This is a genomic window from Sulfurihydrogenibium subterraneum DSM 15120, assembly GCF_000619805.1.
In the GTDB taxonomy this organism is placed as follows: Bacteria; Aquificota; Aquificia; order Aquificales; family Hydrogenothermaceae; genus Sulfurihydrogenibium; species Sulfurihydrogenibium subterraneum.
In genome coordinates this window covers 1-115343 of record NZ_JHUV01000011.1, presented here as the reverse complement: position 1 = coordinate 115343, position 115343 = coordinate 1, and the positions used below count along the sequence as shown (strand labels likewise).

Below are 115343 nucleotides of genomic sequence, written 5' to 3'. Positions count from 1 at the left end.
CAGTGGTTTCTGTATATTCGTTAACATACATAAATGAGTTTAAAAATAAAAGGTTGTTGGTATTACTATATAATATTTTCATAGCATCTATGCTTCTAGTTATTTTTTCATCAAACATTCCAACGTTCCTTATTTTTTGGGAAATAATGTCTGTTGTCTCTTTCTTTTTAGTGATATTTGATTACAAAGTAAAAGAAAATCTTGAAGCTGGTATAAGCTATATTTTTATGACTCACCTTGGAACTGGTTTTATAATTTTAGCGTTTACGATTTTGTTTTTATATTCATCACATCTTGATTTTAAAAGCTTTTCAAATATAAATTTACCAGAAAATATGAAATTTTTAGTATTTTTATTTGCATTAATAGGCTTTGGAACAAAAGCTGGAATTTTTCCTCTCCATATATGGCTTCCAAAAGCTCATCCAGTTGCACCTTCTAACGTATCTGCTTTAATGTCTGGAGTTATGATAAAAATAGCGGTTTATATGCTTATAAGGTTTTACTTTGAGTTTTTAAACAATTATCCAGATTACTTTGGTTATATTGTTGTATTTATAGGTTCTTTGTCGGCAATCTACGGAATTTTGTATGCTTATGTACAGACAGATATTAAAAAACTTCTTGCTTTCTCTTCTATGGAAAATATAGGAATAATTCTTATGGCTTTGGGACTTTCTATGATATTTAAAGCTAACAACGTATATCTTTTAGCTGGTGTAGCGTTTATAGCCACTTTATACCATATATTAAATCACTCTGTATTTAAAGGATTACTGTTTCTTGGTGCTGGTAGCATCTTATACAAAACTCATACAAAAAATATAGAAAATCTTGGAGGATTGATAAAGTATATGCCTAAAACAGCTGTTTTTATTCTCTTTGGAGTTATGGGAATAACAGCACTACCTCCTTTTAATGGATTTGTAAGTGAATGGCTCATCTATCAATCTATTCTATTTAGTAGTAAGTTAGATAATGAGTTTTTATCTTTTACAATGCCACTTTTTGCTTCTATATTAGCTCTAACTGGAGCTTTTGCTCTTGGTAGTTTTGTAAAAATGTTTGGTTTATCATTTTTAGGTTTGCCAAGAACAGAAAATGTTAAACACGCTTCAGAATCAGAAATATCTATGTTGTTTGCTATGGGTGTTCTGGCAACATTGGTAGTTATTCTTGGTATTTTTCCTTTTACTGTTATTTATCTTGCGGATGAAGTATTGAAAAGTTTACTGGGTGGTTCTGTTTTTAATAGTATCCTTTATGAAAATGGACTTATTCTTATAGCCTCTGATTATGATTTTGGAAGAATATCTCCTGTAGGAATAGCGTTAGCAGGGGTGTTAACGCTTATCATTGTTTATCTATTTACAAGGATATTTGGTAGTGGAAAGATAACGGTTTATGAAACTTGGGCTTGTGGTCTTACAGAAGATAACCTTACAACAAAGGCACAGTACAGTGGGTCTGGATTTTCTCAGCCTATAAGAAGAATCCTTGCATTTGTGTATAAGGTTAAAGAATCGTTAAATAACGTTGAACAAAAGCAAAAGTACTTTTTCCCAAAAAAGAAATATACAATTGAGATTGTTGATAGAGTTGAATACATATATTCAAAGGTTTTAGATTTAATTACAGGATTTATCTTAAAGGTAAGATACTACATTCAGCCAGGAATTATTCACGTATATATAGCGTATATAGTGATAACTCTTACAGTTTTACTTTTGATAGCTGTGAGGTAAATTATGAAAAACATAATTTTAGGTTTTCTACAGGTTTTTATAGTCGTAGCTATTAGTCCTTTTATTAAAACATTTATACATAAAATAAAATGTATTTTAAGAGGTCAAAAGGGTCCTTCTTTGTTTCAAGCTTACAAAGATTTGTACAAACTTTTCAATAAAGAAGTGGTTATATCTAAAGATGCTTCTTTTATATCAAGAATTGCTCCTTATATGGTTTTAATTTCTACTTTATGGGCTGTAACATTTTTACCTGTATTTAGTAAATACACCCTTTTAAGTTTTTCTGGGGATATAATAGCTCTTGTTTATATTCTTGCCTTTGGAATTTTTTTCATAGCTCTTTACGGACTTGACCAAGGAAGTGCTTTTGGAGGATTAGGTTCTTCAAGGGAAGTGACAATTGCAGCTTTGGCAGAAAGTTCTCTTATGCTGATTATATTTACTTTTGCTCTCCAAACTGGTAGTACGAACATAGGAGAGATTTTTGAAAAAGTTCACGAAATAGGACTTTCTTCTGTTCCAGTTTCTTTTGCATTTGCTCTTATATCTCTTTTACTTGTATCATTGGCTGAAAATGCAAGAATACCTTTTGACAATCCTGAAACACATCTTGAACTTACAATGGTTCACGAAGCCATGATTTTAGAGACATCAGGAAGACATCTTGCTTTGTTTGAACTTTCTTCTTACATAAAGCTTGCCATTTATTTAACTGTCGCATCAAACTTGTTTTTTCCAATAGGCTTTTATAAAGAAACTTCAATCTTGTTATTAGCACTAAGTATAGTAATATTTCTAATAAAAGTATTACTTTTTTCAATTCCTGTTGCTCTTATTGAGATGAGTATTGCAAAGTTTAGATTTTTCAGAGTTCCAGAGATTCTTACACTTGCTTTTATTCTCTCTCTTATTTCTCTTATTGTTTATCATGTGTAGGAGGTTTGATGTGATTAGGTTTTTTGTTGAATTCTTTGGTGCTATGTCACTTTTTCTGGCTATTACCCAGCTGTCAAGTAATAGGCTAAACCTGTCTGTTAAAATATACCAAGTTCAATCTTTGTTTTTGACTTTGAGTATTTTCTCAATAGGTATTGCGACAGGAGAGTTTGAACTTTTTCTATCTTCTTTTTTAAACCTTTTAATAAAGGTTGTTTTGATACCCTACTTCTTGTTTAGAATATTAGAAAAAGTAAAAATCGATAGAGAAGTTTCTATGTACCTAAATATTACCAACTCTCTTCTGCTTTCTATTTTAATTGTTATATTTTCATTTTACATAACAAACAAGATACATATATCCGGAGAAGTTATAGCACATCAGATATTCCCTTTATCTATAGGTATTATACTCATTGGCTCTTTTATTATGGTAGTTAGAAAGAAGGCTATAACCCAGATAATAGGTTTTCTGACTATAGAAAATGGAATACTCCTTGCTGGAACATCGTTAACAAAAGGTATGCCTATGATTGTAGAAATAGGGGTATTTTTTGACGTGTTTATAGGCGTCTTGATGGCTGGTGTTCTTGCATTTCAAATAAGGACTACTGTTGACAGTATGGATACTTCTAAATTAACTTCTTTGAAGGAGTGAAGATGAAACTGTTGCTTCTGACTTACTTTGTATGGGCTTTTATCTCTTTTGTTTCACCTTTACGGTTTGTTTTTCTGCTACAGCCGATAGTTTCCTTATTAGGATTTATAATAGGTGTTAATTTAGTTTCTAACATTGAAAAGGCTGGAGATAGATTATTTGAACTTAACAATCTTTTATTTTTAGATTCATTAAACGGAATTTTAATACTTGTTATTCTTTTTATCTCCTTTTTTGTTTCTATTTATTCTATTGGATATATGAGAAAAGAGATGGAAGCAGGAATCCCTGAGAAAAAGATAAATGAGTTTTTCTTTTGGATGAATCTATTTATAGTTGTAATGTTGTTGCTGTCTCTTTCTAACAACTTTGGCATTCTGTGGATTGCAATAGAAGGAACTACTCTGGCAACTGCTTTTCTTATAAGCTTTTATAGGAATAAAGAAGCTGTTGAGGCTGGCTGGAAGTATATTATGCTTTGTTCAATTGGTATAGGTTTTGCTCTTTTTGGAATAATAGTTATATACTTTGCTTCTTTTTCTGTTGTTGGAGAAGGTCTTAAAGCTTTAAACTGGACTGAAATTTATGAAGTTGCTGATAAACTTGATAAAAGGGTGCTTTTAATAGGTTTTATATTTATAGTTGTAGGTTTTGGAACAAAGGTTGGATTTTCGCCTTTACACTTTTGGCTTCCGGATGCTCACTCTCAGGCTCCTACACCTATTAGTGCTTTAATGTCTGGAGTATTACTTAACTGTGCTTTTTACTCAATAGTAAGGGTTCAAGCTATTTTAAATCATCAAGGTGGTGGTAGTATATCAGATAAATTTTTACTATTTTTTGGTCTTTTTACAGTTATTGTATCTGCTTTATTTATACTCAGACAAACCGATTACAAAAGACTTTTAGCCTACTCTTCTATGGAACATATGGGAATAATTGCGTTTGCTTTCGGGATAAACACAAAGATGGCTGTTTTTGCTGGTTTATACCATCTTATTAACCATGCCATTGTAAAAACATCTATATTTATGACTGTAGGAAGTGTTTTAACAACTTTACATTCAAAAGAGATTTTTAGTATAAAAGGCTTGTTAAAATCTATGCCTTACACATCAGCTCTCCTTATCCTTACAGTATTTGCTATAACTGGAACACCTCCTTTCAGTATTTTTATGTCAGAGCTTTACATAATTTTATCCGCTTTTAAAGAAAGTTATACATTAGAAGTTATAATTTTACTTACAGGTTTGACTGTAATATTTGGAGGTTTTATATACCATTTTCTAAATATGGTTATGGGAGAATCGGATAAAAAATACAGAGAAAGCTCAATACTTTTACTTCCTGTGGTTGTTTTAGTAGTAGTTTCTGTAATTTCTTCTTTTTATCTTCCTGATAAAGTTATAACACTTATAAACAACGCAGTAGAAATTGTAGGAGCAAAGCAATGAAGAGTGAAGAGCTTTTAATTTTGTTAAATCCGATAAAAGAGATTATAAAAGATTACAGTTTTAATAGTGAGAATGAAATAGTTATACACGTCCAAGACTTTAATCTTGCTAAGGTTTGTCAGTATCTTTTCAGAGATTTAGACTGTGAGCTGGCTACAGTTGTTGCTACTGATGATAGATTTAATGAAAATGAGTGTTGTTTTACTATTCGTTATGTGTTTTCTTACCATCAAAAAAATGTTTTTTTTATAGTGGAAAATAAAGTAAAAGAAAGGTTTAACTCTCTTGCAAACATTATTCCTGCTTTAAACTGGTATGAGAGAGAAATCAAAGATATGTTTGGACTTATTCCGTTAAACCACCCAGACCCAAGACCGTTAATTCTATTCCCTGAAAACTTTCCTCCTGATGTTTATCCTCTAAGAAAAGATTTCAATTTAACACAAAGACCTGATTTTAAACGATATGGAAAGTATGATTATAAAGAAGTAGATGGTGAAGGTGTTTTTAACATATTAGTTGGACCTATACACGCAGGTATTATTGAGCCGGGTCATTTTCGGTTTTCTTTAGCAGGAGAACATATACTCCAGCTGGAAATAAGGCATTTTTGGAAACACAGAGGTATAGAAAAACTTGCAGAAGGAAAAAGTGTTGAGGAAGTCTTAAGTTTAACTGATAAAGTTTCTGGAGATCACAGTTTTGCTCATACTCTGGCTTATATTCAGGCGATAGAAAAACTCTCAAATACAAAAATTCCTGAAAAAGCAAAGTATATAAGAGTTCTTTTTGCAGAGATTGAAAGGCTAATGTGTAATATTAACGACGTTGGTTGGTTATTTCAAGATGTTGCTTACAGTTTTGGTGCTCAAGGAATGTTTATCCTTAAAGAAGATATAATGAGGTTGAGTAAGTATTTATCTGGCAGTAGATTTAACAAAAATGTTTTGACAATAGGTGGAGTAAATGTTGATATAGATAAAGAAAAAATAGGAGTAATTATAGACACAATAGATAGAATTTATGAAAAGTATAGTTTTTATAAAAATATTCTTTTGAATTCTGCTTCTATTCTTGATAGATTTGAAACAACAGGAAGAGTAAAGTATGAAACTGTAAAAGATTTATCCTCTGTAGGATACACTGCAAGAGCTTCTGGATTGAAAAGTGATATAAGAAAAGAGCATCCGTATTTAATTTACGATAAACTCACATTTAACAGCCAAGTTTTTGAGGAAGGAGACTGTTTAGCAAGATTAAAATGTAGGCTTGCTGATATTGAAGACAGTATATCAATCATAAAAGAAGTTTTATCAGATATGCCCGAAGGAGATATATATACAAAACCTAACCCAGTACCTGCAAACAGATGGACTTTAGGATACTCAGAAGGGCAGAGAGGTAATATAATTTACTTTGTAAAAACAGATAAAGAAGGTAAGATAGATAGACTAAAAATAAGAGACCCTTCATTTAACAACTGGCAAACTATTCAGTTTGCTGTCCTTGGAGATATTGTTGCGGACTTTCCTCTGGTAAACAAAAGTTTAAATCTTAGTTATGCAGGCAACGACCTTTGAGGTGAGAAGATGTTTAAAATAATTAAAGAAAGATTAAAAGAAGGCATAAAAGCGGAAGAAATTGTAATAAGAGATGAAAATGTTGAGGTTTTAGGAAAACAGTTAAAAGAAAAAATAGATAAATATTTTGATGGCAGTTTTGCTATTAGAGAGGTTGACAGCGGTTCGTGTAATGCCTGTGAGTATGAAGTTTCAGCCCTTTCAAACCCTTACTACGATATAGAGAGGTTTGGGATTAAGTTTGTGGCATCTCCTAAGCACGCTGATGCTTTACTTATTACAGGTTGCCTTACAAGGAATATGTATGAAGCTGTTATAAAAGCATATGAAAATACTCCAAATCCTAAGTTTGTTATTGCTGTAGGAGATTGTGCTTTAGATGGTGGTGTGTTTAAAGGAAGTTATGCAACTATGGACGGACTAGAAGGAAAATTACCCATAGATATATGGATAAAAGGATGTCCTCCAGAACCTATAGATATAATCTCTGGAATTCTCCTTTTAATTAAGCAAAAGTTTGAATAGTTTTTTAAGATATTCTTCTGACTTTAACGAATAAATCCTTTAAAACGTTGATGTAATTTTCTTTTCCTTCTTCTACTTTGTCCATTATCTCTTCTAACTTTCTTGTAAACTCTTCTGATAAAAACTCTTTTAAGTTTGGTTTGCTTATTAGGAAGTTGTAAACGGTTTTTCCTAATTTTGTTGGTATTAAAAATCCTTTTCTTTCTATTACGTAGCCTCTTTCTAACAGTTTTGCTATTATAGTTGCGTAGGTGGAAGGCCTTCCTATGCCTTTTTCTTTCATCTCTTTAACAATCTCTCCGTGAGTGTAAAGATAAGCCTTTGGTCTTTGTATTAAATTTTTATACTGTTGTACGTCTATTTTTCCTTCTATAAGTGGTTTTGTTTCAATACCTAAAACAAGGTTCCAACCATCTTCTATAATTTTCGTTTTAATCGTTTCTTTTATCTCAAAACTCAATGCTTTTATTACAATGTCTGCAAGCTCTACTTTTGCTGGAATCATCTGAGAGGCTATAAATCTGTTAAATATTAATTTGTAAAGTTTTAGATGGTTGTAAGTTAAGCCTTCTATCTGTTTACTTAGCATAAGGGATTCTAAGTCTTCTGGAGTTATGTTTTTTGTTGGTCTGATACATTCGTGAGCTCCACCTTCTCCCCAAACTCTTGGTTTAAAGTAGTTTTCTCCAAACTCTTGAGTAATAATCTCTTTTGCAAGGTATATTCCTGCATCAGAAACTCTCATAGAGTCTGTTCTGTGGTAAGTGATGTATCCAAGTTCAAAAAGGGTTTGTGCTAAATCCATCGTTTGAGGAAGAGTAAATCTAAACTTATCACTTGCATCTTTCAGTAAAGTGTCTGTTCTGTAAGGTGGTGGTGGATTTTCTAACTCTTCGTACTTTCTTTCTACCACTATCTCAACTTCTTTTAGGTTTTGATAAAATCTATCAGCTTCTTCTTTTGTATTAAAGGTTATCTCAAAAGAAAACTTTTTATCTTCTACAGGAATGTTTACAATAACTAAGTATATTTTTTTCTTTGCTTCTTCTTCACGCTTTATTATCCAGCCTAAAACTGGTGTCTGGACTCTACCAGCTGAAAGCCAGTTTTTATGAAACTCTCTTTGTAGTAATTGAGAATACTCAAAGCCTACCCATCTATCCGCAACTCTTCTAACTATCTGAGCTTTAACTAAGTTTTCATCTATGTCTCTTGGCTCGTTTATTGCTTTTGTTATAGCTTTTTTCGTTACTTCGTGAAACTCTATCCTTTTGATGTTTCTTAAAATTGGTTTTAAAAGATCGTGTAAGTCCCAAGATATTTTTTCTCCTTCTGCATCTGGGTCTGTCCCAAGAAGTATCTCCATATTTTCTATAGCAAGTCTTCTAAGGTTTTCCACTGTCTCTTCTTTTCCTTCAATTGTTTCATATATAGGAGTTATCTTTTCATCTTCTACTATTACGCCGTGATATGCAACATTTTTAACAAGGTTTAAAACGTGTCCTAAGGAAGCTGTAATCATTAAGTATCTACCTTCGGTAGATGTCTCTAAAACGTCTGTCTGGTTTATCTTTCTTCTTACAGGTTTGCCAAAAAAGTTTGCTATGGTTTTTGCCTTTGTAGGTGATTCTACGATTATTAAAGTAGGTTTAAGTAGGTCTGAAGACTGGACTGTGGTTGGATTAGTTAAAAAGTTTTTTACTTTTTCTCTGTCTTGGTCTATCTGTCTTATTAGCTGGTCTAACTCTATCTGATTTATGTTTATAAATTCTATGTCTTCACTAAACCATTTTACTCTTTTGCTGAGATGTTTAAATGCGGATTTTTCATCTATCAGTATTAAAGATAGCCCTTTTGTTATTCCGCCTGCATAGAGTCTTGAAGTTCTTCCACTTGCCTGCAAGTATCCTGTAGCGTCTGACACGATTAAATAGTATCCGTCCTCTTTTTGTTTTAAAACAATCTCATCTGAAGATTTTAAAACTTCTAAGACTTCTGGTTTTTGGAAAAACTCTCTTATCTCTTGCTGTAGATTTTCTATTTTTTCTTTAACTTGTGGGTTGTTCTGGATAAAGTCTGGAGTTAGGTTTTGGTACTTTTGGAGCTGAGTTATCCACTGATTAATTTTTATGGTAATTTCAGGAAATTTTTTAATTATGTAGCTTCTTATTGAGGTTAAAGCCCAGAGCATGTGGACGAGGTTTTCTTCTAATCTTAAGGATATTGATATTTTAGGCACTCCGTAAAATAGAGCATACCTAATAACGTGAGGAAGGTCTAAACCTCTTGCAAGCGGGTTTCTGTAAGAAGATATACCTACTAAAACTTGAATTTTACCTTCTTGATATTTTTTAAGGTTTTTGTCATCTAACTCTTCGTAAGATACTGCTTTTATCTTGTGTTTGTTTAACTTTTCTACAACCTCATCTACAAACTCTTTTCCTTTATCAGAAGGGATAAATACAAGTCCACCTTTTCCAAATCTGTTTATCCAGTAGATTAACTTTTCAAAAGAGTATTCTTCGTCGTAGCTGTCAACTATGTTTCTTAAATAAAAGGTTGGGCTTGATATTTCAAAGCCTAAAAGTTCTCTAAAAAGTTTAACTCTACTTGACCTTGGTTTAGATGTTGCAGAAGATACTATTAAAACACCATTTATTTTTTCTTTTTGTTTTTGTAGATACTCTGTCAGCTGATTTATTTTATCCCAATCTTCTTGGGTTTTGTTTGGTTTTGCTTTTAGTTTTATAAAGAATAATGCTTTTTCTATATCATCTTGTGTAAAGCCAAGTAAGTAAAGGGCTTTATCTATGTTTTTTGCTGTTTTTACGAAGGAGTCTACGTCATCAACAAATATAAACTCAAAGTCTCTGGGATAGATTTCAAAATTTTTGTATAAAAACATAGAGGTTGTAATGAGTATTTTAAAGTCCCCGTTTTTTAATCTTTCTTTATTTTCTTCTTTTTCTTTGTTTGATTTTTCTAATCCTATTGCGAGGATATCTTTTTTGTCTATTCCAAAGTTTTTAACTCTTTCTGAAACTTGTTTTACAAGTAGTTTTGTAGGAAGTAGAATGTAGGATTTTTTTCCTTGTTTTGCTAAAAATGAAGCCATAGATATACCAAATGAGGTTTTTCCTATCCCTGTTGGTGCAAGTAAAACAAAAGAGTGTCTTAAAAGGACTCTTTTTGCCCAAGTGTTTTGTAGATTCCAAGGTTTTGCCTTTATGTAGCTTTCAAAATGTTCTTGCCACTGTTTTAGTATATCGTATAGATTGCATAGATTTTTTATATCTCCTGGTTTTACGTGTGTACATACGTCTAAATCTTCGTCAGGCAGGCATTTTTTACAAGGCAGACCTTTTTCTAATCTATAAGAAGATATCTCTCCATGGCAGTTAGGACATAGTTTTTCAAAAACAGCGTAAATCATTAGCCTCAAAACCTCTTTTTATGTTGTTAATAAAAAATATTATATAAATTTTGAATGATTTGAATGAAAGAAAAAGAAAGATTAAAAATTACTTTGAAACAAAAAGAACTCCAATTTTTTTATAGTCAGAATGAATCTAATAACTTAGCCTAAATCCTCATAAGTTCATATCAATGAGAATTATAAAATAATACTCATAAGCCGAGTGAGAAATTCAAAATGCTTGTAATCCCTTATTAAAAAAGTCCTTCAAGGGTTTGGGGCTTATTATAATGCCCCAAACCTTCAAAAGGAAGTATAAAAAATACAGGTGTTCCAACTTTACCACTTGAGGAAGGGTGGTTATGCTATTGGGTAAAGTTTCTACAGAAGTGATTATGAGGAAGTAATTTTTCATGCTTAATTTCTCTCCCAGCGTATGTTAAACTAAGTTTATACTAATTACTGGCTTGTAATGCGTAGATCCGTTAAAAGTACATAAGAACCCTCTCCTATGTCATTGCCAAACATTTTAATAACTATTTTAGCTGGCAGGTTCTTGAGGGCAACCGTATCAATCTGCGTGGTCAAAACCCTCGTACCGTTTATGAAAAGATGGACAAGCTCTCCCTCTTTCTTAAGCATAAACTTAAAGTCCTTATTTACAAGCACGTCGGGCAAGCCCGCATGATTTGGTATGGAAGTGGTTCCGCCATACTTCCAGTAGGTAACATTTCTGGTAAGTTCTATTGAAACAGGGCTTCCTTCTTTTCCAATATAGAGCATAAGGCCCTCCCAAGAAACTCCTCCTTTTTGTGAGTAATAAACCCTACCCTCTACTGTGAAGTTCTTTGTTGGGTCAAAGCCGGAAATGTTCCTTTCAAAAACCAGCTCACCTTTAGTGGTGGCAAGCCACTTTTTACCACCCATGCCTACACACTCACCCTGACCGCGAATAATCTTTATGTTGGTAGGCACCACTTTGCAGGTTGAAAAATCCTCATGCCAGAGGATTTTGGGATATGAACTTGCCTCTACGGATTCCCTGACCAACCCACCAGAGGGAGATGGCTCAGCCTCAGGTCTTGTTGGTGCTTCAACCACTGTAGCCTTAGGCATGACCACCTCTTCCTTTACTATTTCTCCCTTATCGTTATACACTTGCACTTTTTCTCCCACTACCACATCTGCAGGAGCTTGAGCCTTAACCGATTCAACTATAAGAGCAACTGCTCTAACAATGAAATCTCTTGTTGCTTCTTCAAGAGGGGTATTCTTAACAGCTTCAAAGTAAGCTCCTCCAAACGTACTTCCAAAGAGACCTCCAGCCGCAATACCTATGTTCCACCTTTCTGATTTTCCTTCAACAGTTTTTGCAGAAAGTATTTCTCCAGTTTTTACTTGTACTATCCTCATGTCAAGAGCTATGTGAGCTTTGCTTTTACCAAACTTTGCCCCAAGCCCGAAAGGAAGTGGAACAACTACACCACCACCTCCAAGTCCACTTGCCTTGAGTTCAAGAGCGGTAACCGCCCCAGTTATAATGTAGTCTGCTGTTTTCAGCGTAGCCTGGGGTTTTACTCCCATAAGCTCAAGCTCTTCCTTTATCTCTTCCAAAGCTATCCTCTCAACCACCTTAAAACAGTTAGTGTTGGCAAGGGCTGTTATAAGCATATCAGCAAGTCCATCTCCTAGTGCTTTTGTGGAAAACTCAATCCCCCAGCCCGGACCAAAATACACCCTTTCTCCCTGACATGCAGCAGCTTTACACTTAAAGCTCTTTGCAGTTATCACTCCCATAGGTCTGGAACACTGAGGCAATTTTAATATCCTTTCTTTAACCTCCTTTGCATACTCTTCATCCTGTGCAAAAGCACCACTTACCACAATACTTAAAAGAACTGCCAGCATCAAAAGCTTTCTTATTCCATGCATTTCCTACACCTCCTAATTGTTTCAATTCCTTATAAGCACGCTAACCCCCTTCTTTGACCTTGTATAAGTTCTATACATCATGAACACCCACACCTAAAAAATTTTATCACATTTTATTAAGCATGTCTGCAGGAGTTTTATATCCTAAAGAGTAGTGCGGTCTTATAAAATTGTATTTTTCCACATAACTACTTAATCTTCTATTCATCTCATCTATCGTATATTCCATTTTCTCTATTAACCATAACTTCTTTAACACCTTTCATTTTGCCTTCTGTTTAGTAAATTTTTTATTTCACAGTAGGTAGGTGTTCACTGTCTATATGAACTTATACAACCTTATTCGTTTGTCAACAAATAAGGTTTAAATTGTTTATTATAAATTAATAAAAAATATATAACACCTTTTTATAAATACAACAGGAATCCAAAAATTCCAGTCAACCTCCAATCCTGCAAAAATCTCTGGAGATCGACAGTTATTATTTATCAATCACTTGGCTTAATTAATCTCAATTAATCCAATTTAATTGAGGCTCAAAAACTGTCATTTTTGATAGGACGACTGCAATTTAGATTAAAAGAAAAATTACTTAACTGACTGAATCTCTCTTATTCTCCTTGCCAGCTCCCTTAGAGCTTCTGTTTCTGTCATTCCTTTCTCTATAAGTTCCCTAACTGTTTGAGCTTTTGCAAGTGTGTTTAAAATTTCAACTATATCTCCCGACGGATTACAACCTTCTGTCTGAGGTTTTCCGTGTTGTAGAGCTTCATTTATACACTGTTCTATCTGCTCAGGAGTAAACTTTTTTGCAAGCTCCTTTATTTCTTTTATATTCATTACATTACCTCTTGTATAATGTTGTTTACAAGTTAAATTATAATCTCTGGTGAAGCAAATGGAAGTGGTAAAAATCATAAATGATGAGTTAAATACGCTTTTTGAGATAAAGACTGATGATGGATATACGATAGAATCTGTCCATTACAGAAAAACTCTGTGCGTTTCTTCTCAGGTAGGATGCTCTATAAAGTGCTCTTTCTGTGCTTCTGGATTAAACGGTTTGATTAGAAATTTATCTTTTGATGAGATAGTAAATCAGTATTTAATGGTAAAAGAAAAAGGATACGAAATAGAAAGTATAGCTTTTGCAGGGATAGGAGAGCCTCTTTTAAACTGGGATAATGTAAAGGAGGCGTTTGACTACTTTAAATCTCAAGGTTTAAGCGTAAGTTTTTACACAACTGGCTTTCCAATATCAAACTTTAAACAGCTCCTTACTCTAAATCACGACGGAGTAAACCTGTCTCTCCATAGCGTTTTTGAAGAAAAAAGAAAATCCCTCATTCCAAACTCCCACACAATATCCCAGCTATTACAAGTGTTTAAAGACCATCTACAACATCTATCAAACAGAAAGAAAAAACTTTACAGCATAGCCTACATTTTGATTTACGGAGAAAACGACTCTTACGAAGAAATTGATAAATTAGGAGAAATTGCCAAAGAGTTAGGCATAGGAATATCCCTCTTAAAGTATAATGAGATTGAATTTTTCCCTTACAAATCAGTCCCTGACGACAGATACGAAGAGCTGTTTTTAAGACTGAGAGAAAAAGGTATAAGAGTCACTCTATCAAACAAATACAGAACAAGAAAAATAGGCGGTTGCGGAACCTTGATGGTGAATAGGTTAGAATTACATAAATTAAATTTTACGATTTTTTAAACTAGACATATAATAGGAAATTGTTAAAAAATCATTAGCAAATTATATTGTTTTCAAGTTAAAAAAATAAAATGCAAAAAAGCCTCTAGATATTATGTGTATGTTTTTATTTCAAATCATTTACATTTCTTATAAGTTTGATATTTTCGTTTGTAGTTGCTTTTTCAAAGTCTGTATCCAACGAAGCTATTTTATCTATTTCGTAATAGTTGCAAGTGGCTAAAATTAAAGCATCATTTGTTAATAAATCATATTTTTCCATTAGTTTTAGAGATATATCTAATATTTCTTTATTTTCTTCTAGAACATTGAATAATAAAAGTAATTCTGAATAACTTTTTAATTCTTTCATTAAAGATGAAATGAGATTTTTCTGGTTTTTGATTGTTAAGATAGATTTACCTGATTTTAAAACTATTAATTTAAAGATAACCTCTGAAAATACTATACTGTTTATACATACGTCAAAGTTATCAATTGCTACTTCCAGTATTTCTTTTGCTGCAGTATTTCCCTTAAAAGTTTCAATAAAAATAGAACTATCAATAAATATTTTATTGTTCATACCATTCTAACTCTGATTTTATTTCCAACTCTCTATTCTCTTTTAAGGTGTTAAATGTAGCGTTTAGAAGTTTCTTTGCTTTTTCTTTTTTTTCTATTCCTTCAATTAAATTCTTTATTTGTTCTAAAGTTAAAGAGGTTTTTATCTTTAATTCTCCGTTATCTTTGGTTTCTATTATAACTTTACCCATAAAAGCACCTCATTAAATAAAACTTTTATAAAACTAAATATAAAATCTAAAAGCAATTTTATCATAAGGTTTTATGAATTTTTTAAATAACCCCACTTTTTAGTATATCATGAATGTGGATTATGCCAACTGGTTTTTGGTCTTCTACTACTGGTAAGACTGTGATGTTGTGTCTTTCCATAAGCTCAAGGGCTTGTAGGACAAGCCAATCGGAAGAAGCTGTCTTTGGATTTTTTGTCATAGCATCTTTTGATAAGGAGTTGTCTATACTTTTACCTTTGTTTATAAATCTTCTTAAATCTCCGTCAGTTATTATACCTGTTAGGTTGTTATTCTTATCTAACACAAGTGTAGATCCAAGGCCTTTCTCAGACATAACTATCACAGCTTCTTTTAAAGGTGTGTCTTCATAAACTATTGGCAGGTCTCTTCTCATTATATCAGCTACTTTCATAAGTTTTTTACCTAAAGACCCACCAGGATGAAACATTGCAAAGTTCTCAGGTGTAAAGTTTCTCAGTTTTAGTAATGCAACAGCCAAGGCATCTCCTAAAACGAGTGTAGCTGTAGAAGAAGAAGTAGGAGCAAGGTTCAAAGGACATGCCTCTTTATCTACATTTAAAAATAAAGACACATCTGCATACTTTGTTAAAGATGAGTCTTTTTTGTTTGTGATGGCTATTATTTTATTTCCCCATCTTTTTAAGATTGGAATTATGGCTAAAAGTTCAGGAGTTTCTCCACTATTTGATATGGCTATTATCAAATCTTTTTTTTCAACCATTCCAAGGTCTCCGTGGAGAGCTTCAGCTGGATGAAGAAAAAATGCTGGAGTTCCAGTAGAGGATAAAGTTGCTGCAATCTTTTTACCTATAAGTCCAGACTTTCCCATTCCAGTTATTATTACTTTTCCTTGTGTGTCTAATATAAGCTTTACAGCTTTTTCAAAATTTTCATCAAGACTTTCTTCTAATCTATTTAAAGCTCTTATTTCTTCTTCTATAGTTTGTTTGCCTAAATCAATGATTTGTGCATCCATTACAGCTTCCACAGGCTTTTGGTTTTAACAAGTTCATACTTTCAAGCTCGTTAAATGTAATATCTATAAGATTTCCTTCTTCATCTGCCACTATTATTTTTTCTCCGATAAAGTCGTACATTTTGACTGTGTAAGGTTTTCCTTCCATCTCTATTACAGATTCTATTTCAGGTAGGTCGTTTTTTATACTGTACGTTTCTTTTTCAAAAGTTAAACAGCACATAAGCCTTCCACATATTCCAGTAAACTTTGCAGGAGTTGGAGGGAGGTTCTGTTCTGTTAAAATTTCTACAGAGATGTTTTCAAACTTGTCTAAAAATAAATTACAGCAACATTGATGACCACAAACACCAACAGCTCCTGCTATCTGTACTCCATCTCTTACGCCAACCTGTCTCATCTCTATTCTCATTTTTATTCTCTTTGCCATTATCTTTACTAATTCTCTAAAGTCAACTCTACTTTCTGCCGTGTAATAAAACAGTGCTTTTGTTCGGTTTAACGGTATGTAGCTTTTTAACAAGTTCATTTTTAATCCAAGGTTTTCAGATTCTTCTTTACATATATTTAAAAACTCTTGTGCTTCTTCTTCGTGTTTATCAAATGTTACTATGTCTTCTTTTGTTGCTTTTCTTATAAACTGGTAATTTCTTGTATCATCTGTATAGACACAGTTTCCCATAACTAAAACAAGCTCATGCCCCTTTTCTGATTCTATTACTACAAAGTCTCCTTTTTTTATGCTTGTTGGGACTATTGCTTCTGAAAATTTGTTTGTGTCTAAAAATCTTATTCTTACTGGTTTTATATTATCCATATTCTTTACCTCACTTTAAGTTGTAGTACATTCCTTCTAAAACAAGCTTCTTTTTTACTCCTCTTAAAACCGCGGTTTTTGACTTTTTAAACTCTGTTATAAAACTTTCTGCAAAGCTGTTGTCTAACTGTCCAGTTTGTAAATCCTTCTCAAAAAATCTTAAAATTATATCAAAAAATAGGTTTGTATCATCACTGTCAAATTTGTCTACTATAGGTGTAATAGAAAAAAGTCCTTCATTATGTTTTTTTGTTTTTAAAAGTTCATAGTAAGAGTGGGCTAAGTTGTAAACATTTTCTTTATTTAATATACTAAAAGGCAAGCATAAACTACCACCAGATATTTTAGACAGATTCTCAACTTTCTTCTCATCACTTACTTTAAGTCTTAAAATATCCTTAACTTCTTCTTCAGATAACTTTCTAAATCTTACCTTTTTTAATCTTGATACTATGGTAGGTAGGAGCTGATTTTGGTTTGAGGTAGTAAGTATTATAAGGGTGTTTAAAGGGGGTTCTTCTAAGGTTTTTAGCAGAGCGTTTGCACTTTCAGTGTTCATATTTTCAGCTTTTTCTATTATCAAGACTTTACCTTTATCTGACTTTAAGGTTAGAAAAGATATAGCATCTCTAATCTGGTCTATCTTTATCTCTTTACCTTCGTATGGAATGAATTTTACATTTGGATGGGAAGAGAGGTTTTCTTTGTTGTATACGTTTGATATAAGGTTGTTTACAAGCTTACAGTCGTGGCATTCTCCACAGCCTAAACCCTGCTTTTTCTCACATAAAAAACCTCTTGCAGTTAAAAAAGCTATAAGTTTTTTTCCTATACAGTCTTTCCCTTCGTAAAGTAAAGATAAAGAGTCGTAATTTTTGCTTAAATATTTTTTAATAAGTTCAATTTCTTTTTGGTGTCCGATTATCTTCATACTATTTTTTTCTCTGTTAAAATCTTTAATATTTGGCTAAATATTTCATCTTCAGTTTTTAATCCATCTAAAACTATTACTCTGTTTTTTTCAAGGCTTGCTATCTTTAAAAATCCTTCTCTTACTTTTTGGTGAAACTCAATATTCTCACTTTCTAATCTGTCTTTTTCCCTGTTTAGTCTCTTAAAAGCTTCCTCAACTGATAGGTCTAATAAAAAGGTAATGTCAGGTATAAGTCCTTCTGTAGCTAACTTGTTTAAGCTGTCTATAATGTTATAATCTATGCCTCTTGCGTAATGTTGGTAGGCGGTAGTTGAGTCGTAAAATCTATCTGATATGACTATGTAGCCCTGTTGTAGTAATGGCTTTATAACGTTATTAACGTGGATATTTCTGTCAGCTTCATAAAGTAGAAGCTCCGCGATAGAAGGGAATTTTTCTTGCCAGTGGGATAGTAAAATTTCCCTTATTTTTTTACCTATTAAAGTTCCGCCCGGTTCTCTCGTTAAGTGTGCCTTTATACTTTTATTTGTTAAATATTCATATAATTTTTTTGCTTGTGTTGATTTGCCACTACCTTCAATTCCTTCAAACGTTATAAAAATTCCCATGAAACCTCATAAAAATATTTTTTCCTTATAGTATATAATCTTATCATAATTTGATAAAAGAAAGTATTGGAGTAGTATTTGATACAACTTTACGCATTTTCTATATCTTTTATAAGCTCTTCTTCAGTATCTGGATTTATTTGGACTTTATATTTACCAAGCAAATCTAAAAATTCAATACGAGATATACCTAAAAGTTTTGCAGCTTTTCCTGAAGATATTTTCCCAAGTTCATATAGTTTAACTATAGCAGCTGTTTTTACTTCCTCTTCTTTTAGTTTTAGCTCATCAGGTAAATTTATTACAATTTTCATGGCTTTTCCTCGTAAATGATTATAGGTACACTCTGGTATTAATCATAAAAAAAATTTTCCTGTGTTATATAATCTTATCATAAATCAATAATCAGGAGGAAAAAAGATGGCAATAGACAGACAAAAAGTAGAAGAAGTTTTAGAGCAAGTTAGACCTTACTTAAGATTTGATGGTGGAGATGTTGAGCTAATAGACGTTTCAGAAGATGGAACAGTTTACGTTAGACTTATGGGTGCTTGCTCTGGATGTTCTATGTCTTTATGGACTTTAAAAGGTGGAGTAGAAGCAAGATTAAAACAGGCTATTCCAGAGGTTAAAGAAGTAGTAGCTGTAAACTTAGGATAATATATCAACGGAGGCTTTAAAGCCTCCTTAATTTATAAATTAATCTAAAAATTTTCTACAAAAAATAGTAAAATATAATAAAAACAGCTGATTGGGTAGAGTTTGAAAAAATCTAAAAATAAAAAGTACTTATCTAAGATCAAAAGATTAAAAATCTTTTTTTACAACGTCTTAGAAAATGAAAGAAATTCGTTAAATCACATTTACAGTTTAGTAGCCCTTTTTATTGTTATAACCTCATCTATTACCGTACTTTTGTTAATAACGCCAGAGTCAGAAAAACTCCCACCAGATTTACATTCATTCTTACAAGATTTTGAAGAAATTACACTTTTATTTTTTGCTTTTGAGTACATTCTCAGATGGTGGGTAATATCTGACTTTTTCCAAGATTTTAAAACATCTTTAAGTCAGCATAAAGAAAAAAATTTAAAAGCCTATATTAATGCCTTTTTATACGCTTTAAAAGTTAAGCTAAAATGGATGTTAAAACCCCTTTCAATCATAGACTTAATTGCAATCTTACCTATCTTTAGGCCATTTAGAGCTATAAGAATTGTTCAATTATTAAGAATATTAAAGATTTTCAGATATTCATCAGGATTAAAGAGCGTTTTTCAGGCTCTAAAAGAGCAAGGATTTATTTTTGTTTTCTCTACTTTGATGATATTTCTTAACATAACTGTTTTTTCTATCATAGTTTACATATACGAATACAATGCAAAAAACGATGCTTTTAAAAGTTTGTTAGATGCACTTTACTGGGGAGCTATAACATCTTTTACAGTAGGATACGGAGACATCACTCCTATAACAGATACGGGTAAGATTATTGCTTCCTTTATGACTTTTATTAACATTGTTTTAGTCTCTGTTTTAACAGCTGGATTTTCTGTATCATTTATAAACAGATTACTTGAGTTAAAAGAAGGAGAGGTGAAGATGCGAGATTTAGAAAACCATATAGTTATATGTGGATATAACGAAACGTCTGAAGAGATTTTAGAGAATATAATAAGCCTTGAAATTGATAAAGAAAGACCAGTTGTTTTAATAACAAATCACGATAAAAAAGATTTAGATATTAATCTTTCATACATTATCTATAAAAAAGGAGACTTTATAAAGGAAGATATTTTGATGGATGTAGCGATAAATAAAGCTTCTGATGTTGTTATAGTTGGGGAAAAATTACCTCATCTTACAGACAGGGATATAGATGCAAGAACTGCTTTAGCTGGAATGCTTATTAAAACATTAAACCCTTATGCAAGACTATACGTAGAAGTTCTTTTAGATGAAGATGCTGAAATATTTAGAAAAAGACTTGGGACTAAGGATATTCTCATACATGGACAAATACTTGGTAAAATAATGTTCTCAAGCCTTTTAAATCCAGGAGCAACTCAGTTGATAGAAACTATAATAGACAACGAAACAGGAATAAGAAAAGTTAAAGTTAAAGAAATTGGAAGTTTTGAAACGTTTGGAGAGATTTTAACATACATTAGAAAACAAGATTTGATGCCTATCGCAGTTGAAAGGAATAAAAAGGTAATTCTTTCTCCTCCTGATGATTTTAAAGTATCTGAAACAGATTATATTTTTATTATTCCAAGTGGAGAAACCACATGAAAAATGTGTTGATAACAAGAGAAAAAAGTCAGTTTGAAGATGTAAAATCCCTATTTGAAAAAGAAGGCTTCAACCCTATACCATTCCCTACTATAAAATTTGAAAAAATTCCATTAAATAACTTTAATGAAAAAAATTACGATTACTTGATTTTTACAAGTAAAAACGCTGTTAAGTTTTTTTTAAAGGACGCAGAAATAGATAAATCAAAACCTGTTATAGCGGTAGGAAGTAAAACAGCTGACTATTTGAGAAAATTAGGTTTTAGCAATATTGAAATTCCTGATGTTTTTAGTGCAGAGGGTTTAAAAGAGTATATAGATAAAAACATAGACAGGTTTAAAGGTAAAAAGTTTGGCCTTATAAGAGCATTAGAAGGGTCTAATGTTTTACTTAATCAGTCAGGTAAAAACTACTTTGTTGAGCTTACACCAGTTTACAAAACTTCTTTTAATATCCCTGATAATATAGAAGAAGTTGAAAATTTATTTTCCCAGAAAAAGATTTTTGCAGTTGTCTTTTCAAGTCCTTCTACTTTTAATGGTTTTTTAAATGTTTTTGGATATGAAAAATCAATGGAGTTTTTAAAAAATGTTTTAGTATGTGTCATCGGAACAACCACAGAAAAATCATTAAAAGACAAAGGATTTGAAGTTGATATACTCCCTGATGTCTTTACGTTTGAGGAAATAGTAAAACTTTTAAAAGAAAAGAAGCCCTAACGGGCTTTTTATCCTGCTTTTTTCTTTTCTCTCATCTTTTCTATGTGAACCATTATAGCTGTGATGGCTGCTGGTGTAATGCCTTCTAGTCTTGCAGCATGACCTAACGTCATAGGTTTTGCTTTTGTTAGCTTCATAACAGCTTCTTTTGTTAAACCTGCTACTTTTGAGTAATCTATGTCTTGAGGTATTTTTATACTATCTAAGTATTTCATTTTTTCGTTTAACTTTCTCTCCCTTTCAAAGTAGCCGTCATACTTAACGTTTATCTCTAATTCCTCTTTAATGTAATCAGAAGATGGTGTTTCAATACCGTATTCTTTTAGTGTGTCTATGTTTATTTCAGGCTTTTGCAAGAAAGTAAATACAGATATTTTTTTGTCATTGTCTTTAATGTAGGTGTTTTTGTAGTTTTCTACCCAGCTGTTTATCTCTTCTTCGTGCTGTTTTACAAATCTGTACTCTTCTTCTGTAAGAGCTCCGATGTTGTATGCTTTTTGGTAAAGTCTAAGGATTGCATTGTCTTGTCTTAAGTGAAGTCTATACTCAGACCTTGAAGTAAATAATCTGTATGGCTCTATAACGCCTTTTGTTGTAAGGTCATCTATCATAACTCCTATGTATCCTTCGTCTCTACCTATTATAAATGGTTCGTCTTTTCCAAGGGCTCTTAAAGCTGCGTTTATTCCAGCTACTATTCCCTGTCCTGCAGCTTCTTCATAACCTGTTGTCCCGTTAAAGTTTCCTGCATGGTATAGACCTTTTATCTTTTTTGTTTCTAATGTAGGGTAAAGTTCTGTAGGCATTACTATATCGTACTCTATCGCATAAGCAGGTTTTAAAAGAACTACATTTTCAAGTCCAGGTATGCTTCTGTACATCTGCCACTGTATCTCTTCTGGTAGAGATGTGCTTAAACCGTTAGGATATATACTTATTCCGTCTCTTGTTTCAGGTTCAAGCCATACTGTGTGTCTCTCTTTTCCTTCAAATTTTACTATTTTATCTTCTATTGAAGGACAGTATCTTGGCCCTATTCCTGTAATAGCTCCACCGTATAAAGCAGTTCTGTGAAGGTTTTCTCTGATTATTCTGTGGGTTTCTGGAGTAGTGTAAGTTATGTAGCAAGGTATCTGGTCTTTTTCTTTAAACCAGTATGACCCTTTCGGTTCAGTCCAGAATGAAAATTTAGGCGGTGGATTATCTCCCGGAGCTTCTTCTAAGATAGAAAAGTTTATAGTGTTTTTATCAAGTCTCGCAGGAGTTCCTGTTTTAAATCTTACAAGCTCAAAACCGTGTCTTTTGTAAAACTCAGGAAGTCTTGTAGAAGGTTTTTCTCCCATTCTTCCTGCAGGAAATCTTTTGTCTCCTATATGTATAAGACCGTTCAGAAAGGTTCCCGTTGTAATAACAACTGACTTTGTTCTTATTTTTAAACCTTTGTCTGTTATAACGCCTTCAACTTCGTTCTGGTTTGGTTTTAAAACAATATCTATAACTTCATCTTCTATAACTGTAAGGTTTTCTGTGTTATGGGTTTTTTCAACCATATACTTTCTGTACTCTTCTTTATCTGCTTGGGCTCTTGGAGACCTTACTGCAGGACCTTTTCTTGTATTTAACACTTTAAACTGTATTCCTGTCTGGTCTATTGCCTTTGCCATCTCACCACCAAGAGCGTCAACTTCTCTTACAACTATACCTTTAGCTATTCCTCCTATAGAAGGATTACAAGGCATAAGACCTATTTTATTTTCATCTATTGTTATTAAAGCAGTTTTTGCCCCTAACTTTGCTGATATTATGGCAGCTTCTATTCCTGCATGCCCACCACCAACTACAACTACATCAAACTCTGTATCGTAAATCAATTTTTACCTCCAGTTTAACTTTTTAAAAACACCTATATTATATTATTCCTTGAAATCAAATTTTCCAAAAGATTTTAAGAAGATTTTTAAAGAAGATTTACCAGCTCTAAAGGTGTTTGAGTTAGGACTTCTACTCCATCTTTTCTTGCCACTACTATGTTTTCTAACCTTACTCCACCCCAGTTAGGAATGTATATTCCTGGTTCTATTGTAAAGACTGTATTTTCTTGTAAAATTTCTTCGTTGTCTTTGTATATTCTTGGTTCTTCGTGAATATCTATCCCTATTCCGTGTCCTGTTGAGTGAGTAAAGCAATCTCCATATCCGTATTTTTCTATCACTTTTCTTGCTGTTAAATCTATCTCTTTTATAGGTATTCCTGCTTTTACCACGTTCACAGCTTCTATGTGAGCTTCTTTTACGATGTTATAAATTTTTTCAAACTTTGAGTCTAAACTTCCAAGGTAAAGTGTCCTTGTAAAATCACTACAGTATCCTTTGTACTTTAAGCCCATATCTATTAGTAATGGTGCATCTTTTAAAATAGGTTCTTCTGAGGTTTCCCAGTGGGGTATTGCAGAATGTTTTCCTGTAGCTACTATGGTCGGAAAGCTTTCTGATGTCCCTCCTTCTTCAAAAATAAGGTCTATAACTTTTTTTCTTATAGAAAGCTCTGTAAGATTATTGTTTACATTTTCTTTTATCCAAGGTAGTATCTTTTTATAAACATTATCTATTTTAATTACTGCTTGTTTTATTATATGGATTTCTTCTTCTGTTTTTGAAATTCTAAACTCGTTTAAAAATCCTTCATAACCTATTAAGGTAGGTTTTAGGTTCTCTTTAAGTTTTTCGTAAAATGATAAGGTAATTTTATCTTTTTCAAATCCTAAGTTTTTGATATTTAAATTATTTATAAAATATTTTAACCCTTTAAGACCGTTTTTTAGCTCTAATACTGTAAAGTTTTTTAGTTTTTCTTTTGCGTTTTCGTAGTATCTTGCATCTGTAATGAAGTATGCTTCTTTATCAGTCAGTATAATATAAGCGTTAGAAGATGAAAATCTTGACAGATAAAATACGTTGGAGTAAGAGTTAAACAGGAAGGCATCTAAGCCTTCCTTTCTTAGTTTTTCTTTTATCTGGTCTATTTTTAACATTTGAATAGGGTTGCCTGCTGAATTTGGTCTGCTTTTTCTTTTCCTGCTAACTTTTCTACTATTTTAAGAGCAAAACATGCAGCTGTTCCTGGTCCTCTTGACGTTAGTACGTTGGAATCTTCTACAACAGACTCTTCAAGATAGTTTACATCTCCTAACTTATCTTTGTAAGTTGGATAAGAAGTTGCCTTTTTACCATGTAAAATTCCAGCAGAAGCTAAAACGTAAGGAGCTGCACAGATTGCACCTGTAAGTTTTCCTTTATTGTAAAAGTCTTGAATTAACTTTTTTACTCTCTCGTCTTTGTTTAGGTTATCTGTTCCCGGTTGACCACCAGGAAGAACTATCATATCAAACTCATCTGCGCTTACTTTATCTATGGTTGTGTCTGGAATTACCTTTACACCTCTTGCACTTTCTATATATCCATCGTGCAGTCCTGTTATCACAACTTCTATTCCTGCTCTTCTTAAAATGTCTACAATGCTGATAGCTTCTATTTCTTCAAATCCATCTGCTAATGGTACTAAAACCTTTGCCATTCCAAACCCTCCTTTATGGGATTTGAATCTCTTCAAAAAATTCGTCTAATAGTTCCCCCATTTATAGACGTTTATTCCCCACCACCGCAGGGTTTAGGAAGTCATCAAGATAATCCTTAAAATATGGATTACTCTTAATAACTTCCAAGGGAGCACTATAACACCCTTTTTGTCTCTCAAGATACCGTTTTACCAATATCCTGAGGACTTGCTTTTTTGAGTGGTGGAGTTTGATATCCTCACAAGAACGTCTTGCAAGGATGTTTTTAGCACCGTTTACCTGTGCGTTTATTTTTGCTCCGCAAACTTTACATTCAAAAGTATTTGTATCTTTTCTGTTTTTCTTATCAACGTACCCACAGCTACTGCAAACCTGACTTGTGTATGCTGGGTTGACTTGTATTATCTTTATTCCATAAATCTCTTGTAATCTGTTTAATTTGTCTTTTATGTATCTCTTACCAAAGTTTGATATTAACCTGTTTATTCTTTTTGAAAGTTCTGGGTTTCTAAAGTCTAATTTTTCAATAACGATGGTTGCTGGTTTGTATATCTCTACCAAACGGTTTATGTATCTGTTTATCTCATTCTTTAAAAACTCTCTGAATTTTCTTACTAATTCTCTGTATTTATTGTCTTGTTTTGGTTTTATACCTATTTTCTGTAAATGTGCCATCCTTTTTGTGATTTTCTCATCTATTCTTTTGAGAAAACTCATAAAGTTTCTTCCGATTAAATTCCCTTTACTTGCTGCAAACAGAGGGTTTAAGCCTAAATCAATTGATATAGTGTCTGTTTCTGGTAGGTATTTTCTCTTTTTTAACTTTTTCATCAGTTTTACAATGATGTTGTTGTTATCTACTGAAATCTGACAGAAGTTAGCCAGCTCACCTTCTAAATTTTCTGCATATCTATTATTTTTAATTGGTAAATAAATAGGCTTTCCTTTTTCAAGGGTTGATAACTTTATCCATCTGTCAAAAGTTTTGCTTTGTTTGTTATGTTCTACAACTGCAACTTTGCTATCTAAGTGCAGATTGATATTTTTAAAAGATGGTTTGTTATACTGTTTAAGATTGTGCTTGAATATTTTTCTTGCAAGTTTTTTAATTTTACTACTACACTCAAAATCTTTACTAAACCATGCTTTGTTTTTATTGATTATAAAAAGAGTTTTCTTTATTTCCTCTGGTAAAGTGGAATTATACACTATTTCTTTAAATTTTTCCTGAATGTTGGATACAAAAGAATTTAGTGTGCTTATTACTTGCCATAAACAGGTTTGTTTATATCTTTCAGAAAGATTTGACCTAATACTCTTTACGTCTTTGTATTTACTAAACTTTCCTGTTTTAAAGAATTCACTCCACAAGTATTTAGCAATTCTTTGGGCTGTTTTCCTATACTCAGTAATTATTTGAATTACTTTATCAGCTTTACCTTTGTTAGCATAGCAGGGATAAAAATAAGTGCCTATGATTTCTTGATTAGTTTTCATCTTTTTCTTAAACCTTCTATTTTCTTAGCCCACTCACTAAGCTTCATAGATGTAAACATAAAACATTTTTCTATATTTGTCAAGAAGTGACTATAAAATCAGTTATTAGTTCTAATACAGGGTAGTTTCCTGTAAAGCATGCAGTGCAGTATCCCTTGGTTTTGTCTGCGGCTTCTAACATACCTTCTAAAGATAGATATCCAAGTGTATCAGCTCCTATAAACTTTCTAATTTCTTCTATAGACATTTGAGATGCGAGTAATTCTTCTTTTGTCGGTGTGTCTATTCCGTAGTAGCAAGGACTTACAACAGGAGGAGAGCTTATAAGCATATGAACTTCTTTTGCTCCTGCCCTTCTTAACATATTTACTATTTTCCTGCTGGTTGTACCTCTAACTATAGAGTCATCTATCACTATAATTCTTTTTCCTTCTATAACGTCTCTTACAGGGTTTAGTTTTAATCTTACGCTTAAATCTCTTATCTCTTGTGATGGTTGGATAAAACTTCTACCAACGTAATGGTTTCTTATAAGTCCTATCTCAAAAGGTATTCCACTTTCTTCACTGTACCCCATAGCGGCAAGTAATCCTGAGTCTAATACAGGAATTACACAATCTGCATCTATTGGGTACTCTTTTGCAAGTCTTTTACCAAATTCTTTTCTTACACTGTAAACCCAATCTTTAAATATTTTACTGTCTGGTCTTGCAAAGTAAACAAACTCAAATATACATTTTTTTGGATTTTCCGTATATTCAAAAGGATAGTAAGACCTTATTCCTGCATCATCTATTACAATAACTTCACCAGGGTTTATATCCCTTAAATATTCTGCATCTACAATATCTAAAGCACAGGTTTCAGATGCAACAAAGTAAGACCCACTCCTGTTTTTACCTAAAACCAGTGGTCTAAATCCGTAAGGGTCTCTTACGGCTATAAGCTGTTTTTCTCTCAGAATAACCAGAGAGTATGCACCTTTTACCTTTCTCATAGCTTCAAATACATGGGGTAGAAAGTCTTCGTCGTTTTTATGAAGGTTTATGTGAGGTGGGGCAGGTTGTCTTGATTTTGCTATCAGGTGGACAAACACTTCCGTGTCTGACGTTGACCTAAATATGGCGCCTTCCATCTCCAGTTCTCTTTTCAGTCTTTCCGCATTAACCAGATTACCGTTATGTGCTATTGCAAACTGCCCTCCGTAAAAGTGAGCGAAAAATGGCTGGATATTTTTTGGGTTAGACCCTCCACTTGTAGAGTATCTTACATGACCTATAGCGATATCGCCTTTTAACTCTTTGATGTCTTCTTCTTTTATTGCTTGGGTTATTAACCCTGTTCCAAGTCTTAAATTTATATCGTAGCCATCTGATACTGCAATACCTGCAGATTCTTGTCCTCTGTGTTGTAATGCGTGTAATCCTAAAAATGTAAGTTCAGCTGCCGATTTATTATTAAAAACTCCAAATACTCCACACATTTAAAAATTCACCTCTAATTAAATAACATATAGAAATTTTACCACTTTTTAAAATAACTTTCCTACTGCTATATCGTAAGAAGCATAGGCAAATATCTCACTTAAAGAAGGATGGAAGTATATAAATTCGTGGACTTTGTCTGCTGTGTATCCTTCTTTTATAAAAACTGCTATCTGATGGATAATCTCGGAAGCTCCTATTCCTACTACATCAACACCAACAGTTTTTTTACTGTTTTTTTCAAAGTAGAGTCTGACGTATCCTTCTGGTTCAAGTTCATCTACAGCTTTTTCATTGTAAGTAAATGGATAGTATCCTGATATAACTTCTAATCCTTGTTTTTTTGCTGTTTCTTCGTTAAGCCCTACGTGTCCTATCTCATATCCAGAGAATATAGCCCAAGGAGTAAGTGTATAGTCTGGAGTTGTTTTGTCTTGGGAAGTAATGTTGTGAAGAGCTATTTTAGCTTCATAAGAAGCTACGTGAGCAAGCATAGGAGAGTTAACAACATCTCCTATAGCGTATATATTTTCGACGTTTGTTTGAAGGTAGTTATTTACCTTAATAAAACCTTTTTCGTCTTTCTCTATGCCTATTGTATCTATATCTTGAGTATTTGGTTTTCTACCTATTGTTAAAAGAATTTTATCAACTTTTAAAGTCTCGCCGTTTGAAAGTTTTACATTTACTTTACCTTCTTCTATATAAAAGTCCTCTACTGTAGTGTTAAAAAATGTTTTTATTCCTATGGAATTAAATTTTTTTAAAAGGTTTTTTGATATTTCTGGAGATATTATTTCTGAAGGTAAAAGTCTGTCTTGAAGCTCTGTAATGTAAACTTGGCATCCGTAGGTTTTTGCAATGTATCCTATCTCACAACCTGCTACTCCACCACCAACTATGAGCATACTTTCTGGTAAAGTGTCTAATTTTTCCATATAATCTTCTGTAGTAATGATGTAATTTCCATCTGGATTGAGTTTTCCTACAGAAGCTGGATATGACCCTGTTGCGATAATTATATTTTTCCCTTCTATAATCTCTTTTTTACCGTCAGGATATAAAACTTCAACCTGATTTTGAGCTACGATTTTACCTTTACCAGCAAATACAGGAACTTTTTTTGATTTTAAAAGCTGTTCTAAAGACTTTCTTAAAAATCCTATTGACTTTTCTTTATTTTCAAAAGCAGTTTTGTAATCAATAGAGTAATCTTTTATATCTATTCCATAGGCTTTAAGTTTTTGAAGTTTTTCAATAGTGTGGGCTCCACTTCTTAAGTACTTAGTAGGAATACAAGCTCTGTTTAAACAATTTCCCCCTAACTTACTTTTTTCTACTATAGCAACGTTTAGTTTTTTTCTTAGAGCTGTTAAGGTAGCTTCATATCCTCCAGGTCCCATTCCTATTATGATTAGGTCAAACATAAAAGGTCTCCTAAAACGTACTTCATTTTAATAATATTCTTTATTCCACTTATTTCAACTTTTTTAGTTTTCTAAATATCAATAAATGAATGTAGGTAGTGGCTTATTTTTTAATGTGTATCTATCAAGAAAATTCAAAGAGGATAAAAAGTTTGGCATTATCTCCGTATTCTTTATACAGAGATATAAAGGGAGGATGACGGGACTTGAACCCGCGACCCCGAGGGCCACAACCTCGTGCTCTGCCTACTGAGCTACACCCTCCGTGATAGAGAATTATATTATAATTCTTTTTAAGATAAAATTCAATAAGGTATAATAAAAACATCTATTAATTTTGATTTTAAATCTTCATTCTAAGGCTTGATAATTTTTTCATAAAAAAGAAAATATACTCTTCAATCCCTCTAATGCCCCAGCAGGAATAGAAATTGCATTTATGTTTTTAGGTACATCGTAGTCTCGAGGATTTATTCTTATAAGCACTCCATTTGTTATTTTTGCTATCTTCTCACTTGTAAGTCTTACTGTTGGGATAGCTTTTCCAGCTCCTATTTCTATTATTACAAGATTTTTATTTAAATCTATCACTTTTTCAAGCCAGAGGTTAAATCTAAATTCTTGACTTTCTGTTCTTATTGGTATCCAGCTAAAGTCGTTAAACATGAGTATGTTTGGTCTTGCAATTCTGCCACAGTATTTACAGGTTAGAAGTGGGTCTAAAGCTTGAAAATTTTCCATATCTACATTTACTTGAACGTTGTCAGCAGACCATATATCTTCATTGCAAGGTAGAGTACATTGTAAGTAATGAATACTTCCGTGTATCTCAACTATCTTCTTCTCATCAAAACCAGCTTTTTGAAACTGTCCATCTACGTTTGAAGTAAATATAAAGTAATCGTTATTTTTACTTTCTACAATCTTTTTTAAGATGTAAAATCCTTCGTGAGGTTGTGTATTTCTGTATAAATTTAATCTGTGTCCATAAAAAGCCCAAGCTAATCTTGGATTTTCTATAAACCATCTTGGGTGTGCCAAATCTTGAAAGTTTAAACCTAACTTTTTTGCGTAGGGGTATGCCTTCCAAAAGCCTTCTTTACCTCTAAAATCAGGAAGTCCAGAATCAACCCCCATTCCTGCCCCTGCTGTAATTAAAACGCTATCCGCCTCTTGTATTACTTCTTTAGCCTTTGAAAATACACTTTTATCCACTTACAAACTCCTGATTTTACTTATTATTTTTGAGGTTGAAGTATCGTAAACAAAATCAATGGTTAAAACCTGTCCTCCATAGGACTTTACAAAATCAGCTCCAACAATATTCTCTATTTTCCAGTCTCCTCCTTTTACAAGAACGTCAGGTTTTATCTCTTTTATAAGTCTTTCAGGAGTGTCTTCATCAAAGATTATAACCATATCTACAGGTTTTAAAGCTGATAGAACTTTTTTTCTCTGGTCTTGTGGATTTACTGGTCTGTCTTTTCCTTTTAACCTTCTTACAGACTCATCACTGTTTAACCCTACTATTAAAAAGTCTCCAAGGGACTTCGCTTTTTCAAGATAATCAACGTGCCCTGCATGAATTATATCAAAACATCCATTTGTAAAGACAATCTTTTTACCTTCTTTTTTTAACTCCTCTATAACTTTTAAATAATCCATCTTCTACCTCTTAGGAAAGATTACTATGTAGCTAAGTAAAAATATAGGAAAAGATATTAAAAAGTATGCACTGTTGTTGAAAATAACAGAAGTTATAAAACCTACTAAAGCTGGAATGTAGGCTAAAAATAAAGTCAGATTATAGTTATACTTTTTTTTAAAGACTAAAAAAGATGGAATAAAAGCGGTAAGCATTATCATTATAAAAGCAGGAGATAAAATGGAAAAATTTGGATTTAAAGGGACTTTTAGTATTATCAAAACAGCAAACCAGATAAAAACTGAAAACAACAAAGCAAAGTATTTTTTTCTTTTTTGAATTAAAGCCTCATTCAACATTTAACTCTTTTTCTGAATTTTCTTTTGCTTTTTCAAACTCTTTTATAACCTTTTCAAACTCTTTTAAAAGTTTTTTTCCTTCTTCTGTAAGTTTTGACCCTCCACCACCACGACCTCCTCTTACACTTTCAACTATTTTTTTACCATACCTTTTTTCCATCGCATCAATAAAGTAAAGAGCTTTTCTGTAAGATATACCAACCTTTTCAGCCGACTTTTTTATAGACCCTGTCTTTTCAATTTCCCTCAAAAGTTCATCTCTCCCAAGTCCCATAATAATCTCTCCATCTTTTTCTATCCAGACTTTGTACTTCACCTCAACCACAGTCAAAATCCCCCAAAGTAGAAGTTATATATCTTTTCTCCTAAAAATAGGTATATACTGCCAGCCAATGCTAAAAAAGGTCCAAAAGGTATCTCAAGTTTCATAAACTCATCACTTTTTTCTCTTTTCATAAAATACAGTGATGCTAAAAGCCCTAAAACAGACCCAAAAAATATTGTAAATAAAGCCCCAAACCATCCAGTATAACTACCTATAAAAGCAAGAAGTTTTACATCTCCCATTCCAAGCCCTTCTATATTTCTAAACTTTAAATAAAAGTAAGCTATTAAAAACAAAAATCCCGACCCCACTATAGCTCCTAAACCTGCCATTATCAAAGGCTCAAAAGAAGAGGATTGATAACTTTTTATTCCTGCATAGACAAAACCAGAGAAAAGACCAAGGTAGTTTATCTCATCAGGAATTATCTTAAAATCAAAATCTATAAAAGACAGAGCAATCATAGAGCATAAAAAGTAAAAAGAAAAAACAAAATCTATACTAAATCCAAACCTTAAGTAAGAAAAAACAGCAGCAAATCCTGTTATTAACTCTACTAAAGGATATCTTACAGATATAGGAGTTTTACAAAATCTACACTTACCTTTAAGAATCAAGTAGGATATGACAGGGATGTTGTCGTACCACTTTATCCGATTTTTACAAATAGGACAGGAAGAAGGAGGATAGACGATGGAAAGTTCTCGTGGCATTCTGTATATTACCACATTTAAAAAACTACCTATTGATAAACCTAAAATAAAAACCGCAAAGAGTTTTATTATTTCATAAACGTTTATCTCCACTTTTTTCCTCTCTTTTTGAAGATTTTTCCAACTTTTCTGTGTAAACAACTATAAGCCTTACAACTGCAAACACAAGTAAAGCTACTATGTAATAGTAAGTTTCCTTTAACTCTTCTCCTTCAGCTGTTGAGATTAAAACAGACCTAATCGTTCCAGCTATAGCAGTGTCTATAAAAAGGTTTAAAGAGATTTTTTCTCCTTTTATTAAATTTATCTCAGCTCTTAATAAAGAAGACAAAGGCCAAAGAAGTATAGCCGTACCAAAAAGTCTAAGTGCACTACCACTTATGTTCTTTTTAAACTCTACTACATTTTTTATCAGTCCTATAAAGTCATGGATAAACCAAATAAATATAGCCAAAGACACAACAACTATCAAAACCGCTAAAAAAAGGTGAATAAGTCTGTCAAAATTTTCTAGAAAACCTATAAGAGCTGTATCAATATTGGCTATTTTTTCTACTAATTTATTTTTCAGAAGTTTTATTTTCTTTCTCAAGTTCTTCCTCAAGCTGTTTTTTCAGCTGCTTCCCCTTTTTTACTAAAAAAATAACTTGAAAAGCGGTAAAACCTATTAAAACAGCTATTACACCTTCAAACTTTCCTATCAGATAACTAACCAGTGCAGCACCTATAGGTATTGGAACTCTAAAAACCATACTCATAAGAATTTTATTCTTAGCAGCTCCGTAAGTTCCTATACTTTTCCACATGTGCCAAAAGTATAAAATACCAGATATAAAACCTAAGATAAAAAGAGGAATGTAAATAAGTATCACTAAAAACTCCATATTATATTTATGATAAAATTATTATAACATCAAAAAACTACGGAGATTACGATGGAAAAAGAAAAATTAAAAAAGTTTGAAAAACTCTTGATAAAGAAAAGAAATCAGATTTTAGAAAGGTTCTTAAAAAAGGAAGAAACACAGAAAGTTTTAACAGATCAGTCTGCTGAACCCAGAGATATAGATGAGTATGCTCTTATAGATATAACAGAGGAAATTTTAGGAGAGTTATCTGATGTAGAGATAGAGATAATAAAAGCTATAGAAGAAGCTTTAGAAAGAATACATAACGGAACATATGGCATATGTGAAGTTTGTGGTAAAGAGATTGAAGAAGAAAGATTAGAAGCAATTCCGTGGACTACTCTTTGCATACAGCACGCAAAAGAAAGAGAGCTTTATGAATCTACTCCTGATTTAAGGTACAAAGAATACTTTGATAATCTTCTTTCAAGGGAAAAACCTACATCAGAAGAAGAGGCAGGAGAGTTATAATGGAACTTTGGAAAAAGTCAGCTGTAGAAATATCAAACCTTATAAAGAAAAAAGAAGTAAAACCCTCTGAAGTAGTCCAATTATTTATAGACAGAAAAAGACAGGTAGAGCCTAAAATAAACGCTTACATTACAGATTTAGAAGAGTTAGCTATAAAACAAGCTAAAGAAAAAGACGAAGAGATAACCAAATTAGATAACATTCCAGACCTTTATGGAGTACCAATCGCAGTAAAAGACAACATATCAACAAAAGGAATAAAAACAACCTGTGCTTCTAAAATCCTTGAAAACTTTGTTCCAGTTTACGATGCTACAGTAATAGAGAGGTTAAACAATCAAGGGTACATAATAACAGGAAAAACAAACCTTGATGAGTTTGCAATGGGTTCATCTACAGAAAACTCTGGATTTTTTACAACTAAAAACCCTTGGGATTTAGAAAGAGTTCCTGGAGGTTCATCTGGCGGTTCTGCTGCTGTAGTTGCAGCTGGATCAGTCCCTATATCTTTAGGTTCTGATACAGGAGGGTCTATCAGACAGCCTGCAGCATTTTGTGGGATAGTAGGACTAAAGCCAACTTACGGTAGAGTTTCAAGGTATGGACTTGTTGCATTTGCATCATCTTTAGACCAAATTGGACCGTTTTCAAGATACGTAGAAGATACAGCTTTAATTATGAACATTATATCAGGAAAAGATAGCAAAGACTCAACTTCAAAAGATGTACCAGTGCCAAACTTTTTAGAAGAGATAAAAAAAGACGTAAAAGGCTTAAAGATAGGTCTTCCACAAGAGTTTTTCACAGAGGAGTTAAACCCTCAGATAAAAGAGATTATCTTAAATGCAGTAAAACAGCTTGAAAAAGAAGGGTTAAGCGTAGAATGGATATCCCTTCCTTACTCAAAGTACGCAATAGAAACCTACTACATAATAGCACCTTCAGAAGCTTCTTCTAACCTTGCAAGGTTTGACGGAGTAAGATACGGATACAGGACAAAAGATTACAAAGACTTAGAAGAGATGTACTCAAAAACAAGAGATGAAGGTTTTGGTGCAGAAGTTAAAAGAAGAATAATGGTAGGAACTTATGCTTTATCTTCCGGATACTACGATGCTTACTACCTAAAAGCTCAAAAGGTAAGAACACTTATTTATCAAGACTATATGAAAGCGTTTGAAAAAGTTGATGTTATAATAACACCTACAACACCTGACGTTGCCTTTAAGATAGGAGAAAAATCCAGCGACCCAATCCAGATGTACCTTTCTGATATATTCACAGTTTCTGCAAACATGGCAACACTACCAGCTGTAAGTATTCCTTGTGGATTTAAAGACAATCTACCAGTTGGAATGCAGATAGTTGGAAAACCTTTTGACGAAGCTACAATCCTTAGAGTTGCTTACAGGTGGCAAAATATATACAGATTTTACGAAAAAGTTCCAATGGAATGAGATTTTTTATACTTACAATATTTCCAAATTACTTTGACTGTTTTAAAAATTACGGAATAGTAAGAAAAGCTATAAAAAGCGGTAAAGTAGAAGTAAACCCTATAAACTTGAGAGATTTTACAGAAGATAAACACCGGACTGTTGACGATGTTGTTTACGGAGGCGGTCCGGGAATGCTTTTAAAACCAGAGCCTATATTCAAAGCTTATGATTACATAAAAACTCTATCTAAAAATCCTTACGTATTAATCACTGAACCTTGGGGAAGAAGATTTGACCAACAGTTTGCAAAAGAATTATCCCAAAAAGAAGACATAGTCATAATCTGCGGAAGATACGAAGGAGTTGACGAAAGAGTTAAAAGTATAGTCAACGAAGAAGTATCAATAGGAGATTTTATTCTTTCTGGAGGAGAGCCAGCTGCGGTTGTAATAATGGACAGTGTTATAAGACTTATTCCAGAGGTTTTATCAGAAGAAGAGAGTTTAAGAGTTGATTCATTTAGTGATGGACTTTTAGGATATCCAAACTACACAAGACCGGCAGAGTACAGAGGTATGAAAGTTCCCGATGTTTTACTATCAGGAAATCACAGGCTTATATCTTTATGGAGAAGATTTATGAAACTTAAAAAAACTTACCAAAAAAGACCAGACCTACTTGAAAAAGCCATTTTGTCAGTTGAAGATAGAAAAATGCTTGACTATATTTATAAAGGAAAAGACTTTGAAGATTATCTGAAAGGAGAAAACATTGCTTAATATAGAAAAACCACCAATTGATGTTGTGGAAAATGAGGAAGCTTATGTTGTTGTAGTTGACATTCCGGGTGTTGAAAAGCAGAATATAGAAATAGTTGGAGATGAAAACTCTATTACAATCAAAGCTTTTAGAAACCAAGTTATAAAAGGAAGATACCATATAGTAGAAAGGTTTAACGGCTTTATAAAAAGAACTATAAAATTTCCTTCAGCAATAAATCTAAATCAAGCCAAAGCTATCTATGAAAACGGCGTTTTAACCGTATATTTACCAAAAGCAAAAAATCAGTTTATAATAGATACTTGTTTTAAAATCTTAATACCTTAAACAAAAATCAGGAGGTAAGATGGAAGAAAAGTTTTTAGAACTACCCTCAAAATACCCTTTAATACCAACAAGAGATTTAGTTGTTTTTCCATATATGGTAATGCCACTTTTTATAGGAAGACCATTTTCTATAAAAGCAGTAGAAGAAGCAATAGACAACAATAACAGATACATATTCTTAGCACTTCAAAAAGATAAAGAAACAGAAAAACCTTCTTTAAAAGATATACACGAGATAGGAGTAGTCGCAACAATTATAAGAATGATGAAACTTGAAGACGAAAGAATAAAAGTATTAGTTCAAGGAGTTACAAGGGGAAGAATAAAGTATTTAAAAGAGACAAATGGATACTATGAAGTAGAAGTAGACATTTTAGAAGATGAAGAAGTTGAAGAAACGATAGAGATAGAAGCTCTTAAACATTCAACAAGAGACCTTATAGATAAAGCCATATCATTAGGAAAACAAATAATCCCTGATTTAGTAGAAATCATAAAGTCTATAGAAGAACCCGGAAGACTTGCAGACGTTGTTGCGTCAGTGTTAGACCTAAAGCCAGAAGAAGCTCAAGAGATAATTTATATCCTTGACCCTGTAGAAAGGCTAAGAGTTGTCCATGACAAACTTTTAAAAGAAGTAGGAATATTAGAATTACAACATAAAATAAGAGTATCAGCAAGAGAAGCTATAGAAAAAGACCAGAGAGAGTACTTTTTAAGACAGCAGATAAAAGCAATACAAGAAGAACTTGGAGAAAAAGACGAAAGAAAAGAAGAGATAGAAAATTACAGAAAGAAAATAGAAGAATCTGGAATGCCGGACTATGTAAAAGAAGAAGCTGAAAAACAGCTTAGAAGACTTGAAAAGATGCATCCAGACTCTGCTGAAGCAGGGGTTATAAGAACTTACCTTGACTGGTTGGTAGAGCTCCCTTGGAACAAAAGGACTAAAGACAGACTTGATTTAAAAGTTGCAAAGAAAATATTAGATGAAGACCACTATGACCTTGAAAAGATAAAAGAAAGAATATTAGAGTATTTGGCTGTACTGAAAATAAAAAAACAAAAAACAAAAGACCCGTCTATAAAAGGTCCTATTCTTTGTTTTGTTGGACCACCGGGAGTAGGTAAAACATCTCTTGGAAAATCAATAGCAAAAGCACTGGGTAGAAAGTTTGTAAGAATATCTTTAGGTGGTGTAAGGGATGAAGCAGAAATAAGAGGACATAGAAGAACTTACGTAGGAGCTCTTCCCGGAAAAATAATACAAGCTATAAAACAGGCAGGAACAAAAAATCCTGTTATTATGCTTGACGAAGTAGATAAGATAGGTTTAGACTTTAGAGGGGACCCAACAGCTGCATTACTTGAAGTTTTAGACCCAGAGCAAAATAAAGAGTTTGTTGACCATTATCTTGGAGTACCGTTTGACCTATCAGAAGTAATGTTTATCTGTACTGCAAACAGAATAGACACAATCCCAAGGCCGCTGCTTGACAGAATGGAAGTTATAAGATTATCAGGATACTCAGAAGAAGAAAAGTTAATGATAGCCAAAAAGTACCTTATACCAAAACAGCTTAAAGAAAATGGTTTAGATGAAAAAACGATAGAGTTTACAGATAAAGCTATACAGTTTATTATCAGAGGTTATACAAGAGAAGCTGGAGTAAGAAATTTAGAGAGACAGATAGGTTCAATCATAAGAAAAATAGCAAAAGAGATAGTAGAAAAAGGTGGAAAGAAAAAGTACAAAATTACAGAAAAAACAGTTAAGAAGCTCCTTGGTTCACCAATATACATACCTGAAAAAGAAGAAAAAGATGAGATAGGAGTTGTTACAGGACTTGCTTGGACTGAAGTAGGAGGAGAGATACTAAAAATAGAAGCTACAAAAATGCCCGGAAAAGGAAATTTAATCCTAACAGGTTCCCTTGGAGATGTGATGAAAGAATCTGCAAAAATAGCATACTCCTACGTTAAATCAAAAGCCCAAGACCTTGGTATAGACCCAGAAGACTTTAATAAATATGATATTCACGTCCACGTCCCAGCAGGTGCAATACCAAAAGATGGACCATCTGCAGGTATATCTATAACAACTGCAATTGCATCTCTACTATCAAGTAGACCTGTTAGGTCTGACGTAGCAATGACAGGAGAGATAACCCTTACAGGAAAAGTCCTTCCGATAGGAGGACTAAAAGAGAAGATATTAGCAGCAAAAAGAGCAGGTATTAAAAATGTGATACTACCAAAAGGCAACAAAGAGGAAGTAATGTCTGACCTTCCTGCTTACGTAAGAAAATCAGTAAACCTTATATTTGTAGATCACATAGATGAAGTGTTAAAAATAGCCTTAAAGGATAAAGAAGTTGAACCTGAGAAAAGCGAAAGTTAAAGACGCAGAAAGTATTTTTAAAATCCTTCAATACTTTGCATTAAAAGAAGTTCTACTTCCCAGAAGTTTAAACAGTATTTACGAAAACATTAGAGACTTTTACGTTTACGAAGTTGATGGTAAAATTGTAGGAGTTGGGTCTTTACATATCTACTGGGAAGATTTAGCTGAGATAAAATCTTTGGCAGTTTTAGAAGATTATCAAAATCACGGTATAGGAAGAAAAATTGTTGAAGCTTGTTTAGAAGATGCAAAACAACTGGGTATAAAGAGAGTCTTTGCACTTACTTATGTTCCTTCCTTTTTTGAAAAGTTAGGATTTAAAATTACTGACAAATCAAACTTTCCACAGAAAGTATGGACAGAGTGTATACACTGTGTAAAATTCAACGACTGTAGAGAAGTTCCAGTGGTGATTGAGATATGAAGTATATATACCTCTGTAGGCACGGAGAAAGTGAGTATAACGCAAAAAAGATAGTTCAAGGGCACATAGACACTCAGCTGACTGAAAAAGGTATAAATCAAGCAAAAGCACTAGCAGAGTTTTTAAAAGAAAAAAATATTCAAAAAATAGTATCATCAGATTTAAAAAGGGCTTATCAAACTGCTAAAACAGTAGCAGACATTCTAAACCTACAAGTTAATGTAGATGAAAGAATTAGAGAGATGCACTTTGGAACATGGGAAGGGCTATCTTACGACTGGATATACCAAAACGCAAAAGACCATTTTTACAACTGGCTTTCTAACCCAGTTAAACATCCACTACCCAAACAAGAAGACCCATACCACTTTGAAAAAAGATTAAGACTATTTTGGGAAGATATAAAAAAATCACAAGAACATAACATTTTGATAGTTGGACACGGAGGCTCTATACAGGGACTACTGTGTATAGTTATGAACTTAGGCATAGAGTGTCTGTGGAAGTTTAGACACGATAACACAGGATTATCTCTAATAGTATCAAACAACTCAAAAGACGAAGTTAAGTTTATAAATCTATCATTTCATACCGAAAAAGATTTTAGATTGCTATAATATTTTTAAAACTCTCTGAAAGGTTTTAAAGATGAGTTTATCACAGTATTTTTGATGGCCATAATGTTGAAAAAAAATTAATATATGAAAACAACAAACGAGAAAAAAAGGATGCCCGTATGAAAAACAAAAAAGTCCTTACAACACTGTTGAGTCTTCTACTTGTTAAAAATGTCTTTGCTCAAGAAAAAATAACAACTTTATTAAATAAATATGAAGAAGCTTCTGACCTTTCCAACCGAACAAAAATTGAAAGTCTTGGACATTATATTACAATAACAAGAAAAGATTTAGAGATAATGCAAGCAAACACCCTGTCTGACGTTTTAAAATCTTTAAAACTTCACTCTTATATCCCTAACACCTTTGGTGTTTATCAACTTACTGCTGCAGGATCACAAGTTGGTTTAAATACTTCTTACAGATTATTTATAGATGACCACGAAGTAAGTTCAATACATACAGATAATCCATTTTTGATTTACGATAACTACCCTTTAGACTCTATAGACCATATAGAGATATACCTTGGAGCAGGAGCTGTAAGAATTGGTAATGAACCATCAATATTAATAATAAAACTTTACACAAAAGACCCTAAAAGAGAAAACTCTACAACTGTTAAAGGACTGTTAGATACAAGAAAAGGTTATTCTTACAACTTTACAGATGCAAGACTTATAAAAGAAAATATCTCTTACCTTGTAAGTGTCTATAAAGGTTATAACAACTACAAAACTTACTATTACAACAACAATCCTTTAAACAGAGATTCCCAAGCAGTTTTTGGCATTTTTAAACTAAACTACTACGACACTCAGCTTACACTTAACTTTGCAAAGGTAAGTAGAGATGCTTTTAAAGGCTTAGCAGTTGATATTTCACCAGACAAAGCTTACACACAGTCCCAAGACTTTTATATCTCTCTTACTCAAAAATTACTTGAAGACAAATCTTTGACTCTAAATATTTCTTATGACTACAACCAACGACAAGGAGAGTTTGAAAATAAATACTCAGAAGGTGGTGTTTTTGTTTTACCTGTCTATAACCCGCCATTATCAATCCCTTATTATTACTATGAAAAAAGAAATCTAAAAAAGTACACTTTTTACTTGTCAAAAGAGTTTAAAACTGACAACAACATACTATTAATAGGAACGTCTTACAAAATAAAACAAAATGATGTAGAAAAGGCTGATTATAAAGCATATACTTTATCAGGATATACATCAGGTTCTACTAAAGATTTACTTCAATTCAACAAAACAGACCTTTACACAGTTTTTGCTGAAAACCAGTACAATATAAACGAAAAAAATCTTATATTCTTAAGTCTAAAATATGACTATTACAGAAGAGAGAATCTACCAGACATAAAACAGTTTATAGCAAGAATTGGACACACTTCTTTTATAAATGAAAATTTATACATAAAAAGTTTCATAACAAAAACTTACATGCCACCCTCTTTTTATGAATTAGAGCAATCTAAAAACCCAAAAGATTTGAGAGTAGAGAATCTAAAAGGATTTTCTTCTGAGATTGTTTATGAAAAAGGAAAGAACACTCTAAAGCTGTTTTATGGCTACACTTACGCTAAGGATTTAATAATCTTTACTCAAAATGGAACTTTAAATTATGAAGGTACTCCTTTTCATCTTTTAGATTTTGAATACACTTACAAAATAACACCAAATAACAAAATAATCTTTGACGTATTTAAAGCCTTTTTACCTTCCTCAAAATTTAGCCCTACTTTTGGCGGTTCAATAAAAACTTTTAACTCTTTTGACAGATTTGACATTTACGGAGAGTTAATATACAGAAATGGTTTTGAAGTGTTTGACAAAAAAGTTAATTCAACATACAATTTAAACGCTGGACTTATATACAACTTTGACCGAAATTTAAGTATAAAGGTAAAGGGAGAAAATCTACTAAACAGCTCCTACAAAACTGTTTTATTTGGTTATCCTAATCAGATTGGCATATTTGACGCATACGATAGAAAATTAGTAATAGGTATAGAAAAGGTATTTTAAAATGAAGACTTTAAAAATTTTACTGGCTTTTATCTTAGTTATCTCTTTTAAAGCCTTATCTCAAGAAGACCCAGTTTATACTGAAGTAAAATTGCTTGAAAAAATTCTGTTAGATATTACACAAAAACAGGCAGTATACATTTGCATTTATGACTCAGAAAAAGTTCAGTACATACAGAAATATTCTACAAAAATACATATAACAAACTGCCAAAACGCAGACATAATATTATCAAATAGAGAAATACCTTACAGTAACAAGCCTGTAATAGCACTTAACGAAGAAATCTTAAAACAGCTACAAAATGCAATAGGAGGGCTATACTGGAAAAAAGGAAGACCACAGCTAATCTTTTTAGAAGACAGACTAAAAAAGTTTGATATACAATTACCCTCAGAATATGATAGATTCATAATTAAATCAAGAAACTTATCGCAAAGGTTGATTCATAATATCAACGATAGAATAAGTCTTATTGCTGAAAGATGATAAAAAGTTATCTATCTAAAGAAATTCAAAAGAATCAAATATCCATAGGAATTACACTTCTATCTTTAATAATTCTTTCAGTCTTGTATTTATATTTACCAGTCTACGAAAAATATATTCAAAACATACTTCTTGAAAAAGATTTAGAAAAAGAGGTAGATATAGCTAAAAATGTTATCAAAAAAATAAAGGAGATATCAGAAGATTCATTAATATCAAAAATATCTGACAGACAGTTCATTAAAAATGCAAGCGGAATTTTGGAGGTTCTAAATACACCAAATACAGAGTATTTATACATAATTTTTGAATCAAACAGACAGTTTTTTATAGCCCTTGATGCATCTAAAAAAGATAGAATGAAACCTTTTGAGTATATTCAACTACTTCCAGCGGAAATACCCATTGTTAACCAAGGAATAAAAGAAGGAGAGTATAAGTACTTAATACATACAAACACATCAACTTTAGGTTTGACTTTATACATCCCATTTAAAGATAAAGATAATATAAATTACATATTTATAAAAGATTACACCATAAAAGAAGTACAAGAGATTAAAAGTTTAGTAGACTCAATACGGAGGGCTGTATTTGGATTTATAATATTAATAGTATCACTTGCGAATGTAGCCATTATAGGAATCATAAAAACTTTATACTACAAAAAAAGAAGTTTTATTGACAACCTTACAGGACTTTACAACAGGAACTACTTAGAAGAGATAGAAAATAAAAATTTAAAAGACTTTGTTGTTATAGTTGCAGACATAGACTTCTTTAAAAAAATTAACGATACTTACGGTCATTTAGTAGGAGATAAGATTTTGAAAACTGTAGCAAAAAATATTAAAAAGAACGTTAGAGAAAATGACATTGTTATAAGGTACGGGGGAGAAGAGTTTTTAATACTTTTACAGAAGGAAAGAAATTTAGATAATATAAATTACATTAACGTTGCGGAGAGAATCAGAAGTAGTGTAGAAAACTTAAAAATAAAGATAAATGAAGACGATTACATTAAAACAACCTTATCAATAGGTGTATTTTTAGATACAGATAAAGTCAAAAGTTTACAAGAAGCTATAAAAAAAGCTGACGTTGCTCTTTACAAAGCTAAAAACAAAGGAAGAAATAGAATAGAGATTTACGATGAAGAAACTCAATCATCTGAAAAAGCCTTAAAAGTTTCTCAAATCAAAGAAGCTATTGAAGATAAAAGGCTTTTCTGTCTATACCAACCTATAATATCATTAAAAGACAGTAAAGTCTCCCATTACGAAGCATTAGTCCGAGTTAAAGACAAAGAGGGAAACACAATCCCACCTTACCAGTTTTTAAACACAATAGAAAACACTTTTCTCTATACTAAGCTTACAAAAGAAGTTATGGAGTATAACCTTAAAATATTAAAAGAGCATCCTTACATAAAAGTAAGTATAAATTTAAAACCATCAGACATACTAAACAGGTCAACCATAGACATGCTTTTGGATATAGCAAAACAAGAGAGTATTATAAAAAGGCTTATGATTGAGATAGTAGAAACAGAAGACGCTCTTGCATACGAAGAAATTGTAAAGATAATAAGCAGTCTAAAAGAAGCTGGATACGTTATATGTTTAGACGATTTTGGTAGTGGATACTCAAACTTCGTTTACCTTTTAAGGTTAAATATTGATTACTTAAAAATAGATGCAAACCTTATAAAGAACATCACAACTGATAAAGTTTCATTTGAAGTTGTCAAGATGATAAACGATTTTTGTAAGAAGATGAAAATAAAAACAATTGCAGAGTATGTAGAAAATGAGGATATACTAAAAATAATAAAATACATAGGCGTTGATTACGGACAGGGATACTACTTTGCAAAACCAAAACCGATAGAAGAGCTTATTAAATCAAGCAAATAATATATTTTTGTATTAAAATATTTATTTACCTAAAAATTTTTGAGGTGGTAAAATTGTCTGAAATTTTAGAAAAAGATGCCTGCGGTGTAGGATTTTTAGCAAACATAAAAGGAATAAAATCATATAAAATTCTTTGTGATGCTCTTGAGTCCCTTGCAAACTTAGACCATAGAGGTGCTGTAAGTGCAGACGGTAAAACAGGGGATGGTGCTGGAATACTCACCCAGATACCTTATAAATTCTTTGAAAAACAGCTGAAAAAATTAGGTATAAAAGTTCCTTCTGTAGAAGACTTTGCAGTAGGCGTTTTCTTTTTACCAAAAGGAAAAGAAGAGAGTTTAAAAAGAGAGATTGAAGATATAATAAATCAAAAATTTAAATTTTTAGGTTGGAGAGAAGTTCCTATAAATGAAAACGAAGTAGGAGAAATAGCCAAAAGAACTCAACCAACCATCTTACAAGGATTTATATCAAAAGAGGGTATTAAAACAGAAAACTTTGAAAAAGATTTATTTATTCTCAGAAAAAAGTTAGAAAAACTCTCTTTAAACCCTGATTACAAAGATTTCTACATACCTTCTCTATCTTCAAGGACAATAGTTTATAAAGGACTTATTACAGCTCCAAAACTTAGAGACTTTTATCTTGATTTACAAGACGAAGATTACGAAACAGCCTTTGCAATATTCCATCAAAGATACTCAACAAATACATTTCCAAACTGGAAGCTTGCCCATCCATTTAGAATGCTTGCCCACAACGGTGAGATAAACACAATATCAGCAAACAGAAACTGGCTTAAAGCAAAAGAACAAGACATAAGAGAAGTATGGGGAGATTTAGCTAACATAATACTACCTATAACAAACGATACAGATAGCGACTCTGCTTCTTTAGATAACGCTATAGAGTTTTTAGTCCACTCTGGAAAAGATATTCTTACAGCTATAAACGTTTTAGTTCCAAGAGCTTGGGAAAATGACGATAGATTAACACCAGAAGAAAAAGCTTTTTATGAGTACTTTGCTTGCATATTTGAAAGCTGGGACGGACCTGCTGCAATAGCCTTTACAGACGGTAAAATCATAGGTGGAAAGCTTGATAGAAACGGACTTAGACCTGCAAGATACATAATAACAAACGATGTAATATTAATGGCTTCTGAAGTAGGTGTTATTGAGTTTCCTGAAGAAGAAGTGGTTTTAAAAGGAAGGTTAGGTCCGGGAGACAAGATTGCCTTAGACTTAGAAACAGGAAAAATTTATTTCTCAGAAGAGATAATAGACCTTCTTGTTAAAGACAAAAAGTATAAAGAATGGGTAGAGTCAAACATAATTCCTTTCATTCCTGCAAAAGAAACACCCGAAATTGATTATAAGGAAGTATTAAAAGAGCTTATTACATTTGGTTATGATAAAGATGAGATTAATATGGTTGTAAAAGAGATGGCTCTTAAAGGAGTAGAGCCTACTTACTCAATGGGTAATGATACACCTATATCCGTTCTCTCAAGAAGACCTAAGATGCTTGCATCTTATTTTAAACAAAGATTTGCTCAGGTAACAAACCCACCTATTGACCCTATAAGAGAAAAGAAAGTAATGTCTTTAAAAACTTACGTAGGTAAAAAAGAAAACTTTTTACTTGAAACTCCAAAACACGCTAACCAAATCGTCTTTGACAGCCCAATAATATTTGATAACGAAATGCAGGAGCTTATCAAAACTTATCCAGATAAAGTTCAGATAATACCTACTATATTCCCACCTTACGAAACAGCTTTAGAACCTACTTTAGATGAGATATGCCAGAGAGTTGAAGAAGCTGTAGACAACGGAAAAGAGATAATAATACTCTCTGACAGAGACATATCAATAGAAGGAGCTCCTATCCCTATGGGACTTGCAGTTGGAGCTGTAAACACTTACATGGCAAAAAGAGGAAAAAGGAGCAGATTCAGCATAATAGCTGATAGTGGAGAGGTAAGAGATACTCACTCTCTAGCATTCCTTATCGGATACGGTGCAACTTTGGTAAATCCTTACATGATTGTTCAAATCATAAGAAATTTGGTAGAGGAAGATAAAAAGTTTGAGATTACATTTGAAGAAGCTGTTAAAAATTACAAAAAAGCCTTAAACGAAGGATTACTTAAAATAATGTCCAAAATGGGTATTGCTACCATAAAGAGCTACAGAGGCTCTGGACTTTTTGAAGCGTTAGGTATATCTCAAGAAGTTATAGATAAATGTTTCCCTGGTACTGTTTCTAAACTTGATGGTATAGGCTTTATGGAAATTGCAAGAGAGACCTTAGCAAGATTTAATCCAGCTTTTTCTGGAGAAATGAAAGAACTTCCTGTAGGAGGAGAGTATAGACACAGAAGAGAAGGAGGAGAGTTCCATTCATGGAATCCAAAAGCTTTAACATCTCTTCACAGAGCAGTAAGACAGATAAAGTTAGAAGAGTATAAAGCATTTGCAGACCTTGCTTACGCTGAAAAACCTGTAGAGCTAAGAGACCTGCTTCAAATAAATTCAGACAGACCACCTATTCCTATAGAAGAAGTAGAGCCTATTGAGTCTATAATGAAAAGGTTTGTTGGAGCTGGGATGTCTGTAGGAGCTCTCAGCAGAGAAGCACACGAAACCATAGCAGAAGCTCTAAACACTATAGGTGGAAAGTCTAACTCTGGAGAAGGTGGAGAAGACCCTGCAAGGTATGGAACAATAAAAAACAGTAAAATAAAACAGGTAGCATCAGGAAGATTTGGAGTAACTCCTGAATATTTAAACTCAGCTGAAGAAATTGAGATAAAGATTGCTCAAGGAGCAAAACCGGGAGAAGGTGGACAATTACCGGGTAAAAAGGTAGATGTGTACATCGCATTTTTAAGACATGCAAAACCTGGAATAACTCTTATATCTCCACCACCTCACCACGACATATACTCAATAGAAGACCTTGCCCAGTTAATATACGACCTAAAAATGATAAATCCAAAAGCAAAAGTTATAGTAAAACTTGTATCTGAAAGTGGTATAGGTGTTGTAGCATCTGGGGTATCAAAAGCCTTTGCTGATATTATCCACATATCAGGGCATGACGGAGGAACAGGAGCTTCTCCTTTATCATCAATAAAAAACGCAGGAACAATATGGGAGCTTGGATTACCTGAAGTCCATAAAGCATTAATAGATAATGATTTAAGGTCAAGGGTAAAACTTAGAGTTGACGGTGGTATAAAAACAGGAAGAGATATAATCATAGGAGCTCTATTAGGTGCAGAAGAGTTTGGATTTGGAACTGCCCTTATGATAGCTGAAGGTTGTGTAATGGCAAGACAGTGCCACTTAAACACCTGCCCAGTAGGTATAACAACCCAAGATAAAAGATTAAGAGAAAAGTTTCCAGGAAAACCAGAGCATATAATAAACTACCTTAAGTTTGTTGCTCAAGAGGTAAGACAGTACCTTGCAGATATGGGCTACAAAAGTTTAGACGAAATAATAGGAAGAACAGACCTTCTCAAGCCTATAATTCCACACGACCATTATAAAGCTAAAAAAATTAAGTTTGTCAATGTTTTAATACCTTACGACCCTACAAAACCATCAAAATCTACTCAAGACTCAAATCCAATACCAGATTCTAAAAAACCATTTGACCTTGAAATACTTCCTGAAATATTACCAGCAATAGAAAAAGACAAAAACTTCTCAGGATTTTACGTTTTAAGAAACACTTACAGGTCTTTTGGAACAAGAATAGCCCATGAGATAGTTAAAAGATACGGAGACAAAGGATTAAGAAACGGTAAAATAGAGATAAATCTAAGAGGAACTGCGGGTCAAAGCTTCGGAGCTTTCTGTGTACACGGAATGATTTTATCCCTAACCGGTCAAGCAAACGATTATGTAGGAAAAGGCATGGCGGGTGGAATGATCATCATAAAACCACCGAAAGAGTTTAAAGGTGAAAGCCATAATAACGTTATAGCAGGAAATACAATACTCTACGGTGCAACCGGTGGACAAGTCTTTATAAGCGGAAAAGTAGGGGAAAGATTTGCAGTAAGAAATAGCGGAGCTGTAGCTGTAGTGGAAGGTGTGGGAGACCATGGTTGTGAGTATATGACAGACGGTATCGTTATGATTCTTGGAAATATTGGCGTTAACTTTGGAGCTGGAATGACCGGTGGAGTTGCATACATTTACGACCCTAATTCAGAGGTAAATAGAAAGATAAACAAATCTTACGTTGAAGTAGTGGAACTTGAAGAAGAAGATGTAGACCAGATAGAGAAACTCTTAACAAAACACAAAGCTTACACAGACAGTAAAATTGCAGAAAAAATACTTTACAACTTTAAGCAAGAGATAGATAACTTTGTAAAAGTAGTTCCAATTGAAGTAAAAAAACCTTCTGATGAAACAGACGAGGTAGAAGTTAAAAAATGATAAGAAAATACAGAATTTTTCCTCTTCTTTTATTTATTTTCTTTATAAGCGTAGCTTGCCATAAAGAGAGTAAAAATGAGATTAAATCAAATCTTCCACAGGCAACGGTAGTTAGAGTTATTGATGGAGACACGATAGTAGTTAACTTAAACGGTATGGAAGAAAAAGTCAGATTAATAGGAGTAGATACTCCAGAAAGTAGAGTAAACAAGAGAGCAGAGATTCAACAAAAAGAAGGACTTGGAAGCGTTGAAGAAGTTGTCCAGTTAGGTAAAAAAGCAAAAGAGTTTACAAGTTCTCTTGTAAAACCGGGAGATATCATTTACTTAGAGTTTGACGTCCAGCAGAGAGATAAGTACGGTAGATTACTTGCTTATGTTTACTTAAAAGATGGAAGAATGTTAAATAAAGAAATAATATGTAATGGTTATGCAATGCCTTTAACAATTCCACCAAATATTAAGTATGAAGAAGAGTTTAGAAAATGCTACAAAGAAGCAAGGGAGAATAAGAGAGGATTATGGAAAGAGTAGATAATAAAAAAAAGACTAACATAAAACATATAGTAGAAACTATTGTAGTGATATTCATAGTCGTATCTTTAGTAAGAGTTTTTTTAGTTCAGGCGTTTAACATACCATCAGGTTCAATGAAGCCTACTTTATTAGTAGGTGATTTTATTCTAGTAAACAAGCTTGTATACGGAAACTGGGATATCGGAATACCCTTTACAAACATCACCTTTTACCACCACAACAACAGACTTGCAAAGATAGACAGAGGAGATGTAATAGTTTTTAAATATCCAGAAGACCCTTCTATTGACTTTATAAAAAGGGTAATAGCACTTCCTGGAGACATAGTGGAAGTTAAAAACGATATTGTTTACATAAACGGAAAACCTTTAAAAAGAGTGGAAGATGGATACTACGAAGATACAAACGAAAAAGTAAAAAAGTATAAAGAAACAACAATAAGGTCTGATGGAAAAGAGTACTCTTACACTGTAATGGAAATAGAAGATGGAATTGGTCCAGACTTTGGACCTGTGAAAGTCCCACCAAACAGCTACTTTTTAATGGGAGATAACAGAGATAACTCAAAAGACAGTAGGTTCTGGGGTTTTGTCCCTGATGATTACGTTATAGGGCAGGCATTTGTAATATACTTCTCAATAGACTTACAAAAACCATCAATAAGGATTGATAGACTTGGTAAGGTAATATACTGATGGATGAGAATATAAAGTCTTTAATTAGACGCTTAAGGCAAAATCCCCACGATACCTACGCAAAAGAGTTGTTAAAAGATGAAGAAGTAGCACAAGTTTTATTAGAAGCACACTTACCCCAAGAGATAAAATCAATTATAAAAAAAGAAACCTTAGAGATAATAAACACAGAAAGCTTAGACTACAAAGAAAAATCAAAGTACTTTGCTGATGTTATTTACTCTTTAAAAACAATTAACGGAGAGGATTTAAAAATTTATGTACTTATTGAACATAAATCCTATGATGATAAGCATTTACCACTCCAATTGATTAAAAATATGGCTGCTATATGGTCAAAAGAAGTTATAGAAGGTAAAATAACACCTATCTATCCAATAGTAATTTACGCATCAAATCAAAAATTAACTTTAAAAAATGAATTTTCAAACTACTATAAAATTCCAGAAAATTTAAAAAAATTTTTCTTAAACTTTAACATTTCTATTTTAAATCTAAACGAACTTGATGAAAAAACAATTAAAGAGAAATATAGAAACATATATACCCTTATAATGGCTTTAAGAATTATTCAAGAACCAACACCAGAAAACATTCTAAATCTAATAAAATCAATAGAAACTTTATATAACTACAAGCCAAAGGCAGTTTACGTAATAGCCTTAAGCTACATCTTCACTATTGCTAAAAAGGATAAAAACACGTATATTAAAGTTAAAAAGCAACTTGAAGGAGGAAATATGGGTAGCTTATTAGATATGTTTATAGAAGAAGGTCTGGAAAAAGGATTACAGCAAGGACTACAACAAGGATTACAGCAAGGATTACAGCAGGGACTACAGCAGGGACTACAGCAAGGACTACAGCAGGGACTACAGCAAGGACTACAGCAGGGACTACAGCAAGGAGTTGTGAAAGCAGCTAAAGAGCTTCTTTTAGATGCTATTGAAGTAAAATTTGGTTATGTTCCACAGGAGATTTTAAAACTTATAGAAAAAATACAAGATGTTAACATCCTAAAAAATTTACATAAGAAGACAATAATTGCAACATCCATTGAAGATATAGAAAAATCTATAGAGGAAGTAGCAGAATGATACTAATAAAAAATGGTTATGTAATAGACCCAGAAAACAACTTAGAAGGCAAATACGACATACTGATAGAAAAAGGTATTATAACAAAGGTTGAGCCTAATATTCAACCTTTTACTGATTGTGAAGTTATTGACGCAACAGAAAGGATAGTATGTCCGTCATTTGTAGACCTTCATGTCCACTTTAGAGACCCGGGACAAACTTACAAAGAAGACATAAAATCTGGAAGTAAAGCAGCTGTAGCCGGAGGATACACAACAGTAGTATGTATGCCAAACACTCAACCTGCTTTAGATGACATTCCTTTAATAAGATACGTAATAGAAAGAGGAGAAGAAGTAGGATTATGTAGGGTACTACCTGCTGGATCAATTACAAAAGGTAGAAAAGGTAAAGAGCTAACAGAGATGGCATTACTTAAAGATGCAGGAGCTGTCTACTTTACAGACGATGGAGCTCCTGTGATGGACTCTTTTATAATGCGTAAAGCAATGGAGTATGCAGGTTCTATAGGGTCTTTTGTTGCAGACCACTGTGAAGACTTAAACCTTTCTCAAAATGGAGTAGCCCACGAAGGAGAGATATCAGCTGCTTTAGGTCTTCCCCCACTCCCACCAGAAGCTGAAGACACTATGGTAGCAAGAGATTGTGTTTTATCTATACAAACTGGAATGCCTGTTCATATATGCCATATATCATCAAAGTTGGCAGTGGAAATAGTAGCTTGGGCAAAGGCTATGGGTGCAAAGGTAACTGCTGAAGTTACTCCTCACCACCTTTATTTAACAGATGAAGAGTTTTTAGACTTTTCTTGTGTAGCCAAAGTATCACCACCTTTAAGAACACATGAAGACATAGAAGCAACAAGATGGGCTTTAGCAAGTGGAATTATAGATTTTGTTGCAACAGATCACGCCCCTCACGCTCATTACGAAAAAATGCAAGATTTACATGTATGTCCTCCGGGGATGATAGGGCTACAGTTTGCCCTACCAATAGTCCTTGAGCTTGTTAAAAAAGACTATATGGACTTAACGAGACTTGTAGAGGTAATGTCTACAAACCCAGCCAAAAAGATAGGATTAAAACCTCCTCAAATAAAGGTAGGAGAGTTGGCAGAGTTTACAATCTTTGACCCTTTTGAAACTTGGGAAGTAAATGAAGATACAATACTATCAAAAAGTAAAAATACACCACTTTTAGGAAGAAAACTAACAGGAAAAGTTAAGTACACTTTTTACAATGGTAAAATGGTTTATAAGGATTAAAAATGATTCAAAAAATTTATGAAGTTATGAAAGAGATACACGATCCTGAAATACCTCTAAACATCGTAGACCTTGGACTTATAAAGAGTATCTACATAAACGACGGAGAAGTTAACATAGTAATGACCCTAACTTCTCCAGACTGTCCTTTAGAGGACTTAATCTTAGAAACAGTATCAAAAAAGATACTTAATGAAGTTGAAGGAGTAAAAAGCGTTAAAATTAGTTTAGATTTTACAAAAACTTGGACAACTAACCACATATCAAAAGAAGGTAAAGAAAAACTAAAAAAGTTAGGATGGAATTTTTAAACTTTTTCTAAAAAATCTATATGTATTGTTTTTTCCCCATGCTTTTCAAATAAAACCTTTGCATTTTTACCTATTACAGACTTTACTACACCTTTTCCAAAAACCTGATGTTTCACAAGCATTCCAGCTTCAATATCTCTATCTGAAGATTTATTGATTTTACTCTTAACAGTAGTATGCTGAGAAGAAGCATTTTTTGACGTAGATTTTATATGCTCTTTAATATCTTTTAAAAACTGAGAAGGCTTAGTAGGAACTGATTTATTTCCAAAGCTTCTTCTCTCTTTTGCGTAAGTCAAATACAGTCTCTCTTTTGCTCTTGTTATTGCTACATAAAAAAGTCTTCTTTCTTCTTCAAGCTGAGTAGGGTCATCAAAAGACCTACCAGATGGAAATATACCATCTTCTAATCCTGCAACAAAAACTGTATTAAATTCAAGACCTTTTGCAGCGTGAACGGTCATTATCTTTACTTTGTTTGTATCTTCAAGGTTGTCTTGAGCTTGGGATAGGGAGCTCTCTTCTAAAAACTCTGTTAAGGTCTTCCCAGACTTTTCAACCTCTTCAAGAGCTACTATAAGCTCGTTTATGTTAGCCACTCTATCTTCCCAATCTTTACTGTACTCTTTTTGTAGATACTCTTCATATTTTATCTTTTCAAAAATATGTTTAACAACTTTAGAAGGGTTAAGATTTGCGTTTTCTATAACATAATCCATTAAATCTAAATACTCTTTTACGTTTTGCTTTGCTTTTTGGCTAAAATGTGGAAGACTTTTTCTCAGAGCTTCTAACCAGTTATCTACAAAGTTTAATTTTATAATCTCTAAACCTTTTTCTCCTACTGCCCTTGGTGGTGTTGTTAAAGACCTTTCAAAACTTGCGTAATCTCTCGGATTTAACGCAACTCTTAAATAAGATAAAATATCCTTAACCTCAGCTCTCTCGTAGAATTTTAGTCCTCCAACTATCTGGTAAGGTATGCCGTTTAACATCATAGCTTCTTCTAAGTTTCTTGTTAAGAAAGACATTCTGACTAAGATTGCAAAATCTTTGTAATCAGCAGTTGAAGAGAGATCCTTTATTTTTCTTGCAATGAAAGATACTTCTTCTTTTTCATTAGATAGAGGGACTAATCTTATCTCCTCTCCTTCTTCTTTTTCTGTCCAGAGGGTTAAAAGTTTTGATTTCCACTTTCCTTTTGACTTTGATATTACAGCATTAGCTGCATCTAATATCTTCTTTGTACTTCTGTAATTTCTTTCAAGTTTTATTATTTTTGTGTTTGGAAAATCTTTTTCAAAATCTAATATATTTTCAGGATGAGCTCCTCTCCAAGTGTATATACACTGGGCTGGGTCTCCTACAACAGTTATAGTGTTTCTACTGCCAACTAAGAGTTTTAAAAGCTGATGTTGAACTTTGTTTGTGTCTTGGTACTCATCTACAAGGATATAATCAAACTTGTTTTGCCACCTTTGAAGTATGTCTGGATTGTTTTTTAAAATTTTTACAGACTTAACAAGTAAATCATCAAAGTCAAAAGCGTTGCTGTTTTTTAGCTCCTCTTCATACTTTTCGTATATCTGTCTTATGCGAGGGACAGAGAAAGAAAGTAAGTCTAAATACTCTTCAGGGTCGTCTTCCTGTTTGATTTTAGATATGTAATCTTTTACTTTATCAGGTTTGATAAGCTCTTCATTTAAATTTAAATCTTTTAAAACTTTTTTGATTAATTTTTTACTGTCATCTTCGTCGTATATAACAAAATTTCTGTCGTATCCAACTTTTTCAGCTTCAAATCGTAAAAATTTTGCTGCAAAACTGTGAAAAGTCATTACCCACTGAGGCCTTTCTCCAAGGGCTTTCTCTACTCTTTCTTTCATTTCTTCTGCTGCTTTGTTTGTAAAGGTAATAGCAAGTATTCTGTGAATAGGATTTCCTAAAGACTTTACAAGATACATTATTTTATGAGTTATAACTTTTGTTTTTCCTGAACCAGCTCCTGCCAGAACAAGCAATGGAGTTTCAAAGTGTAAAACAGCTTCCTTTTGTCTATCGTTTAGTCCGTCAAGAATAGGGTCTTTTAGCAAATTCTGTTCCTCTGTTTACCACGGATAAAGGCTTCTATGTTAAGGTATATCTCTTTTACAAGAGTTTGTCTGGCTTCTATACTTGTCCAAGCTATGTGAGGTGTTATTAAAAGTCTGTCTTTGTTTTTGATGTGAAGTAGCAGATTGTCTGGACTTATAGGCTCTTTTTCTAAAACGTCTAATCCAGCTCCTGCAATTAAACCTTCATCTAATGCTTTAGCTAAATCTTTCTCGTTAACTATGCCACCTCTTCCAAGGTTAAGTAGTATAGCAGTTTTTTTCATAAGCTTTATTTTATCGTATGTGATTAAATTCTTTGTATATTCGTTAAGTGGAGCGTGAATTGAAACCACGTCAGATATAGAAAGAAGTTCGTCTAATCCTTTGTGAGGGTAAGCTTGGTTTATATTTTTCCCAGAGGTTGAGTAGTATATTACATCACATCCAAAACTTTCTGCCACTTGAGCAACTCTTTTCCCTATAGTCCCAAGTCCTATTATTCCCCAAGTTTTTCCATTTAACTCCCAGAAAGGTCTATCTAAATGGGTAAAAATGGGACTTTTTGAGTACTCACCTAATTTTACGTAGTCATCGTAATATCTTAGATTTTCTAAAAGATAAAACAGCATAGCAAAAGTGTGCTGAACTACACTGTTCGTAGAGTATCCAGCTACGTTGGCAACCGCTATACCTTTTTGTTTTGCGTAATCTATATCTACATTGTTATAACCTGTAGCGGCAACGCAGATTAACTTTAAATAATGAGCATTATTCATCACATCTTTATCTATAACAACTTTGTTTGTAATAACTATATTTTTATCTTTTACTCTTTCGATGGTCTCTTCTTTTGTTTTTGTAATAGGGTATACTTCTAAATAGCCAAAATCTCTAAAAATATTTAAATCTATATCGTCCCCTAAGGTTTTTGCGTCTAATATTGCTATTTTCATACCACTACCTTATATAAATAATGAGCTTACAGAACTTTCAATGTTTATACGTTTTATAGCTTCTCCTATTAATTCAGCTACCGATAAAACTGTTAATTTATCAAACTCCTTTCCTTCAAGTGGTATAGTGTTTGTTGCTATTACTTCTTCTATTTCTGAGTTTATAAGTCTTTCTATAGCAGGTCCAGAAAATACTGGATGAGTACACGCTGCAATAACAGATTTTGCACCTTTAGACTTTAACATCTCAGCAGCTGCCACTATAGTTCCTGCAGTATCTATTATATCGTCTATGATAACTGCGTTTTTACCTTCAACGTCTCCTATAACGTCTAACGTTTCAACAACGTTAGGAGCTGGTCTTTTTTTGTATATAATTGCAAGATTACCGCCAAGTCTGTTTTGAAGCATTCTTGCCCTTTCTACACCACCTGCATCAGGGGATACTATTACTAAGTCTTTTATATTCTTTGCCTTTAAATATTCGTATATAACAGGAAGAGCATATATGTTATCTACAGGACAGTCAAAAAATCCTTGTATTTGAGCAGAGTGTAGGTCAACAGTTAAAACTCTGTCAGCTCCTGCTTTTTGAATTATATCTGCTAAAAGTTTTGCACTTATTGGAACTCTTGGTTTGTCCTTTCTATCTTGCCTTGCATAGGCAAAGTAAGGTATGACTGCTGTTATTCTATGAGTTGAAGACCTTTTCAATGCATCCAATAAAAGAAGAAGTTCCATAATATGGTCGTTTACAGGATAGGATAAAGTTTGGATTACAAAAACGTCAGCTCCTCTAACGTTTTCATTTATTTGAACTCTGATTTCTCCGTCGCTAAATCTTGTTAAAAGAACATCAACTAATGGAGTTTCTAAATATTCTGAGATTTCTCTTGCAAGAGATTTGTTTGCATTGCCACTGATTAGCTTTAAGACTTTACTCAATGAGTTCCTCCAGAAGATGTAAGTTGTTAGCTGGGGAGGGAGGACTCGAACCTCCGACACCCGGTTCCAAAGACCGGTGTTCTGCCAGCTGAACTACTCCCCAGTGTTTATTTGAATCTTGTTTTAATCAACTTCCAATTTCTAACTTTACAGGCAGTCTCTACTTCTTGTAAAGGACTGCCTACACAGTAAACAGTGCTACCACTTCCCGTTATAAACGGTTTATAACCTAAATACTCTAAAAATTTGTAAACTTCTTCAATTTCAGGATATAGCGTTTTAGCTACATCACCTAATTTATTTTCTGCTACTTCAAAAATCTTTTTAGTACCGTATTCACTTATCAGATTTAATATTATATTCAAATCATCTTTGTTTGTCAACATATTTTTATCAACTTTTGAGTAAACTTCACCTGTGTTAGATTTAACATTAGGATAGATTAAAAACAGCTCATCATTAAGTCTTTGGTCAAAGAACGTTAATTTTTCTCCTACACCTTCTGCTAAAGCAAAACCACCTTTAAGGAAAAAAGGAACGTCAGCTCCTATCTTAACTGCCAAGTCAAAAAGGTCTTTTTCTGAAAGGGGGTTTCCATAGTAAGTGTTTAAAAACTGTAAAACTACAGCAGCGTTAGAGCTACCACCACCAAGCCCACCGCCTACTGGAATGTTTTTTTCAATAAAAATCTCCCAGTTTTGATTTATTCCAGTAATCTTTTCAAAAAGAACAACAGTTTTATAAACTATGTTTTTTTCTTCTTGTAAATCAGGGTCTAAAAGAGAGCATTTTACAGTTAAATTATGTGAAGGTTTTATAAATATCCTATCGTACAAATCTACTGTATGAAAAAAAGAAGATATATTATGGTATCCATCATCCCTTTTTCCTACAATCCATAAACCTATGTTAACTTTTGCTGGTGAGAGCAATACTTTCATACACACCTGTTTTTCCCGGTTCTTTTTGCTATATAAAGATATCTGTCAGCTTCTTCAATGTCAAGGTACGGATTATCTAAATTTTGGATCTCTCTAACACCACAACTTACAGTTATTTTCCCAACTACAGGAAATTTATAACGCTCAACTTCTTTTCTTATTCTTTCTGCAACAACAAAAGCTCCGTTGACATTAGTATGTGGTAAAAGAATTAAAAACTCTTCTCCTCCGTATCTAAATGGATAATCAGAATCTCTTAGGTTTTTCCTAACTATTCTTGAAAAGTGCATTAAAACTTCATCTCCAGCTAAATGACCGTAAGTATCATTTACTTTTTTAAAGTTATCTAAATCCATCATAAGCATAGATATTTTATACCTGTACCTTTTACTTCTACTAATCTCTTTAGATAGAATAGTGTCCAGTATATGTCTGTTAAAAAATCCTGTTAAAGAATCTTTCAATGCTATTTTTGAAACATTCTCTAAAGATATCTTATTTAGAATAAACAGGAGTTTTAAAGAAGTATTTTCTATATCCTTTAAAAGGATATACACTGCCAAACTATTATTTTCTCTATTTTCAGAGTAAATATGTCTAACTTTATCAAACTTTTCGTGAAAAATCTTATGTAGATGCCAAACTTCTTTATAAGATTGTTCATCAAAAAATCTTTGCCCGTATTCTACCAGCCACTTTGTAAATTCACAGTTTTTGTAGTCTGGAAGATTAGATAATATTTCCATATCACCGTCAGCAATAGATTTTAGAAACTTATTTTTATTTTTAAGATGTATTTTAGCAGCTTCTTGAAGGGATAAAACAGTCTCTACATTACTATCTTTGATTAGCTTTTTCTCTTCCTCTAAAGAGTAGTTTATGTAAGGTCTTAGTATAACTAAAAAGTCAAAATTAATTTTTTCTTTTAAAATATCATCTTTTTTTTCAACTGATTTGTATATTATTTTATAAACCTCTAAAAGGATATCATCTGTAAAACCCTTCATAAACAATCTTTTTCCTGCATTGTAAAGATTAATTAAATATTTCTCGTCTGGATACTTTAATAGGTAATGTTTAATGTATCTTTTAACAAACCTTTTTAAATATATTTTATCATTCTGTGTTAAGATAGATATGGATATGCTTTTATCGTAAAATGTTTCAAACTCAGAAATAATATCTTGAATTTGTTTATGAAAAGTTTTTATTTTCCCTTCCCAGAATTCTCTTTTTATCCTGTCTTTAAATCTTTCTAAAAGTTTGTATGGCATTTTTTTCATCCTATCATTCCTATCTATACAAAAAATATTATATCGTAAAAAAATATTTTTATACTATAAACATAGCATCACCGTAGCTAAAAAATCTGTACTTTTGTTTTACAGCTTCATTGTAAGCCTCAAGGATAAAATCTTTAGAAGCAAAAGCTGATACAAGCATAAGTAAAGTAGATTTTGGCAGGTGAAAGTTTGTTATAAGTTTATCTACTATTTTAAACTCAAAAGGTGGATAGATGAAGATGTCTGTATAACCTTCGGTTTTACCTGTAAGGGCAAAAGATTCAAGGGTTCTAACAACTGTTGTTCCTACTGCTATAACTGACTTTCCTGATTCTTTTGTTTTTTGAATAAGCTCTAAAGACTCTTGTGGAATACTATAAAACTCTTCGTGCATTTTATGTTTTGTAATATCCTGTTCTTTCACAGGTTTAAACGTTCCAAGTCCTACGTGTAAAGTTAGGTAAGTTATGTTTACACCTTTATCTTTTATCCTCTGTAAAAGCTCTTCTGTAAAGTGAAGTCCAGCTGTTGGAGATGCTACAGAGCCTTCTTTTTTTGCAAATACGGTTTGATAAAGCTGTTTATCTTTTTCTTCATCTGGTCTTTCGATGTATGGGGGAAGGGGAATGTGTCCGTAATTTTCTAAATCTTTTTTTAGGTCTTTACTGTGGAGTTTTACTATTGCTTTATCTTCTTGTCTTTCTAAAAATTCTACAAAAAAATCCTGAGCTATAACTATTTTATCTTTTGGTTTTAACCTTCTTACGTTTTTTATAAGAGCTTCCCAGATAGTATCTTCCACAGGTTTAAGTAAAAAAACCTCTATATTAGCACCTGTTTTTTCCCTTTTTCCAATTAATCTTGCAGGTATAACCTTTGTATCATTTAAAACAAGTAAATCTCCTTCTTGAAGATACTCAATAATGTCTCTAAATATTCTATGTTCTATAGACTTTTTTTCTCTATTTAAAACCATTAAACGGCAACTATCTCTTGGCTCTATAGGATACTTTGCAATGAATTCTTTAGGAAGATAGTAATCAAAATCTGATAGCTTCATCACTTAGATAACTTAGATAGTAGCATAAGTATTAAAGAAAGAATAACACTTAAAAGTAAAGATGTAGCTAAAGGAAAGTAAAACGTAAAGTTATCCTTTTTAATCAGTATATCACCAGGAAGTTTTCCTAGTCCAAAAGGTAGTTTTTCTAAAAAAATAAATAAAAATCCCATAACTACCAAAACCAAACCTAAAAATACGAGACTCTTTCCTATGGTTTCCATCATTACCTTTTGCCAATTTGTGATAGTATAATTTAACATTAATTAAAGAATTTATCAAGGAGAGACTTTTTGAAAGAAGAAAAAAGTGAAAAGTTAGTTATATGGGGCAGAAATCCAGTAATAGAAGCTCTAAGGTCTGGAAGGAGCTTAGAAAAAATTCTTGTAGCCCATGACTCTCATCCACCAAAAGAGCTTTTAAAGTTAGCAGAAGAAAAAAAGGTAAAAGTCCAAAAGGTTCCAAGACAGAAAGTAGAGGAGTTGGCAGGCACTAAAAAAACTCAAGGTGTTGTTGCACTGGTAAGCCCTATTCAATATTGGAATGAAGATAAACTTATAGACAAAGTCATCAAAGAAAAAGGTATTTTAGTTGTTTTAGACCACATTACAGACCCTCAAAACGTAGGAAGTATAATGAGAACATCTGAAATATTAGGTGTAAGCGGTATAGTACTTCCAAAAGAAAGGTCAAGCCCTATAAATGAGGTGGTTGTAAAAGCTTCAACGGGAGCTGTGTTTTACCTTCCTATAGCAAAAGTAGGAAGTCTTAGAAACACATTAGAAAAGTTTAAGAAAAAAGGCGGTTGGGTTGTAGCAGTAGAAAAAGGTGGTAAAAACATACACGAAATAGATTTTCCATTTCCGCTTGCATTAGTGGTTGGGTCTGAAGGTAAAGGAGTGTCAAAGTCTGTGTTAGAAGAAGCTGATATAGTTGCATCAATACCTATGAAAGGTAAAATTACATCTTTTAACGTATCAAACGCAACAGCAATAGCACTTTGGGAAGTATTTAAAAAGAAGGAGACTTTAAAATGAGTAAATTTGATATAGCAGCTCTAACTTGGGATGAAAAACCAATGAGAGTAAACATAGCTAAAAATGTAGCAGAAAGTATAAAAAAACATATTTCTTTAAATAAAGACATGAAATTACTTGACTTTGGTTGTGGCACTGGATTGCTTACGTTCTTCCTGATTGATGAGGTTGGAAAAGCTGTAGGTGTAGACAGCTCCAAAGGTATGTGTGAAGTTTTTTTAAAGAAAGCTAAAGAGAACAACATAGATAACGTAGAAGTTTTAAACTTAGATTTAGAAAAACAGGATATTGACCAGAAGTTTGACGTTATAGTAAGCTCTATGGCTCTTCACCACGTTAAAGACACTCAAAACATTCTTAAAAAATTTTACTCTTTGCTAAACGAAGGAAGATATATAGCGATAGCTGACCTTGTAAAAGAAGATGGAACATTTCACGACGATAACGAAGGGGTAGAGCATTTTGGCTTTAATTTAGAAGAGTTAAATTCTCTTTTTGAAAAGGTAGGCTTTAAAGACGTTAAATACGATATAGCTTATACTGTAGTAAAAGAAAGAGATGGGCAAAATAGAGAATACCCTATATTTTTAATGGTAGGTAGGAAGTGAGATTAACAGATTTAGCTAAGGTAGTTGAAGGACAGATTTTAAATTTTGAGAGAGATTTAGAGGTTAACTCTTTCACAATAGATAGTAGAAAATCATCAGAAGGCGGTGTATTTATTCCACTAAAAGGAACCACAGACGGCCACAACTACATAGAAGATGCTTTAAACAGAGGGTCTGTAGGATACTTAACAGAAAAATCTTTAAACTTTAAAAACGGCATACTTGTAAAAGACACTTATCAAGCATTAAAAAAAATTGCCATTTATAAAAGAAAAAGTATTGACACTGTAGTAGGTATTACAGGAAGCAGTGGGAAAACTTCAACAAAAGAGCTTTTAAACTTTGTTTTATCTAAATTTTACAAAACCCATTCAACTTCAGGAAATTACAACAACGAGATAGGCGTTCCGTTAACACTATCAAACACACCAGAAAATACTCACATTGCAATCATAGAAATGGGAGCTGGAAAAGTAGGAGATATAGATTATTTAAATGAGATAGTAAATCCAGATGTAGCTGTTTTAGTGTCAGTAGGACACGCCCACGTAGAAAAGTTTGGCAGTTTTGAAAACATAATAAAAGGAAAAGGAGAGATATTCAACAAGGCACATTACCACGTCTTACCGTTTGACCTTTTACACCACTACAAAGATAAACTGAAAAAATTCATAACCTTTGGAGAAGAAGGAGATATAAAAGTATACGGCATAAGAATAACACCTGAGGGAACAGCTGGAAAAATAGCTTACAAAAATCAAGTTTTAGACTTAACCATACCTATTTTTAACAAAGGAGTTTTTAAAAATACAGGAGCTGTAGCAGGAGTACTTTATCACTTAGGTTTAGACCCTATTAAAAGCTTAGAAGTTTTAAAGGATTTTAGCCAGATTGAAGGTAGAGGAAAGATTTTAAAAATAGGCAACATAACAATCATAGATGACTCTTACAACGCAAACCCTTTATCTGTAAAAAATGCCATAGAAACTTTAAATGAAATACCAACTGTAAAGGTACTCGTTTTAGGAGATATGTTAGAACTGGGAAAAGAATCAGAAAAACTACACAGAAACATAGCCAGAGAGATAGTGAAAACAAACATTGACTATGTATTCTTATATGGAGAAGAAACAAAATATATAAAGCAGGACCTGGAAGGAAAAAAGCCAGTTATATATGCAGATAAAAAAGAGATTGCATACCAGATAAAAAAGTTAGAAAACCTTAATCCAACTGTTTTAATAAAAGGTTCCCGTGGCATGAAAATGGAAGAAGTGATAAAATATTTAGGAAATTAACATGGAGGAAACATTATGAGAGTTGCAATTAACGGATTTGGAAGAATCGGAAGAAACTTTTTCAGAATAGCAAATGGTGTAGAAGGAATAGAGATAGTAGCGATTAACGACCTAACAGATGCAAAAACTTTGGCACATCTTTTAAAGTATGATTCAGTTCACGGTATATACGATGCAGATGTAAAAGCAACAGAAAACTCTATAATAGTAAATGGAAAAGAGATAAAGATAACAGCTGTAAAAGATCCTTCACAGCTCCCTTGGAAAGATTTAGAAGTTGATGTTGTAATAGAATCTACAGGAGTATTTACAAAGAGAGAAGATGCAGAAAAACACCTTCAAGCTGGATCAAAAAAAGTTATTATTTCAGCTCCTGCTAAAAATCCAGATATAACAATTGTTTTAGGTGTAAACCAAGAGATGTACGACCCTAAAAATCATAACATTATTTCAAACGCATCATGTACTACAAACGCCCTTGCACCTATAGTTAAAGTCCTGCAAAAAGAGTTTGGTATAAAGTACGGTTATATGGTAACAACCCACGCTTATACAAACGACCAGAGAATATTAGATTTACCACACAAAGATTTAAGAAGAGCAAGATCGGCAGCTGTAAACATTGTTCCAACTACAACTGGAGCTGCAAAAGCTTTAGGGGAAGTTATTCCTGAAGTGAAAGGAAAATTAGATGGTACAGCAAGAAGAGTTCCTGTAGCAGACGGGTCTTTAATAGACTTAACTGTAGTTGTAGAAAAAGATACAACAGTAGAAGAAGTAAACGCAGCTATGAAAAAGTACTCAGAAGGAGAGATGAAAGGAATCCTTGCATACTGTGAAGACCCTGTAGTATCTTCAGACATAGTAGGAAACCCTGCTTCCTCAATCTTTGACTCTCTTTTAACACAAGTTATAGGAGGCAATTTAGTTCACGTAGCATCGTGGTACGATAACGAATATGGCTACTCTACAAGATTAAAAGATTTAGTTTTATTTATAAAAAATGCTGGATAACTTTACAATTGGGGGATAAATCCCCCAATTAATTTAGAAGGTAGAAAAATGATACTAATGATAGATAACTACGACTCTTTTACTTACAACATAGTCCAGTACTTTTACGAACTTGGGCAAGAAGTTTTAGTAAAGAGAAACGATGAGATAACCATAGAAGATATAAAGCGTATGGACAACATAGATGCTATAGTTATATCTCCTGGTCCATGCACTCCAAATGAAGCTGGAATATCAGTTGACGTTATAAAAGAGTTTAAAGGTGTTTATCCAATACTTGGCGTTTGTTTGGGACATCAGTCTATAGGACAGGCTTTTGGTGGGAAAATAGTAAAAGCAAAATGTCTTATGCATGGAAAAACTTCAAAAATATACCATAATGAAAAAGGTCTTTTTGAAGGCATACCAAATCCTTTTAATGCAGTAAGGTATCACTCTCTCGTTATAGACGAATCTACTTTACCTGAAGATATAGAAATTACAGCAAGGTCAGACGATGGAGAGATTATGGCTATAGAGCATAAAAAGTATCCTATCTGGGGCGTTCAGTTCCACCCTGAATCAATACTTACAGAATACGGTCTAAAACTTTTAGAAAACTTTGTCCATCTTGCAAAAGCCTCAAAAACTACGCTAAAACAGTAAAATAGTAATAAGCAGGTAGAATCTGAACCTCTACACCATCAATTGTAGTAGTATCAAAATCATCAAAAGTAAGGATAACTCCCTTTTTAACGTTTAAAAACTTTACAGCTTCCAGTAGCCCATTTAACTCTCTTTCCATTGTTTTTTTATCAGATAGACTGTAGCTTACTTGTATAGGCATTGTTTGATATTTATTTAAGATTATCAAATCACACTCTTTATTTTCTTTAAAATAAAAAATTTCATAACCTCTTAATCTAAACTCTTTCACTACAAGATTTTCCAATAAAGTTCCATAAACACCTTTAAAAGAGAAAGATAAAGCATTTACAAGACCGTTGTCAACTATATACGCTTTTTTTTGAGAAAGCTCAGATTTTAAAATTGATTTTGAGTATTTTTTTATAATTATAGAAAGATAAATATCTTCAATATATTCAAGATATTGATAAAGTGCATCTTTGCTAATTTTATAGCCCTGAGATTTAAGCTCGTTGAATATATTGTTAACAGATAAAGGTTTTCCTAAATTCTCAATTATCCTTTTTATAAAGTATTTGAGGATTAAAGGATTTTTTATTTCAAACCTCTCTACTAAATCTTTATAAATCATCACCTCAAAGTAGTTTTGTAAAGTTTTAAGTTTTAAATTTTTATCGTTTAAGTAAACTACCTCAGGAAAACCACCATACTCTAAATACCCTAAAAACTCTTTTTTCCATAAACCCCTTTTCTCTATGTTGTAAAAATCTTTTTCTTCAAAAGATAGGTCTTTAAAAGCAAGATACTCTTTAAAAGAGAGAGGAAAAACTTCATAAGATAAAGTCCTTCCTCTTAAAGCTGTCGCTATTTCCTTTGATAAAAGCTTAGAGTTTGAACCTGTGATATAGATATTTTTTGTATATCTATCGTAAACCCTTCTAATAAACTTTTCCCAACCTGTTATATTTTGAATCTCGTCAAAAAATAAGTATAAATCCTTTAAAGGAATATTTGGATAGAGCTCCTTATAAGCTTCTAAAATAAGTGATAATTCTTCTGAAGTTATATTTATTCTCTCATCTTCAAAGTTTATATAAATTATTCTTTCAATTGGAACATTTTCTAAAAGCTTTTTTATCGTTTGAAATATCAAATAAGTTTTTCCACTTCTTCTAACACCAATTACGGATATTATTTTACCTGTATTTACAGGAAGTTTTAACTCTCTTTCAATAAAGTCAGGTATACCATACTGGTGAAATTCAATAATAAGTTGTTTAAATAATTCTTTCCTTTTCATAAGGAAATTTTACCGTAATTTTTCCTTTTTAGAAGGAAATTTTAAATATCACTAAGTAGTTTTCCACCTTTACCCCAGTTTTCTCTTTCTACTTCATCTATTACGACGTAAGTAGATTGAGGAGGTTTATTTGCAACTTCCTCTAAAAGCTTTGTTATTCCTTCTACTATCTTTTCTTTTTGTTCTTTTGTAAGTTTTCCTGCAACTTTTACATTTACGTAAGGCATCTTTACTCCTCCAAATTGTACTGTTTAATTTTTCTATAAAGGGAAGATAAGTCTATATCTAAAGCTTTTGCAACTTCTTTTAGATTGTTGTTATAAACTTTTAAAGCTTTTTTTATCATCTGTTTTTCTAATTCTTCTTTTGCATCTTTTAAAGGCCTTATAGTTATCGGGATTACCTCTTCTTTTTCTACTTTTACATTACCAAGCATATGTGGAGGTAGGTCTTTATTGTAAATAACAGATTCGCTGTTTAGTATCACTAATCTTTCCATTAGATTTTTCAGCTCTCTAACGTTTCCAGGCCAGCTGTAATTTAAAAATGTATTTTTTACTTCATCAGACAGTTCAGGTGGCTCTACTTTATTCTCTATAGAAAACTTCTTTAAAAAGTAGTCTGCAAGTAAAAGGATATCTTCTCCTCTTTCTCTTAAAGGTGGGACATGTATAGGAATAACTGAAAGTCTAAAAGCAAGGTCTTGTCTAAATGTTCCTTTTTCAACTTCTTTTTGTATGTCTTTGTTTGTTGCAGAGATAACTCTTAAATCAACTGTAATTTTTGTATTACTACCAAGTCTTGAAAACTGCTTTTCTTCTAAGACTCTAAGAAGTTTTGCCTGAGATGATAAACTCATATCTGCAACTTCATCTAAAAACAATGTTCCTTTGTCAGCAAGTTCAAGCTTTCCTATTTTTCTTGTAAATGCGTTTGTAAATGCTCCTTTTTCATATCCAAAAAATTCTGCTTCAAAAAGTTCATCAGGAATAGCTGCACAGTTTATATCAACAAAAGGATAATCTTTTCTTGGGGACTGATAATGGATAGACTTTGCTACAAGCTCTTTACCTGTTCCATTTTCGCCTAAAATCATAACCCAAGCGTTTGTTTTTGCCACCTTTTCAATCTGTCTTTTTAACTCAAATATTTTCGGACTGTTTCCTATTATCTCTATCTGTTTTTCTTCTTTTTCTTTAAAATATTCAAGACTCTGTCTTACTTTTATCTGCTTTTCTACCTTTTCAATCGTTGCTATTATAGTTTCTGTTGATAAAGGCTTTTCCAAAAAGTCAAATGCACCTTCTTTAATAGCTTTAACAGCTATTGGAATGTTTGCATGACCAGAAATCATAATTATGCTGGTATTAGGAGCATTTTCTTTTATAAACGGTATTAAGTCTAAACCTTCACCATCTGGGAGCCAAACATCTAAAAAAATCACATCGTATGAGTTCTTTTTAATCAAATCTTTAGCAGAAGTTATACTACCAGTAGTTTCAACCAAATAGCCTTCATCTGTTAAAATATCTTTCATTAAATCTTGAATGTTTTTTTCATCATCTACAATTAAAATGTTTAACATTTTACTTTACCTCTTCTCTAACAACTCTTTTAGATATACCACACATAATCTCGTAAGCAATAGTTCCAGATAGATTTGCAATATCAGAAAATTTTATCTCTTTATCTTTACTTTTTCCAACAATTACAACGTCATCTCCTACATTAACCACATCTAAATCCGAAACGTCTACAATAGTCATGTCCATAGTAACATTTCCAAGTATTTTACAGTATTTTCCGTTTATGAGCACATATCCTTTGTTAGATAAAGCCCTTGGAAGACCATCTGCATAACCAAAAGAAACTACTGCAACCTTCATATCTCTATCAGCTGTAAAAGTTCCACAGTAAGATATTTTATCCCCTTTTTTAATGTTTTTAACAGATATTACCTTAGATAGAACTGTCATAACAGGGTAAAGGTCTATCGGATAATTTTGTGTAGGTTTTTCTCCATACATAGCAATACCTAATCTGATAGTATTACAAAAGGGACAGTCATACACAACACCAGCAGAGTTTTGTATATGAATATACTTTGGATTAATATCTATCTTTTTTAATATTCTTTTAAAGTCTTCTATCTGATTTTTAGTATATTCAGGGTCTGTGTCAGCTGACGGTAAATGGGACAAAATCCCTTCAATCTCAAATCCTTTTATTTTTTCTTTTAACTTTTCTATATCAGAACCATAAAAACCAAGTCTTCTCATCCCTGTATCAAACTTTATATGTATCTTTTTAAATTTTAGATTTTCTGCTACTTCAAGATGAAAAAAATCTGAAATCACTGGTATTAAACTGCACTGATTAAACAGCTCCAACTCTTGCTTTAATATACCACCTAAAACAATTATAGATTTTTCTATTCCAAAGTTTCTTAAAAGATACCCTTCATAAGCAGTAGCAACACAAAAACCTTCAATAAAATCCAAAGAAGACAACGCTTTTGATACTATTTCAGCATCATGTCCATAAGCATCTGCTTTGACTACTGCAAAAATCTTTTTATTGGAAAATTTATATACATTTTCTACATTTTTTTTTAGATTTTCTGTATTTACTAAGGCAACACTTCTAATAAAATCCAATCCTGTCCTTTATATTTAAAATTTTTCTTAAGAAATATGATATCATAATTAGCAAAAACTGGTTTTTAAGATGGATAACAACAGAAATTTAGCAGTAGAAGGATATCAAAAAGCGGTAGAAAAGTTAAGTGGCACAGATATTAATGCGGTAATATTTCTTCTTTTATTTATAATTTCTCTCATTTTGATGGCAATTGTTTTAGGTAATTTATCAAAAAAGTTAAGAGCTAAAAAACAAAAAGAAGATTTTATGAGATACACAAAAGAAAAAAATCTAACAGATGAGCAAATAAAAATAATTTGGGATTATTCAAAAAAATTGGGAAGAGACCCGTTTCTTGCAATAGAGTTTAAAGCACCTTTTGAAAAGATTATAGATGTATACATAAAGGAAAACCCTAACATTGATGAAAATTTAATAAAGGAAATGAGAGAAAAACTTGGATTTGATTATGTACCCTACTTTGTACCTATTACAACCAGTAAAGATATTGAACTTTTCCAAGGTGGTAAACTAAAAACAGAGGAAGGTATAACTTACAATGTTGCTCTTTACGACAAAGATGAGCTTTACATGTATTGGGTCATAACAGATAAAACCATTCCAACAATAAAACCTGAAGATAGAGTAAAAGTATCCTTTATAAGAAAATCAGATGCTGCCTATACTTTAGAGGGACAGGTTATAGATGTTATAAATGAAAATGGAAGGGTTATCGTTAAAATCCCTCACACTTTTGAACTAATTAGGATTCAAAGGAGAGAATATCCAAGGGTTGAAGTAGAAATAGAATCTTTATTGGGTAAAAAAGAAAAAAAAGATGGACAAGAAATTCTTCTATGGATTATAGCTAAGATTTTAGATATAAGCCCTTCAGGAGCAAAAGTATGTATAAACCCAGAAGAAAAAGATAAATTGAAACTATTGATAGGAGATAAAATCTTACTTTCTTTCAATCTCTTAGAAAAAGAATTCCAAGAAGAAGCAGAAATTGTTAATATTCACGAAAAACAAAACATACTTTGTTATGGTGTTAAGTTCACAGATATTAAAGAATTTCAACAAAAACATATATTTGAATTTGTTAGAAAAGAACAAAAAAGATTGGCAGAGCTTTATAAAAAACAATCTTGACAAAGTTATATTTTAGTATATCATTATTGCTTATTTTTGGAGGTTTAAACTATGGATTTAGAAAAAATCAGGGAGAAGCTTTTAGAAAAAAGAAATCAAATTTTAAAATCTTTAGAAGAGTCAGCTAAAAGCGACATAAATGAAAAAACAGGTGTAGGAGATGATGCTGATACAGTAACAGATGAATTAAGTAGAGAAACTCATTACAAACTTACACAAGCAGATAGAGAAACTTTATACCTTATAGACCTTGCTTTGAGAAAGATAGATAGTGGAACATACGGTATCTGTGAAGAATGTGGTGCAGTTATAGGAGAAAAAAGGTTAGAAGCAATACCTTGGGTTAGACTCTGTATAGATTGTAGCCAAAATGAAGAGATAGTAAGACAGTTCCAGCAAAGAAACGAAGAAGAAATGATATACAATATCATTCCACCAGCATTAGGAGAAGAAGAAGAATCTAAAAATCTTCAGGCTGAGTAATGAACAGAAAAAATATAGCTTTTTGGTATATTTTCTTTTTTGTATTTTTTTTAGATTTAACCACAAAATACTTAGCAGAAAACTTTTTACAAGGTAAAACTATATCTATAATTCCAAATTTTTTTGACTTAACTCTGGTTTGGAATAAAGGTGCAGCTTTTGGAATGTTGGCAGAAGCTCCAGATTACGTAAGAAAATTTATTCTGGTAGGGTCTTCTATAGTAGCTATTGTAGTTGTTATAGTTTACTTTCTTAAATCTAAAGACAAACTATCATATGTAGAAATTTTTTCACTTTCTTTGATAGGTGGCGGTTCGTTAGGCAACCTTTACGATAGATTTCTTTTAGGACAGGTAAGGGATTTTTTAGATTTTTACATAAAAGACCATCATTGGCCAGCTTTTAATATAGCAGATGCTTCAATCACTGTAGGAATAGGATTATTCATATTCTATGAACTTTATCTAAAAAAGAAGAGTATAATAAATAGTTAATTAGGTTGTTTTAGGAGGAAGTTTTGATAGGGTTTTTAGTAAAAAAACTTTTTGGAACAAAAAACGAAAGAGAGATAAAAAAGTTAAAATCAATAGTTGAGAAAATAAATAAATTAGAGCCTGAGCTTGACCCATTATCCAACTTGGAGATAAGACAGGAAAGTTTAAAACTTATAGAAAAAGTAAGAAGCGATAATCATCTATCAGAGGCAATAACAGGAGGAGAGATTGTAGAGGAGCTACCACTTGCTTTTGCACTGGCAAGGGAAGCTGCAAAAAGAACTCTGGGACTTCGTCCTTTTGACGTTCAGCTTATAGGTGCCCTTGCCTTACACAAAGGTATGATTGCGGAGATGAAAACGGGAGAAGGAAAAACCTTAGTTGCTGCTATATCAATCTACCTTAACGCTTTAACGGGAAAAGGCGTTCATCTTGTTACAGTAAACGATTATCTGGCAAAAAGAGACGCAATTACAATGGGTTCTATCTATAAATTCTTAGGTTTATCTGTTGGGGTAATAAATACTAATCACGTTTCTTATTTAATTGAATGGGCAGATGAAGAAAAGTTTAAAAGAGCTTTAGAGTTAGATAAAAGAGTATGGGAAAAAGGGTTTTTTGGTGAGCTTTTACCACCAGAAAAGTTTGATGTAGAAGCAAGAAAAGATTTCTTTACAGTTGCAGTAGAAAGTGATAGAAGGTCTGCTTATGAAGCTGATATAACTTACGGAACAAACAACGAATTTGGCTTTGACTACTTAAGAGATAATATGGTATTTTCAAAAGACCAGATGGTACAGGTAAAAGGTCATCATTATGCAATTGTAGACGAAGTAGACTCAATCCTTATAGATGAAGCAAGAACGCCTCTTATAATATCTGGACCATCTGGAGAAGATGTATCTATCTATTACATGACAGATGCTTTTGTTAAAACACTTATAAAAGATGAAGATTACACCGTTGATGAAAAAAATAAAACAGCAGTCTTAACAGAAAAAGGAGTAGAAAAAGCAGAAAAGTACTTTAACTTAGAAAATCTCTATGACCCAAGAAACGTTGATATTCTCCATGCAATAAATCAATCTCTAAGGGCAAACACTCTCTATCACAGGGATGTGGATTATGTTGTAAAAGACGGAGAAGTTATAATAGTTGATGAGTTTACAGGAAGACTTATGCCTGGAAGAAGATGGTCTGACGGTCTTCATCAGGCGATAGAGGCAAAAGAAGGAGTAAAAATTCAAGCAGAAAACCAGACTCTTGCATCTATAACCTTCCAAAACTACTTTAGAATGTATAAAAAACTTGCAGGAATGACAGGAACAGCCGAAACAGAAGCCTTAGAGTTTAAAGAGATATACAACCTTGACGTTTTAGTTATACCTACAAACAAACCTGTAAAAAGAATAGATTACCCCGACTTAGTTTACAAAACAAAGAAAGAAAAATTCAACCAAGTTATAGAAGAGATAGAAAGGCTTCATAAACAAGGAAGACCTGTTTTAGTAGGAACTGTGTCCGTTGAAACTTCTGAATACTTGTCAGGATTATTAAAGAAAAAAGGAATACCCCATAACGTCCTAAACGCAAAAAATCACGAAAGAGAAGCAGAGATAATAGCTCAAGCAGGTAGAATAGGAGCTGTTACTATATCAACAAATATGGCAGGTAGAGGAACAGATATTCTACTTGGTGGAAACCCTGAATTTTTAGCAAAAGAGATACTTAAAAAGAAAGGACTAACCCCAGAAACAGCAACGGAAGAACAGTACGCCCAAGCTCTAAAAGAAGCACAGAAGATAACCCAAGAAGAAAAACAAAAAGTTATAGAACTGGGAGGTCTTGCAGTAATAGGTACAGAACGACACGAAAGTAGAAGGATAGACAACCAGCTAAGAGGTAGAGCAGGTAGACAGGGTGACCCTGGAAGCTCCAGATTCTATCTATCCCTTGAAGATGACCTACTTAGACTGTTTGGTGGTGATAGACTTAAAGCGTTGATGGATAGACTAAAAATACCAGAGAATGAACCTATAGAAAGTACAATGGTATCAAAAGCCATAGAAAACGCACAAAAAAGAGTAGAAGGGCAAAACTTCCAGATAAGAAAAAGGCTCCTTGAGTTTGACGATGTAATGAACAAACAAAGACAGGTTATATACTCATTAAGAAAAGATATATTAGAGGGTGTAAACCTTAAAGATGAAATTAAACTTTGGCTTACAGATATAGTCTTATACTTCTTAGATAAGTATGCTCCTGCAGACCAGTATCAGGAAAAATGGGATTTTGAAGAGTTAAAGAAAACCTTTAAAGAGTGGCTTGGTTTAGACATAGAGATTCTTACAGATAGAGAATGGGACAGAAAAGAGCTTGAAGAGTATATCCTAAAACAACTTGAGGAGTACTACAATCAAAAAGAAGAAAAATTAGGAAGCTCTCTTATGAGAGAGTTTGAAAGATACATGACACTACAGGTTTTAGACAATCTTTGGAAAGACCACTTACACAATCTTGACAGATTAAGAGAGAGTGTTTACTTAAGAGGATACGCTCAGAGAGACCCTCTTGTAGAGTATAAGAAAGAATCTTTTGAGCTGTTTGAAGATATGATGTTTAAGTTAAAATACAACACTTTAGAGTACTTATACAAACTTCAAGTCCAATCAGAAGAAGTTTTAGAAGAAGAAAAAGCTAAAAAAGAGAAAGAAGCTGAAAAAACTCTAAAAAAGGCTGATACAAATAAAGAGGAAGAGAAGAAAAAGAAAGTTATAAAGTACAAAAACAGAATGGAAAGAAGAAAAAATAAATAGATGATACAAAACTTAACTATAATCTTTTTCTTCTTTTCCCTTGGATACATTTATAGAAAAATAAAAATATTTCCAGAAAATTACTCAAAACCCTATGTAGATTTTATAATGCACGTAGGGTTCCCAGCTTTAGTTATTAACAACATTTACCATTTAAAGTTTACCTCTGATGTTTTTATGGCTTTACTTACAGGATGGATAGCACTTATACTCAACATTCTCTTTTCTTACAAAGTAGCCACATTAATTAAACTTGACAAAAAATCAGCAATCTCCTTTGTCATGGTTTCTACCTTTGCAAACACAGGATTTTTAGGCTATCCTTTTATACTCTCCCTTTACGGAAGTGAAGGTTTAAGGTATGCGGTTATCTTTGACAATCTTGCAATGTTTTTACCTATTTACATCCTTGCTCCCATACTTATATCCTTTGCAAAAGAAGAGAAGTCGTTTAAAGTAGATTTGAAAAAACTTCTTCTTTTTCCACCTTTTACCGCCCTTCTAATAGCACTATCTTTAAAACCTTTTCAGCTTCCAAGTATAGTTTTGAAAATACTGGATATGCTTGGTTCTACCGTAATACCTCTTATTCTTTTTTCTGTAGGTATGAACTTAAGATTTTCATCTATTAAAAAAGATATAAAAATCATATCTTTAGTTTTATTCATAAAACAACTTTTACTACCTTTGAGTGTTTTAATCATGCTCTTAATTATAGGAGTTTCATTAACTCTTCCGTGGAAGGTTGCTATATTACAACTTTCAATGCCACCAATGGTTTTAGCATCAATTTTTGTAATAGAAGCTAATTTAAACAAAGATATAGCCGTATCTTCAGTTGCTTTAGGTGTTATTTTAAGTTTTTTATCAGTACCTTTGATATACTACATATTAGAAAATGTGGTATAATAATATACTTAACTAAGCACGCTTTCTCTTTGAGGGTTGCCCTACTATCAGGGTTAAAACTTAGAGAAAGCGGAAGAAAAAACCCTTATAGGAGGTATTTTTATGTCAGTAGAAATCAGCATGAGAGAGCTTTTAGAAGCTGGAGTACACTTTGGCCATCAGGTCAGAAGATGGAACCCAAAGATGAAGCCGTACATCTACACAAAAAGAAACGGCATTCATATCATTGACCTATCTAAGTCAGTGCCACTTTTCAAACAGGCTATAGACTTTATTATCAATGAAGTGGGAAACGGTGCGGAAGTACTGTTCTTGGGAACTAAAAAGCAAGCTCAAGCCATCATAGAAGAACAGGCTCAGAGATGTGGAGCTTACTACGTTAACTACAGATGGCTTGGTGGAATGTTTACTAACTTCCAAACAGTTAGAAAAAGCATAGCAAAACTTAGAAAACTTCAAAAGATGGAAGCCGAAGGTGCATTTGAGATTCTTCCTAAAAAGGAAGTTATGAAGTTAAAAAAACAAAAAGAAAAACTTGAAAAGTACCTAAAAGGTATAGTTGATATGAACAGAGTTCCAGACATTATCTTCGTAGTAGATACAGTTAGAGAAGATTTAGCTGTAACAGAAGCAAACAAACTTGGAGTTACAGTTGTAGCTATAGCAGATACAAACTGCGACCCTGACAAAATAGACTACCCAATACCAGGAAACGACGACGCAATAAAAGCTATAAGTCTAATCACCTCTAAAATTGCAGATGCAGTTATAGAAGGAAAGAAAATGAGAGAAAGCTTAGGAACAGCTGTTGAAACAAAAACAATTGAAGAGGAACTCCTTGCAAAAGAATCAGAGGTAGTAGAATCGGGTTATATGGGAGCTAAAAACCATTCTAAAGAAGAAAGACTTTCAGAAATAGTTGAAAAAGAAGCAAAAGAATCTGTAGAAGAAGCAAAGGAGGAGTTATAATATGGCGGTAGATGCAAAGTTAGTTAAAACATTAAGAGAAATGACTGGAGCTGGAATGCTTGAGTGTAAATCAGCTTTAGAAGAAGCAAATGGGGATTTAGAGTTAGCAGTTGAAATACTCAGGAAAAAAGGTGTTGCAAAAGCAGCTAAGAAAGCTGGAAGAGAAACAAAAGAAGGTTTAATACATGCCTATATACATGCAGGTGGAAGAATAGGTGTTTTACTTGAGTTAAACTGTGAGACAGACTTTGTAGCAAGAAACGATTTATTTAAAGAGCTTGCAAACGAGATAGCTCTACAAATTGCAGCGATGAAACCTCAATACGTAAAAAGAGAAGATGTACCAAGAGAAGTAGTTGAAAAAGAAGGAGAAATTGCAAGAGAAGCTGCTATAGCAGAAGGAAAACCTCCTCATATAGCAGAAAAAATAGCAGAAGGAAAGTTAGAAAAATTCTACAAAGAAGTCTGTCTTTACGAACAACCATACATAAAAGATGACAAAAAAACCATAGAAGAACTTATTAAAGAATACATAGCAAAAATAGGAGAAAATATCCAAGTAAGAAGATTCTGCAGATACGAATTAGGAGAGTAAAAATTGCCTTTAGTTTATAAAAGAATACTCCTTAAGCTATCAGGTGAAGCTCTAATGGGGGATCAAGATTACGGGATTGATCCCCTTTTTGTAAGTGAACTTTGTGATGAGATAAAAGATGTTTACGATATAGGAGTACAGATAGCTATTGTAATAGGTGGTGGAAACATATTTAGAGGTATAAAAGGCACGGAAATGGGACTTGACAGAGCCACTGCGGATTATATGGGAATGCTGGCAACTGTAATGAACGCTTTGGCTTTACAAGATGCTTTAGAGAAGAAAGACGTCCCTACCAGAGTAATGTCCGCTATTGAGATGAGACAAATTGCAGAGCCTTACATAAGAAGAAGAGCAATAAGACACCTTGAAAAAGGTAGAATAGTTATTTTTGCAGCTGGAACTGGAAGCCCTTTTTTTACTACAGACACAACAGGAGCATTAAGAGCTGCTGAGATAAAAGCAGATTTACTTTTAAAAGCAACAAAAGTAGACGGCGTTTACGATAAAGACCCTATGAAACATAGCGATGCAAAACTTTTAAAAGAGATATCCTACTTAGACGCAATAAACAAAAATCTTAAAGTTATGGATCATACAGCTTTGACACTCTGTATGGAAAACAAACTTCCTATAGCGGTCTTCAACATAAAGAAAAAAGGAAACTTGAGAAAAATAGTATTTGGAGAAGACGTCGGTTCAATAGTAAGGTAAGGAGGTTTAGGGATGATAGAGGAGTACCTTAAAGAAGCTGAAAAAAGAATGAAAGGTGCTGTAGCAAAATTCAAAGAAGAACTTGCAGGTATTAGAACAGGAAGAGCATCAACTGGATTAGTTGAAAATATAAAAGTTGAGTATTACGGGTCTGAAATACCTTTAAAACAACTTGCAACGATCTCCACACCTGAACCGTCTCAAATAGTAATTCAAACGTGGGATAAAGGTGCAGTAAAATCAATAGAGAAAGCCTTAATGGAAGCAAACATTGGTGCTAATCCTCAAACAGAAGGAAACACAATAAGACTAAACCTTCCACCAATGACAGAAGAAAGAAGAAAAGAGGTGGTTAAAATAATACATAAATTTGCGGAAGAGGCAAGAGTTGCTGTAAGAAACATAAGAAGAGACGAGAAAGAAAATATAGAAAAACTTAAAAAAGAAGGCTTTTCAGAAGATGACGTCAAAAAAGCATTAGAAAAACTCCAAAAATTAACTGACAAATACATTGAAGAAATAAACCAATTGGCAGAATCAAAAGAAAAAGAAATTTTGTCTATATAAAAATCTTAAAAGGAGTTTTCCTCCCTCTCTTTTCTTTTTCAAAATTTAGCTTAATTTATGATAAAATTAATATTCTTAAAATTTTAATTTGGGGAAAGAATGAAGTTAGAAGACAAAGTTAAAGAATTATTAACTCCAATATTGGAAAATAGAGGTTTAAAATTAGTCGATATAGAGTATATTACAGGTAAAAGACCAGTACTTAGAATATATATATACAACCCTGAAGGGACTTCTATAGATGATTGTGAGTATGTAAGCCAAAGAATAGGTTCTATTTTAGATGTTGAAGACTTAATAAAAACATCTTACACTTTAGAAGTATCATCCCCTGGATTAGACAGAAAGTTTAAAAACGTTGAAGAATACAACATATTCAAAGGTAAAGATGTTGTTATTAAAACAAAAGAACCCATAGACGATAAAAGGACGTTTAAAGGTGTTTTAGAAGGTCTTGAAGATAACATAGTTAAATTAAAACAGGACAACATAGTAATAGAAATACCTTTAGATAAAATATCACAAACAAAATTAGATTTTTAGGAGTAGGTATGCCTATAAAATTAAAGAACGTCATAGAAACAGTAGCAAAAGAAAAAAACATTCCAGAACAAGTTATAGAAAGAGCATTAAAAGATGGAATATTTGTTGCTGTAAAAAAAGAATATAAATTAAGAAATGATCAGATTAAAGTAAATTACGATAAAGAAAAGGATGAATTAAAAGTCTTAGTTAAAAAGAAAGTTACGCCTTTTGTTGAAAACGAAAAGAAAGAAATATCTTTAGAAGAAGCAAAGAAATATGACCCTAATGCTGATTATGGAAAATTTGTTGAAGTTCCGTTAGATTTAGAAGATATAGGAAGAATTGCTTTATCTGTTGCAAAAGAAGTAATAGCAGAAAAAGTTTCAAAAGTAGAAAGAGATATTCTGTATAAAGAATTTAAAGAGTATGAAGGTAAAATATTAACAGGAACAGTTCGTAGATTTGAAGGTGAAGACATTATAGTAGATTTAGGTAGAGTAGAGGCTATACTACCAAAAGAAGAGCAGATACCAAAAGAAAAATATAAAATAGGGGATAGAATAAGAGCTCTTGTTTTAAAAGTTTTAAAGGAAAACAAGTATCCTTTATTAGAAAAAGGTAAAGTAAAAAGAGTTATAAAAGTTAGTGAAGGACCTCTTATAATTTTATCAAGAACACATCCAAACTTCTTAAAGAAATTAATAGAAATAGAAGTCCCTGAGGTTCAAGAGGGAGAAATTGAAATAAAAGCTGTAGCAAGGGAACCGGGAGAAAGATCAAAGGTAGCTGTTTACACTAAAGATAAAAATATAGATCCTGTAGGAGTAGTGGTAGGTTTAAAAGGAAGCAGAATACAAAACGTCTCTAACGAATTATCCGACGAGAAAATAGACGTGATAGAATGGTCAGAAGACCCTGCAAGATTTGTTATAAGAGCTCTATCTCCTGCAAGACCAACAAAGTATAGACTACTTCCAAAAGAAAAAAGAATAGAAGTTGCTGTACCGAAAGAAGAATTATCTTTAGCAATAGGGAAAAATGGTATAAACGCAAAATTAGCACATAAATTAACAGGTTGGCACATAGATATACTAAGCGAGGAAGATTTTGAAAAGATACAGAGACTACCAACAAAGTGATGGATGAAAAGAAGATAGATACTTTGCTACAGTTAAGCTTTAGAGCAGGTAAAATAAGATTTGGATACGAAAATATTAATAAAGTAAAAGGTGGTACATTTGTTATTATTGCAAAAGACCTTTCAGAAAATACCAAAAGATATATATTAAATAGGTTTAAAGGTGAAATTTTTCAATATAAAACAAAGGAAGAGTTAGGTAGATTATTTGGAAAAAACCAAGTAGGAGTTATAATTTTACCAAGAAATGAACTTAATCTAAAAATAAAAGAAATTTTTAAGAAACGTTAGGAGGTTTTTTTAATTGAAAGTAAAAGATTTAGCTATCCAATTAAATATAGACCCTCAAGAACTAAAGAAAATTTTAGTCGAAGAATTTGGTTTAAACATAAAAAAGATATCTGATAAAGTAGACGAGGACGTTATTGAGGTTATAAAAGACAGATTTGCACAGAAAGAGGAAAAAGTAGAGAAAAAAGAAAAGGAAAAAGAAGAAGGAATAAAAGCCTTTGACCTCTATCATAAATTAGGCATTACGTTAGCAGAGTTAGAACAAAAACTCAGGGACTTAGGTTATACAAAAGAAGTGTCTAACCTTTCTATAATTCCTTTTGAATTAGCTAAAAGTGTAGAAGAAAAAGTAAAAGAAGAAAAAAGAAAAATTGAAGAAGAGTTAAAAAAGTTAGAAGAAGAAAAAAGAAAAAAATTAGAAGAAGAAAAGAAAGCCGAAGAAGAAAAAATTAAAGAGCAGCTTGTAGCAATAGAAGAAAAACCTGAAGAAAAAGTAGAGATAAAAACACAGCAAGAAATTAAAGAAGAAAAAGTAGAACCTGCAACAAAACAGCCAGAAGTTATAGAAGGTGTAGTTCCAGAAGAAGAAAGAAAGAAAGTTTACAGAAAAGAAGAGAAAAAACCTTTTGAAAGAAAAGAAAGATTTGAAAAAAGGGAGAAATTCGAAAAGAAAGAAGAAAGAAGACCTTTTGAAAAAAGAGAAAAATTTGAAAAGAAAGAAGAAAAAAAACCTTTTGAAAGAAAAGAAAAATTTGAAAAAAGGGAAGAGAAAAAACCTTTTGAAAAAAGAGAAGAAAGACCTTTAAGAAAAGCAGAAGAAAGGTCAACCTTAGCCTTTACTCCAGAATCTATAAAAGAAGAAAAGAAACCTGAGAAAAAAGAGACAAAAGAGGAAAGGATTGCCCGTATAGCTAAAGAAGAAAAAGAAGAGATGGAAGCACTCAGAAAACTCATGGAAGGGCATCCAAAGAAGAAAAAACCTAAAAAAGAAGAAAAGAAAAAAGAGGTAGAAGAGTCTAAAGAAGAAGAAATCAAAATTATCCAAATTCCAGAAGTTATAACTGTAAGAGAGTTAGCAGACCTTTTAAACATACCTGTTAATCAAATACTGATGGATTTATTACAAAAGAAAATTCTTGCTACTGTAAACCAAACTATAGACCCAAAAATTGCATTAGAAATAGCAGAAAAACATGGCTTTTTAGCAGAGTTAAAAGTGGAAGGTGAAGAAGCAGAAGAGGAGATAAAAGAAGAAGAGATAGAAATTAAAGAAGAAGCAGGAGAGCTTGAAGAAAGACCTCCAGTCGTAACTGTAATGGGGCACGTTGATCATGGTAAAACGACACTACTTGATACTATTAGAAAAACAGATGTGGCAGCCAGAGAACACGGTGGTATAACACAGCATATAGGTGCTTACAAAATAAAGCTCCCTAATGGAAAAGAGATAACTTTCTTAGATACACCGGGACACGAAGCATTTACTACTTTAAGAGCAAGAGGTTCAAAAGTAGCAGATATAGCCGTACTTGTAGTGGCTGCAGATGACGGAGTAAAACCTCAAACTGTAGAAGCAATAAACCACGCTAAAAATGCAAAAGTTCCTATAATAGTAGCTGTAAATAAGATAGATAAACCCGGCGCAGACCCAATGAGGGTAAGGCAAGAACTAACTCAGTACGGACTTATACCAGAAGAATGGGGTGGAGATACTATATTTGTAGATATTTCAGCTAAAACTGGTAAAAACGTTGAAGAGCTTCTTGAAATGATACTTTTAGTGGCAGAAATGCTCGAACTTAAAGCTAATCCTAATAAACTTGCTGTCGGAACAGTTATAGAATCAAAGTTAGACCCTAAAAAAGGACCTGTTGCTACAGTTTTAATAGAAGACGGTACCTTACATGTAGGAGATTACTTTGTAGCAGGATACACTTGGGGTAAAGTTAAAGCTTTATTTAACGAAAGAGGAGAAAGATTAAAAGAAGCAAAACCAGGAACGCCTGTTGAAGTATTGGGTTTTGATGAAGTTCCCCAAGCAGGAGATAAATTTATATCAAAAGCAACAGAAAGAGAAGCAAAACAGTTAGCAGAAGTAAGAAAACTAAGAAGAGAGGAAGAGTTATTAGCCAAAAAAACCAGAATTAGTCTTGAAAATTTAGGTGAGGCAAAAGAGATAAATATAATTATAAAAGCAGATGTTCAAGGTTCTTTAGAAGCGTTAAAGAAATCTGTTGAAGATTTATCTGAAAAGTTTGATGAAGTAAAGATAAATATAATCCATGCAGCTGTAGGTGGTATAACAGAAAGTGATGTGATGCTTGCAGCAGCTTCAAACGCTATAATAATAGGATTTAATGTGAGACCAGATGCAGGAGCAAGGAAGTTATCCGAGCAAGAAAATGTAGATATAAGACTCTATAACATTATATACCAAGCTATTGAAGACCTTGAAAAAGCAATGAAAGGAATGTTAAAACCTACACTAAGGGAAGTTCTCCTTGGAACAGCAGAAGTAAGAGCTATATTTAAAGCAAAAGCTATAGGTACCATAGCTGGATGTTATGTAACAGAAGGAGTTATTAAGAGAAACGCTAAAGCAAGATTAGTAAGAGATGGTATTGTAATATACGATGGAGAAATATCTTCACTAAAAAGATTTAAAGAGGATGTTAAAGAAGTTCAAAAAGGATTTGAATGTGGTTTAACTTTAAAAAACTATAATGATATAAAAGTTGGTGATATTATAGAAGCTTATGAGATTGTTGAAGAAAGACCTGCTTAAAGAAACTTTTAAAGTAGTTGAGATATTTAGAACAGTTGAAGGAGAAGGAAGATGGGTGGGTCTTCCTGTTGTTTTTATAAGACTTGAAGGATGTAATCTTAGATGTAGTTGGTGTGATACAACATACTCTTATGATGGAAAAAGTTATACAGTCAAAACGTTAAAAGATATACTGCAAGAAATCAACTCTTATAAACTTAAAAGAGTATGTATAACTGGCGGAGAGCCTTTTTTAACACCAAATTTAGATATTTTAGTAAAATCACTGCTTGAAGAAAATTATTACGTTTTTATCGAAACAAACGGAACGTTATGGAACGAAAATTTTAAAGATATAATTACAGATAATCTATATATTACCTGCTCTCCAAAACCTCCACTTTACTTTGTAAATAAAGAATTACTTCCTTACATTAAGGAACTGAAATTCGTCGTGGATGAAAATCTATCTATAAATCACATAATAAAACCTGAGTTTGTAAATATAATAAAAAACGATATAATAGTATTACAACCTGAAAGCAATAAACCAGAAATGGTAGAAAAAGCCTTGAACTTACAAGATCAGCTCTTACAGATTGGTATTGAAAGTAGAATTATACCCCAGTGCCACAAAGTCTTAGGTCTTCCCTAATCAGCAAAAGTGCTAAGTATTTTTGCCAACTCTCTCTGTCTATCTCCAACATACTTTGCTATCTCATTTAGAACAAATGGTTTAGCTTCTATAATTTTACAACCGTATCTATAAGTGTTATCTGGTCTTTCAATCTTATACAAAGGTTTAAACCTTATTGGAAAAGACCTATTACTTATGTTTAATCTACCTTCATATTCTTTATCTATCTCAAAAAAAACGTTTTGAGGAAGTTTAAAGCTAAATCCTTCTTCAGATATGTCCCTTAAATTAACACACAATTCAGAATCGATCTCCAAAATTACAGGATGCTTAGAAGAAATTTTAACTCTTACAGCATTCCTTCTTACTTTTGGCTCTATTGCAAACGAAGGAAAAGAAGTAACAAGTACCTCTTTGTTCCAAATTAATGCTTTAAGAACTAAAACTTCATCGTTAAACTTTGCATAAAGCTCTTTCTCCTGTGAAACCATAGCCTCTATTTTAGGATTTATTTCAAATTCTATTTGATGTTTAGAAAAGTTTATTTCAAAAACATTTATTATTAATTTTACAGGTACTTCTTCATAAAAAATAAAAAATTCCCCTTTTTTCTTTTTCTCTAACTCTTCTAAAAATTTTTTTATCGTACCTTCCATTTTAAATCTACCCCAATTTGTTATAATAGTATTTTAACAAGAAAATTAGGGACTTTAAAGATGGAAGAAATATTAGCGTATTTAGAATTATACTTTATAAAAGGTTTGGGAGCTGTATCTATTAAAAGGTTGATAGAACATTACTCAGACGCAAGTAATGTTTTAAATGCAGATTTTAACGATTTAAAAGAAAATTTTGGAGAAAACATAGCAAAGTTAATAACAAACAGAGATTTCACTTTAAAAGAAATGGCTCTAAAAGAGCTTGAAAAAGCGGAAAAATTAGGAGTAAAGATAATTCCTATCTCTTCTTCAGAGTATCCATTTTTATTAAAAAACATACCAGACCCTCCTTCTGTTATTTACGTTAAAGGTAATTTTCCAATTCCAGAAAATACTTTAGCTGTAGTAGGTAGTAGAAAACATTCTAATTACGGTGTTTATATTGTAAACAGTATAGTTAGAGAGCTTGCAAAATCATGTGTAAACATAGTTTCAGGAATGGCTTTAGGAATAGACACATTAGCCCATAAAGTTGCGTTGGAAGAAGGAAGTTTTACAACAGCAGTTTTAGGAAGTGGTATTGACGTAATATACCCTTTTGAAAATAAAAAACTTTATGAAATGATATTAGAAAAGGGTTGTATTATCTCAGAGTTTCCCTTTGGAACTAAACCATCATCTTACACATTTCCTCAAAGGAATAGAATAATAGCAGGACTGTCTTACGGCGTTTTTATCGTTGAAGCTCCAGACAAATCTGGAAGTTTAATAACAGCAAACTACGCAAACGATTACGGAAGACTTGTTTTTACAGCTCCAGCAAATATAAATCTCTCTACAGCTAAAGGAAATAACACACTTATAAAAGAAGGAGCTGTAGCTATAACAGATTTTGAAGATTTAAAAGAGTTTTTACCCTTTTTAAACCCCAGTATCAGCGTTGACTATCTATCTGATTTAAAGGAAGAAGAAAAAGAAGTATTAATGTTTTTAGACGCAAAAAAATATTACGATGAGATATTAGAAAGATTTTCAGAAAAATACCCAGATATAGATGCCATACTGTTTAACCTGCAGTTGAAAAATCTAATACAGTCAGACAGTATGTTTTATTACCGAGTTGTGTAAATTAGATACATCTTCACAAATCCAGAGTAATCTCCTTTTTCTGCTTTTGCAACGTTCTTTAAAAAGACTGCAAACCTTGACTCACTACTTGGGTAAAGATAACCACTCCAAAGAACCTTTCCGTTTATTTTATTTAAAGTGTTTTCTTCTACCAGCGCAACCATATAGTTATGACTTTGCCAGTACTGAATTATCTGATTTTCTGAGTAATCCCTTAATACTTTTCTTTTTGCGTAAAAAGGCATATTATGGAAAAATCTATTTTGAATAATTAAAGGCACAGACCTATCAGGAACGTTATAGTTTATAATCTCTCCAATCTCTTTATAAGGTCTATATTTTTCTACTTTTACAAGCAAAGAAACTGTTAAAATAAAAAAGGTTATCATCATAGACAAGAAAGGAATCAGTTTATAGTCTCTATACCTTAAAAGGTATAAAAATGGAAACAAAATTATAAAGTAATAAAAGTAGTCTAACTTAAAAGTGTAAACGATATACCCGTTTAAAGTAGTAATAACAACAGTAGGAACAATAAAAAAAGCTACCCATAAAACTTTTTTAAAACCAGAAGGATTATGATTGACAAGATAGTAGCCAACAAAAACAGACATAGCAGGATGAGCTTGAATAAAGTAGGTTGGTATCTTCCCTTTTGCCACCGTAAAGACTAAAAACATCACAAAAATCCAGCTAAATATAAAAGAAAAATCTTTTAATAATCTTTTGAAACTATCTATAAAAGAGTAGTAAAAACTCAAAGAGTAAGGTAAAAATCCCCACAGAATAACTATTAGATAGAAAAACAAATCATTAAAACTTGACTCTTCCCCAAAAGCCCTTTTTACTGTCTCTTCATTGTAAACACTCCAGAATGTATCCCCAAACTTTAAACTCATATAAACAATCCAGCTAAGCCCTATAACCAATGAAACAGGAATACCTATATAAACTTTGACATTGACTAACTTTTTGAAAAACTCTTTAAAATCAAACTTACTTTCTATCAAAAGGTAAAAACCTACTATCCCACCTAAAACAAAAAAGTAAGGATAGCCTTTTGTAAGAATAGTTAAACCAAGAGATATGTAAGAGAAGAAAATATAGAGAAATTTTTTCTCTTTATAACCTTTTAAAAATAAGTACAAAGTCAGTGTAAAAAAGAAAAGAAGGGGGACTTCAGGAGATGCATACCTTGAGTTTATAACAAACTGAAAACTAAAAGCCATCACAAAAAAAGAGAAAATACCAACATACCTACCGTAAAGAAGCTCTCCTATCTTATAAGTTAAAAACAAAGACCCTACAGCCATTAAAACGATAGGAAGTCTTATGGCAAACTCATTTAAACCAAACAAAAAAGAAGATAAAGCTACAACCCAATAAGTAAGTGGAGGTTTGTTAAACCTTGGTTCATAGTTGTAATATATATCAAGAAAGTTTTTAGATTCAAACATCTCTCTTACAGCTTCAGCATAAAAACTCTCGTTAGGTATCCATATATCGTTATACCAAAAATTCCAAAAGAATATAAAGATAGTTATAAAGGCAAAAAGATAAAACTTCAAATTTTCTCTACTATCCATCTTTCCTCTACTAAAACTTTTCCATACTTTAATATCTGACCTATAAATTCATCTCCAACTTCAAAATCCCCTACTCCTTTTGGCGTTCCTGTCATAACTATATCGTAATCTTCAAGTGAAAAGTATTTTTTTATTTCTGAAAGTATATCATCTGGTTTATTTATCATTAAATCTATGCTCCCAAACTGAACTAAATCGCCATTTTTAAAAAGTTTCATCTCTAATCCATAAAAATTATCTATTCTTACAAACTTAGAAAAAATTCCAGAATTATCGAAAGCTTTTGCTTTTTCCCAAGGAAGACTTTTTTTCTTGGCCTTTTCTTGTTCTTCAACAAGAGTTAAATCTATCCCAAAACCAACTCCAACATACTTGCCATCTTCAACAATAAACGATATTTCACCTTCATATCTACATCTACCCTTTGGTTTTATAAATCTATTTGATATAGCAGAGTTTGGCTTTATAAATAAAACTATCTCATCAGGAATCTGATTTTTTAACTCATAAATATGCTCTACATAATTTCTACCAACACACAAAACCTTAGAAGGAATAACCTCTTTATCTTCAAAAATAACAGATTTCATGAATCTCCTTAAACTTATATGTTAAAATTATTCTACCATGAAAAACATATACTTAGTAGGCTTTATGGGTAGTGGAAAGTCAACAGTAGGAAAAATTTTAGCAGATAAAACTTCAAGAGAATTCGTTGACGTAGATAAACTAATAGAAGAAAGAGAAAAAATGAGCATAAAAGACATCTTTGAAAAAAAAGGAGAACCTTATTTTAGAGAATTGGAAAGAAAGTACCTTCAAGAGCTATTAAACACCCAGAACCTTGTAGTCTCAACTGGAGGAGGATTAGGAGCTGGCGCTGAAAATATGAATCAAATGAAAAAAAACGGTATAGTTGTATGGTTAGATATAAATCTAAACACTGTACTGGAAAGAATAAAAAACGATGAAAACAGACCTTTATTAAATCAACCTTTAGAAAAGATAAAACAGCTTTTTGAAGAAAGAAAAAAGGTCTACGGATTAGCAACTTATAGAATAAATGTAGAAAATAAAACACCATTTCAGATAGTAGAAGAGATATTAAACAAAATAAAAATGAAATGAAGATATATACAGGAATAGACATAGTAGAAAATAGCAGAATAGAAAAAGCTTACAACAGGTTTAAAGAAAAATTTTTACAAAAAATATACACAGAAAGGGAGATAAAATACTGCTTTGAAAAAAGTAATTTTATTCCTTGTCTTTCTGCAAGATTTGCAGCCAAAGAAGCAACTATAAAAGCTTACTATCAATTATTTAGAAAAAATCTCAAATACAAAGATATAGAAATAATAGGCAAAAAAGGAGAACCTGCAGAAATTTTACTGCACAATGATACATATCATACAAAAAACCTTAATATATCTATTTCAATCTCTCACGAAAAGAACTATTCAGTAGCAATAGTTATAATTTACACTGCGTAATTTTGTTTGCATCAATATTTGTAAACACTAAGTAAATAAACGATTAACAATTGGCACAAATCTTGCCTTAAACAACATTAATAATAGTGGGAGGTGGCAATATGCAAGCACAAATAGAGAACAGAAATAAAATTATATCACAATACTTGCCAAAAATAAAGTATATCGTAAAAGCATTAAAACACGAAAATTTACCACCAATAGTAGATGAAGAAGATTTAATACAAGTAGGGGTTTTAGGTCTATACGATGCTCTGGAAAAGTATGACCCATCAAAGGGCATAAAGTTATCAACATACGCAGAGATAAGAATCAGAGGGTACATATTAGACCATCTAAGACAACTTGACTGGGTTCCAAGGTCTGTAAGGTCTAAAATAAAAAACCTTGAAAATAAAATAGCTCAACTTGAAGCCCAGCTTGGAAGACAAGCAAAAACAGAGGAAATAGCAAAATATCTTGGTATGAGTGTAGAAGAGTATATGACTTATGCAGAAGCATTAGCAAATAAAGTTTTAATCTCTCTTGATACGGACGTAAGTAAAGAAGATGATGAAAGTTTACACTTATGGGAAGTTATATCATCTAATGATGATACACCAGATAAAGTAGTTGAAGAAAAGCAATTAAAAGAGATTCTTTCTGATATAATATTAAATCATCTTGACGAAAGAGAAAGACTTCTAATAAGTTTGTATTACTACGAAGATTTGAATATGAAAGAGATAGCTAACATACTTGGTATAACAGAATCAAGAGTTTCTCAGCTCCACACAAAGATTATGCTTAAATTAAAAAATTTAGTAATAAAATACATAGAGTAAAGGATTATGAAAAGAGAACAACTTGAGATTTTAATTTATGATACGGAAACGTTTGTTTATTTTCAGCAAAAAAAAATAGATAAGATAATAAAAGAAAAAGATATCTTATCTGTTGATGAATCTTCTTTTATATTTAGAAATTTTTCTGAAAGTTTATATAAACTATCTGAACTTCTCTATAAAGCTGTAGAAATAGATAACTCTTCTACCATAAAAGAGATATACGATTTAACACTTCATACGCTTGGCTGGATTATATTTACATTCCCTTCTTTAGAGATACATACTCCTCTATTTCCTGAAAACTTTAAGATACATAATAAAGATATAGTTGATTTTTTAGCCCAAAGTATGATTGAGTTAGAGAACATTTCGGAGAATTTAAAGAATTCAAAGTATTACTCGGAAGACATTGCAAATAATCTTAAAGATGCATCAATGTTTTTTGGATATTTATCGAAGGTATCACAAAAAGGAAGCCTCTACAGTTAACGGCCTCCTCTAACTAATGATAATCCTCCATCTACAACAATAGTTTGTCCTTGTATCCATTTTGCATCAGGAGTACATAAAAATCCAACAACTCCTGCTATATCTTCAGGCTGTCCCATTCTTCCAAGTGGTGTAAGTTTTATAGTTCCCTCTTTCACTTCTTCATAGTTAGGAAACAGTTGAATAGCCTCTGTGTCTATAGGTCCTCCAGACACACAGTTTACGTTTATACCCATAGGACCTACTTCTACAGCCAAGTATCTAACCAAAGTCTCTAAAGCTGCCTTGGCAGAACCATGTATAGCATAGTTTGGCATATAGTCCCTTGTTCCTGTAGATGAAATTGCAATTATTTTACCTTCTCTACCTTCCATTAATTTTACAGCTCTTTGAGAAGACCAGATAAAACCAAAAGTGGTGATGTTATATATTCTTAAAGTTCCCTTTTCTTTTAATCTTAAAAACGGTGCAAATCCACCAACAACCTCTCTTCCTGATGCAACTGCATTACTTACAAAAATATCTAAATATCCAAACTTCTCTGTTATCTCATCAAATACTCTGTCAATATCTTCTTTTGCCCCAAAGTCTCCTTGTATAGCATATCCTTTTCTACCAAGGGACTGTATCTCTTTCACTACTTCTTCTGCTTTTTCTTTGTTTTTGTAGTAATTTATAATTACATCACATCCCATAGATGCAAGTTTTAAAGCTATAGCTCTACCTATTCCTCTACTTGCACCTGTTACAAACGCCAACTTCCCCTCTAAAACCATAAAAGCCTCCTTTTATGAAAAGTTTCTAAGTTTTTCTAATACTTCATAAGCTTTTTTAGAATATATAGATTCTTTTGCTAACTCTATGCCTTCTTTGATATTATCAACCACACCTGCAACCTTTAAAGCAAAAGCACTGTTTAATACTACAAAATCTGTTTTAGGACTATAATCTTTTCCTTGCAGTATTTTAAGAGCTATTTCTGTATTTTCAGTTATATCTCCACCTTTTAAATCCTCTATTGATACTCTTTTTAAACCAAAATCTTCTGGTTTTATAGTATAAACTTCAACATCTGTATTATCTACCTGAGCAACTAAAGTCTCTGTTGTCAAAGATACTTCATCTAAACCTTCTAATCCGTGAACAACAAAAGCTCTCTTTATTCCTAAATTTACTAAAACCCTTGCCAAAGGTTCAACTAAATCTTTATCGTACACTCCCATTAGCTGATAAGGTGCATCAGCTGGATTTGAAAGTGGTCCTAAAAGATTAAAAATGGTTCTTACTCCTATTTCTCTTCTTTGTCTTATAACGTTTTTCATAGCAGGATGGAAAATAGGAGCAAACAAAAATCCAAGTCCTATCTCATCTATGCATTTTTCAACTTCTTGGGGGGACATATCTATCTTTACACCTAAACTCTCCATAAGGTCTGCACTGCCACATTTAGATGAAACAGACCTGTTTCCGTGTTTGGCAACTTTTGCACCGCTGGCTGCAACTACAAAAGCTGATATTGTTGATACGTTAAAAGTACCTATACTATCACCGCCGGTACCGCAGGTATCTACTAACTTAGATTTATCTTTGACGTTTACTTTTATGGCTTTTTCTCTCATCACAGATGCAGCTGCAGATATCTCATCTATAGTTTCCCCTTTCATCTTAAGACCAACAAGAACAGCTCCCAGTTGTGCATCTGTAAGTTTTCCATCCATTATCTCTTGGAATAGGAATAAGACTTCTTCTTTAGATAGGTCTTTTCTTTCTGTAATCTTTTTTATAATCTCTTTTATCATTGTTAAAATAACCTATACGATTTTCTATGAATTGGAGTTATCCCGTACATTTGTATCTCTTTATAATGTTGTTTTGTAGGATAACCTTTATGTTTATTAAATGAAAAGTTTGGATAAACTTTAGAATAATCTTCCATAATTCTGTCTCTCGTGACTTTTGCCAAGATGCTTGCAGCTGCAACCGTATGAGACACTTCATCTGCTTTTGGTATAGATATACTATCAAAATCAAGGTCAATATTTATAAAATCTAAAATTGCATAATCTGGTTTTATATAAAGATTTTTTAGAGCTTCGTAAATACCTTCTTTTAATGCAGAAGAGACCCCTAAAGAGTCAATTTTTTCATTCTCTACTATAACTATATTGTAATCTAAAGCATTTTCTATTATTTCAATATATAGTCTTTCTCTTTCTTTGGGAGATAACTTTTTAGAATCTGCATACACAAAAGGTTTTTGATTGTAATTAAAAACAACAGATGAAATAACAAGAGGACCTGCAATAGGTCCCCTTCCTGCTTCGTCTACTCCTACTATGTATCTATAACCTTTTTTATAAATCTCTTTTTCAAGACTATCCATTATTTTCTTTAGAAGCTTGAGATTCCTGAGCTCTTTTCTTAATTTCCCACTCTTTAAGCTCTTTAATTCTTGCAGATTTACCTTTAAGATTTCTAATGTAGTAAAGCTTAGCTCTTCTGACAATACCTCTTTTAACTACTTCTATCTTTTGAATAGATGGGCAGGCTATAGGGAATATTCTTTCCATACCAACACCGTAAGATACTTTTCTAACTGTAAATGTTTTACCAAGCCCACTTCCTCTAACTCTAATAACAAGTCCTTCAAAAATCTGAGTTCTCTCTTTTTCACCTTCTTTCACTTTTAAATGTAATCTTACAGTATCTCCAGGTCTAAACTGTGGAATATCTTTAGGAAGATACCTTTCTTCAACTTCTCTTATTAAGTGATGCATATCTTTCATCCTCCGCTTAAGTTTTTGAAATAAATATTATACCATAATACACCTAAGTTAAAAACATTTGTATATTCTTAAACAAAAAATATGGAAATTATTCTTTTGTTAATGCTATAATAAAACATCGTTTTATTTACTATTAGGAGGATAAAAGATGCTTAGCTACGATGTTTTAATAGTGGGAGCTGGCGGTGCTGGTTTAATGGCTGCCCTTGAGGCAAGCAAAGCTAAAGATGTAAAAGTAGCTGTAATTTCTAAAGTTTATCCTACAAGGTCTCATACAGGAGCTGCACAAGGTGGTATAAACGCAGCCCTTGCAAACGTTGACCCTTCTGACAGTCCAGAAGTCCACACTTTCGATACTGTAAAAGGTAGTGATTACCTTGGAGACCAAGACGCAATAGAGTTTATGTGTCAGGAAGCTCCAAAAAGAATATACGAGCTTGAACATCTTGGAGTTCCATTTTCAAGACTTCCAGATGGTAGAATAGCTCAAAGACCATTTGGTGGAGCTGGATTCCCCAGAACTTGTTATGCAGCAGATAAAACAGGACACGTAATACTACACACATTATACGAACAATGTTTAAACAATAACGTAGAATTTCTCAACGAGTGGTTTGTTTACGAGTTAATTATTGACAACAACGAAGCAAAAGGTGTTATAGCAATAGATATAAGAAGTGGAGAAGTTCACGCAATTAAAGCAAAAGCTATAATCTTTGCAACGGGTGGTTATGCAAGGGTTTACTGGGTTAGAAATACAAACGCAATAGGATCAACTGGAGATGGAATGGCAATATGTTATAGAGCTGGAATACCACTTAAAGACATGGAATTTGTTCAATTCCACCCAACTGGTTTAAGGTCAACAGGAATATTAGTTACAGAAGGAGCAAGGGGTGAAGGTGGATACCTTATAAACAACAAAGGTGAAAGATTTATGGCAAGATATGCCCCTGAAAAAATGGAACTTGGACCAAGAGATTTAGTTGCAAGGTCTATAGAAACAGAAATCTTAGAAGGAAGAGGTTGGGGAGAAGGTATGATGGCTTACGTCCATCTTGACCTTAGACACCTTGGAGCTGAAAAGATAAAATCAAGACTTCCTCAGATTAGACAGCTTTGTATAGACTTTGAAGGTGTAGACCCAATTGAAGAACCTATACCAGTAAGACCTACAGCCCACTACTCTATGGGTGGAATAGACGTTAGAGATTACAAAACAAGTATGACAGGAGTTAACGGCGTATTTGCAGTAGGAGAGTGTGCTTGTGTATCTGTCCACGGAGCAAACAGATTAGGTGGAAACTCATTGTTAGACTTAGTAGTGTTTGGAAAACCAGCAGGAGCTGCTGCAGTTGAATATGCAAGAAACAAACCAGATGATAACTTTAACTTAAAAGCAGAAGAAGAAAGGGCAAGAAGAGAGATAGAAGCTCTGTTGAAAAAAGAAAGTAAAGAAAATATAAACGACATAAGAATTGAAATGGCTCAAACAATGTGGGATAAAGTCGGAATATTCAGAGAAGAAAAACCTATGCTTGAAGCAATTGAAAAAATTAAAGAGCTTAAAGAAAGATACAAAAATCTTGCGCCTGGAGACAGTGGAAAAATATTTAACACTGCACTCATAAACTATATAGAACTTGGATTTTTACTTGACCTTGCAGAAGCGATAGCTACGACTGCCGTTTTAAGAAAAGAAAGTAGAGGAGCTCACGCAAGAAGGGACTATCCAAATAGAGATGATGAAAACTTCTTAAAACACAGTCTTTCTTACTACACACCAGAAGGTCCAAAAGTAGAGTATAGTGAAGTTAAAATAACAAAGTACCAACCACAAGAAAGAAAGTACTAAAAATAAAAGGGGTGTTAAATGCACCCCTTTTTACAAAGATATACAAAAAATTTATTTTCAATAGAAGATAATCTTACATTTTTCTGAGTAATAATTGAAAACTTTCTTTTTATATCAATGTTTTCTATCTTTATAGCTTTAACAAGTCCTTCATTTAACGATTTTAAAGCCACAAGTTTTGAAACAAAAGCTAAAAGTTCTGTTTTCTCTACTATACTGATAATAGATTTTGAGCTTGATACTTCCATAACTGTATTTAAATCTGTTCCGACAGCTTCTTCAACCACATTCCTTGTTCCAGAGCCTATCTCCCTTGATACAAACTTATACTTTTTTAAATCTTCTATTTTTAAAGTATCAGGTATATTATTTTTTGCAGAAGCTATCAAAATAATCTCATCGATATAAAACGGTCTTATATCAAACTTGTTTGACTCAATGTTATCCTCAACAAGACCTATGTTAAAAACTTTAGATAAAACTCCATCTGCCACTTCTTTTGAGTTCCCGATAAAAAGGTTAACTTTTATGTCTGGATTTTCTTTATAAAAATCCGATAAAATCTCTGGTAAATAGTATTCACCTATTGTAGAGCTTGCACCGATGAATAAAAACGATTTAGATGAAGATAGTAATGAAGATACCTCATTTTCCAGCTGAGTATAGTCATCTAATATTTTTGAAGCATAACGATAAAGTATCTTTCCTTCTTCTGTAAGTTCAAGTTGATTCTTCTTTCTTTGAAATAAAGTAATGCCTAAATAGTTTTCAATCTTTTTTATCTGAAGGGTAATAGTTGGTTGAGATAAAAACAAAATTTCAGCTGCTTTTGAAAAACTTTTTAAGTCAGCAACTGTTTTAAAAATTTTTAGCTTATGATAATCAAGAACTTCCATATTTTTTTGCTACCGACAACGAGTATTTTTCAACGTAATCAATAAAATCTAAAAGGTCTTGAACGTTATTTATACTATAATCCTTAATACTTTCTACAACTTCTATAACTATTTTGTATATATCTAAAAATTTTATTTTACCTTGTAAGTAAAGATTTACTGCAACTTCATCTGCCATTGTCAAGGTTGTTGGATATACACCTGCTTTTTTACCACACTCAATTGCAACTTTTAAAAGAGGAAATTTTTCATAATCAGGACTTAGAAAGTTAAGACTTTTTAGTTTTGTAAAATCTAAATAGTTATTATTGATATATTTTCTTTCAGGGTAAAAGATAGCGTAAGATATAGGTATTCTCATATCAGGGTTAGACAGATTAGCTATAACAGTTCCGTCTATGTATTCAACCATACCGTGAATTATGCTTTCAGGATGTATTACTACATCAATTTTTTCGTAAGGTATGTCAAACAAGTAATGGGCTTCTATAACTTCAAATCCTTTATTTATTAACGTAGCACTATCTACAGAAATCTTCTTTCCCATACTCCATCTTGGATGGTTAAGGGTTTGCTGAATACTAACATTCTTAAGTTCTTCTAAAGGTAAATTTAAAAATGGTCCTCCAGAAGCTGTTAATACTATCCTTCTTATATCATCTAACGGTCTTCTATCTATGACTTGAAATATAGCAGAGTGTTCACTATCTATAGGAATTATATTTTTATACTTACCTTTTTCAAGCTCTCCCAGACAGATTATAGCTTCCTTATTTGCCGTAGCAACTTTTTTATTACTTTCAAGAAGTATATAAGTAGGTCTTATCCCCTTTACTCCAGCTATTGCTATTATAAAAAGGTCTAATTTTAAATCTTTTAAAAAGTCAAGACTTTCCTTACCAATAAAGACTTGTGTATTTTTTAGATTTTTTGATATATTTCCATTTTCAATATATACGTAATCAGGATTAAACTCTTCTATCTGGGATAGAAGAGTTTCTGATGGTTTTGAAGCTCCTAAAAGTTTTACTTTTATTTTGTCTTTATTTTTTCTTACAATATCTAAAACTTGTGTACCTACAGAACCAGTAGAACCAAGCACACCAATTTCTATCAACTTTTACACTTCTCCTAACGCTTTAACTATGTATCCAAAAAACTCACTGTCATCTTTAACACCAACAAACTCCACCCTATCATTTATTACAGTTTTTGGAACAGTAGAAACATTGTACTTCATAGCCAAGTCAGGAAAAGAATAACAATCTATTATACTTACTTTAATATTTGGATTAACTACTGAAAAACTAACAGCTTTTAAAATAGCAGGATGACACCACCCACAAGAGTTTGTAGTAAACAATTTTATATCCACAGGCTTATCTATTTCTTCAGCAAACTCAATAACTCTGTCTGAAATGTTATGCTCATTGTTTGCCACTATCTTTAAACTATCTAAAAATGATTTAACTTCTCCGCCTGATATTCTTCCTAAGAATTTAATTGATATGTTATCTTTTTCAATATAGAAAATAGGCTCTTCATCTAAAGAGTCGTCTTTTTGTAAAGTTATGAATCTGTTTTCTTGAGAAATCTCTTTTAAAAATTTTTCAAAATCGCTTTCTTCTAAAGTTTTGTATCTAATGTTAACTTTTTCTTTTAAGCTTAGAAGTTCCTTTTTTAAGTTTTCTACCATCTTATATCCTATCTTTATTTTTGTTTTATTATTATACTTTAAATAGACAAGTTAAGATATATATAAATAATAATAAGAAGAATAATAGGGATAAAAAAATGTTGATAACTATATAAACCCTTATCTTATAATGGTTCTTTTCAGTTTTTTCCTGTTGATAACCTATTTATATTTTTTTGTGCTTTTTACATGTACTTAACCGTTTAAAAATTTATAAGTTATGGAAATTTATAAAAAATTTTTTTTCTAATTTTTGTTTATAGATTGTCGATAACTTCACACTTTTTAATTTCTCCCTTTAACTGAAAAAAATTAATCTATAAGTTGTCGACATGTTATCAACATGATATGAACAGTTTATCAACAGGTTATAAACAGGTTTGTTGACAGTATAAAATTGTATTAATTTTTACTGTTGAGGTGTAATAATTGTTTGATTTTTATTTTTTGAAAGTTATGAAAGTAAAGAGTAATTAAGGTGAGAAATTAGGGTAGCTCCAGCTACCCTTTTAAGAGTTAAAACATTCCTGGTGGTTTACCTTTTGATACTATGAGTCTTTCTACTGGTTGACCTTCTATTATGTGTTTTTGGACTATTTCTTCAACATCAGCAGGAGTTACATTACCGTACCATATAGCATCAGGATAAACAACAACGTTTGGACCGAACATACAAGGACCTAAACAACCAGTTGCAGTAACAGCCATTTTGTTAAAAAGTCCCTTTGTCATAAGAGCTTCTTGGAATTTCATAAAAATCTGGTCTGAACCTTTGTCGCCACAGGAAGGCATTCCTGGTGGTTTTCTTTGCATACATACAAAAACGTGTCTAAACTCTGCCATCTTATATCTCCTCCTAAAAAGATTTTTGATTATTTTAGATGTTTACTTTTGAATAATAAATGATTTTTGTTAGAAATGGTATAATTTTTTAGCCTTTTCGGGAGAGAAAAAAGTAATGCCAGAAGTCAGCGTAATTATTCCTGTCTACAATGGAGAAAAGTATATAAAAGATGCTATAAACAGCGTTTTAAATCAGACGTTTAAAGATTTAGAGATAGTTATTGTAAATGATGCATCTACCGATAATACAGAAAAGGTTATTTTTGAAAATTTTGAAAAAGAAATTAAAGAAAAGAAAATTCTTTATCATAAAAACCCTAAAAATATGGAAAGGTCTTACAGTAGAAACAAGGGTTATAGTTTATCCCTTGGAAAATATATATTTTTTTTAGATTACGATGATGAATGGGAAAAAGAATATATTGCTGAAAGTATTAAATATTTAGCTGATTATGATATAGTTTATAGCTTTCCGCGAACTTTCATAGATTCTTATGGAAAAATTAAAGGAAAATCCTCTAAAAAACTTTTAGATGACGTTGGAAAAGTAATTTTTTCAGGAAATATAGGCTATCCTTCTGCTTCAGGATTTAGAAGGGGAGCTTTTTTAATGTACGATGAAGAAATAAGTTATAGAGAAGATTGGGAGTTATTTATAAGAAGTTTTTTAGCAGGGTTAAAAATAAAGATTTTAGACAACAATAAAGTGAAAATAAGAGAACATTCAAATAGAACAAGTAAGAAAAATTTAGATATGCTTTTAAATACGATTTTAATTTATGAAAAATACAAAGATTTAATACCTGATAAATACATTAACTATATGAAATTTCATCTTGGAGATATGTATTTGAGATATGGGGACTTGTTTAATGGTTGGAAGTACATACTTCAAAGTTTTAGAGAAAAAAATTTATTAACATTTAGAAATATTGCAACACTTATTAAAAGAGGTTTTAGATTAGATAAATATTTATCTTATTGCTCACTAAAACGGATGGTTTTGTAGGTGTATACTTCTAACAGTCTTTTTTTCCAAAAATCTGGTGGTAATCCTGCTTTTAAACATAAATGAGATAAAAACAGTTCCTTTGCTGGAATATCTTCCCATACATCTGGTAAAAATGTTGCACTGTGGTTTTTATACTTTATTATCACTCCATCTTCAAAAGGTTTTAACTTATCAAGTAAATACTTCCAATCTTTATAAATAAGTGGTTGTGGATATGTTAAAACAGAAACTTTTATTTTTACATTAGGAAGCTCTTCTAACGTCAAAGGTGGAAATCTTAGGTCTGATACTGCAGCTGATACAGCGTTGTGTATTACATCTTCGTATAAAGGTCTGTAAGGAATTATTGAGCCTATGCACCCTCTTAAATTTCCGTGTTTCGTTTCTATAGTTAGAAAAGAAGCTCCCTTCTTTTTTAAATTGTCAAAAGGTATATCACTTTCTCTAATAGGCAAAATAGACCTGTAAGTTAAGTAATACTCTATAGATTTTCTTGCTAATTTAATTAAAAACTGACCTTCTTCTTCACTTATAGAAGATATAACTTCCATATCCAACAACACTACTGTAATCTCCTCCTGTCTCTCCAGATGTTTTGTAATCTAACAACTTTGCTTTTAATCCTTTTTCTTTTGCATACTTTATCATCGCTTCTATACCTATTTTTCCACAAGCTTCACAGTTTTCAAGATATCTTTCATCCAATTTTTCAACTGCTATATGACAGTTTTTATCAATCTCTCTTGCAATACTATCGGGATAATAATGGCTTAAATCGGAGCTGATTATCACGACTGTATTTTCATCTTTAAAGAAATCTATAACTTTTTTTACGTAAATACTGTCTATATCTCCGTAAACAACAGGAACTATATCAAAATCTTTCATTACTACTTGTAAGAAAGGTACTTGGACTTCTAATGAATGTTCCTTTTGATGAGGTAAAGTGTTTAGGGTTATAGGAAGGTTTGGATAAGATTTTACAAAAGAATTTATTTTTTCTTTTGCTACTTTTACGTTTCCAAGGGGTGTTTGCCAAAAGTCATAGTATCCAAAGGAAATACCTTGTAAATAAACGTAGTGAGAAGGTCCAATAAGTAAAAACGTGTAATGTTTGTTTGGGTCTAAGTTTAGAAGCTGTTTATATGAAACACCTGCAACTATACCACTGTACATGTATCCTGCGTGAGGAGAAATTAAACCTTCTGGTTTGTATGGATATAAAGGTGCTTTTTCAATGTAATTCTTTACAGTATAGTAAAGTCTTTCTTTGTCTCCTGTATAAAATAAATTTGCAACAGCTGGCTTTCTTACTGTTAACATTTTTGCGACCTTTTATTTTATTCTTAAATAAATATAAGCTTTATTCTGATTTTTTCCAGATAAATCTTAAAATAGTGCCAAAAAATAAAATTAGAACTAATAAATAGACAAAAGAAACCAGTATGTTTTTTTCTATCATCCTTATAAACAGATAGTTTAAGACCATGTAAAATATAGAAATTGATATAACCAAAGATAAAAGTGTCTCTTTAGAATTAGAGAGTTTTAAGCCTGACAGAAAACCAATAAAACCTATAAAGATAAAGGGAATTGGGAAAAATATTCTGTCAACTAACACAGAGTAAGCTTTTTGATAATCCTTTTCCTTTGAGAAAAAAACACTTAGGAGCTGAGAAGTTTTGTAATCCTCAAGGGGAATGTCTTTGACGTAGGAAGCATCTAAACTGAAGCTGTATTTTTCATACTTTATAACATTAAAAGACCTTTCTGAAGGAATGTGTATGTATCCGTCTTTTAAAATAACTTTATCTTGGAAGAATATTCCTTCTTTTGCTGTTATCAGGTATTTATTTGATTTGTTATATATTATGATTTTGTGTAAAGTGTTATTTTCTTTATTTTCAACGTAAACTGATATATTTTCGTTTATTTTTGAGAAGTTTTTGGGCTGAATACTTTCTAATATGTAGTTTCTTACTTTTAAGGTTAAAAACTTTGACCTTTCTTGATTTGCATAAGGAATAAGTGTTAATGATATTACTAATGATAAAACTACAAATAATAGCGTAGCTATAAAAACTGGTTTTAAGAGCTCTCTTTGTGATACTCCCAACGAATAAATAGCGTAAATTTCGTTATTTTCTCTTATACTTATTCCTACTAAAAGCCAAGCAATAAAAAATCCAAAAAGGATTTGATATTTTAAAAAAGATATATCTATCATCGTTAAAAGCTGTAAAAAGTCTATTAAGTTCATAGTGTAAGCAAAGTTTGGAAGATGTAGAAGCTGAGATGAGGTTATTACAATAGAAAAAAGTCCTATTAAGGTTATAAATCTTTTAAAAAATTTTTTTAAGATGTATCTATGTAGTATTTTCATCTACAAAGTAAACCATCCTTCTGGAGGTGTTACTGTTATTTTTTTGTTTTCAATATCAACATTTTCAACAAATTGATTTATAAACGGTAAGTATCTGGTTTTATCATCTGTACATTTTATAATTAGATAAATTTGTGGAAGTCTATCATCAACTTTTTCTACCTTTCCAACTACTTTATCTTTAAAGATGACTTCGCAACCTTCCAGTTGGAATATGTAGTACTCATTTTCATTTAACTTTGGCAGGTTCTCTTGAGGTATATAGATAAGTTTTTGGGATATTTCCTTTGCTTTTTCTGGTGTGTCGTATCCTTTAAACATTATCAGTTTTTTTACTCTATCTATAAACTCTATTTCTAATGGTACTAATTCTTTTGTTTCTTCATCTTCTATATAAACTATGTTTGGAAGTCTTATTTTTTCGTGGAAAAGCTCTAACTTTAGGTTTCCTTTTACTCCGTGGGTTGAGTGTAATTTTCCTGCTACTACCATATTTTCTTTTTTCATCTTCCTACCTTAAACACTTTGGTAAATTCTTTAGTTTTTCTCTTACATCTGTTTTTATATTTTCATTATTATAATCCAGTAATGGTGTAAGTAGGCAAGAGGCTTCTTTTCTTTTTTCTGCTTTTATTAGAATATCAGCTGCTTTTAATCTTGCTTGGGCTGTTGTATCGTTTAGGTTAGGGTTTGTGTATATAGCATTTAAGTATGCGTTTAAGGCTTTATTTAAATCCTTTTTCTTACTATAAATCTCTCCTATTAAGAAGTAGCTTTCTGATGCAATTGTATAGTTTTGAGACCTTGTAGATAGCTCTAAGTAGTTTAACGCTTCGTCGTTTAGTCCTTGTAGATACTTTATTTTACCTATGTAAAAAGATATTTCTGGTGATTTTTCTGGATACCTGTCTAAAAGTTCTTTTAGATAATTAAGAGCCTCGTTGTATCTTCCTACTTGAACAAGGACTGTAGAAAGTTTAAATTTAACATCGTCGTTGTCTGATATATTCTGGTAAATCTGTATTGCTTGGTCAAGGTTTGCTTCTTTTTCGTAAATTTGAGCTAAGAGTAAATTACTTTTAAATTTTATATCTGGGTCTTGTGAATTTATAAGCTCAATTAAAATTTCTTTTGCTTTGTCGTTTTGATTAGCTCTTTCATAGATTTGGGCTAATTTGTACTTGGCAAGTAAAGAATCTTTGTCTTGGGAATTTGAAAGCTGTTGATATATTTTAATGGCTTTTTCTATCTCTCCTTTTTCTTCGTATATAGACGCAAGTTGAAGTTTTAAGGTGTTTATAAGAAGATAGTCTGGATATTTAGATATAAAATCCTCTATAACTTTATCTTTTTCTTGGTTTTCTCCTTTTGTTTCAAGTAAAACTAAGTTGTAAGCTGCATCTACAGCTTCTTTTTTACCTTTATACTTTTCTATAAACTCTCTATACATACTTCTCGCAAGGTCTTTTTCTCCTAAGTTGAAATAACTGTCTGCTATTCTTAGTAGTGCTTTTTGATTGTATATATCATCTTCTTTAAATGTATTTCTAAAATTTTCAAACTCTTTTATTGCTTGCTGAAAGTTTTCTTCTGAGAAGTAAAGGTATGCGTAAAGGTACATAGCTTTTTTTGATAGTTCATCTTTAGATTGCTGGGCTACTTGTTTTAATTTATACCTTGCAGCTTCTAAATCTCCTTGTTTTATGTCTATGTAAGCTGATAAAAATAAAGATTTTCTATCATTTTTTCCTTCTATTAGCTGTTTTGCTTTTTGGATGTCTCCGTAGTTAAATATAGAAACTGCTTTCATGTATGGGTCTTTAAATGATTTGTAAGCGTTTAGATAGTCTTTATTTTTAAAGAAGTACCATCCAAGGTAGTTGTAAGCAAGGTCTTCGTCTAACTCTTTTAGCATAGATACGGTGTTTATGTAATTTTCTTCATCATCTGTTATGTAATAGATTTCTGCTAAAAATGTTAAGACTGTTTTCTTTTTTTCTAAATCTTTACTTTCTACAACCTTAGACAAACATTCTTGAGCTTTTTTGTAAAGTTTTGCTGCGTAAGCTGAAAGTCCACAGTAAAGGTATGTTTCTTCATCATTTTTTTCTTTTGCTAACTCACTAAATATGTTAAGAGCATACTCGTAGTTTTTTAAGTTGTAAAGTGCCACAGCCAGTGAAAATCTTAAGTTTTCTTTATTTCTATCTGTTAGATTTAAGACTTTTTGTATATGTATAAAAGTATCAAGCCAGTTGTTTGATGATGCATAGTTATTTATAACCTTTAGATAAAGGTAATAACTTAGGTAAGTGTCTCTTGTCTCTAAAATTTGAGCATAATTTTCTGCTTTACCTGAATCTATTAAGCCAAGTCCAAAGTAAGCTAAGTTTGTTAGATTATCGTTAGAAAGGTTTTTACTTAAAAATTTTTCAAATGTATCTTTTGCTTTTATGTAATCTTTTAAAAAATAGTAGTTAAAACCGTCTAAAATCATAGATATCTTTTGAAGTTTTTTATCTTCCCCGTTGTAATGGTAATCTAAAGAATCTTTATATTTTCCAGATAAAAATAAAGCGTGCTTTAAAAAGTATTTGCAGTAGTTCACGCTTTCTACATCTAAGTCATCACATTGTAATTTAGGAACATATATTTGTTTTGATTTTAACATTTGAACTACCGACTTGTAAAACATCACATCTTTGTCTTGGTTAATGTTGTCTAAAACTTCTTTAGCTTTATCAAATTCGTTGTTTATTATAAGCGTAATCGCGTAGGATAGACAGTTTTCTTTAAGTGGGTTTAAAGTGCAACTTTTTTCTAAGTTTTTCATACTTTCTTGGTAATTTTTTAGTTCAAAGTCTATATAGCCAAGTAAGTAATAAGCGTAAAATAGGTTTTTGTTGTCTTTATACTTTTCTATAAACTTTTTTAAGTTTTCTTGGGCAAATATAAAGTCTCCTCTTTGAAAATAATCTATACTGTCTGCAAGTAAAGCATTAGAAGGTGGTATTCCTAAGTATGCCCTAGGTTTTTCTATTGTAAGGACTGGTAATTTTACGAAGTAGGGTTTTTCTATTGGTAAATACTGGTTTACACTTAAATTTTCGTAGAGAGGTTTAAACTCTATGTAGCTTGGTGGTGGTAGAGGCTTTTTTTCTTCTAAAATCTGGGATACTATCTCAATAGGAAATACTACTTCTGGAAGTTTTATTTGGCTTGCAAATGAGTAATGAAATATAAGAAATAGCATTATTATACTAAACCACTTTTTCAACTTCTAAAACCTCTTTTGCTTTTTGTATATCTAATTTTATCTGATTTTTGAGCGTTTCTATAGATTCAAACTTTTTTTCTTCTCGTAGGTATTGTATAAAATACACTTTTATGTAATCTTCTTCAATTTTTGTATTAAAACCTTCTTCTATGATGTGGATCTCTATAAACGTTTTTTTTCCGTCTATAGTTGGTCTGTTTCCGTAGTTTATAACAGCTTTGTATAATTTTTCATCTTTTTCTAAGTGTCCTGCGTAGACGCCTTTTTTTAAACAAAGGTCATCATCAGGTTTAAGGTTTATAGTTGGAAATCCTATCTCTCTTCCTTTTCCATCTCCCTTAACAACCTTTCCTATTAAAAAGTACTTTCTTCCAAGAAGTTTTTCTATTTTTTTTAAGTCCCCTTTTGATAAAAGTTCTCTAATTAAACTACTACTTATCCTACTACTGTTTGACTTTATATCTTCAACGGGAATAACTTTTATTCCTAAAGAATTTCCTACTTTTTTTGCATACTCTATATTACCCTCTTGTTTAAAACCAAACTTCCAATCTTTTCCTACTATTAGGATTTTACATTTAAGAGTATCTTTTAGAAAGTTTAAAAACTCAAAAGCTGACTTTTGATAAAAGTTTTGCCTAAATTCTATAATAAGCAGATAATCTACGTTTTCTTTTTTAAACAGGTATATCTTAGTTTCTAAGTTTACAATACTACATATAGGCTTTTCTGGGTTTAGTATTTTTCTTGGATGTGGATGGAAAGTTATTACCAACGATTTTAAATTTTCTTTTTTTGCTATTTCTTTTACTTTTTTGATTATTTCTCTGTGCCCTAAGTGTAAACCGTCAAAATTTCCAACGGTGCAAACTGTATTTTCTGTTATAGGAAGGTCTTTTAAGTGCAGGATTTTAGTCATTCTTCCTCTTTAAGCATTATTTCAATGGCTTTTTTAATAACACTGTATCTAAATCCTCTATTCTTAAGAAATTTTACCATATTCTCAAAGGTTTTTTCTTTTTTGAAAGATTTTTTTAAAAGATTCAAAGCTGATTTAAGTTCTTCATCTTCAGAAAGATCAATTTCTGTAATGCCTTTTCTATAAAGGCTGTTTCTTAGTTTTAAATAGCTCTTACCTTTGTTTATGTAAACTTCTTTGTATCTTTCTTTTAGTTTTTCGTCGTTTAAAAGCCCTTGACTTTCTAAATGTTTTATAACTTCTTCTACTTGCCTTTCTTCAAAGCCTTTCCTTAATAGTTTGTTTTTTAACTCTTCCTTAAAGTAATCTTTTTTTGATAAAAGTTTGTAAGCATAGCTTTTGACATTAGAATCCATAGGTTCCGAAATCTGTTTCATCTTCTCCTGACGTTATTCCTTTTATTTTTAGTTCTACGTCTGAAGGGTTTGTAGCGTAGAGTAATGCGTCTTCATAAGATATTAAACCTTTTTCATAAAGTTCAACAACTGCTTGATCAAAAGTCTGCATTCCGTACTGCTTTTTGCCTTTTTCCATCAAATCTTGGATCATAAATAGTTTATCTGGATTTTGTATTGCATCTGTTATTGCTCCGGTGTTTATAAGTATCTCAACAGCTGGAACTACACCGTTTCCATCCTTTCTTGGTATAAGTCTCTGAGATATGATAGCTTTTAGCACAGCAGCAAGGAGAATCCTAAGGTGATTCTGTTCTTCTGCGGGGAACATGTTTATTATTCTGCTTATTGTATCTTTTGCATCTTGTGTATGAAGTGTTGATAAAACAAAGTGTCCAGTTTCAGCCGCTCTTAATGCAGTTTGGATTGTTTCTAAATCTCTCATCTCTCCAACCATTACAACATCAGGGTCTTCACGGAGAGCAGCTCTTAGTCCTGTGTAAAAATCTTTTGTATCTAAATCAACTTCTCTTTGAACTATATAGGCTTTTTTATCTCTAAATATGTATTCTATGGGATCTTCAATAGTTATAATAGTTTCTTCAAAAATCTCGTTTCTATAATCAAGCATTGATGCTAGGGTTGTAGATTTACCAGAACCTGTTGGTCCCGTAACTAGTACTAAACCCCTAGGTTCTTCTGCTATTTTTTTTATAACTTCTGGAAGCATTAAAGACTCAATAGACGGTATAATAGTTTTAAGTACTCTTAAAGCTATTGCATAAGTACCTCTTTGTTTGTATATATTAACTCTGAATCTACTTAATCCTTGTATTGAGTATGATATATCAACCTCCCCATTTTTAACAAGTTCTGCTTTTTTGCTTTCTGATTTTTCTAAAATTTTATTAACAAAACCAACCATATCTTGTGGCGTTATTAAGTCAAATCCAGGAATGTCTCTTAGTATAGTATTTACCCTCATTTTAGGTTTTGAGCCTATCTTTAGGTGTATGTCAGAAGCTTTTGAATTAACCGCTACTGTTAAAACTGCGTCAAGCTCCATTTAACAACCTCTCTTTTATGAGATTTTCTATTTTTTGGGTAATATCTGGGTTTTGTTTTAAAAACTCTCTCGCTTTTTCTCTACCTTGTCCAAGTTTTATCTCTTCTTTTGTGTCTTCATCCTTGTAAGAGTACCAAGCCCCACTTTTCTTAATAATACCTATTTCTTCTCCTAAATCAAGTATCTCTCCTTCTTTTGATATACCTTCTCCGTATATAACGTCAAACTCTGCTTCTTTAAAAGGTGGTGCAAGTTTATTTTTTACAACTTTTACTTTAACTCTGCTTCCTACCTTTTCTCCATCTGTTTTTAAATCGCTTTTTCTAACTTCCATTCTCATATCTGCAAAAAACTTTATAGCTCTACCACCTGTTGTTGTTTCTGGATTTCCAAACATTACACCAACTTTTTCTCTTATCTGGTTTATAAGTATTAAAGCTGTATTACTTTTGTTTACAGCTCCTTTTAAAACCCTCATTGCCTTAGACATAAGTCTTGCGTGAAGTCCTACGTTTGAGTCCTCTATATCTCCTTCTAACTCTGCTTTTGGAACTAAAGCAGCAACAGAGTCTATAACTATAACGTCAACCGCATTACTTCTTACTAATGTCTCTGCTATCTCTATTGCTTGCTCTCCGTAATCTGGTTGGGAGATAATTAAATCATCAAGGTTTACACCTATAGCTTTTGCATACTTAGGGTCAAAAGCATGCTCTGCATCTATGAAAACTGCTTTACCGCCTCTCTTTTGAGCCTCTGCTATTATGTGTAAGGTTAATGTTGTTTTTCCAGAGGATTCTGGACCATATATCTCAATTACTCTGCCTTTAGGTATTCCACCTATACCAGTTGCTATATCTAATGAAATAGACCCAGAAGGAATTGCCTCAACAGATTTTATACCTTCTGAAGATAGAGTCATTAAAGACCCTTTTCCGTATCTTTTCTCTATTTGTAAAATTGCACTCTCTAGAGCTTTTTTCTTTGCTTCTAAATCCATTTAAAAACCTCCTTATCCTACAACTCTTGGGACTATAAAAAAACCACCTTCTTTTTGTGGTGCGTTAGATAGTGCTTCTTCATTAGATAGAGACTGGGTAGGACTGTCTTCTCTGTAAAGTCCTTCCTCTAACTTGAGCTCGTAAAAAGGCGGTATGCCTTCAGTGTCAACCTCTTTTAGCTTTTCTACAAATGATATAATGTCGTTAAACTGTTTAGAAAACAAATTTACCTCGTTTTCATTTAATTTTAACTTAGAGAGTTGTGCTACTTTTACAACTGTTTCTCTATCTATCATATCTTCACCTCATATATGATTATAATCATTTTAAATATATTCGCATTATAATATATTTTAATTACTTAATTTCGCATCCCCCTCCCTCCCCCTCCATACTTGGCTGGGAGCTATCCCAGCCCTTTTTTATTTTTTAAATCTTTTTAACTTACTTGCTATAAATTTTAAAGCTTCTGCTGGTTTCTCTATAAGGTCTTGTCTTCCATACTTTATTAAAACATTTTTTTGTTTTTCTGACAACTGATAATTTTTTAGAGCTTCTTTTTTTGCTTTGTCTATCCATTTTTTAAGTAATTTTTTGTCTGAAAGTTCCTTTTCTGTAAGTGGTAGTCCTGTTTTTTCTGACAATGATTTTGCGTAAGCTATCTGTTTTTCTGAAGGATTTTTGTCTGAGTGTTTGTCAATAAACTCTTTGAGTTTTTGTGGGTCATCTATTATATCGTTAATATCTTTTCCGTGTTTTTTTGCTAAATCTTTTGCGAAATCTAACATCTTCTTAGAGATTAGTGATTTTGTTTTTGATATTGATTTTTGATGGAGCTGTTTTACAAATTCTTTCCAATCTTTTTTGTTTTCCTCTACCTTGTCTAAAAATTCTTCCATTTTTTTGGTAAAGTTGTAATCAATTACCCAGTTGTACTTTTGATTTAAGTAATCAATAAGATGAAAAGCTAAATCTGTTGGTTTTAGACTTGAACCCTCTTTTACTACGTATCCTCTATCTTTGATTGTTTTTATTATAGTTGCGTATGTTGAAGGTCTTCCTATGCCTAACTCTTCCAACTTTTTTACAAGACTTCCTTCTGTGTACCTTGCAGGTGGCTTTGTAAACTTTTCTTCTAAGTTTATGGATTGTATATTTATCAGCTGATTTTTTTCTATTTTAGGAAGTGTTTGAGTTTCTTCTTGTTCTTCTTCTAAGTCGTAAACTGCTTTGTATCCTTTAAATTTAAGTATGCTACCACTTGCTTTAAATGTGTGGTCTTTTATTTTTAACGATACGTTTGTCCTTTCAAATATAGCATCTTCCATCTGACATGCTACAGTTCTCTCGTATATAAGTTTTAGCAGTTTAAAGTGGTCTTCTGATAATCCTTTTTCTTTTATTAGTTTCTCTTGGTCTTTTAGTGGGACAAAGTTTGTTATTCTTATGGCTTCGTGGGCATCTGCCTGTGTGTTTTTTGACTTATACACTCTTGGATTTTTTGGCAAATACTCTTTTCCATACTCTCTTTCTATTAACTTTCTTATCCCTTCTACTGCTTGGTCTGATATTCTTGTACTGTCTGTTCTGTGATAAGTAATAAGTCCACTTTCAAATAGATCTTGTGCCAGCATCATAGTCCTTTCTGGTGGGAATCTGTAAACAGAGTTTGCTGACTGTTGCAAAGTAGAAGTGGTAAAAGGTGGTTTTGGACTTTGTTTTACTTGTTTTTTTTCTACTTTTTCTACGGACGCTGTTTTTTCTTGTTTTACATCTTGGTAAATTTTTTCAGCTTCTTTTTTATCTTCTATTTTTTGTTTTTCGTATGTAGCGGGAAACTTTATACCGTCTTTTTCAAGTAATGCGGATAATACATAGTATGGAGTTGGTTTAAAGTTTTGGATTTCTATTTCTCTTTCAACGATAAGGCGGACAGCTGGTGATTGGACTCTACCTACGCTAAATCTTCCTCCTATCTCTCTTGATGCTATCGGAGATATGGTATAACCTACAATTCTGTCTCCTACTCTCCTACCTAAAAATGCGTTGAAAAGTCCAAAGTTTGTTTTTTCAAAATCTACTGCGTTTTTTATTTTTTCTACAATGTGGTTTTTTGTAATTTCGTGAAATTCTGCTCTTTTTATAGATTTTGCCTTTTTCTTTAACTCTTCCCACATAAAGTAGCCTATTGCGTATCCTTCTCTGTCTGGGTCTGTTGCTATGTATACTTCTGCGTCCTGAGCTAACTTCTTTATCTCTGAAAGTATCTTTTTGTGGTTAGAAGATTTTATTACAAACTTAGGCTGATAGGTTTGTAAGTCTACCCCCATTTCGTCTTCTGGAAGGTCTTTAAAGTGTCCTACGGTTGCTTTTACTATAAAGTCTTTTCCAAGATAATGGGATATCTCTTTTGCTTTTTTAGGTGATTCTACTATTAAAACTTTCTTCAAACTTAAACCTCTGTTATAGATTTTAATGCTTCTTCTCTCTGTCTACAGGTTGCACACTCTCCGCATGGTGGGTTTGTTCCTTTGTAGCAAGAGTAAGTTTTTTCAAAAGGAACGCCTAAGCTATATCCTAACTTTGCTATATCTGTTTTACTCATTCCTAAAAATGGAGTATATACTTTAATTCTGTTTTTCTTAGTTGCAACCATCACAGAGCTTGCGTTTATAGCTGCTTCAGCTGCAGAGGCAAACTCTGCTCTACAGTCTGGATAAGGAGAGTCTAAAGAGTGTATTCCTATTCCTATGTTTTCTATCTCGTAAACGTCAGCAAAAGCAGCTGCTATAGATAAGAAAGTTAGGTTTCTCATTGGCACGGTTGTAATTGGTGGTTGGTCTGTATACTCTTGTGAAGGGACTTCTAAATTTTCGTCTATAAGGGCATTTTTTCCAAGTTGTTTTAAATGGGGTATTTCTACTATAAAGTGCTGTTTTACATCGGCTATTTTAGCAAGTTCTTTTGCATACTCTATCTCTATACTGTGTTTTTGCCCGTATATAAAAGATATTGCGTAAACTTGTTCAAAGTTTTGTTTTGCAAGCCAAAGTAGTGTGGCACTGTCCATTCCACCTGATAGTAAAACTATTATGTTTTTCTCTTTAATCATTTTTCTCTTTTGCTTTCCATTTAAGATAGCTTTCTATAAATCCGTCTATATCACCATCCATTACAGCTTCTACATTTCCTACTTCGTATCCTGTTCTAAGGTCTTTTACCATCTGATAAGGCTGGAATACGTAAGACCTTATTTGGCTACCCCAAGTAATATCTTTTTTCTCACCTTCTAACTCTTTCTGTTTTTCCTTCTGTTTTTGTAATTCAAGTTGATAAAGTTTTGCTTTTAGCATATTTAAAGCTTTTAATTTATTTTGAAGTTGAGACCTTTCACTTTGACACGCTACTACTATACCTGTAGGTATGTGGGTTATTCTTACAGCTGAATCTGTTTTGTTTACGTGCTGTCCACCGGCTCCTCCGGCTCTAAATGTATCTATTCTAAGGTCTTCTTCATTTATCTCTATTTTGATTTCTTCGTCTATCTCTGGAATTACAGATACTGCTGCAAACGAAGTATGTCTTCTTTTGTTTGCATCAAAAGGAGATATTCTAACTAATCTGTGGACTCCCTGTTCACCTTTTAGATAGCCGTAAGCAAAAGGACCTTTTACTATTATCGTTGCACTTTTAATGCCAGCTACATCGTCTGGTTGATAGTCAACTATCTCAACTTGAAAACCTTTACCTTCTGCCCACCTTAGATACATTCTCATAAGCATCTGAGTCCAGTCGCAAGCTTCTACACCACCTGACCCTGCTTGAAGTGTGAGTATTGCGTTTTTAGAATCCATCTCTTCTGATAATAGACTACTTATTTCAAGTCTTTCCAACTCTTTTTCCAGCTGGTCTATCTCTTTTTCAACCTCTGTGTATAAGTTTTCATCTTTTTCCATTTCAAGAAGTTGAATGTAATCTTGAAGGTCTTTTACTTTCTTGTCAACTTTTAAAATCTCTTCTAACTTTTCTCCAAGGTAATTTCTTTTAGATGATATCTCTTGGGCTTTTTTAGAGTCGTTCCAGAAGTTAGGGTCTGCCATCTGACTGTCTAATACTTTTATCTCTTCCTGAAGTTTTTCAGGCTTTAAAATATCTTTTAGATTGTTCCACTTTTCTAAAATTTCTTCCTGTTTAGTCTTTATCTCTTCTAAAATCATTTTTCTCCGACTTTTTATAAATTTTTTTTGAATAATAAATTTTAATCTAATTTAGAAAAATTTCAAATAAACAGCTATCCTAATGATAACCTTTTTTCTCGGCTTTCTGATAATATTTCTAAAATCTTTTCTTCGTTTTCTTCTCTTATCGCGTCTTTTAGTTTTTCAAGAGAGTTTAAGAATACGTCTATTGTGTGAAGTATATTTTCCTTGTTTTCTAAGAATATGTCTTTCCAGACAGTTGGAGAGCTGGCAGCGATTCTTGTAAAGTCTTTAAATCCTCCTCCCGGATACTTAAAAAGGTCTATCCCTGTTTCTTTTGATAAAGTGATTAGACTATCTACAAGGGCAAAGGCTATGGCGTGGGGAAGATGGGATACGCTTGCAAAAACAAAGTCGTGTAAGTGTGGATCCATTACTTCTGTTTTTGAGCCTATATCCTTCCATAACTTTTCTACTTTCTCAATCTTTTCTTTATCTTCTCCTACTGGTGTAAGTATAAGTCTTGCATTTTTAAATAAGTCTGCTACTGCGTTTTCTATTCCTTCTTTTTCTGTTCCAGCTATTGGATGGACACCTACAAAAACGTGGGGTTTTAAGATTTCATACAGCTTTAGTACAAGGTCTCCTTTTACACTTCCAACATCGCTTACTACCGTGTCATCTTTCAAAAATGGTTTTATTTTATTTGCTATATCTACAAATGTTTTTACAGGTGTTGATAAAACTACCAAATCTATATTATTCCAGGGTACATCTTCAAATTTGTTAAAACCCTCATCTATTGCCTTTAATTCTAATGCCTTTTCTATTCTGCTTTTGTTTAAATCGTATCCGTATATCTTTCCGTTATAGCCTTGCTTTTTTAAAGACAGGGCTAAAGACCCTCCAATCAGCCCCAGACCAATTATAAGAATACCTTTAAATCCTCCAAAGTCTCTTTCCATCTTTACCTCTACTTAACAAGTAAAACTGGGATAGGAGATTTTGACGCTATGTAGTTTGTAGTACTTCCAAGTATAAGCTCCCTTACTGGGCTTTCTCCAAAAGCACCCATTACAACAAGGTCTAAGCTGTCTTTGTTAGAGTTTATGTAATCTTCTATCATTTCCTCTGGTTCTCCATACCTGTCTATAAACTCAAAGTTTACTTCTAAAAGAGTTTTTAATCTGTTTTCAAACTCCTGTGCTTTTGTAGCATCTTTTACTTTATCTGTAAAGACAGAGATTACTTTTACAGAGTTGACATTAAGATGTTTTGATAGGTAGTTTACGTAGTTTGCAGCGTGGACGGACTTTTCTCTGCCGTCAAAAGCAAACAGGATGCTTTTTATTTCTCTAAAGTTATCAGCTGTAATCATAACTGGACAGGTTGACTTTCTCGCAACTCCTTCCGCTGTAGAACCAAGAAGTAGAGGCAGAAATCCTTGGTGTTGACCTTTTTTACCTACTATTATAAGGTCTTCTGGGTCTGTCATATTTACAAGTTCGTTTACTACAATACCGTAAGCTTCGGCTATTGAACAGTCCCCTCCCTTTTCTCTACAAGCAATTGCAAACTCATCAAGTATAGCCTCTGCTTTTGCTTCTAAAACTTCTTTTATTTTAGGTAAAATGTCAGCGTAGGTGGAAAATCCCAGTCCTCCTGCTATATCTGTTAAAAACGGTCCTTCAAGCAGTCTTATATCTATAATGTGAACACCTACAACAGGTCTTTTTAAATTTTTTGATAAGTATATTCCGTACTCTCCTGCAACTTTCGAACTTTTAGACCCGTCTAAACCTACTAAGATTCTTCCTATCATAATTCTCCCTCTTTTTTAAGAAATTCTTTCCAAGATTTTATCACTTCCTGTATTGCATCTTCAATTTTTTGTTTTTCTGTCTCCCATATCATTATGCTTGACCTTGAAAGTGAAAACCTTATGCCAAAGTCAAGAGGGTGGTTTTTAGATACTATTACGTCTGCCCGTGATTTTTCAATTATTTTACTTTTATTGCCTGAAAGTTTTATAGGTGGATTTTTTATTATTTCAAAGCCTTTTGTTATGTCAAAAACTGTTATGTAAGTAGCTGTCTCAAAATCTTTAACGTTTCCTTCTTCGTCTGTTAAAAATGCAACTCTCAAACCTTCCTGTCTTGCTGGCTCGTAATGAATAATAACAGAGTCTATGTTAGGTATTTTTTCTTTTATCTGCTGGGCTATTTCATCTACTATTCTGTGTGCCTCTCTAAGTGATAGATTGTGCATAAGAATCTCTATCTCTAAAAATTTATAACTTCCTGCTGACCTTCCTTTTATACTTTTTATGTCTATTATTGCAGGGTGTTTTAAAATGATGTTTTTTATTTTTTGTAGCTCTTCTTTTTCAAGAGTAAAGTCTAATAAAACTTTTATTGAGTCTTTCATAATCTCAAAACCGCTGTGAAAAATAAACAAAGACACAACAGCAGCTGCGTATTTATCTATGTTATATCCAAAGTAAACTCCAATTAAACCAATTAAAACGATGATAGAAGATAAAAAGTCTGCCCATATATGCTCTGCATCTGCAATCAAGGTTGGTGAATTTAACTTTTTTCCTGCTTGTTTTTCAAATCTTGAGTAAAAAAATGTCAGTATCATAGCAATAGCCATTACTATTATGGCATATTCGGGATTAGAGACCTGCCTTTCTTCGTGGTGAAAAAATGCTTCTTTGATTATCTCGTATCCAGCAAGGAATAGAAAAAGTGATATTATTAAAGCAGCTATGTTTTCTATCTTATAAAGTCCATAAGGAAAGTCTTCCGATTTTTTCGCTGAAAGTTTTACGCCGATAAATGAAACTACAGAGGCAACTAAGTCAGAAAAAGAGTGGATAGCTTCTGCTATCAGCCCTAAACTGTTTGTTATAAGTCCAAAAAATAGCTTTAAAACAGATAAAAAAAGGTTAAGTAAGAGAGACCCAAGTATCCATCTCTCTTTTAATGTTTGATTCATTACTTTTTACACTCTTTTATAAGATTGTAAAACTCGTCAAATATGTAAAATGAGTCGTGAGGTCCAGGTGCAGCCTCTGGGTGGTGCTGTATTGAAAATACAGGGTAGTTTTTATGTCTCATTCCTTCAACTGTGTGGTCGTTTAGGTTTATGTGGGTTATCTCTACGTCGCCTGGTAATTTAGACTCATCAGTTGCATAGTTATGATTTTGTGCTGTTATCTCTACTCTTCCAGTTTTGAGGTTTTTTACAGGATGGTTTCCTCCGTGATGTCCAAACTCTAACTTGTAAGTCCTACTTCCAAAAGCCCAAGATAAAAGCTGATGTCCAAGGCATATTCCAAATATTGGCTTTTCCGATGCTATTAACTTTTTAATCTGTTGTATCTGATAGGTTAAAACAGCTGGGTCTCCTGGTCCGTTAGATAGAAAAATACCGTCAGGATTTATGGATAGAACTTCCTCAGCCGATGCATTGTAAGGGAAGCATATAAGCTCTAAATTTCTATCTGCAAGTAGTCTTAGAATGTCCCTTTTTACTCCGTAATCTAAAACTGCAACTTTGTAATGAAACTCTGTTTGTTCTTCGTATCCATTTGGCCATCTCCAGCTTTTTTGAGTCCATCTGTAAACTTGTGGCTTTGAAACCTCTGCAACTAAATTAAGCTCCGATATGTCAGGGATACTCCTTGCTTTTCTTACAGCTTCTGCAGGAGATATGTCTCCAACTCCTATGTAGCCTTTCATTACGCCTTTTGTTCTTAAAATTCTAACAATTGATCTCGTATCAACGCCAAAAATTCCTAAAACGTTGTTTTTTTCCAGATATTCTTTTAGGCTTTGAACCGCTCTGTAGTTAGAGTATAAATTTGGAACGTCTTTAACAACAAAACCGTTTACCCAAACTCTATCAGATTGGTCATCTTCTGTATTTATACCGTAGTTTCCTACTTCTGCAGCTGTCATAACAACAATTTGTCCTTTGTATGATGGGTCTGTAAGGATTTCTTGGTATCCTGTCATTGATGTGTTGAATATAACCTCTCCTCCAGTCTCTTTAACAGGAGAAGAAAAAGCCCATCCATAGAAAAAATGACCATCTTCCAAAGCAAGAATCGCCTTTTCCATAAAAAACCTCAAAAAGTTATTATCTAAGATATTTTACCATTTTGAGACTGATGTTGACGTTTTTTGATTGCAGAAGCTGTATAAGTTCTATACATCGTGAACACCTACACCTAAAAAATTTTATCACATTTTTTAAGCATGTCTGCAGGAGTTTTATATCCTAAAGAACAATGCGGTCTTATAAAATTGTATTTCTCCACATAACTACTTAATCTTCTATTCATCTCATCTATCGTATATTCCATTTTCTCTATAAACCATAACTCCTCTTCTATTGTCCTTATTAATCTCTCTACAGCTCCATTTGTCTTTGGACTTCTCGGATAGCTAAAGTAATGCTCTATCCCTATTTCATTTAAATATTTGTCAAACTCCCCTAAAAACTCACTCCCATTATCTGTTTGTACTCTCTTTATATCAAAGTCAAAATAAT

116 protein-coding genes and 2 tRNA genes (1 of these 118 running past the window's edge) are annotated in these 115343 nt (G+C 32.4%); 52 read left to right on the top strand and 66 right to left on the bottom strand.

Annotation, left to right across the window (positions count from 1 at the left end):
- The 6 genes in view from Q385_RS08945 to Q385_RS0106265 are tightly spaced (at most 10 nt apart) and all read left to right on the top strand, a layout consistent with a single transcriptional unit that may run on beyond the window.
- On the top strand, positions 1–1745 hold the 3' portion of the coding sequence (locus Q385_RS08945; RefSeq protein ID WP_037919743.1) for a proton-conducting transporter transmembrane domain-containing protein. Its footprint begins 268 nt before the window's first position; the window shows 1745 of its 2013 coding nt (coding positions 269–2013); its start codon lies beyond the left edge, outside the window; the stop codon is at positions 1743–1745.
- Positions 1746–1748: 3 nt separating this feature from the next.
- Positions 1749–2684: a respiratory chain complex I subunit 1 family protein gene (locus tag Q385_RS0106285; protein WP_028950853.1), complete on the top strand. Its 936-nt coding sequence runs from the start codon at positions 1749–1751 to the stop codon at positions 2682–2684.
- A 10-nt stretch (positions 2685–2694) separates the two neighbouring features.
- On the top strand, positions 2695–3342 hold the full coding sequence (locus tag Q385_RS0106280) for a hydrogenase (protein WP_028950852.1): 648 nt from the start codon (positions 2695–2697) through the stop codon (positions 3340–3342).
- A gap of 2 nt (positions 3343–3344) precedes the next feature.
- Complete coding sequence (locus Q385_RS0106275; protein WP_037919741.1) at positions 3345–4796, top strand: hydrogenase 4 subunit F; 1452 nt, start codon at positions 3345–3347, stop codon at positions 4794–4796.
- Positions 4793–6376: a hydrogenase large subunit gene (locus Q385_RS0106270; protein WP_028950850.1), complete on the top strand. Its 1584-nt coding sequence runs from the start codon at positions 4793–4795 to the stop codon at positions 6374–6376. The genes Q385_RS0106275 and Q385_RS0106270 overlap by 4 nt, the downstream gene beginning before the upstream one ends.
- 9 nt (positions 6377–6385) lie before the next feature.
- On the top strand, positions 6386–6901 hold the full coding sequence (locus Q385_RS0106265; RefSeq protein ID WP_028950849.1) for an NADH-quinone oxidoreductase subunit B family protein: 516 nt from the start codon (positions 6386–6388) through the stop codon (positions 6899–6901).
- Between the two features lie 4 nt (positions 6902–6905).
- On the opposite strand, the gene rgy is transcribed toward Q385_RS0106265, so the two are convergent.
- From rgy to Q385_RS0106250, 4 genes are all read right to left on the bottom strand, one after another.
- Positions 6906–10334 (bottom strand): reverse gyrase, encoded by a 3429-nt coding sequence (gene rgy, locus Q385_RS0106260; RefSeq protein ID WP_028950848.1) that lies wholly within the window; start codon positions 10332–10334, stop codon positions 6906–6908.
- A gap of 441 nt (positions 10335–10775) precedes the next feature.
- The gene (locus tag Q385_RS09140) at positions 10776–12248 is read right to left on the bottom strand and encodes a CsgG/HfaB family protein (RefSeq protein WP_051524408.1); all 1473 of its coding nucleotides are present in this window, start codon (positions 12246–12248) and stop codon (positions 10776–10778) included.
- 106 nt (positions 12249–12354) lie between these two features.
- On the bottom strand, positions 12355–12507 hold the full coding sequence (locus Q385_RS09245) for an integrase core domain-containing protein (protein WP_084609393.1): 153 nt from the start codon (positions 12505–12507) through the stop codon (positions 12355–12357).
- A 330-nt stretch (positions 12508–12837) separates the two neighbouring features.
- Positions 12838–13089 (bottom strand): DUF6952 family protein, encoded by a 252-nt coding sequence (locus tag Q385_RS0106250; protein ID WP_028950847.1) that lies wholly within the window; start codon positions 13087–13089, stop codon positions 12838–12840.
- A gap of 58 nt (positions 13090–13147) precedes the next feature.
- Between Q385_RS0106250 and Q385_RS0106245 the strand changes: the two genes are divergently transcribed.
- Positions 13148–13978: a radical SAM protein gene (locus Q385_RS0106245; protein WP_028950846.1), complete on the top strand. Its 831-nt coding sequence runs from the start codon at positions 13148–13150 to the stop codon at positions 13976–13978.
- A gap of 106 nt (positions 13979–14084) precedes the next feature.
- Here Q385_RS0106245 and Q385_RS0106240 read toward each other — a convergent pair whose 3' ends face one another.
- The 7 genes from Q385_RS0106240 to Q385_RS0106210 all read right to left on the bottom strand — a co-directional run bounded on the left by Q385_RS0106240 (position 14085) and on the right by Q385_RS0106210 (position 18445).
- On the bottom strand, positions 14085–14543 hold the full coding sequence (locus Q385_RS0106240) for a type II toxin-antitoxin system VapC family toxin (RefSeq protein WP_028950845.1): 459 nt from the start codon (positions 14541–14543) through the stop codon (positions 14085–14087).
- Entirely contained in the window at positions 14533–14733 is a 201-nt protein-coding gene (locus tag Q385_RS0106235) for a hypothetical protein (protein ID WP_012674016.1), read from the bottom strand. The genes Q385_RS0106240 and Q385_RS0106235 overlap by 11 nt, the downstream gene beginning before the upstream one ends.
- A gap of 82 nt (positions 14734–14815) precedes the next feature.
- Complete coding sequence (locus Q385_RS0106230; RefSeq protein WP_028950844.1) at positions 14816–15772, bottom strand: KpsF/GutQ family sugar-phosphate isomerase; 957 nt, start codon at positions 15770–15772, stop codon at positions 14816–14818.
- Complete coding sequence (locus Q385_RS0106225; protein WP_028950843.1) at positions 15753–16589, bottom strand: PSP1 domain-containing protein; 837 nt, start codon at positions 16587–16589, stop codon at positions 15753–15755. Before Q385_RS0106225 ends, Q385_RS0106230 begins: the two co-directional genes overlap by 20 nt.
- Before the next feature lie 10 nt (positions 16590–16599).
- Positions 16600–17520: a DNA polymerase III subunit delta' gene (locus Q385_RS0106220; RefSeq protein WP_028950842.1), complete on the bottom strand. Its 921-nt coding sequence runs from the start codon at positions 17518–17520 to the stop codon at positions 16600–16602.
- Positions 17517–18131 carry a dTMP kinase gene (gene tmk, locus Q385_RS0106215; protein ID WP_028950841.1) on the bottom strand — a complete coding sequence of 205 codons (615 nt, stop codon included), beginning with the start codon at positions 18129–18131 and terminating at the stop codon, positions 17517–17519. The genes Q385_RS0106220 and tmk overlap by 4 nt, the downstream gene beginning before the upstream one ends.
- A gap of 89 nt (positions 18132–18220) precedes the next feature.
- On the bottom strand, positions 18221–18445 hold the full coding sequence (locus Q385_RS0106210; protein WP_028950840.1) for a UPF0175 family protein: 225 nt from the start codon (positions 18443–18445) through the stop codon (positions 18221–18223).
- 106 nt (positions 18446–18551) lie between these two features.
- On the opposite strand from Q385_RS0106210, the gene Q385_RS0106205 reads away from it, so the two are divergent.
- The 3 genes from Q385_RS0106205 (at position 18552) to Q385_RS0106195 (ending at position 21148) form a co-directional block, all read left to right on the top strand.
- Positions 18552–18791: a NifU family protein gene (locus Q385_RS0106205; protein WP_028950839.1), complete on the top strand. Its 240-nt coding sequence runs from the start codon at positions 18552–18554 to the stop codon at positions 18789–18791.
- A gap of 102 nt (positions 18792–18893) precedes the next feature.
- Positions 18894–20426 (top strand): ion transporter, encoded by a 1533-nt coding sequence (locus Q385_RS0106200; protein ID WP_028950838.1) that lies wholly within the window; start codon positions 18894–18896, stop codon positions 20424–20426.
- Positions 20423–21148 (top strand): uroporphyrinogen-III synthase, encoded by a 726-nt coding sequence (locus Q385_RS0106195; protein WP_028950837.1) that lies wholly within the window; start codon positions 20423–20425, stop codon positions 21146–21148. The genes Q385_RS0106200 and Q385_RS0106195 overlap by 4 nt, the downstream gene beginning before the upstream one ends.
- A gap of 8 nt (positions 21149–21156) precedes the next feature.
- Here Q385_RS0106195 and mnmG read toward each other — a convergent pair whose 3' ends face one another.
- From mnmG to Q385_RS0106125, 14 genes are all read right to left on the bottom strand, one after another.
- Entirely contained in the window at positions 21157–23019 is a 1863-nt protein-coding gene (mnmG, locus tag Q385_RS0106190; RefSeq protein ID WP_028950836.1) for a tRNA uridine-5-carboxymethylaminomethyl(34) synthesis enzyme MnmG, read from the bottom strand.
- Between the two features lie 86 nt (positions 23020–23105).
- Positions 23106–24179 carry a M24 family metallopeptidase gene (locus tag Q385_RS0106185; RefSeq protein WP_028950835.1) on the bottom strand — a complete coding sequence of 358 codons (1074 nt, stop codon included), beginning with the start codon at positions 24177–24179 and terminating at the stop codon, positions 23106–23108.
- Positions 24173–24721, bottom strand: coding sequence for a DJ-1 family glyoxalase III (locus Q385_RS0106180; RefSeq protein ID WP_028950834.1), 549 nt, complete (start codon positions 24719–24721; stop codon positions 24173–24175). The genes Q385_RS0106185 and Q385_RS0106180 overlap by 7 nt, the downstream gene beginning before the upstream one ends.
- Before the next feature lie 61 nt (positions 24722–24782).
- Positions 24783–26219 (bottom strand): RNA-guided endonuclease InsQ/TnpB family protein, encoded by a 1437-nt coding sequence (locus Q385_RS0106175; protein ID WP_028950833.1) that lies wholly within the window; start codon positions 26217–26219, stop codon positions 24783–24785.
- 79 nt (positions 26220–26298) lie between these two features.
- Positions 26299–27702: an amidophosphoribosyltransferase gene (gene purF, locus Q385_RS0106170; RefSeq protein WP_028950832.1), complete on the bottom strand. Its 1404-nt coding sequence runs from the start codon at positions 27700–27702 to the stop codon at positions 26299–26301.
- Positions 27703–27750: 48 nt separating this feature from the next.
- A complete protein-coding gene (gene lpdA, locus Q385_RS0106165) occupies positions 27751–29130 on the bottom strand; it encodes a dihydrolipoyl dehydrogenase (protein ID WP_028950831.1) in 1380 nt (459 codons plus the stop codon).
- Positions 29131–29321: 191 nt separating this feature from the next.
- A tRNA-His gene (locus Q385_RS0106160) sits at positions 29322–29394 on the bottom strand.
- A gap of 111 nt (positions 29395–29505) precedes the next feature.
- Complete coding sequence (locus tag Q385_RS0106155; protein ID WP_028950830.1) at positions 29506–30345, bottom strand: SIR2 family NAD-dependent protein deacylase; 840 nt, start codon at positions 30343–30345, stop codon at positions 29506–29508.
- On the bottom strand, positions 30346–30795 hold the full coding sequence (rfaE2, locus tag Q385_RS0106150) for a D-glycero-beta-D-manno-heptose 1-phosphate adenylyltransferase (RefSeq protein ID WP_028950829.1): 450 nt from the start codon (positions 30793–30795) through the stop codon (positions 30346–30348).
- Between the two features lie 3 nt (positions 30796–30798).
- The gene (locus tag Q385_RS0106145) at positions 30799–31134 is read right to left on the bottom strand and encodes a hypothetical protein (protein ID WP_245596370.1); all 336 of its coding nucleotides are present in this window, start codon (positions 31132–31134) and stop codon (positions 30799–30801) included.
- Complete coding sequence (locus tag Q385_RS08935) at positions 31124–31459, bottom strand: winged helix-turn-helix domain-containing protein (RefSeq protein WP_037919740.1); 336 nt, start codon at positions 31457–31459, stop codon at positions 31124–31126. Before Q385_RS08935 ends, Q385_RS0106145 begins: the two co-directional genes overlap by 11 nt.
- Before the next feature lie 2 nt (positions 31460–31461).
- On the bottom strand, positions 31462–32265 hold the full coding sequence (locus Q385_RS0106135; protein ID WP_028950827.1) for a prepilin peptidase: 804 nt from the start codon (positions 32263–32265) through the stop codon (positions 31462–31464).
- On the bottom strand, positions 32246–32764 hold the full coding sequence (locus tag Q385_RS0106130; protein ID WP_028950826.1) for a phosphate-starvation-inducible PsiE family protein: 519 nt from the start codon (positions 32762–32764) through the stop codon (positions 32246–32248). The genes Q385_RS0106135 and Q385_RS0106130 overlap by 20 nt, the downstream gene beginning before the upstream one ends.
- A complete protein-coding gene (locus Q385_RS0106125; protein WP_245596369.1) occupies positions 32733–33044 on the bottom strand; it encodes an ATP synthase subunit I in 312 nt (103 codons plus the stop codon). The genes Q385_RS0106130 and Q385_RS0106125 overlap by 32 nt, the downstream gene beginning before the upstream one ends.
- Positions 33045–33107: 63 nt before the next feature.
- On the opposite strand from Q385_RS0106125, the gene Q385_RS0106120 reads away from it, so the two are divergent.
- The 16 genes from Q385_RS0106120 to Q385_RS0106045 all read left to right on the top strand — a co-directional run bounded on the left by Q385_RS0106120 (position 33108) and on the right by Q385_RS0106045 (position 52360).
- Positions 33108–33551: a TraR/DksA family transcriptional regulator gene (locus Q385_RS0106120; protein WP_028950824.1), complete on the top strand. Its 444-nt coding sequence runs from the start codon at positions 33108–33110 to the stop codon at positions 33549–33551.
- Positions 33551–35008 (top strand): Asp-tRNA(Asn)/Glu-tRNA(Gln) amidotransferase subunit GatA, encoded by a 1458-nt coding sequence (gene gatA, locus Q385_RS0106115; RefSeq protein ID WP_028950823.1) that lies wholly within the window; start codon positions 33551–33553, stop codon positions 35006–35008. The genes Q385_RS0106120 and gatA overlap by 1 nt, the downstream gene beginning before the upstream one ends.
- Positions 35005–35769: a tRNA (guanosine(37)-N1)-methyltransferase TrmD gene (gene trmD, locus Q385_RS0106110; protein ID WP_028950822.1), complete on the top strand. Its 765-nt coding sequence runs from the start codon at positions 35005–35007 to the stop codon at positions 35767–35769. Before gatA ends, trmD begins: the two co-directional genes overlap by 4 nt.
- Entirely contained in the window at positions 35762–36097 is a 336-nt protein-coding gene (locus Q385_RS0106105; RefSeq protein WP_028950821.1) for an Hsp20/alpha crystallin family protein, read from the top strand. Before trmD ends, Q385_RS0106105 begins: the two co-directional genes overlap by 8 nt.
- A 19-nt stretch (positions 36098–36116) precedes the next feature.
- Positions 36117–38498, top strand: a complete 2382-nt coding sequence (gene lon, locus Q385_RS0106100; protein ID WP_028950820.1) for an endopeptidase La — start codon at positions 36117–36119, stop codon at positions 38496–38498.
- Complete coding sequence (locus tag Q385_RS0106095; protein WP_028950819.1) at positions 38473–38925, top strand: N-acetyltransferase; 453 nt, start codon at positions 38473–38475, stop codon at positions 38923–38925. Before lon ends, Q385_RS0106095 begins: the two co-directional genes overlap by 26 nt.
- On the top strand, positions 38922–39542 hold the full coding sequence (locus tag Q385_RS0106090) for a histidine phosphatase family protein (protein WP_028950818.1): 621 nt from the start codon (positions 38922–38924) through the stop codon (positions 39540–39542). The genes Q385_RS0106095 and Q385_RS0106090 overlap by 4 nt, the downstream gene beginning before the upstream one ends.
- Before the next feature lie 119 nt (positions 39543–39661).
- On the top strand, positions 39662–41587 hold the full coding sequence (locus tag Q385_RS0106085; RefSeq protein WP_028950817.1) for a TonB-dependent receptor plug domain-containing protein: 1926 nt from the start codon (positions 39662–39664) through the stop codon (positions 41585–41587).
- Position 41588: 1 nt separating this feature from the next.
- Positions 41589–42077: a hypothetical protein gene (locus tag Q385_RS0106080; protein WP_028950816.1), complete on the top strand. Its 489-nt coding sequence runs from the start codon at positions 41589–41591 to the stop codon at positions 42075–42077.
- Entirely contained in the window at positions 42074–43993 is a 1920-nt protein-coding gene (locus Q385_RS0106075; protein ID WP_028950815.1) for a putative bifunctional diguanylate cyclase/phosphodiesterase, read from the top strand. Before Q385_RS0106080 ends, Q385_RS0106075 begins: the two co-directional genes overlap by 4 nt.
- A 53-nt stretch (positions 43994–44046) precedes the next feature.
- Positions 44047–48453 carry a glutamate synthase large subunit gene (gene gltB / locus Q385_RS0106070; RefSeq protein WP_028950814.1) on the top strand — a complete coding sequence of 1469 codons (4407 nt, stop codon included), beginning with the start codon at positions 44047–44049 and terminating at the stop codon, positions 48451–48453.
- Positions 48450–48986, top strand: a complete 537-nt coding sequence (locus Q385_RS0106065; RefSeq protein ID WP_037919738.1) for a thermonuclease family protein — start codon at positions 48450–48452, stop codon at positions 48984–48986. Before gltB ends, Q385_RS0106065 begins: the two co-directional genes overlap by 4 nt.
- Positions 48974–49684, top strand: coding sequence for a signal peptidase I (gene lepB, locus Q385_RS0106060; protein WP_028950812.1), 711 nt, complete (start codon positions 48974–48976; stop codon positions 49682–49684). Before Q385_RS0106065 ends, lepB begins: the two co-directional genes overlap by 13 nt.
- Positions 49684–50781 carry an Rpn family recombination-promoting nuclease/putative transposase gene (locus Q385_RS0106055; protein ID WP_028950811.1) on the top strand — a complete coding sequence of 366 codons (1098 nt, stop codon included), beginning with the start codon at positions 49684–49686 and terminating at the stop codon, positions 50779–50781. Before lepB ends, Q385_RS0106055 begins: the two co-directional genes overlap by 1 nt.
- Complete coding sequence (locus tag Q385_RS0106050) at positions 50778–52049, top strand: dihydroorotase (RefSeq protein ID WP_028950810.1); 1272 nt, start codon at positions 50778–50780, stop codon at positions 52047–52049. Before Q385_RS0106055 ends, Q385_RS0106050 begins: the two co-directional genes overlap by 4 nt.
- A gap of 2 nt (positions 52050–52051) precedes the next feature.
- On the top strand, positions 52052–52360 hold the full coding sequence (locus Q385_RS0106045) for a metal-sulfur cluster assembly factor (protein WP_028950809.1): 309 nt from the start codon (positions 52052–52054) through the stop codon (positions 52358–52360).
- Here the strand turns inward: Q385_RS0106045 and Q385_RS0106040 are convergent.
- From Q385_RS0106040 to Q385_RS0106005, 8 genes are all read right to left on the bottom strand, one after another.
- Positions 52357–54453: an ATP-dependent helicase gene (locus Q385_RS0106040; protein ID WP_028950808.1), complete on the bottom strand. Its 2097-nt coding sequence runs from the start codon at positions 54451–54453 to the stop codon at positions 52357–52359. The two genes, Q385_RS0106045 and Q385_RS0106040, sit on opposite strands and share 4 nt — an antisense overlap.
- Positions 54447–55406, bottom strand: coding sequence for a D-2-hydroxyacid dehydrogenase (locus tag Q385_RS0106035; protein ID WP_028950807.1), 960 nt, complete (start codon positions 55404–55406; stop codon positions 54447–54449). The genes Q385_RS0106040 and Q385_RS0106035 overlap by 7 nt, the downstream gene beginning before the upstream one ends.
- Before the next feature lie 9 nt (positions 55407–55415).
- Entirely contained in the window at positions 55416–56351 is a 936-nt protein-coding gene (locus Q385_RS0106030) for a ribose-phosphate diphosphokinase (RefSeq protein ID WP_028950806.1), read from the bottom strand.
- A gap of 30 nt (positions 56352–56381) precedes the next feature.
- A tRNA-Gln gene (locus Q385_RS0106025) sits at positions 56382–56454 on the bottom strand.
- A gap of 4 nt (positions 56455–56458) precedes the next feature.
- Positions 56459–57292: a 4-(cytidine 5'-diphospho)-2-C-methyl-D-erythritol kinase gene (locus Q385_RS0106020; protein ID WP_028950805.1), complete on the bottom strand. Its 834-nt coding sequence runs from the start codon at positions 57290–57292 to the stop codon at positions 56459–56461.
- Positions 57289–58566 carry a sensor domain-containing diguanylate cyclase gene (locus tag Q385_RS0106015; RefSeq protein WP_051524407.1) on the bottom strand — a complete coding sequence of 426 codons (1278 nt, stop codon included), beginning with the start codon at positions 58564–58566 and terminating at the stop codon, positions 57289–57291. Before Q385_RS0106015 ends, Q385_RS0106020 begins: the two co-directional genes overlap by 4 nt.
- A 58-nt stretch (positions 58567–58624) precedes the next feature.
- On the bottom strand, positions 58625–59635 hold the full coding sequence (queA, locus tag Q385_RS0106010; protein WP_028950803.1) for a tRNA preQ1(34) S-adenosylmethionine ribosyltransferase-isomerase QueA: 1011 nt from the start codon (positions 59633–59635) through the stop codon (positions 58625–58627).
- Complete coding sequence (locus Q385_RS0106005) at positions 59635–59859, bottom strand: DUF2905 domain-containing protein (RefSeq protein ID WP_028950802.1); 225 nt, start codon at positions 59857–59859, stop codon at positions 59635–59637. The genes queA and Q385_RS0106005 overlap by 1 nt, the downstream gene beginning before the upstream one ends.
- Before the next feature lie 69 nt (positions 59860–59928).
- On the opposite strand from Q385_RS0106005, the gene rlmB reads away from it, so the two are divergent.
- The 5 genes from rlmB to Q385_RS0105980 are packed head-to-tail and all read left to right on the top strand — an operon-like array spanning position 59929 to position 64237.
- Positions 59929–60672: a 23S rRNA (guanosine(2251)-2'-O)-methyltransferase RlmB gene (gene rlmB / locus Q385_RS0106000; protein ID WP_028950801.1), complete on the top strand. Its 744-nt coding sequence runs from the start codon at positions 59929–59931 to the stop codon at positions 60670–60672.
- The gene (locus Q385_RS0105995; protein ID WP_028950800.1) at positions 60669–61280 is read left to right on the top strand and encodes a class I SAM-dependent methyltransferase; all 612 of its coding nucleotides are present in this window, start codon (positions 60669–60671) and stop codon (positions 61278–61280) included. The genes rlmB and Q385_RS0105995 overlap by 4 nt, the downstream gene beginning before the upstream one ends.
- Positions 61277–62578, top strand: coding sequence for a UDP-N-acetylmuramoyl-tripeptide--D-alanyl-D-alanine ligase (locus Q385_RS0105990; RefSeq protein ID WP_028950799.1), 1302 nt, complete (start codon positions 61277–61279; stop codon positions 62576–62578). The genes Q385_RS0105995 and Q385_RS0105990 overlap by 4 nt, the downstream gene beginning before the upstream one ends.
- 15 nt (positions 62579–62593) lie before the next feature.
- Positions 62594–63592 carry a type I glyceraldehyde-3-phosphate dehydrogenase gene (gene gap / locus Q385_RS0105985; RefSeq protein ID WP_028950798.1) on the top strand — a complete coding sequence of 333 codons (999 nt, stop codon included), beginning with the start codon at positions 62594–62596 and terminating at the stop codon, positions 63590–63592.
- Between the two features lie 48 nt (positions 63593–63640).
- Entirely contained in the window at positions 63641–64237 is a 597-nt protein-coding gene (locus Q385_RS0105980) for an anthranilate synthase component II (RefSeq protein ID WP_028950797.1), read from the top strand.
- Here the strand turns inward: Q385_RS0105980 and Q385_RS0105975 are convergent.
- From Q385_RS0105975 to alr, 4 genes are read right to left on the bottom strand one after another with little or no spacing between them, the layout of a single operon-like run.
- Entirely contained in the window at positions 64221–65519 is a 1299-nt protein-coding gene (locus Q385_RS0105975; protein ID WP_028950796.1) for an ATP-binding protein, read from the bottom strand. The two genes, Q385_RS0105980 and Q385_RS0105975, sit on opposite strands and share 17 nt — an antisense overlap.
- Before the next feature lie 41 nt (positions 65520–65560).
- Positions 65561–65746, bottom strand: a complete 186-nt coding sequence (locus Q385_RS0105970) for a tautomerase family protein (RefSeq protein ID WP_028950795.1) — start codon at positions 65744–65746, stop codon at positions 65561–65563.
- A 2-nt stretch (positions 65747–65748) separates the two neighbouring features.
- On the bottom strand, positions 65749–67104 hold the full coding sequence (locus tag Q385_RS0105965; protein WP_028950794.1) for a sigma-54-dependent transcriptional regulator: 1356 nt from the start codon (positions 67102–67104) through the stop codon (positions 65749–65751).
- A gap of 1 nt (position 67105) precedes the next feature.
- A complete protein-coding gene (gene alr / locus Q385_RS0105960; protein ID WP_051524406.1) occupies positions 67106–68176 on the bottom strand; it encodes an alanine racemase in 1071 nt (356 codons plus the stop codon).
- A 70-nt stretch (positions 68177–68246) separates the two neighbouring features.
- Between alr and Q385_RS0105955 the strand changes: the two genes are divergently transcribed.
- The 14 genes from Q385_RS0105955 (at position 68247) to Q385_RS0105890 (ending at position 82231) form a co-directional block, all read left to right on the top strand.
- Entirely contained in the window at positions 68247–69311 is a 1065-nt protein-coding gene (locus Q385_RS0105955) for a flagellar brake protein (protein ID WP_028950792.1), read from the top strand.
- 51 nt (positions 69312–69362) lie between these two features.
- The gene (locus tag Q385_RS0105950; protein WP_028950791.1) at positions 69363–69794 is read left to right on the top strand and encodes a TraR/DksA family transcriptional regulator; all 432 of its coding nucleotides are present in this window, start codon (positions 69363–69365) and stop codon (positions 69792–69794) included.
- On the top strand, positions 69794–70288 hold the full coding sequence (lspA, locus tag Q385_RS0105945; RefSeq protein WP_028950790.1) for a signal peptidase II: 495 nt from the start codon (positions 69794–69796) through the stop codon (positions 70286–70288). The genes Q385_RS0105950 and lspA overlap by 1 nt, the downstream gene beginning before the upstream one ends.
- Positions 70289–70311: 23 nt before the next feature.
- Complete coding sequence (gene secA, locus Q385_RS0105940; RefSeq protein ID WP_028950789.1) at positions 70312–73104, top strand: preprotein translocase subunit SecA; 2793 nt, start codon at positions 70312–70314, stop codon at positions 73102–73104.
- Positions 73105–74013, top strand: coding sequence for an AEC family transporter (locus tag Q385_RS0105935; RefSeq protein ID WP_028950788.1), 909 nt, complete (start codon positions 73105–73107; stop codon positions 74011–74013). It abuts the gene before it with no gap.
- A 102-nt stretch (positions 74014–74115) separates the two neighbouring features.
- Complete coding sequence (gene rpsB, locus Q385_RS0105930; RefSeq protein WP_028950787.1) at positions 74116–74982, top strand: 30S ribosomal protein S2; 867 nt, start codon at positions 74116–74118, stop codon at positions 74980–74982.
- A gap of 1 nt (position 74983) precedes the next feature.
- The gene (gene tsf / locus Q385_RS0105925; RefSeq protein ID WP_028950786.1) at positions 74984–75577 is read left to right on the top strand and encodes a translation elongation factor Ts; all 594 of its coding nucleotides are present in this window, start codon (positions 74984–74986) and stop codon (positions 75575–75577) included.
- Between the two features lie 3 nt (positions 75578–75580).
- Positions 75581–76291 (top strand): UMP kinase, encoded by a 711-nt coding sequence (gene pyrH, locus Q385_RS0105920; RefSeq protein ID WP_028950785.1) that lies wholly within the window; start codon positions 75581–75583, stop codon positions 76289–76291.
- Positions 76292–76303: 12 nt separating this feature from the next.
- The gene (gene frr / locus Q385_RS0105915) at positions 76304–76858 is read left to right on the top strand and encodes a ribosome recycling factor (RefSeq protein ID WP_028950784.1); all 555 of its coding nucleotides are present in this window, start codon (positions 76304–76306) and stop codon (positions 76856–76858) included.
- Positions 76859–76957: 99 nt separating this feature from the next.
- Positions 76958–77401, top strand: a complete 444-nt coding sequence (locus tag Q385_RS0105910; protein WP_028950783.1) for a ribosome maturation factor RimP — start codon at positions 76958–76960, stop codon at positions 77399–77401.
- 8 nt (positions 77402–77409) lie between these two features.
- The gene (nusA, locus tag Q385_RS0105905; RefSeq protein WP_028950782.1) at positions 77410–78522 is read left to right on the top strand and encodes a transcription termination factor NusA; all 1113 of its coding nucleotides are present in this window, start codon (positions 77410–77412) and stop codon (positions 78520–78522) included.
- Complete coding sequence (locus Q385_RS0105900) at positions 78522–78812, top strand: 50S ribosomal protein L7 (RefSeq protein ID WP_028950781.1); 291 nt, start codon at positions 78522–78524, stop codon at positions 78810–78812. Before nusA ends, Q385_RS0105900 begins: the two co-directional genes overlap by 1 nt.
- 13 nt (positions 78813–78825) lie before the next feature.
- Positions 78826–81597 (top strand): translation initiation factor IF-2, encoded by a 2772-nt coding sequence (infB, locus tag Q385_RS0105895; protein WP_028950780.1) that lies wholly within the window; start codon positions 78826–78828, stop codon positions 81595–81597.
- Positions 81569–82231: a 7-carboxy-7-deazaguanine synthase QueE gene (locus Q385_RS0105890; RefSeq protein ID WP_028950779.1), complete on the top strand. Its 663-nt coding sequence runs from the start codon at positions 81569–81571 to the stop codon at positions 82229–82231. Before infB ends, Q385_RS0105890 begins: the two co-directional genes overlap by 29 nt.
- Here the strand turns inward: Q385_RS0105890 and Q385_RS0105885 are convergent.
- A complete protein-coding gene (locus Q385_RS0105885; protein WP_028950778.1) occupies positions 82228–82869 on the bottom strand; it encodes a PilZ domain-containing protein in 642 nt (213 codons plus the stop codon). The genes Q385_RS0105890 and Q385_RS0105885 overlap by 4 nt on opposite strands.
- A 60-nt stretch (positions 82870–82929) precedes the next feature.
- Here Q385_RS0105885 and dprA point away from each other — a divergent pair, with 60 nt between their 5' ends.
- Positions 82930–84000, top strand: coding sequence for a DNA-processing protein DprA (gene dprA / locus Q385_RS0105880; protein ID WP_028950777.1), 1071 nt, complete (start codon positions 82930–82932; stop codon positions 83998–84000).
- Here dprA and Q385_RS0105875 read toward each other — a convergent pair.
- Together Q385_RS0105875 and Q385_RS0105870 are read right to left on the bottom strand one after the other, a co-directional pair.
- Entirely contained in the window at positions 83985–85586 is a 1602-nt protein-coding gene (locus tag Q385_RS0105875) for an ArnT family glycosyltransferase (protein WP_028950776.1), read from the bottom strand. The genes dprA and Q385_RS0105875 overlap by 16 nt on opposite strands.
- A complete protein-coding gene (locus Q385_RS0105870; protein ID WP_028950775.1) occupies positions 85565–86176 on the bottom strand; it encodes a fumarylacetoacetate hydrolase family protein in 612 nt (203 codons plus the stop codon). Before Q385_RS0105870 ends, Q385_RS0105875 begins: the two co-directional genes overlap by 22 nt.
- A 37-nt stretch (positions 86177–86213) precedes the next feature.
- Between Q385_RS0105870 and Q385_RS0105865 the strand changes: the two genes are divergently transcribed.
- The 4 genes from Q385_RS0105865 (at position 86214) to Q385_RS0105850 (ending at position 88395) form a co-directional block, all read left to right on the top strand.
- Complete coding sequence (locus Q385_RS0105865; protein ID WP_028950774.1) at positions 86214–86714, top strand: shikimate kinase; 501 nt, start codon at positions 86214–86216, stop codon at positions 86712–86714.
- Positions 86711–87079: a holo-ACP synthase gene (gene acpS, locus Q385_RS0105860; protein ID WP_028950773.1), complete on the top strand. Its 369-nt coding sequence runs from the start codon at positions 86711–86713 to the stop codon at positions 87077–87079. The genes Q385_RS0105865 and acpS overlap by 4 nt, the downstream gene beginning before the upstream one ends.
- 101 nt (positions 87080–87180) lie before the next feature.
- On the top strand, positions 87181–87903 hold the full coding sequence (locus Q385_RS0105855) for a sigma-70 family RNA polymerase sigma factor (RefSeq protein ID WP_051524404.1): 723 nt from the start codon (positions 87181–87183) through the stop codon (positions 87901–87903).
- A gap of 6 nt (positions 87904–87909) precedes the next feature.
- Entirely contained in the window at positions 87910–88395 is a 486-nt protein-coding gene (locus Q385_RS0105850; RefSeq protein ID WP_028950771.1) for a hypothetical protein, read from the top strand.
- Here the strand turns inward: Q385_RS0105850 and Q385_RS0105845 are convergent.
- From Q385_RS0105845 to rplS, 4 genes are read right to left on the bottom strand one after another with little or no spacing between them, the layout of a single operon-like run.
- The gene (locus tag Q385_RS0105845; protein ID WP_028950770.1) at positions 88392–89171 is read right to left on the bottom strand and encodes an SDR family oxidoreductase; all 780 of its coding nucleotides are present in this window, start codon (positions 89169–89171) and stop codon (positions 88392–88394) included. The genes Q385_RS0105850 and Q385_RS0105845 overlap by 4 nt on opposite strands.
- Positions 89172–89183: 12 nt before the next feature.
- Positions 89184–90194, bottom strand: coding sequence for an anthranilate phosphoribosyltransferase (gene trpD / locus Q385_RS0105840; RefSeq protein WP_028950769.1), 1011 nt, complete (start codon positions 90192–90194; stop codon positions 89184–89186).
- A 2-nt stretch (positions 90195–90196) separates the two neighbouring features.
- A complete protein-coding gene (locus Q385_RS08930) occupies positions 90197–90778 on the bottom strand; it encodes a ribonuclease HII (RefSeq protein ID WP_037919720.1) in 582 nt (193 codons plus the stop codon).
- The gene (gene rplS, locus Q385_RS08925; RefSeq protein WP_037919718.1) at positions 90771–91172 is read right to left on the bottom strand and encodes a 50S ribosomal protein L19; all 402 of its coding nucleotides are present in this window, start codon (positions 91170–91172) and stop codon (positions 90771–90773) included. The genes Q385_RS08930 and rplS overlap by 8 nt, the downstream gene beginning before the upstream one ends.
- Positions 91173–91329: 157 nt before the next feature.
- Between rplS and sdhA the strand changes: the two genes are divergently transcribed.
- The gene (sdhA, locus tag Q385_RS0105825; protein WP_028950768.1) at positions 91330–93036 is read left to right on the top strand and encodes a succinate dehydrogenase flavoprotein subunit; all 1707 of its coding nucleotides are present in this window, start codon (positions 91330–91332) and stop codon (positions 93034–93036) included.
- Between the two features lie 14 nt (positions 93037–93050).
- On the opposite strand, the gene Q385_RS0105820 is transcribed toward sdhA, so the two are convergent.
- From Q385_RS0105820 to Q385_RS0105805, 4 genes are all read right to left on the bottom strand, one after another.
- Positions 93051–93932, bottom strand: a complete 882-nt coding sequence (locus Q385_RS0105820; protein ID WP_028950767.1) for a LysR family transcriptional regulator — start codon at positions 93930–93932, stop codon at positions 93051–93053.
- Positions 93919–95049 carry a 1-deoxy-D-xylulose-5-phosphate reductoisomerase gene (gene dxr, locus Q385_RS0105815; RefSeq protein WP_028950766.1) on the bottom strand — a complete coding sequence of 377 codons (1131 nt, stop codon included), beginning with the start codon at positions 95047–95049 and terminating at the stop codon, positions 93919–93921. The genes Q385_RS0105820 and dxr overlap by 14 nt, the downstream gene beginning before the upstream one ends.
- Before the next feature lie 3 nt (positions 95050–95052).
- Positions 95053–95628 (bottom strand): thioredoxin family protein, encoded by a 576-nt coding sequence (locus Q385_RS0105810; protein WP_028950765.1) that lies wholly within the window; start codon positions 95626–95628, stop codon positions 95053–95055.
- Between the two features lie 516 nt (positions 95629–96144).
- Positions 96145–96471, bottom strand: coding sequence for a (2Fe-2S) ferredoxin domain-containing protein (locus Q385_RS0105805; protein ID WP_028950764.1), 327 nt, complete (start codon positions 96469–96471; stop codon positions 96145–96147).
- Between the two features lie 115 nt (positions 96472–96586).
- On the opposite strand from Q385_RS0105805, the gene Q385_RS0105800 reads away from it, so the two are divergent.
- Positions 96587–97480, top strand: coding sequence for a glycosyltransferase family 2 protein (locus Q385_RS0105800; protein WP_028950763.1), 894 nt, complete (start codon positions 96587–96589; stop codon positions 97478–97480).
- Here the strand turns inward: Q385_RS0105800 and amrA are convergent.
- The 18 genes from amrA to Q385_RS08920 form a co-directional block, all read right to left on the bottom strand.
- Positions 97450–98034, bottom strand: a complete 585-nt coding sequence (gene amrA, locus Q385_RS0105795) for an AmmeMemoRadiSam system protein A (protein ID WP_037919717.1) — start codon at positions 98032–98034, stop codon at positions 97450–97452. The genes Q385_RS0105800 and amrA overlap by 31 nt on opposite strands.
- A complete protein-coding gene (gene amrB, locus Q385_RS0105790) occupies positions 98009–98806 on the bottom strand; it encodes an AmmeMemoRadiSam system protein B (RefSeq protein ID WP_028950761.1) in 798 nt (265 codons plus the stop codon). The genes amrA and amrB overlap by 26 nt, the downstream gene beginning before the upstream one ends.
- A gap of 40 nt (positions 98807–98846) precedes the next feature.
- Positions 98847–99866, bottom strand: a complete 1020-nt coding sequence (locus Q385_RS0105785) for an LptF/LptG family permease (protein ID WP_028950760.1) — start codon at positions 99864–99866, stop codon at positions 98847–98849.
- The gene (gene rimM, locus Q385_RS0105780; RefSeq protein WP_028950759.1) at positions 99867–100373 is read right to left on the bottom strand and encodes a ribosome maturation factor RimM; all 507 of its coding nucleotides are present in this window, start codon (positions 100371–100373) and stop codon (positions 99867–99869) included.
- 4 nt (positions 100374–100377) lie between these two features.
- Positions 100378–103143, bottom strand: coding sequence for a tetratricopeptide repeat protein (locus Q385_RS0105775; protein ID WP_028950758.1), 2766 nt, complete (start codon positions 103141–103143; stop codon positions 100378–100380).
- Positions 103127–104062, bottom strand: coding sequence for a bifunctional riboflavin kinase/FAD synthetase (locus Q385_RS0105770; protein WP_028950757.1), 936 nt, complete (start codon positions 104060–104062; stop codon positions 103127–103129). The genes Q385_RS0105775 and Q385_RS0105770 overlap by 17 nt, the downstream gene beginning before the upstream one ends.
- On the bottom strand, positions 104059–104499 hold the full coding sequence (locus Q385_RS0105765; protein ID WP_245596368.1) for a regulatory protein RecX: 441 nt from the start codon (positions 104497–104499) through the stop codon (positions 104059–104061). The genes Q385_RS0105770 and Q385_RS0105765 overlap by 4 nt, the downstream gene beginning before the upstream one ends.
- Positions 104468–105583 (bottom strand): type IV pilus twitching motility protein PilT, encoded by a 1116-nt coding sequence (locus tag Q385_RS0105760; protein ID WP_028950755.1) that lies wholly within the window; start codon positions 105581–105583, stop codon positions 104468–104470. Before Q385_RS0105760 ends, Q385_RS0105765 begins: the two co-directional genes overlap by 32 nt.
- Complete coding sequence (gene recA, locus Q385_RS0105755) at positions 105573–106583, bottom strand: recombinase RecA (protein ID WP_028950754.1); 1011 nt, start codon at positions 106581–106583, stop codon at positions 105573–105575. The genes Q385_RS0105760 and recA overlap by 11 nt, the downstream gene beginning before the upstream one ends.
- Positions 106584–106595: 12 nt before the next feature.
- On the bottom strand, positions 106596–106880 hold the full coding sequence (gene gatC, locus Q385_RS0105750; RefSeq protein ID WP_028950753.1) for an Asp-tRNA(Asn)/Glu-tRNA(Gln) amidotransferase subunit GatC: 285 nt from the start codon (positions 106878–106880) through the stop codon (positions 106596–106598).
- 126 nt (positions 106881–107006) lie between these two features.
- Positions 107007–109034, bottom strand: coding sequence for a type I DNA topoisomerase (gene topA / locus Q385_RS0105745; protein WP_028950752.1), 2028 nt, complete (start codon positions 109032–109034; stop codon positions 107007–107009).
- Between the two features lie 2 nt (positions 109035–109036).
- Complete coding sequence (gene queC, locus Q385_RS0105740; RefSeq protein WP_028950751.1) at positions 109037–109696, bottom strand: 7-cyano-7-deazaguanine synthase QueC; 660 nt, start codon at positions 109694–109696, stop codon at positions 109037–109039.
- Complete coding sequence (prfB, locus tag Q385_RS0105735) at positions 109689–110801, bottom strand: peptide chain release factor 2 (protein ID WP_028950750.1); 1113 nt, start codon at positions 110799–110801, stop codon at positions 109689–109691. The genes queC and prfB overlap by 8 nt, the downstream gene beginning before the upstream one ends.
- A gap of 74 nt (positions 110802–110875) precedes the next feature.
- Positions 110876–111748 carry a prephenate dehydrogenase gene (locus Q385_RS0105730; RefSeq protein ID WP_028950749.1) on the bottom strand — a complete coding sequence of 291 codons (873 nt, stop codon included), beginning with the start codon at positions 111746–111748 and terminating at the stop codon, positions 110876–110878.
- 8 nt (positions 111749–111756) lie between these two features.
- Complete coding sequence (locus tag Q385_RS0105725; RefSeq protein WP_028950748.1) at positions 111757–112605, bottom strand: universal stress protein; 849 nt, start codon at positions 112603–112605, stop codon at positions 111757–111759.
- Complete coding sequence (locus Q385_RS0105720; RefSeq protein WP_028950747.1) at positions 112602–113783, bottom strand: cation diffusion facilitator family transporter; 1182 nt, start codon at positions 113781–113783, stop codon at positions 112602–112604. The genes Q385_RS0105725 and Q385_RS0105720 overlap by 4 nt, the downstream gene beginning before the upstream one ends.
- On the bottom strand, positions 113783–114910 hold the full coding sequence (gene carA, locus Q385_RS0105715) for a glutamine-hydrolyzing carbamoyl-phosphate synthase small subunit (protein ID WP_028950746.1): 1128 nt from the start codon (positions 114908–114910) through the stop codon (positions 113783–113785). The genes Q385_RS0105720 and carA overlap by 1 nt, the downstream gene beginning before the upstream one ends.
- A 110-nt stretch (positions 114911–115020) precedes the next feature.
- Positions 115021–115343 (bottom strand): integrase core domain-containing protein (locus tag Q385_RS08920; RefSeq protein WP_156925206.1); only part of this gene is annotated, 323 nt, incomplete at its 5' end.

Coding starts and splice junctions, on each gene's coding strand:
- Q385_RS0105805 (WP_028950764.1), bottom strand. CDS start 96,471: ATGGCAGAGTTTAGACACGTTTTTGTATGTATGCAAAGAAAACCACCA.
- Q385_RS0105885 (WP_028950778.1), bottom strand. CDS start 82,869: ATGGAAGGTACGATAAAAAAATTTTTAGAAGAGTTAGAGAAAAAGAAA.
- Q385_RS0106120 (WP_028950824.1), top strand. CDS start 33,108: ATGGAAAAAGAAAAATTAAAAAAGTTTGAAAAACTCTTGATAAAGAAA.
- Q385_RS0105765 (WP_245596368.1), bottom strand. CDS start 104,499: ATGAAACAGATTTCGGAACCTATGGATTCTAATGTCAAAAGCTATGCT.
- Q385_RS0105730 (WP_028950749.1), bottom strand. CDS start 111,748: ATGGAAAGAGACTTTGGAGGATTTAAAGGTATTCTTATAATTGGTCTG.
- Q385_RS0106080 (WP_028950816.1), top strand. CDS start 41,589: ATGAAGACTTTAAAAATTTTACTGGCTTTTATCTTAGTTATCTCTTTT.
- Q385_RS0106205 (WP_028950839.1), top strand. CDS start 18,552: ATGGCAATAGACAGACAAAAAGTAGAAGAAGTTTTAGAGCAAGTTAGA.
- lspA (WP_028950790.1), top strand. CDS start 69,794: ATGAACAGAAAAAATATAGCTTTTTGGTATATTTTCTTTTTTGTATTT.
- Q385_RS0106185 (WP_028950835.1), bottom strand. CDS start 24,179: ATGTTAAAAATAGACCAGATAAAAGAAAAACTAAGAAAGGAAGGCTTA.
- Q385_RS0106265 (WP_028950849.1), top strand. CDS start 6,386: ATGTTTAAAATAATTAAAGAAAGATTAAAAGAAGGCATAAAAGCGGAA.
- Q385_RS0106235 (WP_012674016.1), bottom strand. CDS start 14,733: ATGGGTAAAGTTATAATAGAAACCAAAGATAACGGAGAATTAAAGATA.
- Q385_RS0105935 (WP_028950788.1), top strand. CDS start 73,105: ATGATACAAAACTTAACTATAATCTTTTTCTTCTTTTCCCTTGGATAC.
- Q385_RS0106145 (WP_245596370.1), bottom strand. CDS start 31,134: ATGTTGAATGAGGCTTTAATTCAAAAAAGAAAAAAATACTTTGCTTTG.
- tmk (WP_028950841.1), bottom strand. CDS start 18,131: ATGGGAATTTTTATAACGTTTGAAGGAATTGAAGGTAGTGGCAAATCA.
- rfaE2 (WP_028950829.1), bottom strand. CDS start 30,795: ATGGATTATTTAAAAGTTATAGAGGAGTTAAAAAAAGAAGGTAAAAAG.
- Q385_RS0106250 (WP_028950847.1), bottom strand. CDS start 13,089: ATGAATATAAAAGAAATAAAGGAGCTTGCAAAAAAGTTTACTCCTGAG.
- acpS (WP_028950773.1), top strand. CDS start 86,711: ATGAAGATATATACAGGAATAGACATAGTAGAAAATAGCAGAATAGAA.
- gatA (WP_028950823.1), top strand. CDS start 33,551: ATGGAACTTTGGAAAAAGTCAGCTGTAGAAATATCAAACCTTATAAAG.
- Q385_RS0106055 (WP_028950811.1), top strand. CDS start 49,684: ATGGATGAGAATATAAAGTCTTTAATTAGACGCTTAAGGCAAAATCCC.
- Q385_RS08930 (WP_037919720.1), bottom strand. CDS start 90,778: ATGGATAGTCTTGAAAAAGAGATTTATAAAAAAGGTTATAGATACATA.
- Q385_RS0105965 (WP_028950794.1), bottom strand. CDS start 67,104: ATGTTAAACATTTTAATTGTAGATGATGAAAAAAACATTCAAGATTTA.
- Q385_RS0106005 (WP_028950802.1), bottom strand. CDS start 59,859: ATGGAAACCATAGGAAAGAGTCTCGTATTTTTAGGTTTGGTTTTGGTA.
- amrA (WP_037919717.1), bottom strand. CDS start 98,034: ATGGAAGTTATATCTTCTATAAGTGAAGAAGAAGGTCAGTTTTTAATT.
- trmD (WP_028950822.1), top strand. CDS start 35,005: ATGAGATTTTTTATACTTACAATATTTCCAAATTACTTTGACTGTTTT.
- sdhA (WP_028950768.1), top strand. CDS start 91,330: ATGCTTAGCTACGATGTTTTAATAGTGGGAGCTGGCGGTGCTGGTTTA.
- queC (WP_028950751.1), bottom strand. CDS start 109,696: ATGATTAAAGAGAAAAACATAATAGTTTTACTATCAGGTGGAATGGAC.
- Q385_RS0106015 (WP_051524407.1), bottom strand. CDS start 58,566: ATGCCATACAAACTTTTAGAAAGATTTAAAGACAGGATAAAAAGAGAA.
- Q385_RS0106075 (WP_028950815.1), top strand. CDS start 42,074: ATGATAAAAAGTTATCTATCTAAAGAAATTCAAAAGAATCAAATATCC.
- Q385_RS0105995 (WP_028950800.1), top strand. CDS start 60,669: ATGAGTAAATTTGATATAGCAGCTCTAACTTGGGATGAAAAACCAATG.
- gap (WP_028950798.1), top strand. CDS start 62,594: ATGAGAGTTGCAATTAACGGATTTGGAAGAATCGGAAGAAACTTTTTC.
- Q385_RS0106230 (WP_028950844.1), bottom strand. CDS start 15,772: ATGGATGCACAAATCATTGATTTAGGCAAACAAACTATAGAAGAAGAA.
- prfB (WP_028950750.1), bottom strand. CDS start 110,801: ATGATTTTAGAAGAGATAAAGACTAAACAGGAAGAAATTTTAGAAAAG.
- Q385_RS0105870 (WP_028950775.1), bottom strand. CDS start 86,176: ATGAAATCTGTTATTTTTGAAGATAAAGAGGTTATTCCTTCTAAGGTT.
- Q385_RS0106180 (WP_028950834.1), bottom strand. CDS start 24,721: ATGGCAAAGGTTTTAGTACCATTAGCAGATGGATTTGAAGAAATAGAA.
- nusA (WP_028950782.1), top strand. CDS start 77,410: ATGCCTATAAAATTAAAGAACGTCATAGAAACAGTAGCAAAAGAAAAA.
- lepB (WP_028950812.1), top strand. CDS start 48,974: ATGGAAAGAGTAGATAATAAAAAAAAGACTAACATAAAACATATAGTA.
- Q385_RS0106090 (WP_028950818.1), top strand. CDS start 38,922: ATGAAGTATATATACCTCTGTAGGCACGGAGAAAGTGAGTATAACGCA.
- Q385_RS0106175 (WP_028950833.1), bottom strand. CDS start 26,219: ATGAAAACTAATCAAGAAATCATAGGCACTTATTTTTATCCCTGCTAT.
- Q385_RS09140 (WP_051524408.1), bottom strand. CDS start 12,248: ATGCATGGAATAAGAAAGCTTTTGATGCTGGCAGTTCTTTTAAGTATT.
- Q385_RS0106085 (WP_028950817.1), top strand. CDS start 39,662: ATGAAAAACAAAAAAGTCCTTACAACACTGTTGAGTCTTCTACTTGTT.
- Q385_RS0106240 (WP_028950845.1), bottom strand. CDS start 14,543: ATGAACAATAAAATATTTATTGATAGTTCTATTTTTATTGAAACTTTT.
- Q385_RS0106275 (WP_037919741.1), top strand. CDS start 3,345: ATGAAACTGTTGCTTCTGACTTACTTTGTATGGGCTTTTATCTCTTTT.
- frr (WP_028950784.1), top strand. CDS start 76,304: ATGATAGAGGAGTACCTTAAAGAAGCTGAAAAAAGAATGAAAGGTGCT.
- recA (WP_028950754.1), bottom strand. CDS start 106,583: ATGGATTTAGAAGCAAAGAAAAAAGCTCTAGAGAGTGCAATTTTACAA.
- Q385_RS0105820 (WP_028950767.1), bottom strand. CDS start 93,932: ATGGAAGTTCTTGATTATCATAAGCTAAAAATTTTTAAAACAGTTGCT.
- carA (WP_028950746.1), bottom strand. CDS start 114,910: ATGGAAAAGGCGATTCTTGCTTTGGAAGATGGTCATTTTTTCTATGGA.
- Q385_RS0106050 (WP_028950810.1), top strand. CDS start 50,778: ATGATACTAATAAAAAATGGTTATGTAATAGACCCAGAAAACAACTTA.
- lpdA (WP_028950831.1), bottom strand. CDS start 29,130: ATGTTTGACCTAATCATAATAGGAATGGGACCTGGAGGATATGAAGCT.
- lon (WP_028950820.1), top strand. CDS start 36,117: ATGGAAGAAAAGTTTTTAGAACTACCCTCAAAATACCCTTTAATACCA.
- Q385_RS0105875 (WP_028950776.1), bottom strand. CDS start 85,586: ATGGATAGTAGAGAAAATTTGAAGTTTTATCTTTTTGCCTTTATAACT.
- Q385_RS0106195 (WP_028950837.1), top strand. CDS start 20,423: ATGAAAAATGTGTTGATAACAAGAGAAAAAAGTCAGTTTGAAGATGTA.
- Q385_RS0106270 (WP_028950850.1), top strand. CDS start 4,793: ATGAAGAGTGAAGAGCTTTTAATTTTGTTAAATCCGATAAAAGAGATT.
- Q385_RS0106065 (WP_037919738.1), top strand. CDS start 48,450: ATGATAAGAAAATACAGAATTTTTCCTCTTCTTTTATTTATTTTCTTT.
- Q385_RS0105855 (WP_051524404.1), top strand. CDS start 87,181: ATGCAAGCACAAATAGAGAACAGAAATAAAATTATATCACAATACTTG.
- Q385_RS0105955 (WP_028950792.1), top strand. CDS start 68,247: ATGGATAACAACAGAAATTTAGCAGTAGAAGGATATCAAAAAGCGGTA.
- Q385_RS0105890 (WP_028950779.1), top strand. CDS start 81,569: ATGAGATTGTTGAAGAAAGACCTGCTTAAAGAAACTTTTAAAGTAGTT.
- Q385_RS0105970 (WP_028950795.1), bottom strand. CDS start 65,746: ATGCCTTACGTAAATGTAAAAGTTGCAGGAAAACTTACAAAAGAACAA.
- Q385_RS0105950 (WP_028950791.1), top strand. CDS start 69,363: ATGGATTTAGAAAAAATCAGGGAGAAGCTTTTAGAAAAAAGAAATCAA.
- Q385_RS0105850 (WP_028950771.1), top strand. CDS start 87,910: ATGAAAAGAGAACAACTTGAGATTTTAATTTATGATACGGAAACGTTT.
- tsf (WP_028950786.1), top strand. CDS start 74,984: ATGGCGGTAGATGCAAAGTTAGTTAAAACATTAAGAGAAATGACTGGA.
- queA (WP_028950803.1), bottom strand. CDS start 59,635: ATGAAGCTATCAGATTTTGATTACTATCTTCCTAAAGAATTCATTGCA.
- trpD (WP_028950769.1), bottom strand. CDS start 90,194: ATGATAAAAGAGATTATAAAAAAGATTACAGAAAGAAAAGACCTATCT.
- purF (WP_028950832.1), bottom strand. CDS start 27,702: ATGTGTGGAGTATTTGGAGTTTTTAATAATAAATCGGCAGCTGAACTT.
- Q385_RS0105980 (WP_028950797.1), top strand. CDS start 63,641: ATGATACTAATGATAGATAACTACGACTCTTTTACTTACAACATAGTC.
- rgy (WP_028950848.1), bottom strand. CDS start 10,334: ATGATTTACGCTGTTTTTGAAAAACTATGTCCTAACTGCCATGGAGAG.
- amrB (WP_028950761.1), bottom strand. CDS start 98,806: ATGTTAACAGTAAGAAAGCCAGCTGTTGCAAATTTATTTTATACAGGA.
- Q385_RS0105865 (WP_028950774.1), top strand. CDS start 86,214: ATGAAAAACATATACTTAGTAGGCTTTATGGGTAGTGGAAAGTCAACA.
- dprA (WP_028950777.1), top strand. CDS start 82,930: ATGGAAGAAATATTAGCGTATTTAGAATTATACTTTATAAAAGGTTTG.
- Q385_RS0105910 (WP_028950783.1), top strand. CDS start 76,958: ATGAAGTTAGAAGACAAAGTTAAAGAATTATTAACTCCAATATTGGAA.
- Q385_RS0105975 (WP_028950796.1), bottom strand. CDS start 65,519: ATGAAAAGGAAAGAATTATTTAAACAACTTATTATTGAATTTCACCAG.
- Q385_RS0106045 (WP_028950809.1), top strand. CDS start 52,052: ATGATTCAAAAAATTTATGAAGTTATGAAAGAGATACACGATCCTGAA.
- Q385_RS0105900 (WP_028950781.1), top strand. CDS start 78,522: ATGGATGAAAAGAAGATAGATACTTTGCTACAGTTAAGCTTTAGAGCA.
- Q385_RS0106285 (WP_028950853.1), top strand. CDS start 1,749: ATGAAAAACATAATTTTAGGTTTTCTACAGGTTTTTATAGTCGTAGCT.
- Q385_RS0105720 (WP_028950747.1), bottom strand. CDS start 113,783: ATGAATCAAACATTAAAAGAGAGATGGATACTTGGGTCTCTCTTACTT.
- Q385_RS0105845 (WP_028950770.1), bottom strand. CDS start 89,171: ATGGTTTTAGAGGGGAAGTTGGCGTTTGTAACAGGTGCAAGTAGAGGA.
- Q385_RS0105785 (WP_028950760.1), bottom strand. CDS start 99,866: ATGAAAATACTACATAGATACATCTTAAAAAAATTTTTTAAAAGATTT.
- Q385_RS0105725 (WP_028950748.1), bottom strand. CDS start 112,605: ATGATAGGAAGAATCTTAGTAGGTTTAGACGGGTCTAAAAGTTCGAAA.
- Q385_RS0106225 (WP_028950843.1), bottom strand. CDS start 16,589: ATGGATAATATAAAACCAGTAAGAATAAGATTTTTAGACACAAACAAA.
- Q385_RS0106210 (WP_028950840.1), bottom strand. CDS start 18,445: ATGAAAATTGTAATAAATTTACCTGATGAGCTAAAACTAAAAGAAGAG.
- rpsB (WP_028950787.1), top strand. CDS start 74,116: ATGTCAGTAGAAATCAGCATGAGAGAGCTTTTAGAAGCTGGAGTACAC.
- Q385_RS0105800 (WP_028950763.1), top strand. CDS start 96,587: ATGCCAGAAGTCAGCGTAATTATTCCTGTCTACAATGGAGAAAAGTAT.
- gatC (WP_028950753.1), bottom strand. CDS start 106,880: ATGATAGATAGAGAAACAGTTGTAAAAGTAGCACAACTCTCTAAGTTA.
- Q385_RS0106020 (WP_028950805.1), bottom strand. CDS start 57,292: ATGAAAGTATTGCTCTCACCAGCAAAAGTTAACATAGGTTTATGGATT.
- rimM (WP_028950759.1), bottom strand. CDS start 100,373: ATGAAAAAAGAAAATATGGTAGTAGCAGGAAAATTACACTCAACCCAC.
- Q385_RS0106035 (WP_028950807.1), bottom strand. CDS start 55,406: ATGAAAATAGCAATATTAGACGCAAAAACCTTAGGGGACGATATAGAT.
- Q385_RS0106220 (WP_028950842.1), bottom strand. CDS start 17,520: ATGAAGATAATCGGACACCAAAAAGAAATTGAACTTATTAAAAAATAT.
- Q385_RS0105810 (WP_028950765.1), bottom strand. CDS start 95,628: ATGGTAGAAAACTTAAAAAAGGAACTTCTAAGCTTAAAAGAAAAAGTT.
- Q385_RS0105770 (WP_028950757.1), bottom strand. CDS start 104,062: ATGACTAAAATCCTGCACTTAAAAGACCTTCCTATAACAGAAAATACA.
- Q385_RS0106245 (WP_028950846.1), top strand. CDS start 13,148: ATGGAAGTGGTAAAAATCATAAATGATGAGTTAAATACGCTTTTTGAG.
- Q385_RS0105760 (WP_028950755.1), bottom strand. CDS start 105,583: ATGGAGCTTGACGCAGTTTTAACAGTAGCGGTTAATTCAAAAGCTTCT.
- rplS (WP_037919718.1), bottom strand. CDS start 91,172: ATGCATCACTTAATAAGAGAAGTTGAAGAAAGGTATCTTCCTAAAGAT.